We start from the raw sequence: 115,343 nt of genomic DNA, 5'->3' as shown, positions 1-115,343 counted from the left end.
ACTGCACCAGTTTGACGTTTCCGGCTGGGATGATCGTGCCGGGCGCCGACGCCACCACGTCCACGCGTCCGAAGACAGTCCAGGCAATCGCGATCGCGAGAAAGGCAAGTGCCGCCCAGGTCACCATGCGCGCCGTCGGGGACACCGGTTGCTCGATCACCTCCAGCGCTGCGGGAAGAAATTCGGTGTCAGCCGATGGAACGAAGCGCTTGCGGCGCTCGCGGTCGTCGCGCAACGCCTGCTTCAGCACCTCCCAGTGATGTCGCCAGCCGCTCATGCCTGCACCCCGCTCTGCCGCCGGTGGAGATCGGCATAACGGCCGTTGGCGGCGAGCAGCTCGGCATGACTGCCGCGCTCGACGATCCGGCCGGCCTCCAGCGTGATGAGCATGTCGCATTGCCGCACCGCCGACAGCCGGTGCGCAATGATGATGACGGTGCGCCCTGCGGCGATCGCCTTGAGGTTCTTCTGGACGATCTCCTCGCTCTCGGCATCGAGCGCGGAGGTCGCCTCGTCGAGGATGAGGATGCGCGGACTGGTGACGAGCGCGCGTGCGATGGCGAGCCGCTGGCGCTGGCCGCCTGACAGGTTGGTGCCGCGCTCCTCGACCGGCGTGTCGTAACCCTGCGGCAGCCGCACGATGAACTCGTGTGCGCCGGCAAGGTTCGCTGCCTCGATCACCCGTTCGAGCGGCATCGCCGGATTGGCCAGCGCAATATTCTCGCGGATCGAGCGGTTGAAGAGCAGATTCTCCTGAAGGACGACGCCGATCTGGCGGCGAAGCCAGGCAGGGTCGATCTGCGCGATATCGACGCCGTCGATCAGCACCCGGCCCGAAGCGGGTACGTAGAGGCGCTGGAGCAGCTTGGTCAGCGTCGACTTGCCCGATCCCGATGAGCCGACAATGCCCAGGGTCGCACCCGCGGGGATGTCGAGATCGACATCCTCGAGCGTCCAGGGGCCCTCGAGCCCGTAGCGGAACTTCACCCCCTCGAACGCGACATGCCCCTTGACCGCGGGAAGCGCGACGCGGCTGCCGGAGCCCGGCTCGACGGGCTGGTTGAGCACGTCGCCCAGCCGTTCGACCGCGATCCGCACCTGCTGAAAATCCTGCCAGAGCTGGGCGATGCGGATCACCGGGCCGGAAACGCGCTGCGCGAACATGTTGAACGCCACCAGGCCGCCGACCGTCAGATCCTTCTCGATCACCGCCTGGGCCCCGAAATAGAGGATCAGCACCATGTTGATCTTCGAGATCAGCTGGATGAGCTGCGAGCCCGTATTGCCGAGATCGATGACCTTCTGGTTCGCCTGGCTGTAGCCGGCGAGCTGACGATCCCAGCGCTCCTGCCATTGCGGCTCCACTGCGCCGGCCTTCACCGTCTGGATTCCGCCGATGCTCTCGACCAGCAGCGCATTGTTGGCTGCCGAGCGCTCGAACTTCTCCTCGATACGCGCGCGCAATGGCCCGGTCACGAAGAAGGCAACCGCCGCATAGCAGGGGATGGCAAGCACGGCGATCAGAAACAGGGTCGGCGAATAGACCCACATCACGATCAGGAAGATGATCGTGAAGAACGGATCGACGAGCACCGTCAAGGATGCATTGGTCAGGAACTCGCGGATCGTCTCGAGCTGGCGGACGCGCATCGCGACGTCGCCGACGCGCCGGGCCTCGAAATAGGAGAGGTTCAGGCCGAGCAGGTGCCGGAACAGCTTGGTACCGAGCTCCACATCGATCTTCTGGCTGGTCCGCGAATAGAGCCGCGTCCGCAACCATCCGAACAATGTCTCCCAGACCGAGACCACGCCGAACCCGATCACCAGGATCGTCAGCGTATCCAGCGTGTTGTGGACGAGGACCTTGTCGATCACATTCTGGAAGAACAGCGGCGAGGCGAGGCCAAGCAGGTTGATCGCCAGCGTGACCAGCAACACCTCGCCGATCAGCCGCCGGTACTTGACGATCTGCGGAATAAACCACGACACGTCGAACGCGCGGCTGACGCCCCCCACCCCTTCGCGCGTCGCCACCAGCACCAGCTCGCCGGACCACATCGCCTGCAACGCGTCACGCGTAACCTTGAGCACTTGCGGCTGCACGCCGTCGAGGCTCGGGCACGGCGGCTGGATAATCGCCTCCTCGTCGCTCACCTGTGCGATCACGAACCAGCCGGCCGGACCGTTGGCGAGCGCAGGCAGCGGCGTGCGCGCGAGCTTGTCGTAGTTCGTCCGGACGCTGCGCGCACGAACATCGGCCTGGCGCTTGGCAAGCCGCTTCAGGTCGTCCGCATCGATCGGCCGCTGATGGCCAAGCCCATGCCGCAGCTGGCCAACATCGACCGCGATCCGGTGTACCGCGAGCACGGTGGCGAACGCGACGAGCCCGCTGTCGTCGACTCCATGCTGCATGGCCGGAGCGTCCGGCATGTCAGCCTGGCTCATGGCAGACGCTCCCCGGCAGGCGATCCTGTTTCGCGCGGCAGCATCGCTTCGCCGCGCGCAGGTGCAATGGCGGGCGCAGCTCCCGGCGCCGAGGTCGCTACGCCGGGGGTAGCGGGCGCTGGACCGAGCCGTTCGGTCCGTTGCGGCCGATCGCGGGTATGGCTGACCTCGTCGAAGATGCGGAAAGCGGGATCCCAAGGCAGCGCACCGCGCGCCTCGACCTTCCGCGTATAGGCCGCGGGATCGTAGAGATTGGTGCCGGTCAGCAGCCGTGCTGCGTCGAGCTGCCCGATCCGGCGCAGAAGCGCGGCTTGCGCGACATAGGCGTCGCGGCGGCTCGAGATCAGCGCGATCTCGGTTTCGCGCAGCTGGTTCTGCGCGAACAGCACGTCAAAGGTCGATCGCAGGCCTTCCCGATATTCCTCGAACGTACCCTCGTAGTAGATGCGCGCCGCCTGCAACTGCCCCTCGTGCGCCCCGATATTGCGGCTGGCCGAGGCCCAGGCGTTCCACGCACCGAGCACGGCGTCGGTCACCTGCCGCCGTGTCGCTTCGATACGCAGGAAATCCGCGCTGTTCCGGTTCTTCGCCTGTGCGGTCAATGCCTGTACCCGTCCGCCATTTGCCAGTGGGAGCGTCAGGGTCACCCGCGCGCCGAGACTGAAATCCTGATCGCGGCCATCCAGCGGCGAGACCGGTCCGTTGGTGCCGGCGGTGCCGCGCAGGTTTATCATCGGACTGCCCTCGGCCCGCGCCCCGGCGATCCGGGCGCGCGATGCGCGCTCGGTCGCGATCGCCGCGGCAAGGTCCGGATTGGCCCGTGCCGCCACCGCATATGCCTCGTCGATCGAGGCTGGCAGCAGCGGCAGAGACGGTTCGGGGGCCAGACGCCCGGGGGGACGTCCAACAAGTGCAGCAAAGCTCGAACGGCTCGCCTCGAGTTGTGCCTCCGCGGCGGTCCGCTGCACCTCAGCGGACTTTAGTTGAGTCTCGGCCTGCGCGATGTCGGTACGCGTCAGCTCGCCCGCTTCGCGGCGCGCGACCACCTCGTCCAGCGTCGCCTTCAGCAACCGTACATTGCGCTCGCGGATTCGCAGTGCCTGACTGTCCCGGCGCACGTCCGCATAGGCTGCGATCAGGTTCATCAGCAGATCGCCTTCGATCCCACGCAGGGCCTCGCGTCCCGCAGCACTCTCGGCGCGGCTGGCAAGCACCTCGGCGCGCGCACGCCCCCCGGTCCACAGGGGCTGATCGACGGCAAGTTGCGTCGTCACGTCGTTACGCCGGATATCGGGGCTGTTGAGCCGGTCCACCAGCGGCCGCCCGGCCTGGGTGATCGCGCCGGGATCCGTATAGTCATATCCTGCAGCTGCCTGGAGCTGGACTGTCGCCCTGGTCCGCGACAATGCCACGCCCAGATTGTCGTCGGTCGCACGCAGATCGTACCGGCTGGCCGCAAGCGCAGGGTTGGACGCGTACGCCTCGGCAATCGCCGATGCCAGATCCTCGTTCGGCGGCAGCGTATCCGCCGTGTCGTCGTCTTCGATCCGGGGAGCGGGGTAGCGCGCATGGACCGGGTTGAGCGACTGGTCGCGCGATTGGGCAACCGCCGGGGCGCAGGCGATCAGACCGGGAAGCAGCGCGAACAGCGACGATATCCGCATCGAACCCGACATCAGCGAACAAATGCCGTATCGGACCGGCAGCCGAGTGCAACCGCCTGGTCCAACGCGGCATCAAGCCCCGCGATTCGGTAGCGCCGCGCGCGCTTGCCAAAGGCGGGCGATACCTCGATCAGCTGCGCGCCCTTCACCAGCGCGGCCGGGATCTGCAGCTTCTGCGGATCCCGATCGCTGGCGAATCCGGGATCGAGACGTGCCAGCTCAGGGATCAGCCCGCGCCAACGAACAGCCGCCCCTCCGTCTGCGCGAAGAACTGTTTCCGAGGGGTCGAATACCCGGGACAGGTGGATGGCGATGATACCGCGGCGGTAGCTGGCGTTTCCTTTTCGGGTGACGAGGCGGCAACGCCGCTCTCCTGAAAAGCGGTCGGTCCTGACCGTCAGCCGCCAGTCGCCAAGCGACGCCCGCTCGCGCAACGGCCCGTAGGCATATGCCTCCCCCCGGCTTGGTACGAACAATAGTACAAGCGCCAGCAAGACGGCCGGCACCGCTCCCCAACCACTACGCATCAACTCCCCCGTGGCGCCGCCCGGACGCGCGGCCCCGCCGCTGCCAAGACACGGCAAGCGGAGACATCAAATGCCTGATTCGACAGCGAATGGGAAGGCTTCCGCAGGCCCGGGAACTGAGTGCGCGTTCAGCGCTCCCTTGGCCGGCCCTGGACGGAAAATGAAAAATGGTAGCGGAGGAGGGACTTGAACCCCCGACCCCAGGATTATGATTCCCGTGCTCTAACCAACTGAGCTACTCCGCCCTACCAAGGCGGCCCTTCTGGGCGAGCGGCGCACATAAGAGGGGTTTTCCAACCGGTCAAGCGAACATGTGACGCGAAAGCGCTTCCCACGGCCCGCCGCGATAATACCAGGTGGCGAGACCCGCGATCTCCACCTCGCGCGCGCGAAACTCCTTGCCCAGCGCGCCCATCAGCAGCTTTGCCATCGACGGCGCGACCTTATTCTGGATCGTGACGTGCGACCGCCACCCGCCCGCATCCTGCGGCATCAGCAATCCGGAGAACGCATCCGCCAGATCATGACGGATCGCGGAGAGCCCCGGCGAATCGATCTTCACCGCCACCCCGCGCCCCAGCGACATCAGCCCGACCGCCTTCGCTACCGGCGCACGCACACCGCGCGTCGCTTCGGTCAGCCGGTGCTTGAGCTCGTTCTCCACCGACGGCGGCAGATGATGGAACAGCGTCAGATGCGCGGGCAACACATTGCGATCGGCCGGATAATGCTCGCGCCGCATCGCATCCAGCGCCGCCTGATCCGCTCGGTCGAGCAAGGCGGTGACGATGATCGGAGCAGTTGCCATCCCTATTCGTCACCCCGAACTGGTTCCGGGGTCAAATCTCGACCTGGCTGCCCAGCTCGACGACGCGGTTGGTGGGCAAGCGGAAGAACTCCATCGCGCTTTCCGCATTGCGCAGCATCCACGCGAACAGTTTCTCGCGCCAGATCCGCATCCCCGGCCGCTCCGACGGCAACAGCGTCTGCCGGGACAGGAAGAAGCTGGTGTCCATCATGTTGAACGCGCCGCCACACTTGCCCCCGCACGCCCCGATCGCCTTGAGCGCGCCGGGCACGTCGGCCTCTTGCATGAAGCCGTAATAGAGCAGCATCCGGTGGAAGCCCTGGCCCAGATCGTCGATCTTCACCCGCGTTTCCTCGGCGACATAGGGGACGTCGGCGATCTTCACGGTCAGCAGGATCACCCGCTCGTGCAGCACCTTGTTGTGCTTGAGGTTGTGGAGCAGCGCGTGCGGCACGCCTTCGGGGGTCGAGGTCATGAACACCGCAGTGCCGCCCACCCGCGTCGCGGAGCCCGCGGCGGACTGGATGAACACCTTGATCGGCATCGCGCCCTCGCGCATCCGCTCGACCATCAGGCGGCGGCCCTTGGCCCAGGTGGTCAGCAGCGTGAAGATGATCACGCCGGCGAACAGCGGGAACCAGCCGCCATCCGGGATCTTGGTCAGGTTCGCGCTGAAATAGGCGAGGTCGATCAGGAAGAAGACCGCGAGGAACGGGATCGCGTAGCGCTTCTTCCACTTCCACAGGCTGAACAGCACCACCGCCAGCAGGCAGTTGTCGATCAGCATCGCCCCGGTCACCGCGATGCCATAGGCCGCGGTCAGGTTGGACGAGGTCTTGAAGGTCAGCACGAGCAGGATGATCGCGACCATCAGCGCCCAGTTGATCAGCGGGATGTAGATCTGCCCTGCGGTCGACGCGCTGGTGTGCGAAATGCGCAGGCGCGGGATGAAGCCCAGTTGGATCCCCTGCTGCGTGACCGAGAAGGCGCCGGTGATCACCGCCTGCGAGGCGATGATCGCCGCCATCGTCGCGAGCCCCACCAGCGGCAGGCGCAGATATTCGGGGGCGAGCATGTAGAAGGGGCTCTGCAGCGCGGAGGCGTCGCGCATCAGCAGCGCACCCTGCCCCATATAGTTGCACATCAGCGCCGGCAGCACGAACCACAGCCATGAGATACGGATCGGCTTGCGCCCGAAATGGCCCATATCGGCATAGAGCGCCTCGGCGCCGGTCACCGCCAGCACCACCGCGCCCAGCGCCAGGAAGGCGGCGAGCCCGTCACTGAGGAAGAACTGCACCGCATAGTGCGGCGAGAAGGCCCAGAGGATCTCGGGCGTCTGGATCGCGCTCAGCACGCCCAGCGTCGCGATCGTCGCAAAATAGGTGAGCATGATCGGGCCGAACATGGCGCCGACGCGCGCGGTGCCGGTCCGCTGGATCGCGAACAGCCCGACCAGCAGGCCGACCGCGATCGGCAGGATCCAGTCCTTCGCGGCAGGCGCCGCAACCGCGATGCCCTCGACCGCCGACAGCACCGACACCGCCGGAGTGATCATCGAATCACCATAGAAGAGCGCGGTCGCGAACACGCCGAGCAGCACGATCCCGGCGGTCCAGCGTTTCTGTCCGCTGGCGGCGTTGATCAGCGCCAGCAGCGCCAGGCTGCCGCCCTCGCCCTTGTTGTCGGCGCGCATGATGACGGTGACGTATTTCAGCGTCACGATCAGCAGCATCGACCAGAACATCAGGCTGATCACGCCCATGATGTGCGCCTCGTCGAGCGTCAGCGGATGGTGACCCGCAAAGGCTTCGCGAAACGCATAAAGCGGGCTGGTGCCGATATCGCCGAACACGATCCCGATCGCACCGACGACAAGCTTCGCGATGGCCGCCGGGCGGCCATGCGTGTGATGCTGATCATGGGTGGAGTGGGAAGACGAGTCGTCGGCCGGCTCGGCGCTTCCGTTGGCCTCGCTCACGGGAGAAACTTGCGTACCGTGGCGAGCAATGCAGTGGTCATGTCAGACCGGCTACCTGTCCGTTGAAACGGCGGCGCAGTTAGCACGTGCAACATCGCGGCGCAATTGCAGCGAATTTCACCGTCCCGCGGCGGGAAACAGCGCGTTCGCTTCGCTGCGCGTCGGCACCGCTCGCAGTACGAAGCTGGAACTGATCTTCACCACCCCGGGCAACCGCCCCATTTCTTCGCGGTGAAGGCGCTCGTAATCGTCGAGGTCACGGCACAATATCTTGAGGCGGTAATCGTACCCGCCCGAAACCAGCGCGCATTCGACGATCCCGTCGATTTGCGCCACCGCCGCCTCGAACCGCGCCAGATCCTCGCCCACCTCGGTACCCAGCGTGATATCGACCATCGCGGTGACGCTGTAGCCCAGCCGTCGCAGCCCCAGCCGCGCGCTATAGCCCAGGATATGCCCCGACGCCTCCAGTGCCTGGATGCGGCGTGTGCAAGCCGATTGCGAAAGCCCGACCTGCCCCGCGATCTGGCTCACCGGCGCGCGGGCGTTGAGCGACAGCTGTTTCAGGATCGCTTCGTCAATCCGGTCCATTTTGCATAAATCTCACTTACATCAGCAGTAGTCAGCATATTCATGCATAACGCTAGCGCAAGGCACATAAGTTTGCAGAGATTCGCGGCGGCATCCTGCGTTACGTTCCTCCTCGAAACAAATCGAATCCGGAGAGTGAAGATGCGCGTCGGTGTTCCCAAGGAAATCAAGAATCACGAATATCGCGTCGGCCTGACGCCGTCGCTGGTCGCGGAGCTCACTGCGCACGGCCATGACGTGGTCGTGCAGACCAATGCGGGCAGCGGCATCGACATTCAGGACGCTGACTATGTTGCTGCCGGCGCACGCATCGTCGCCACTGCCGCCGACGTATTCGCGCAGTCCGACATGATCGTGAAGGTCAAGGAACCGCAAGCCCAGGAAGTGGCGATGCTCGAGCCGCGCCACACCCTGTTCACCTATCTCCACCTCGCGCCGGATCCCGAGCAGGCGGCGGGCCTGATCAAATCGGGCGCGACCTGCATCGCCTATGAGACGGTTACCGCCAGCGACCGCTCGCTCCCGCTGCTCAAGCCGATGAGCGAAGTCGCGGGCCGCATGTCGGTTCAGGTCGGCGCGCACTATCTTGAGAAGGAACAGGGCGGCCGCGGCGTGCTGCTCGGCGGCGTTCCGGGCGTCGCCCCGGCCAAGGTCGCGATCCTTGGCGGCGGCGTGTCGGGCATCAACGCCGCGCAGATGGCGACGGGCCTGCGCGCCGACGTCACCATCTACGACATCAGCAACGCCCGCCTCGCCGAACTCGACTTGCACTTCGGCAGCCAGATCAAGACCGCCTATGCCAGCAAGGCAGCGATCGCGGCGGCCGTGACACAGGCGGAACTGGTGATCGGCGCCGTGCTCGTGCCGGGCGCCGCCGCGCCCAAGCTCGTCACGCGCGACATGCTCAAGACGATGAAGCGCGGCTCGGTGCTGGTCGACATCGCGATCGACCAGGGCGGCTGCTTCGAGACCAGCCATGCCACCACGCATGAGGATCCGGTCTACGAGGTCGATGGCGTGATCCATTACTGCGTAGCCAACATGCCGGGCGCGGTCGCGCGCACCAGCACCTTCGCGCTCAACAACGCGACGCTGCCGTTCGTGATGAAGCTCGCCAATCTCGGCGCTGAGGCGGCGATGGCCGCCGATCCGCACCTCGCCGCGGGCCTCAACGTCTACAAGGGCGCGATCACCCATGAAGCGGTGGCCGAAGCGCTCAACCTGCCCTTCACGGCCTGGAGGCCGTAAGCAGCTCGCTCGCCGCCGCCTTTCCCTCTTCCCGGGCGGCGGCGGGCAACCCTCAATCGAGCGCCGTCAGCCACGTCTCCGCCGCGCTCGGCGACAGGAAGATGTTCTGATACTCCACCAGCGTGCGGCGCAGCTGCATCTTGAGCAGACTCGATTCCACGATCAGCGCGACCCGGTCCCCGTCGCGATAGAGCGCCAGATTACCCGTCCGCATCCGCTCGGCCGCCTCCTGGGTACGGATCGGTGAATTGCGCAGGTCGGCGAGGACGCGCACCTTGCCGAAACGAAGTCGCGCATCGCGCACGACGTCGCCCAGTATCGCCAGATAGCGATCGACATCGGCGAGCTGCTGCACGGCGACGCTGTTGATCCGCAAAATCCTGACCCGGTCGTCGCGGATGATCTCGTACAGGCCAGGCTCCGACGCCACGACCACGCACTCCGTATCCGCCGCCGATGGTGCCACCGGTGCCACAGCCCCTCCCCCACTATTCGCTGGGCGGGTGGTTTGCCGCGGCAAGGTAAATAATCGGTGTTGGCCCAAACCCCGCGCGCATAATTGGGGGATTTTCTTGCCTTTCGCACCCGCTGCGGCTAAGGCGCGCTCCGTCCGGCGGGCAAGTGCTCGCGGAGGGGGGCGCGGAGAGACGATCTCACGCGCCATTTTCGCTTTGAACAAAGCGCGATACCCCATTCCGCGGTGCGTGCCCATCGGATGCCGTGACCGGCATGCGGCCGCCACGGCATTTCGGCCAACAAGACCGCTGGATCCAACCAGCCGGCCGGAAAAACGATAGTTAGGACTGAACCCTTTATGGCCACTTCGGCAAACCCCACGCGCGACGATTTCGCCGCGCTGCTCGACCAGACCCTTGGCGGTGCGGAGAGCTTTGAAGGCCGTGTCGTCATCGGCACCGTCACCGGCATCGAAAACGATCTCGCCATCATCGACGTCGGCCTCAAGAGCGAAGGCCGCGTGCCGCTGCGCGAATTCGCAGCTCCCGGCCAGCCCGCCGATCTCAAGGTCGGTGACGAAGTCGAGGTCTATGTCGACCGCGTCGAGAATGCGAACGGCGAAGCGATGCTCAGCCGCGACCGCGCCCGCCGCGAAGCCGCATGGGACAAGCTCGAGCTCGAATTCTCGCAGGGCAACCGCGTCGAAGGCATCATCTTTGGCCGCGTCAAGGGCGGCTTCACCGTCGACCTGTCGGGCGCCGTGGCGTTCCTCCCGGGTTCGCAGGTCGATATCCGTCCGGTGCGCGACGTGCAGCCGCTGATGGACCTGCCGCAGCCCTTCCAGATCCTCAAGATGGACCGCAAGCGCGGCAACATCGTCGTGTCGCGCCGCGCCGTTCTCGAAGAGAACCGCGCCGAGCAGCGTTCGGGCCTGATCCAGTCGCTGGCCGAGGGCCAGGTGATCGACGGCGTCGTCAAGAACATCACCGATTACGGTGCGTTCGTTGACCTGGGCGGCATCGACGGCCTGCTGCACGTCACCGACCTCAGCTACAAGCGCGTCAACCACCCGTCCGAGATGCTGAACATCGGCGACACGGTGAAGGTGCAGATCATCCGCATCAACCGCGACACGCAGCGCATCTCGCTCGGCATGAAGCAGCTCGAGAGCGATCCGTGGGATGGCGCGGGTTCGAAGTACCCGGTCGGCGCCAAGCTGTCGGGCCGCGTGACCAACATCACCGAGTACGGCGCGTTCGTCGAGCTCGAGCCGGGCATCGAGGGCCTCGTCCACGTCTCGGAGATGAGCTGGACCAAGAAGAACGTCCATCCGGGCAAGATCGTCTCGACCTCGCAGGAAGTCGATGTCGTGGTGCTCGAGGTCGATCAGGACAAGCGCCGCATCTCGCTGGGCCTCAAGCAGGCTCACCAGAACCCGTGGGAGGCCTTCGCGGCTGCCCATCCGGTCGGCACCGAAGTCGAGGGCGAAGTCAAGAACGCCACCGAATTCGGCCTGTTCATTGGCCTGGACAACGACGTCGACGGCATGGTCCACATGTCGGACATCGCCTGGGGCATCTCGGGCGAGGACGCGCTGGCGCTTCACCGCAAGGGCGAGATGGTCAAGGCCGTCGTTCTGGCGGTCGAGCCGGACAAGGAGCGCATCTCGCTCGGCATGAAGCAGCTTGAGCGCGGTGGCGTCCCCACCGGTGCGGCTGCTGCCGGCGCCGGCGCACGCGTCAACAAGAACGAAGTCGTCACCGTCACCGTCCTGGAAGTGCGCGACGCGGGTCTCGAAGTGCAGGTTGGCGACGATGGCGCGACCGGCTTCATCAAGCGCACCGACCTCGGCCGCGACCGCGACGAGCAGCGTCCGGAGCGTTTCCAGGTCGGCCAGAAGTTCGACGCGATGGTCACCGGCCTCGATCGTTCGAAGAAGCCGACCTTCTCGGTCAAGGCGATGCAGATCGCCGAAGAGAAGCAGGCGGTTGCGCAGTATGGCTCGTCCGACTCGGGCGCGTCGCTGGGCGACATTCTCGGCGAAGCCCTCAAGGCACGCGAAGAGAAGAAGTGATTTGGTGCGGGACGGGCGGTTTTTGCCGCCCGTCCCGCCAATCTTTTCAACGGCTTCCCTGCCACCCCTCCAAAAACGGGATTCCCACCGCAAGATTCGATTGATGCAGGTGAGGAATCGAGCCTAAAATCATCCCCACGTTACGCCCTGGCCAAGGGCCGAGATGTGATTTCCCGGTATGATGACACCGCCGGGCATTTGGGGACACGGAATGATCCGTTCTGAACTCGTGCAGATGCTGGCGGCGGACAATCCCGGCCTGTCCGCGCGCGAGATCGAACGCATCGTCGATACCTTCTTCGAAGAAATCACGACGCGCCTGGTTTCCGACGGCCGCGTCGAATTGCGCGGTTTCGGTGCTTTCTCCACCCGCGCCCGCGATGCGCGCACCGGCCGCAACCCCCGCACCGGCGAAACCGTCGATGTCGATGCGAAGCGCGTGCCCTACTTCAAACCCGGCAAGGAAATGCGCAGCCGCCTCAACGTCTAGAGGTCGGACCGCCAACGCGCTTGGCACTCTTCCATTGACCCGATAGAGCCATCCGACACGCGCGGGCGTGGCGGAATGGTAGACGCACCGGACTTAAAATCCGTTGGGCCTTAGGCCCGTGGGGGTTCAAGTCCCCCCGCCCGTACCAGCAACCAAGACTAGCGACGCCGCGGCCCGGTCGATTGCCGCACCGTCAGCGTGGGGACCACGATGACTGGTCCATCGGGCACTTCCCGCCCGCTCCGCTCAGCGATGATCAACTCGACTGCGCGCGCGGTCACGTCGGCGATCGGCTGGGTGATCGCGGTCAACGACGGATGATTGAACCGTGCAATCGGTGTATCGTCGAAGCTGATCAGCGACAGATCGCCGGGAACGTCCAGCCCTCGCTCGCGCGCGATCTCCAGCGCACCCAGCGTCATCTGATCATTGCTAGCGATGATCGCAGTCGCGCCAGCCTCAAGCAGAAGCGGCGTCGCGGCACGGCCGGACTGGCGCAAAAAGTCTCCCTGCGCCAGCAGTCCGTCGGTCGAGAGGCCCGCCTCCGTCATCGCGGCATGCCAGCCGTCGATACGCCAGCCGCTCAGTTCATATTCGTCCGGCCCGGCGATCAGCCCGATCCGCTCATGCCCGAGTTCGATCAGATGCCGCGTCGCCAGCGCTGCGGCGATATCGTCCCCCATCGTAAGCCGGAACCCTGGTCCCTCGGCGAGCGAACCGATCCGTGCCAGCCCGATATGCGCGTCGTCGAGGAGCGCAAGAATGGCCGGGTTGGCCGAGTGGGGTGGCGTCAGGATCACGCCGTCGGGCTGCAACGCCGCCAGCGCAGCGCTCAACTCGCGCTCGATATGATCGCTATGCGTATCGACCAGCTCGACGATCAGCCGGTAGCCATGCTCGGCGCAGGTCAGCATCCCGCCGAGGAGCATCTGGTCGACCCAGTCGGTGCCGTCGCGCGCACGCCAGCCGTCTATCGTACGCTCGCGATCGTTGAGCGCCATGATGAGGTAGGACCGCGATCCGCTCATCCGTTGAGCCGCGATCGAAGGAACATAGCCCAGACGCGCGATCGAGGCGCGGACGCGCTCCGCCATTTCGGGCCGGACGTTCGGTTCCTTGTTGATGACGCGGCTCACCGTCTGGAGCGAAACCCCAGCGTCAGCGGCAACGTGCCGGATCGTGACGGCCTGTTTGCGGCGTGCCATGAGCTCGTTCGTTCCTCAGGCCGCCAGCGGGTCGGCCGCGCCGCAATACTGAGCGACATAGGCATGATGCTCGGGCAGCGTCGCGACGGTGCGGGTCACATCTTCGCGCAGCGTCGCCATCAGGCGCACCAGTTCCTCATCGGACAGCTTCTCCGCGATCGGATGCCAGGCCTGTGGATCGACCCCCTGCCCCATCATCACCTGCACCCAGCTATTCTCCGCAAACAGTTCCTCATTCTTGCGGAAGGTGCGGCCGGTCTCGCGGAACAGCTCGATTTTCTGCGCCAGCGAATCCGGCACGGGCATGTTCGCGACGTGCCGCCAGAAGGCGCTGTCGCGCCGGTCGGTCGCCTTGTAGTGCAGGATCACGAAGTCGCGAATCTGCTCGATATCCTGACGCTGCTGCTCATTGAACTCGGCAGCATCGCGTTCGCTCACCCGGCCATTGGGCATCAGTCGTACAAAGCGCAGCACCGCCCGCTGGATCAGATGCACCGTCGTCGCCTCCAATGGCTCGACGAAACCACCCGACAAACCGATGGCGACACAGTTGCGGTACCATTGCCTGCGCCGCACGCCGCCACGGAACTTGATGTCGAACGGCTCGATCAGCGGCTCACCCACGGTCGAGATCAGCCGATCATAGGCTTCGTCGCGAGACAGATAGCCGCTGGCATAGACGATCCCCGCACCCATGCGATGCTGCAACGGGATGCGCCACTGCCAGCCCGCATCATGCGCGATCGCCTGGGTATAAGGCTGCGGCGGCCCCAGATGCTTCGCCTGCACCGCAATCGCGCTGTCGTTCGGCAACCAATGCCCCCAATCCTCGAAGCCGGCGTGCAGCGCCCCCTCGATCAGCAGCCCGCGGAAACCGGTACAATCGACAAACATGTCACCTTCGATCCGCCGTTCACCGTCGAGGTGGAGGGCGGCGATGTCGCCGGTTTCCGCGTTGAGTTCGATGCGCTGGATCTTGCCTTCGACGCGCTTGGTTCCGGCTTCCTCGGCCAGCTTGCGCAGATAGCGGCCGTACAGCGTCGCATCGACATGATAGGCATAGTTCATGCGATCCTGCGGCAGATGCGCGAACTTGCCCTGCATCGCCGCGGCAAGTTCGAGGCAGTAGTCGTCATACGGCTCGGGGAAGCCGCGCGAGCGGGCATAGAGCCAGAAATGCTGGAACCCTGCCGACCAGTGATCCTTCCCCGACAGGCCGAAGCTGTGGAAATAGCTATGGCCGTCATGCTTCCAGTTGTCGAACAGGATGCCGAGCTTGAAGGTCGCCTGCGCCGCGCGCATGAACTCGGCCTCGCCGATGCGCAGGATGCGGTTGAAATTGACCAGCGGCGGGATCGTCGATTCCCCCACGCCGATCGTGCCGATCTGTTCGGACTCGACCAGGGTCAGGTCGACCGTATGCCCCATGGTGCGGCTGATCGCCGCAGCCGCCATCCAGCCCGCGGTGCCGCCGCCGGCGATGACAACGCGTGTCGCAGGACGCCCGCTCACCGGTTGAGCTGCCGCAGCAGATAGGCGCGGATGCGCGAAGCGGTCTCCGGCGTGAGCGGATCGAGGATGCCGCGCAGTCCTTCAGGCAGATGGTCGGTCACATCGTCTCCATTAGCAAAGACATAATGGTCGAACAGCGCGCGCCAATGCGCCTTCTGTTCGGCGGGCAGGTCGCGGATCGAAAGAATCGCGTGGTTGAGCGCGTCCTGCGGCTGGCCAAGCCAACGCGGAGTCTCGCGCCACCAGTAATTGACCAGCACGTTGAACGGCTCGAGCCCCTCGATATGGTGCCACCACAACCTCGGGATATGGATCGCGTCGCCGGGCCCAAGCTCCGCCACCATCGCGTGATCGAGTGCCTCACGGAAGCGCGGGTAGCGCTCGAAATCCGGATCGTGAAAATCGACCATGCTCACCGTACGGCCCGCGGGGGTATTGTCGATCGGCCCCAGATACAGGTTCCGGAACTGATCGGGCGGAAACAAAGTGAACCGCCGCCGGCCGGCCGCGACGCAGGCGAGATTGTCGGGAAAATCATTGTGCGCCGCGATCAGCGTCCGCGTGCCGATCCAGATGCTCTTGAGCGGGTCGCGCGCGCCGAGGTCGATCGGGTTCGCCTCGTCCAGACCATCGAAATGCGACGGAATGTCGATCGAGGCGAGATAGACGGTGCGGTCTTCGCCAAGCTCCTCGGCCTTGTCGATCCCAGCAAAGATGTCGGCCAGCTTCCCCGTCCCGGTGCGGAAGTTCATCTGCATGTCGGTGTCGTAGAACATCCGTCCGTCATGCCCCGGCGCGCCGATCGAGACGGTGAACGGCCGGTCGCGGGCATGGTCCAGCAGATAGTTCCGAACGGCCCGGGCACCCTGCTTCCCCGCGGCGACCAGCGGCCAGTCGGCAACCAGCCCGCGCACGACAAAGGGTTCGCGCGCATCTCTCAGCAACCTGTCGAGATCCACGCGCTCCTTCCACTCGCGCTCCGGCACCGCGTTCAGAGAGAGAAAAACAGACACGTCTTCCTCAGCCACCCGAACGCTTGCGGTTCTTGCGCGCGACGAGCGCAGAGATCTGCGACAGGGACGCGACCGCCATGAAGATCGGCACCAGATGGCCGTCGGCATGGAGGCGCCCCACCGCGTCCGCGTCGAGTGCGCGCAGTTTCGCCTCATCGATGATGTGATAGCCGACCAGCGAATGAACCGACATATCGTCGAGCGTCACTTCGAGGCTGAAAGGTTCGAGGAGTTCATAGGCGATCAGCGCGTCGAAGAACGCCTTGCTTCCACGATAGCCCTCGTCCAGCGCGCCGAGCCGTTCGGCGATTTCCTCAAGATAGGGAGTCGCCGCTCCGTCGGCATCGAACAACCGCACGCCGTCGCCGCCCGCAGCGATGCGCGGATGGCCAAGGTCGATATGGACCTGTCCTGGCCCCTCCCCGCTTTCCGGATGCCCGATCAGGAAGGGCTGGATCGAGAGCGACAGCGGGCGGTAGCGTGCATCCCAGCGGCTGCCGTCGAGGAAGAGATTCTCCCCGTTTTCGAAGCCGAACAGCGCGAGCGCGAAGAAATCGTCGCGCCCCGGCTCACGCCGGAACAGGATCGGAAAATTACCCTGCACGTTGCGGAATTCGTCGGGCACGACGAGCGTCCCCATCACGCCATCGCCCAGATCGGTTCCGACATCGGAGCGCACGCGGAGCGCCCGGTGAGTCTTGTTGTCGAGAATGGCGTGTTGAGTCATATCCTGCTTTCGTGGCGCACCGCGCCGGCTTCATTGTGCAGCATGTCGAAATAATCGCGGTTGCCGGGCAGCGCCGCGGCGAGCGCGCGCGCGCGCTGCCGGTTCTGCATCAGCATCGCGTCGGCCTTTTCGCTGGCCCGCACGCCCGACGGCACGGGATGTCCCATGCCATAGAGGATGAATTGATGGCTCTCGGCCGAGAAGATCTCGTCGATCTGAGGGAAATCCCAGGTCGATGGCGGCTGGTCGCGCCACAGCGTCAACATCCCCGCCAGCCGATCCGGCACATGCCCCGGATCGCGCTGTGCCAGCCAATAGGGCTCCTGGCGGCGGCTGAGGACATAATGGAGCTTCAGGAACTCGACGATCCGATCCCAGCGATAGCGGAACAGCGCGTTGAAACGTTCGGCATGGATCGGGATCGCCGAAGTATCGGCGGGGAAATTGTCGATCAGCGCATTCAACGACAGTTCGATCAACACGATCGCCGACGCTTCGAGCGGCTCGATAAAGCCCGCCGACAGGCCGATGGCGACGCAATTGCCCTGCCAGAAGCGTTCACGATGGCCGGTCGGGAAGGTCAGGCGGCGTACCGGCACTTCCGGCGCATCGGGCAGGACGCGGGCGATATAGGCGCGCAGGGTCGCCTCCGCGGCGGCATCGTCCATGAAGCGGCTCGAATAGACGCAACCGATGCCGCGCCGGCTGGGCAAGCCAATATCCCAGATCCAGCCCGCCGCATGCGCGGTCGACACGGTTTGCGATGCGATCGCGCTCCCCGGCGAAACGGGAACCTGCGCGGCGAGCGCGCGATCGTTGAACAAGGTGTCGCTGCGGTCGATCCATTCGACGCCCAGTTCGCCGCCGATCAGCACGCCGGCAAGACCGGTGCAGTCGATGAACAGGTCTCCGGCGACCTCACCCCGCTCGCGCGTGACGACGGCGGCGATGGTATCGCCTTCGCCGCGCCGGACGCCAGTGACGTGCGCGGCGACATGCTCGACACCGAGGCGCTGGGTCGCATGCGCCGTCAGCAGCGCGGCGAACTTTCCGGCGTCGAGATGATAGGCATAGTTTGCGGCGCCCTGATAATCGGGCATCGTCCGCTGGCGCGGGGCGAGGTTCTGGTCGCAGACATGCGCCTGGGGCGTCATCGCCGCGGCAAAGGACAGGTCGGGCACCGTCGCCTGCCATGCCGCGAGCAGATCCCCGGCCGCCGCTGCAGGCGGCGAGGTGAAGGGATGGTAATAGCTGTCCCCGGCCGAGCCATCGACCCAGCCGTCGAAGCGTGATCCCTGTTTGAACGAGCCGTCGCATGCGAGGAGGAAATCGGCCTCACCAAGACCGATCGCCGACAACGTCGCGCGCATCGTCGGCCAGGTCCCTTCGCCGACGCCGATGATCGGGATATCGGGCGCTTCGATCAGCGTGACATGGAGTGCGCCGGAGCGCCCTCGTGGCGAGTTGGCGAGACGCGACGCCGCGAGCCAGCCGGCAGTGCCGCCGCCCACGATGACCACCCTCTCAACCGCACTGTTCATTACGCCCAATCCTAGGCCAGCATCCGGCCCGCGTCACCCGAAAGCACGCGGGCCGGAGAGAAACGTACCTGCCCTAGAAGTTGAACCGGACACCTGCCGAGTAACGCGCAAATCCGGGTTGCACGAAGGTCACGTTGTTCTCGTGCCGCAGATGCCCGCGCCTGCCTTCTCCGGTCAGGTTGATCCCTTCGACGAACGCCGTGAGTCCAGGCATGAACTCGTAACTCGCGCTCGCATCGATCTGCCAGTACGCCTCGGTATAGGAGGGGTTCGGCCCCGCCCCGGACAGGAACTTGTCGCGCCAGTTCCATGCGACACGCGCCTGGAGCCCGTTCTTGTCATAATAGGCGACGGCATTGGCACTGTCGCTGAGACCGACGAGCGCGAACTGCGTGACCGAGGACGGCTTCGTATTGTCGTAGGTCGCGTCGCCGTTGACGATCGTGTAGTTCAGGATCACGCCGAAGCCGGTATCCCAGAGGGCGTGCTGGAGCGCGAACTCCCACCCGTTGAGCGCAGCGGTCTGATCGCTGTTGATCGGTGTGGTGATCTCGAAATTCACCAGCGGATCGCCCGGCGCCGCATTGATGATGTTGCCGGTGACCGTGTTGGGGAAGTTCGTGATGATGTACTGCCGGATCTGGCCGACGGTCGCATTCGCTCCGAGCGCCGCCACCGCGGCGTTCCAGCGCGGCCCGTTGACCGGCGTGGTCAGCCCGAATGCGCTGGAGTTGATCCGCGTCGTGGATATGAAATTGCTCACATCCTTGTGGAAGTAGCCGACCGAAATGTAGCTGCTGGGCGCATAATACCATTCCGCCGACAGATCGATATTCTTCGACTTGAACGGGATGAGGCCCGGGTTGCCCTGCGCGCCGAAACCGCCGCCGACACGGAACAGCGTGTCGATCGTTCGCCCGCCCTGCATGTTGGCGTAACCGGAGCGCGTGATCGTATGACTGTACGACGCGCGCAGCTTGACGTTCCGCATCAGCGAGATGTCGAAGTCGAATGCGGGCAGCCAGTTGTCGTACGAACCCTTGAACTGCGTGAAGTCGCTCTGGCCCGAGAATACGACGTTGAGCTCGTTGTCGCCCACCCACCGTGTCGTCGTCGGCACCGGCACCAGCGCCGACGAAGCGATGTCAGTCGATTCGTAGCGGATACCCGCAACGAAACGCGCCGGACTGTCGAACAGGTCGAACTTGGTCGCCACCTGCAGATAGGGCGCCAGCGTCTTCTCGTTGATACGCCGGTCGGTATTGAAATTGGCGAGGCACGTGCCCGGCTGGGCCGAGCCCGTCGCGGGGTTGCTGCAGGTCTGATATTTTTGCTGGATCAGATCGGCCATGCGCTCGAAATTGAAGGTGTAGAAGCTCTGGATCATGCCCGACTGCGCCAGTCCCGGGAACTTGTCCGGCAGCGACACGAGCTTGAAGATGTCGTCGGGAATGTCCGACGCCGGTCCGGCGCCGCCCCAGGTATCGTCGTTCTGGATCGTGCCGAAGGCCGAGCGCACCTTGCTGTCGATATAGGACACGCCGAAATCGATGCTGTCGAGGAAGCCCCCGTCGTGATCGTAATGGCCGCGCAGTTGGACCTGATTGATCCGGTTCCGGAAATAGGCATTCCGGAAAGCGTTGCCGGTTGACGTGATCATCGCCGGATTCAGCGCATCGATCCCCGGAAACATCTCGTAGGAGATGACAGGCAGGTCATGCTCGAAATTCACCGACTGGCTGCGGACGCCGAACACCGCGGTGCCCAGCGACATGCTCGAGCCCCAGTTGTTGACCGGCTTCACCTCCGCCGTCGAATGGTGGAAGTCGAGTTCCACCGTCACGCCGCCGGGCGCCTTCCACTCCAGATTGCCGCCGAAGGACTTGTTCTCGGCGCGGTTCTCGGTCAGCCCGCCGCCGTACGAGAGATCCTTGCCGCCATAGAGGGCATTCGGGCTGGGAACGCCGGTGGGCGGCGCGAAGCGCTCGGTATAGAAGATCGGGCCGGCAATCGGGCCGTCGGTCCATGCGCTCGACGTGTCTTCATGGTTGAACCACACGCCAACGTCGGTGCTCCGCGTTTCGACTGTGTTGCGCGAGTAGATGAAGTCGAATGTCGCGGTGAAATTGTCCATCGGACGGAATTGCAGCACCGCCTGCCCGTTGATGCGCTCGCGATTGATGTCCTGCAGGTTGTAGTTCGCATTCTGCGGCACCTGATAGACATCCGTCGGGTCAGGCCGGTTGGTGATGTTCGCAGCGCGCGGCGTACCCGGCTGCGCCAGCGACCCCCAGTTGTTCTCGCTGCCCAGATAGCCGTCGCGCCAGCCGGCGCCCGCGGTGTTCGTGCTCGACTTGCGCTTCTGATAGGAGCCGGCGAGCATGATGCCGATGGTGTCGTCGGCAAAGGTGGTGCTGACGATGCCCGAGATTTCGGGGGTGATCGGATCGCCTTCGTTGCGCGACGTGTCGTACACGCCCTTCACCGACAGGCTTCCGCGCAGGCCCGGCTTGTCGAGCGGGCGTGCGGTACGGATGTTGATGGTCGAGCCGATGCCGCCCGACTCCATCGTAACACGGCCACTCTTGTAGACTTCGACCGCCGAGATGCCTTCCGAGGCGAGGTTCGCGAAGTCGAACGAGCGCGAGGACGGCGGACCGCCGCCGTCGCCGATCAGCGCGGTCGGCATCTGCCGGCCATTGACCGTGACCAGGTTGAATTCGGGACCGAAGCCGCGGACCGTGACCAGCGAGCCTTCGCCGTTCTGGCGGTCGATCGACACGCCGGTAATGCGCTGAAGCGATTCGGCGAGGTTGGTATCGGGGAACTTGCCCATGTCTTCGGCGGAAATCGCATCGACGACGCCCTGCGCCTCGCGCTTGATAGTAGCCGACTGTTCAAGGCTGGCGCGGATACCGGTGACGACGACGTCTTCCGACCCTTCGGCCGGCGGCGGCGCGTCCTGTGCCAGTGCCGGAGTCGCAGCCATTGCCAGCGTCGATACGCCGATCGCCAGTCGAATCGACAGACGTGCATTTGAGCGAGTCGTGCCCCGCATCCTCATCCTCCCCTTCAGCGGCGCGGTGAATCCGCACTCGTTGAGAACGTTCACTTGAACCCATTGTACAACGTTGTCAAGCACGGCAATGATATGACGAATGGCGGAAAACTAATGTTGTGAACGTTCTCAAACTATGCTGTCTGTGCGCCGACAGAACACGCGGCCGCGCCGCGACCAGGAGAGTGAAAAGGATGAGCCGGACCATTGCCGTGCTGCTTGCAGCGACTGCGATCGCTACCATTGGCGCAAATGCGGGGTTCGCACAGCAAGCGCCGGCTGCCGAGCGGTCCGGCGCCCGTGTCCGCGCCGAGTCGATCGTCGCCCGGATGACGCTCGACGAGAAGATCGCGCTGGTCCACGGCTTGTTCCCGCCGCTGACCAAGGTCACGCCACCCAATGAGCTGGTGCCGTCGGCGGGCCATATCGAGGGCAATCCGCGTCTCGGCGTGCCGCTGGTGCGCGAGAGCGACGCGTCGCTCGGCGTCGCCAACCAGGTCGAGCAACGCAAGGGCGATGTCGCCACCGCCCTCCCCTCCAGCCTCGCCACCGCTGCGACCTTCGATCCGGAGATTGCGCGGGCGGGCGGCGCGATGATCGGTGCCGAGGCACGCGCCAAGCGGTTCAACGTGCTGCTCGCGGGCGGGGTCAACCTCAACCGCGATCCGTGGGGCGGCCGCAACTTCGAATATCTGGGCGAGGACCCGCTGCTCGCGGGCGAGCTGGCCGGCGCACACATCGCCGGCGTCCAGTCGAACAAGATCGTCTCGACGATCAAGCATTTCGCGCTCAATGCGCAGGAGACCGGCCGCATGGTGCTCGACGCGCGGATCAGCGAGGCAGCGCTGCGCGAGAGCGACCTGCTCGCCTTCCAGATCGCGATCGAGAAGGGCAAGCCGGCCTCGGTCATGTGCGCCTACAACAAGGTCAATGGCGACTGGGCGTGCGAGAACGACTTCCTGCTCAATCAGGTACTCAAGCGCGACTGGGGCTATCGCGGCTGGGTGATGAGCGACTGGGGCGGCGTCCATTCGACCGAGAAGGCGGCGAAGGCGGGGCTCGACCAGCAATCGGGGCAGGAACTCGACCGCGCGATGTATTTCGACGCGCCGCTCAAGGAGGCGGTCGAGCAGGGCCGCGTGCCGGTGGCGCGGCTCGACGACATGGTCGTGCGCTACCTGACCGGCCTGATCGAGACCGGCGCCTATGACACGCCGATGCCAGCAACGGCACAGACCCCCGACTATGCCGCCAACGCGCTGGTCGCGCAGCACGCGGCGGAGGCGGGAATCGTGCTACTCAAGAATCAGGACGGCATCCTGCCCCTCGCCGCCACCGCGAAGAAGATCGTCGTGATCGGCGGCGGCGCGGATCTGGGCGTACTTTCGGGTGGCGGGTCGAGCCAGGTGCGATCAGTCGGCGGCGCGCCGATCGAGATCCCTCTGGCGTACGGCCCGGCCGCGTCGTTCGTGCGCGTGACTTATCACGCCTCATCCCCGCTCGATGCACTGCGCAGGGCGCTGCCGGGTGCCGAGGTGAGCTTCATCGACGGACGCAACCTCAACGCCACCGTCGATGCGGCGAAGGCCGCCGATCTCGCCATCGTCTTCGCCACGCAATGGACGACCGAGGCGGAGGACGTGCCCGACCTCAGGCTGCAGAACCATCAGGACGCGCTGATCGCGGCCGTCGCGACCGCTCAGCCGAAGATGGTTGCCGTCCTCACCACCGGCGGTCCGGTGACGATGCCCTGGCTCGATCGCGTGCCGGGGGTGGTCCAGGCCTGGTATCCCGGCCAGCGCGGCGGTGAAGCGATCGCCAACATCCTGACCGGCAAGGTCAATCCGTCGGGGCGCCTGCCGATCACCTTCCCGGCGAATGAGGGTCAGGCGCCGCGCCCGCATCCGGTGGGGCTCGATACCTTCACCTCGCTTCAGGCGGCCGCAGCGGCAAACCCCGCCAATCCTGGCGGCTATGAGCTCAAGAGCTATCCGGTCGACTATATCGAGGGCAGCGATGTCGGCTATCGCTGGTACGAGAAGAAGGGGCAGAAGCCGCTCTTCGCCTTTGGCCATGGCCTCAGCTACACCAGCTTCACCTATGGCAAGGCCACCGCCACCGGCGGCAAGCGCCTCACCGTCTCGTTCGACGTTACCAATACCGGCAAGCGCGCAGGCGCCGACGTGCCGCAACTCTATGTGACTCGCGAGGGATCGAACATCCCGATGCGCCTTGCAGCCTTCAAGCGCGTCGAGCTCAACCCTGGCGAGACCCGCCGCGTCACGCTCACCGCGGAACCGCGCATCCTAGCCGACTATGACACCAGCCTGCCCGGCTGGCGCATCCGCGGCGGCGCCTATCGCATCGCCGTCGCACGCGATGCGACCGACCGTTCGATGCTGCTCACGACGAGCCTCGACCCCGTGACGATGAAGCCCTAGCTTTACAGTCGCTTCGGCGGCGCCTGCGACCAATGCAGGCGTGGCGACCGGGGTGTGGGGGTGCGCGTTGGCGAGCGAGTTTCAGTCCGGGCGACGTTCGCTGCGGTTCATCCTGCTCGTCGCGCTCGCCAATGCCGGCGGGGTGATCGGCTTTCTGCCGCTGCTCACCCTGCTGCTGCCGGTCAAGGTGGCCGAGGTTGCGGGCGACGATCGCATCACCGTCTTCACCGCCACCGTCATCGCGGGCTCGATCGCGGCAAGCGCATCGAACATCCTGTTCGGCTGGCTCAGCGACCGTTCGGTGGCGCGCGGCGGCGGGCGGCGCCGGTGGATCGCGATGGGTCTCGCAGGTCTCGCTATATCCTTTGCCGCAGTCGCGGCCGCAGCCACGCCGGTACAGATCGTCCTCGCGGTCGCGCTGTTCCAGACCGCGGTCAATGCGCTGCTCGCGCCAATGTTTGCCGTGATGGCGGATGAGGTACCCGATACGCAGAAGGGCGTATCAGGCGGGCTGATCGCGCTCGGCGCGCCGCTTGCCTCGGCGGTCGCGGCGCTGATGGTCGCGATCGGAGTCAGCGGTGAACCAGCGCGCCTGGCCTTCGTCTTCGCCGCAGTGCTGCTCTGCGTCCTTCCGCTGGTCCTGACCCCGGCCCGGATCGCGCCTGCCGCGATCGCGCCGGAAGAAACGCCGCTACTAGGCCGTGATCTTGCGGTCGCCTGGACCTCCAGGCTGCTGGTGCAGGTCGCAGGCAACGTCCTGTGGCTCTATCTGGTCTATTATTTCGCGAGCATCGATCCGCACACCCCCACGTCCAAGAGCGTCGGCCCGCTCGGCCAGCTGATGACGATCGCCTATCTCATCCCCGTCCCGGTCGCCGTGCTTGCAGGTCGCTGGTCCGACCGCGTCGCGCGGCGAAAACCCTTCCTCATTGCCTTCGCCCTGCTGGCAGCGCTTGGCCTCACCGGCCTCGCCTTCGCGCGCGACTGGAACATGGCCGCCGTGGCATTCGCGCTCTACGCGCTTGGCTCGGCCGCATTCCTGTCGCTCCATTCGGGCTTTGCGATGCAATTGCTGCCCGATCCGCGGCATCGCGGGCGCGACTTGGGACTCATCAATCTGACGAACACGCTGCCGGCTTTGATCGGGCCCCTGCTGACCTGGGCGCTCGCTACGCCGCACGATTTCCGCGCGGTGATGCTGACCCTGGCGGGACTTACTTTGCTGGGCGGGCTGCTGGTGCCGGCGATCCGGCATCGGCGCTAGCCCAGTAGCGGACATAATCGACCTGCAGGCGCTGGGGCAGCACCGCATCGTCCACGCCCTTCTGCCCGCCCCAGTCACCGCCAACCGCCAGGTTGAGGATCAGTTCATAGGGTTTGGTGAACGGCCAGGCAGCGGTTCCGCCCGGCTGATCGTCCTTCACCCGCATATGCCCACGCCCGTCGATCCCGATCGTGATCGAGTCCGGCCGCCAGTCGAGCTGGTAGTTGTGGAACTGTGTGCAGGCGGTCGGCAGCTTCACCTGCGCGCCCCGCTGCGTGCCCTTGGCGTGATTGAACGCGGCGGTGTGAAGTGTGGCGTGGATCACGTTCGCGTCCCAGCCGACCATTTCCATGATATCGATCTCGCCGCCATCGGGCCATTTCTCGCCGGTCGGCAGCATCCAGATTGCCGGCCACATCCCGCGCCCGCACGGCAGTTTCGCGCGGATCTCGTAAAAGCCGTAGCCATAGGGTTTGCGGGTCACGAGCTTGGCTGAGGTATAAGCCTGTTTCCCCCAGTCGCTCACCTTGCCTTCGAGTGACTCGCGCCGCGCCTCGATCGTCAGCACGCCCTTCTCGATCCGGGCATTTTCAGGCCGGCCGTCGGCATAATATTGAAGCTCGTTATTGTACCAGCCGGTCTTGTTGCGGTGCGTGTCGAACAGCCATTTGGCGGTATCGATCCGTGCGCCGTCAAACTCGTCGGCGAAGCTCGGCCTGGTCGTCGGCGCGGCCATCGGCACGTCGGCGGAGACGTTGGTCGCGCTCAGGGTCGACTGCATCGCAAGCGCAAGGATCGCGAACATCGCCTACTCTCCCATCGGCAAATGTAAACGTTAACATCATGCCAGATCGGTTGCGCCTTGCAAGCGCCGGAGAGCGACGGTCAGACCTGTGCCGCGACCAGCCGGTAGCCGACGCCAGGCTCGTTGCGGATCAGCGCGGGGCGGCTGGCGTCGGCCTCGAGCTTCTGGCGGAGGTTGCGGACGACGATCCTGAGATAGTCGACGCGGCCCTCATGCGCCGGGCCCCAGACGGTGCGCAGCAATTGTGCGTGGCTGATCACCCGGTCGGGGCGCTTCGCCAACTCGGCGAGGACGTCATATTCCTTGGGCGAGAGATGGACTTCCTCCCCCGCCCGCTTCACGCGGCGATGGGTGAGATCGATTTCGACCTCACCCAGTTGGATCAACGCCTGCTCGGCTTCTCCCGACAGCCGGTGGCGGAGCGCGGTGCGGATACGCGCAAGCAGTTCGTCGGTATCGAATGGCTTGGTGAGGTAATCGTCGGCGCCGAGGTCGAGCGCGGCAACCTTCTCCGCCACATCCTCGCGCGCCGAAACCACCAGCAGCGTCGCCGTAGAGCGCGCCTTGATCGGCTGGATCAACTCGAGCCCATCACGGTCGGGCAGGCCAAGGTCGAGCAGCACTGCGTCGGGCTTGTCGATGTCGAGCAGCGACAGCCCTTCGCGGGCGGTCGCCGCCTCGACCACCGCATGCCCCGCGCGCTGGAGGGCGGCGCGGAGCAGACGGCGGATATGGACATCGTCCTCGACGATCAGAACCTTGGTGGGCAACGCCATGCCTCCGGGCTTAGCGCCCGGCCGTCATCTGGTCGAGCGCGCGGTTGAGCGCGAGGACGTTCACCCGCGGCTCGCCGAGGAAGCCGAGCAGCGTGCCTTCGCTGTGTTGCTCAACCAATGCCCGCAGCTTCTCCGGGGCGATCCCGCGCGCCTTGGCGACGCGGTCGACCTGGAAAAGAGCCGCCTCGGGGCTCACATGGGGGTCAAGCCCCGAGGCGGAGGTTGTCACCAGATCGGTTGGGACCGAAGTAGCTGGTGCATTGCGGAGGGCATCGGCATCGGTCTTCACGCGGTCGATCAGCGCTTGCGATGTCGGGCCAAGGTTGGAGCCCGCGGAGGCGGCAGCGTCATAGCCGTCGCTGCCCGCCGCGGAGGGGCGGCCGTGGAAATAGCCCGCGCCCGTGAACTTCTGTCCGATCAGCTCGGAGCCGATCACGCGATCCCCCTCGCGGATCAGGCTGCCATTGGCCTGATGCGGAAAGATCGCCTGACCGATGCCGGTGAGCAGCGCCGGATAGGCTAGCCCGAGCAGCGCGGCGAACAGCAGCGTCAGCACGATCGCGGGACGCAGGGCGGATTTGAGGTCGGTCAACATTGGTTTCTTCCTTCTTCAGCCCCTCCCCTTCAGTGGAGGGGCTTGATCATCTCAGGCCAGTCCCATCCCGGTGACGGCGAGGTCGATCAGCTTGATGCCGATGAACGGCGCGATCAGGCCGCCAAGGCCGTAGATGGAGAGGTTGCGCGCCAGCAGCGGCCCCGCCCCCATCGGCGTGTAGGTCACGCCCCTGAGCGCGAGCGGCACCAGGCACGGGATGATCAGCGCGTTGAAGATGATCGCCGACAGGATCGCGCTTTCGGGCGAGCTGAGCCCCATCACGTTGAGCACGCCCAGCCCCGGATAGAGGGTGACGAACATTGCCGGGATGATCGCGAAATACTTGGCGACATCGTTGGCGACCGAGAAGGTCGTCAGCGCACCGCGCGTCATCAGCAACTGCTTACCCAGCCCAACGATCTCGATGAGCTTGGTCGGATCGCTGTCGAGATCGACCATGTTGCCCGCCTCGCGCGCGGCCTGTGTGCCGGTGTTCATCGCCACGCCGACATCGCTCTGGGCGAGTGCGGGCGCGTCGTTGGTGCCGTCGCCACACATCGCGACGAGCTTGCCGCCCGCCTGTTCCTTGCGGATCAGCGCCAGCTTGTCCTCAGGCGTCGCCTCGGCAAGGAAGTCGTCGACCCCCGCCTCGGCCGCGATCGCAGCGGCGGTGAGCGGGTTGTCTCCGGTGATCATGACGGTGCGGATGCCCATCCGACGCAGCTCGGCGAAGCGCTCGCGCACACCCGCCTTGACCACATCCTTGAGCGCGACCGCGCCAAGCAGCCGTCCGTCCTTGGCCACTGCGAGCGGGGTCATGCCGGCCCGCGCGATCTCGTCGGTCAGCTTGCGCAGTTCGGCGGCTGTAGGCGAATCACCCAAGCCCGGATTGGCGCGCAGCACCGAATCCACCGCGCCCTTCTGGATCAGCGTCCCTTCGACCTTCACGCCCGAGATGCGGGTCTGCGCGGTGAAGGGGATGACTTCGGCGCCGGCGGGCAGGCTCGGCACCGAGATGCCGAACTTCTCACGCGCCAGAGTCACGATCGAGCGCCCCTCAGGCGTCTCGTCGGCAAGGCTGGCGAGCAAGGCCGCGCGTGCGAGGTCGTCAACCTGAACGCTGGCGAGGTGGCGGAACTCGCTCGCCTGACGGTCACCGATGGTGATCGTGCCGGTCTTGTCGAGCAGCAGCACATCGACATCGCCCGCCGCCTCGACCGCACGGCCCGACTTGGCGAGCACGTTGAAGCGCACGAGCCGGTCCATACCCGCGATGCCGATCGCCGAGAGCAGCGCGGCAATGGTGGTCGGGATCAGCGTGATCAGCAGCGCCGCGAGGATCGCGACCGGAATGCTGCCGCCCGCATAGCTGGCGAAGCCGGGAATGGTGGCGACCGCGATGAGGAAGATGATCGTGAGGCCGACGAGCAGGATCGTCAGCGCGATCTCGTTCGGGGTCTTCTGGCGCTCGGCGCCTTCGACCAGCGCGATCATGCGGTCGAGAAAGCCCTGCCCCGGTTCCTGCGTCACGCGCACCTTGATCCGGTCGGAGATGACGCGCGTGCCCGCAGTGACGGCCGAGCGATCACCGCCCGCCTCGCGGATCACCGGCGCGCTTTCGCCGGTGATCGCGGCTTCGTTCACCGAAGCCACACCCTCGATCACCTCGCCATCGGCGGGGATCAGGTCGCCGGTCTCGACCAGCACCACTTCGCCCCGCTCGAGCCGCGCCGCGCCGACCAGTTCCCACACCTCGCCCGTGCCGATCAGGCGCTTGGCCTGAAGCTCGGACTTGGTGGCGCGGAGCGAAGCGGCCTGTGCGCGGCCCCGCCCTTCGGCCAGTGCCTCCGCAAAGGTGCCGAACAGCACGGTCAGCCACAGCCACACGATCAGCTGGGCCTGGAACGGGATCGAGAGGCTCTCTCCGCCCAGCGCCAGCAGCCCGGTGAGCAGCAGCGCCACCACTGCGGTGGTGAACAGCACCGGGTTCTTGATCAGATCCCGCGGGTTCAGTTTCTTGAAGGCGTCGCCGATCGCCGGAAGGATCAGCTCGCCCGAGAACATGGTCTTGGTGGTCATGGAATGCGTCCTCAGAAGAGCTGGCCGTTGATCATCGCGAGATGATCCGCGATCGGGCCGAGCGCGAGGCTGGGAAGGAAGGTCAGGCCGCCGACGATCAGTATGATCCCGACGAGCAGGCCTACCCACAGCGGCCCGGTGGTCGGGAACGAGCCCGCGGTCGCCGGGGTGTATTTCTTGGCGGCAAGGCTGCCCGCGATGGCCAGCACCGGCACGATCATGAAGAAGCGGCCGAGCCACATCGCGACGCCGAGCAGGCCGTTGTAGAAGGGCGTGCCTGCGGTGAGACCCGCAAAGGCCGAACCGTTGTTCCCCGTCGCCGAGCTATAGGCATAGAGGATCTCGCTGAAGCCGTGCGGCCCCTTGTTGAGCGGTCCTGCCAGGCCCGTCGGGAGCACCGCCGAGAGCGCGGTGAAGCCGAGCACACAGAGCGGCACGATCGCGATCGCCAGCACCGCGAGCTTCACCTCGCGGCTTTCGATCTTCTTGCCGACATATTCAGGGGTGCGGCCGACCATCAGGCCCGCAACGAACACCGCGAGGATGGCGAACAGCAGGAAGCCGTAGATGCCCGCGCCGACGCCGCCGATCACGATCTCGCCCAGCTGCATGTTGAACAGCGGGATCATGCCGCCGAGCGCGGTGAAGCTGTCGTGCATCGCGTTGACCGCGCCGCATGAAGCCGCCGTGGTGACGACCGAGAAGAGCGCGCTGGCGGCGATGCCGAAGCGGACTTCCTTGCCCTCCATATTGCCGCCCATGGCGCCCAGCGCATGCAGGTTCGGGTTGCCCGCGGCCTCGGCCCAATAGGTGACGCCGACGCCGACGAGGAACAGCACCAGCATCGCCGACAGGATCGCCCAGCCCTGACGCGGATTGCCAACCGCCTTGCCGAAGGTCCAGGTGAGGCCCGCGCCGATCACGAAGATCGACAGCATCTGGACGAGGTTGGTCAGTGCGGTCGGGTTTTCGAACGGGTGCGCGGAGTTGGCATTGAAGAAGCCACCGCCATTGGTGCCGAGCATCTTGATCGCCTCCTGCGAGGCAACCGGGCCGAGCGCGATCGACTGTTTCGCGCCCTCAAGCGTGGTCGCGTCGATCATGGCGGCGAAGGTCTGTGGCACGCCGCTGGCGATCAGGAAGGTCGCGTAGACGATGCAGATCGGGAGCAGCAGATAGAGGGTGACCCGGGTGAGATCGGCCCAGAAATTGCCGACCGTGCCCGTCTCGCGCCGGGCGAAACCGCGGAAGATCGCGAAGGCGATGGCGATGCCCGTGGCGGCCGACAGGAAATTGTGGATCGCGAGGCCGAGCATCTGGCTGAGATTGCTCAGCGCGACCTCACCCGAATACCATTGCCAGTTGGTGTTCGCGACGAAGCTGATCGTGGTGTTGAACGCTCCGTCCGCGCCGATCGGCGCCAGATCGCGCGGGTTCATCGGCAGCACATGCTGAAGCCGCAGGATCGCGTAGGTGAACAGTGCGGTCGCGATCTGGAACATCAGCATATGGACGGCGTAGCGGCGCCAGCCCTGCTCGGCCGCGGGATCGATCCCGCCGAGCTTGTAGAAGCCGCGCTCGACCGGCCCCAGAACCGTATGGAGCGGCGTGCGGCGGCCTTCATAGAGTGCGAGCAGCCACATCCCCACCGGCTTGGTCAGCGCGACGAGGATGGCGGTAAAGACGAGGATCAGCCCCCAACCCTGAATGGTCATGGCGGTTCTTTCAGAACTTCTCGGGCCGCACGAGCACGGCCAGGAGGTAGAGGAGGAGGCCGAGCGCGGTGAGCCCGGCGAGCGTCAGGTGAATGCTCATCTCAGGCCTCGTCGCAGAGGCGGAGATAGGCGAGCGTCACGAGGAAAAGCCCGCCGAGCGCGGCGAGCCAGATCACGTCCTGCATGGTGCGAGACTCCGAATGGTTTCGGAGGTTCAATTAGGCGTGCACGCCATTAAGGTGCGACGGCGAAAGCCGCGGCGGGGCATTAAGAAAGCATATGGATCGGCCGCCGCCGGTAGCGTTCACCGATGCGGGCGCGTAATTATCCCATGATGGAATCGCGCCCTTCGCCCGAAGCCCTGCTCCGCGCCGCCAAGCGCGAGGAACGCGGCAAGCTCAAGATCTTCCTCGGTGCCGCGCCTGGCGTCGGCAAGACGTTCGAGATGCTGCGCGAGGGCGCCGAGCGGCTGAAGGCCGGCACCGATGTCGTGGTTGCGGTGGTCGAGACACATGGCCGCGCCGAGACCGCCGCGCTGGTCGAGCCGTTCGAGGTGATCGCGCGCCGAACGATCGACTATCAGGGTCACGCCCTGCCCGAGATGGATCTCGACGCGGTGATTGCCCGGCACCCCGCGCTCGCGCTGGTCGATGAATTCGCCCACACCAATGTCGAGGGCAGCCGCCATCCCAAGCGCTGGCAGGACGTGCAAGAGCTGCTCGACGCCGGGATCGACGTCTACACCACGCTCAACGTCCAGCATGTCGAGAGCCTCAACGACGTCGTTGCGAGCTTCACCCGCGTGCGCGTGCGCGAAACGGTACCCGACAGTGTGTTCGAAGGCGCCGAGATCGAGGTGGTCGACCTGCCCCCCGACGAGCTGATCGAGCGGCTGAGGGACGGCAAGGTCTATATCCCGGACGAGGCATCGCGCGCGCTCGGCCATTTCTTCTCGAAGCCGAACCTCTCGGCATTGCGCGAGATGGCGCTGCGCCGTGCCGCGCTCAGCGTCGACCGGGCGCTGCTCGACGAACTCGATGCCGGCGCAGTGCCCGGCACCTTTGCTGGCGGCGAACGCGTTCTGGTCGCGGTCAGTGAGCTGGCTGGCTCTGACACGCTGGTGCGCGCCGCCAAGCGGCTCGCCGATGCACTGCGCGCGCCGTGGCAGGCGGTCTATATCCGCACGCCGCGCGCGGAAGGGTTCGACGAGGCGCAGAAGCGCCGGATCGCGGACACGCTGAGACTCGCCGCCAGCCTCGGCGCCACGATCGCCACGGTCCCCGCCGAAAAGGTGATCGAAGGGCTTGCCGAGCATATCCGCATGACCCGAACGACCCAGCTGGTCATCGGCAAATCGGTGCGCAGCTGGTGGTTCGAGCTGCGCCATGGCTCAGTGGTCAACACAATGCTCCGCGTCGGCGACGGGGTCGCGGTGCACGTGATCCCGGCGGTCGTCTCCGGAGAAAGCTCGTCGCACGCACCGCGCCTGCCGGGCCGCTGGGGTAGCCCCGCCATCTATGCCGCGGTCGCCGGGCTCGTTGCCGGCGCTACCCTGCTCGGCAAGCTTGTCGAGCCGCTGATCGGCCGCGGCGGGGTCGACCTCATCTACCTGCTGCCGGTGATCCTCGCATCCGGCCGCTATGGTCTGCGCCCGGGCCTTTTCACCGGCGTCGCCTCAGCGCTGGCCTATAATTTCTTTTTCCTGCCGCCGGTCCACAGCTTCACGATCACCGATCCGCAGAGCTTGCTGACGATGTTCGTGCTGATCGGCATCGCCGCTTTCACCGCGAACCTCGCCGGGCGGTTGAAGGCCCGCGCCACGCTGGGCGCCCGCAGCGCGCAGGAGAATGCCGCCGTCGCCGCCTTCGGCCAGACGCTCGCGCGCGTCTCGGACTGGCAGACGACCAGCCAGCTGGTCTGCGAGGAGATGGCGCGGCTGCTCGAGGTCAACGTCATCCTGCTGCGCGAGCGCGGGAGCGAGCTGGTTCGCGCCGGCGCTTCCCCCGATACCAGCCCGCTCGGCCCGGTCGAGCAGGCCGCAGCGGAGTGGACGATGAAGCGCGGCGAGCCGGCCGGATCGGGCACCGCTACGCTCAATGCCGCCGACTGGCAGTTCCACCCGCTGCGGACGGCGCTGGGTGTGCTCGCGGTGGTTGGCCTGTCGCGCGACGATGGGCGCGAGCCGGTGACCGCAGACCGCGCCGTATTGCTCTCGACGCTGCTCGGCCAGGCCGCACTCGCGCACGAACGGCTGAAGCTCGAAAGCGAGGTGCGCGAGGTTTCGGTGCTCAAGGAACGTGACCGGCTGCGCGCCGCCCTGCTCTCCTCGATTGGCCACGATCTGCGCACGCCGCTCACCTCGGTCGCCACCGCGATCGAGGGGCTGGGCGTCGAGCAGCCCGATTCCCCGGCACTGCCGGTCGCGCGGATGGAAGTCGCGCGGCTGCGACGCTTCCTCGACAATCTGCTCGACATGGTTCGCATCGATTCCGGCGCGCTCAAGCTCGCCCCCGAACCGATCGACCTCACCGATGCTGTCGGCAGTGCTGTCCACGATCTCAAGGACTTGTTCCGCGGTCGTCATATCGACTTGAAGGTTCCCGCGAACCTGCCCTTCGTCACCGCTGACCCCACGCTGCTCCACCATATCCTGATCAACCTGCTCGCCAATGCCGCGCAGCATGGCGGCGAGACCGGGCGGATCACGATCGAAGGGCGCCGGACGCCCGATGCGGTGCTGCTGGCGATCCGCGATGAGGGGCCGGGACTGGAGCCCGGAATGGAAGAGCGTATCTTCGAGACTTTCGCGCAGGGCCGCGGCAGCGATCGCCAGGGGGGCAGCGGCCTCGGCCTTGCGATCGTCAAGGGGTTCGCCGATGCGATGGAGATCGGCGTGCGCGCGAACAACGGGTCGGAGAGCGGTGCGGTCTTCACCCTCAGTTTCCCGAACCAGCTCGTGCATTCCGGCGGACAGGCAAGCGAGATATAGCGCGCGCAGCTTTGCCTACCGCTCGCCCTTGGCCTGGTTGAATTCGCGACCCTGACACGCGACCTTGCGGTTTGCAGGCGGTGCCTGCGCGGATCCCTTCTGTCCTTGGAGAAGCCGTCATGCAGCGATTTGCCCGCCCCGCCTATATCGCCACCGGCCTGCGCACCCCGTTCGGGCGTGGCGGCGGCGCGCTTGCCGATCATGACGCGATCAGCCTGTCGGTCCCGCTAGCCCAAGCGATGGCGGCGCGCGCACGGCCCGACCTGTTCATCTGGGGCACGGTGATCCCGAGCCTTGGCTGGAGCAATATCGGCCGCGAAATCTGGCTCGACGCCGGGCTCGATCCGAGCGTCCCGGCCTTCTCCACCGTGCTTGCCTGCTCGACCAGCATGGTCGCGGCACTCACCGCGGCGGGGCTGCTGGGCGGCGACACCGATCTTGTGCTGGTCGGCGGCGCAGAGGTGATGAGCAATCCGCCGATCGGCCTCAAGCTCGAAGCGTCGAAGCGGATCGTGAAGCTGTTTCGCACCAATCCGGCCGAAGCGCTCGCCGCGCTGCAGGCACTGACGCCCAACGACCTGGTCCTCCCGGTCAAGGGCTGGGCGAACCGGATCACCGGCCGGACGATGGGCGATCATATGGAGGAGACCGCGCAGATCTGGGGCATCAGCCGCGCGGCGCAGGACGACTGGTCGCTCAAGAGCCACCAGCGTGCGGTCGCCGGGTGGGAATCGGGTTTCTTCGACGATCTGGTGATCCCGCTTCCCGAACTGGCGCGCGACGCCAATCCGCGCGCGGACACGTCGATCGAGAAGCTCGCCGCACTCGCGCCGGCCTTCGACAAATCCGGCAAGGGCTCGCTCACCGCCGGTAACAGCTCGCCGATCACCGACGGCGCCGCGGCGTGCTGGGTCGCCACCGATGCGGGGCTGGCACGCCTGCCCGCCGGTACGCGCCACGCCGAGCTGGTCGATCACGAGATCGCCGCGGTCGATCATAGCGTCGACGGCCTGCTGATGGCGCCGAGCTTCGCGATCCCGCGCCTGCTCGCCCGCCATGGCCTGCGCTACGGGGACATCGCGCTGTGGGAGATCCACGAGGCCTTTTCGGCGCAGGTGCTGGCGAATGTCGCTGCGCTCGAAAGGCCGGGCTGGACCCGCGACCGCGCCGGCGTGGACTTCGATTTCGGCCCCTTCCCCTGGGACCGGGTCAATCCGAACGGCGGATCGGTTGCGATCGGCCATCCCTTCGCCGCAACCGGCGCACGCGACCTCAGCCAGGCGGTCAAGGAGTTGTGGGAAATGCCGTCGGGATCGCTGGCGATCGTCAGCGTCTGCGCCGATGGCGGGCATGGCACGGTAGCATTGCTGCGGCGGCCTTGATCGCGGCGGCGGAGTTTCAGGGCGCTTCGAGACCGGCCGTCAGGGGCTAACATGCCCCATCAGGATCGCGCCGATCGCTCCGCCCGAGATTGCGATGCCGTAGGGGATCGGCCCTTGGCGCTTGAGCGAAACCATGCCTGATCGCAGCAGGATCGGCTCGGGAACGAGGCGACGGAAGAAGATGAAGAGAAGTGCGATCACGGCCCCGAGAATCGCAATCGCGCCGATCAGCCACGCGGCGCCGGTGATGTCGAACCACAAGGCGGTCGCCGCCAGCAGCTTGACGTCCCCGCCGCCCAGCCAGTGCGCGCCGAAGGCAAGGACGCCGAGCGCCAGCACCGCGAGGAACACTGCACCATTCTGCCAGATCGAGGCGTCCAGCCCCTTCGCCATGGCATAAGCCGGGAAGAGCAGGACGATCGCGACGGGAAAGAGGTTGGAGATCCGGAGACGGTACATGTCCTGAAGGGCCGCCGCCGCCAGCAGCAGCACCAGCACGCCCAGCAGTCCTGCGGGTATCATGGCGAACCTCCTGCCGCGGCAGTCATTCCGTCGAGCAGTGCGGTCGCCTCATGTGCGTAATAAGGGTTCATCTCGACCGCCTGCGCCAGCATCGCGCGTGCCAGGTCCGTCCGCCCGGCGCGCAACGCCCCCTTGGCAGCAAGGGTGAGGCGCGACGCCCAGGCCAGATCGTCCTCCCCCTTCCGCCGCTGCGGCGCGTTGCCGCGCGCGCCTTCGACCAGGTCGATATTGTTCGCGATGCGGCGATCCTCCGGCGCCGCCCGCGATGCCGCACGCAGATCGCTGAGCGCCTCGTCGTACCGGGCCTGCTCGATCCGCGCGAACGCGCGGTTGTTGAGTGTAACCGCATTGTCCGGCGACAACCGCAGCGACAGCGCAAAGGCCTGCTCGCTTTCATCCCAACGTTGCATCTGCGCCAGCGTGACGCCCAGCATCTGCCCGCTTTGCACGCTGGCGCAGCGGGGCAGCGTCTCGCTCAGCGCCGCAAAGGCGCGTGAATCTCCCGAACGTGCGGCCGCGACGCCGAAATCGCGTACATATTCGCAGCGCTCCGGCCGTGCCGCCCGAAGCGCCTCGAAGATGCGCAGCGCCTGCTCTGGCGCTCCGGTGGCGAGCGCGAACTGTCCCCGCACATCGTCGAGCGCCTCCACCTCCCCGGCGCCGGACGGAGCGGGCAGCCGCGCCAGCATCACCTCAGCCTGGATCAATCGCCCGGCGTGGATCGCGGCAGCGACGAGCGGCAGATCCGCTGCCAGCGATGCCTGTGCCGGGGCGCATGGGGCGAGGATCGCCGCGAGCGCGAGAACCAGCCTCACGCCCGGCGTCCCCGGGCAAGCGCAGGCAGCGCATCCATGCCGATCAGGATCTGGACCCTGTCGACGCGTGCGCTTTCCTCTATCCGCGCGGCGAAGGGCAGGTTTCGCGACAGCCGCTCCCCCAGCGCGCGCTGACTTACGGGGACGAGGATGCGGCTGCGCTTCAGCTGAAACACGGCATCCCCGGCCTCGATTCCGCCAAATCCGCGCTTCGCCAGCAGTGCCGCCGTCTGCCGCGCGACACCGTGCCGTCCGGCCGCGTTGACGGCGCGCGTCGCGCGAATGCTGCCCGATGCCGCAGGCATGACCGCGGGAGACTGTGCCGGCGGGGCCGCTACGCGCGGCATCGTCACGACAAGCGTTGCGCGTTCGGACTGCCTGATCAATCGGACATCGGGTTCGGCGGCGGGCGCAGCTGCCGTTGCCGCGGGCGACGCATCGGCCGGCTTCGGCGGTACCGGCTCAATCGCGGTGACGACCGCATCCGGCAATGCGATCCGCATATCGGCCATCAGCTGCGCAGCGTCGGCATCGCGCTGCTGCGCTCGGAGAAACGCCGCGAAATTCTGGTAGATGCGCGGATTGCGCGGCGCGAGCGCCAATGCCTCCTGATAGTAGCGATCGGCAAGATCGGCGCGGCCCAGCAGCTCATACGCAATCGCCAGCCCCTCCAGCGCCGGACTGTTCGCGGGATCGAGACGCAGCACACGTCGATAGGCAGCGATCGCCAACCCATATTGACCGCGCGAGACCAGCGCATTGCCCGCGGCGACGCTCGTCTGCCCCACGGCTACGTCTCCCACGGGCCGGATGCCCGACAGGCCGGGCGAGGTCGCGCAGCCGTTGAGCAATCCGAACATCGCGACGGTGGCAATCAACGGACGGACGCGCGGCATGGTCACCCTCCCATCACAGGCATCAGGTCGCGCACGATCCGGATCGCGGCGGGCAGCATCAGCACACCGATCATCACCGGCAACATGCAGGTCACCAGCGGGATCGAAAGCAGCACCGGCAGCCGGTGCGCCTTCTCCTCGGCCGCCAGCCGCCGGCGCTCGCGCATCTCAGCGGCATAGACGCGCAACGTCTTGCCGATGCTCGCCCCCAACTTGTCGGACTGGATCACCAGTGTCGCAAAAGCGCGGATCTGGTCGACGCCTGCGCGATCGCCCATCCGGCGCAGCGCGTCTTCGCGACTGCGCCCGGCACGCAGTTCCAGCACCACCCCCGCAAGCAGCTTCGCGACCAGCGGATGCGAATGCATCATTTCCCGCCCGACACGATCGAACGCCGCTTCCAGCCCCAGGCCAGCCTCGACGCAGACCAGCATCAGGTCGAGCGTGTCGGGAAAGTCCCGGGTCAGCCGCTCCCGCCGCCGGTCCGCCCGTGCACGCACGAACAATGTCGGAATGTAGAGCCCCCCCAGCGCGAGCGCGGCGCCGATCACATAGAGCTGAAGAAGCGATCCCGTACGTCCCGTGAGCGTCGCGGCCATCACGAACAATGCGGGCAGGCCGAGCGTCATCGTCAGCCGCACCAATGTGTAGATGCGCGGTGCGAGCGGCGAGGAGAACCCCGCCTCGGCCAGCCGCTCGGCCAGCGCGGCGCTGTTGGTGTCGGCGAGCGAAAGTCCGCTGCGCTCGATCGTGCTCACCAACCGGTGCCATGCCGAAGACTGCTGCTCGCCGCGCAGCGACCCGCCAGCCACCACGGCGGTTTCACGCGACATGGCCTGCAACCGCGCGCGCACGCGCGACCGGTTGCGCACCAGCGTCGCGACGGCGAACGACAGGCCGGCCGCAAGTACGAACACCAGCGCCAGGACGAAGGTGCGGGAGAGCTGCGGGGCGAAACCGGCGATCATACCTTCAGGTCCACCATGCGCCGGATCGTGAAGAAACCGACGAAGTAGAGCAGGACCAGCCCCGCAAAGCCGGGCAGGAAGGCCGGATCGCCCGCCACGTCGAGGTAGAAGGCGGGGTTGAGCAGGAACAGCGCCGTGAACGCCAGCAGCGGCAGCGCAGTCAGGATCGTCCCCGTCATCCGCCCCTCCGAGCTGAGCGCGCGGACCATCATCGCCATGCTCGCGCGTTCGCGGATCACCTTCGAAAGATTCTCGAGAATTTCGGCAAGATTGCCGCCGGTTTCGTGCTGGATCGCAAGCGAGACGACGAACATCCGCATATCGTCCAGGTCGCAGCGCTCGGCCATGTTCTGCAGCGCGTCGCGCAGATCGGCGCCATAGGTCACCTCATCCACCGCCAGCCCGAACTCGCTGCCGATCGGATCGGCCATTTCGCGTGTCAGCAGATCAAGCGCGGACGCCACCGGATGCCCGGCGCGCAAGCCGCGCACGAAGATGTCGAGCGCGACCGGGAACTGCTCCGTCAGCTTCTTGTGCCGCCGGTCGGCCTTGCGGGCGAAGACCAGCAGCGGCAGCGCGATCCCGACCACCGCGGCAAAGGTCGCGACCATCACCACCACGCCGAGCGTGAGCGCGACACCGGCCAGGACCACGGCGGCCAGAGCGACCAGCAGGATGCTGCCCGCCGCCATTGCCATCCATGCCGCGATCTGCACCGGCGAGTAGGGCAGTCCGCTGGTGCGCAGCATCTTCTCCAGCCGCTTGCCCGGTCCGCTCAGCGCGCCGGGCAGGTCGATCCCGCCGGCCAGCGAATCCCGGCGCAGCTTGGCCGCGATCGCCGCCTGGTCGGCGCCATGCGCGATCATTTCCAGCCGTTTGTTGACCGCGCGCTGCTTGTTGCGCGTGCTGCGCATCCATTGCAGCACCACATCGACCGCGAACAGGGTTGCGCCAAAGACCAGCAACAGGATCAGGACGCGAAGGGTCGTGTCGCTCATCTAGCGCAGCTCCAGTTCGGGCCGGAACAGGCTGGCGGGAAGGCGGATACCGCGATCGGCCAACTCCTGCATGAATTTGGGGCGGATGCCGCTCGCCTCGAATCGCCCCTGAACGGTGCCGTCGTCGGCACGGCCGGTCATGCGGAAGCGGAAGATCTCCTGCATCGTGATGACGTCGCTCTCCATGCCGGTCAGCTCCGACACGCTGAGCAGCCGCCGGCCGCCATCGCCGAGCCGCCCGACCTGGATGACCACGTTGATCGCCGACGCGATCTGCGCGCGCGAGGAGCTGACGGGAATGTCGATCCCGCTCATCCCGATCATCTGTTCGATACGCGACAGGGCGTCGCGCGGGGTGTTGGCGTGGACGGTGGTCATCGACCCGTCATGGCCGGTGTTCATCGCCTGAAGCATGTCGAACGCCTCACCGGCGCGCACCTCGCCGACGATGATACGGTCGGGGCGCATGCGCAGCGCGTTCTTGACCAAATCGCGCTGGGTGACCTCCCCTGCCCCCTCGATATTCGCTGGACGCGTCTCCAGCCGCACGACATGGCGCTGCTGGAGCTGGAGTTCGGCCGAATCCTCGATCGTGACGATCCGTTCGGCGCCGTCGATAAAGGCGGACATCGCGTTGAGCAGCGTCGTCTTGCCCGAGCCTGTCCCGCCCGAGATCAGCACGTTGCGGCGCGCCTCGACGATCGCGGCGAGCACCTGCGCGACATCTTCGGGGATGCTGCCCAGCTCGATCAGCCGCTCCATCGTGATCGGGGTCTTGGCGAATTTGCGGATCGACAGCAGCGGGCCATCCACAGCGAGCGGCGGCACCACTGCATTGACGCGCGACCCGTCGGCCAGCCGCGCATCGACATAGGGCGCTGATTCGTCGATCCGCCGCCCCACCGCAGAGACGATCTTCTGGATGATCCGCAGCAGATGCCGGTCGTCCTTGAACCGGACCGGCGTCTCCTCCAGCTTGCCGCCGCGCTCGACGAACACGATCTGCGGGCCGTTGATCAGGATGTCGGTGATCGTCGGGTCCTTGAGCAGCGGCTCGATCGGCCCGAGGCCCAGCAGTTCGTCGAGCACGTCGCTGACCAGCTGGCGGCGTTCGTTGAGGTTGAGGGCGTGCTTCTGCAGCGCCAGCTGATCCTGCACGATGTCGCCGATCTCGGACCGGATCTGCTCGGGCGTCATCGTCTCGAGCGCGGAGAGGTTGATCAGATCGAGAAGGCGCTGGTGCAGTTCGACCTTCAGCTCGGTCCAGCGCGCAAGATCGACGGTCTTGTTCTCGGTCTCGACCGCCGGGGCGGCGGAGCGGTCGGCGATACGCGCGTTGCTCTTGATCTGCCACATCGCCTCAACTCCGGTCGAGCAGTTCGTCCAGGCCGTCCATCATCGCCTCCACATCACGGCCGATCCGGCTCTTGCCCTTGATGTCGCTGACCAGGATGCCTTCGTTCAGTGCGGCCATCATCAGCGGGAAATCATTGGTCACGGTGAATGCGACCGGCCGCCGCAGCACGCGCTCGGCGTCGCCCAGGTCGATCGGACGGAACAGCTTCTTCTCGATCCGGTTGACGACGATGCGCACAGCCTCCGGCGGGATACCCAGCCGCTCGAGCAGTGCGAGCTGGCGTTGCGCCTTGGACAGGCTCGCGATCGTCAGATCGACCACAAACAGGATAGTGCTCGCCCCCGCCAGCAGTGACAGCGACCAGTTGGTCCAATCGCTCGGGAGGTCGAGGAAGACAGTGTCGTAGCTCGTCCGGGCCAGCTCCACGAGCCCACAGATCTGGTCGATATCGATCGACTCCAGCGGCATGATATCGACCGGGGCAGAGAAGACCGCGAGGCCCGTATTGTGCTTCGCAGGGACCGAGCGCAACACCGCAAGGTCGAGCCGCGATCCGGCGTCGAGCAGATCTCCCACGGTCAGGCTGGTTTCCAGCCCCAGATAGGTTGCGACGTTGCCATTCTGCAGATCGAGGTCGAACAGCGCGGTCTCGCGACCCGCCTTTCCCCCGCGCGCCGCATATTGCGCCGCGAGTTGGGTCACCAGTGCCGTCGCGCCGACCCCGCCGACGCTCTTGATCACCGCAACGAGCTTGCCTGGCGCCGCTTCGGCCTGCCCCATCTGCTCGCCCAGCCGGTCGATCACCGCCTCCAGCTCGCTGCGCACCAGCGGCAGCGAGACGACGTCGCTCGCGCCGATGCGAAGCAGGGCACGTACCGTGGCAAGCGAGGTATCGCGCGCCGCCGCAACTACGGTCAGCCGCGGATGCCGCTCGCGCAGGCGCTCCAGCCGCCGGATCGACCCGGGATCCTTCGCGCAGACTTCGACCACGATGGTCTGCGCGCGCGCCGCAATGTCCGCGGGGATTTCCGCGCTCGGCTCCAGCGCAGTGAGATCGATCACGAAATCGTTGCGGCGGCTCGGCCCCAGCTCGCTCGCGCCAATCTCGGCCTGGGACAGGACCAGCTCCACCGCAACCGCGCTGCTGCGCACCCGCCAGCCGCCCGGTCCCCATTCACTCAAGCTACGTACTTCCACATCGTCACTCCTAGTTCGCCACGTTCCCGTTCCCATCCTCGAGCGTGAGAGAGGCGCCGAAGGCAGGCAGGCTGATGCTGTTGGTCCGGAAGAAGCTGATCAGGACCGGCCGGAAGCTGAGGTTGCGCAGGCGAACCACCACCAGCGGCGCGACATCGGCACCGTTGGGATCGCCGGCAAAGCCCAGCCCGGAATATTCGTAGCGGACCTCGACATTCGCCGCGGTCAGGCGGGGGTAGATCAGCCGCATCCGCGTGGCGATCCTGTTGAATGCCGCGACATTCGCCGTCCCCAGCCACGGACAGGAGCCGCCGATGCAGCTGCAGCTGATCGCGGTCGCGTCGGTTCCGGTCACCGCGGTCGACACGCAGCTCGCGCCCGCGAAATTGGCCTGCGGCACTGCGGCGCCCTGCGACAGTCCGTCGCTGACGGTGAAGCTGTAGGCCGCAAGACCCGCCGGAACGATGTCGGTGACGATCGCATAGCGCGCGCCGGCCTGCGTCGCCTTCTCGGCGCGATTGCACTCCCACAGGAAGCGCGCGACATCGACTGTACCGAGCAGGAAGACGATCAGCAGCGGCAGGACCAGCGCGAACTCCGCCGCGCCCGATCCGCCCCGATCGGCCAGGAGGCGCCGCGCCATCATACGCCCATCACCGGGACTTCGGACGCCGCACTCAGGTTGATCGTCACCGTCGTGATGCCGAAATGGTGGAACAGCGAATTGTACGGCACGACCGCCGAAACCTTGACCACCGGCACGCCGCTGGCCTGCCCCTTGTAGATCCCCGAATAGGTGCCGGAAGTGTCGCAGCGGACCGTCAGCGTGATGCTGGCCGGATCGGTCCAGCTCACCAGCCGCGCCGTGCCGCCGCTGATCGTGCCCGTCCGTGTGATTTCCCGCGTCTTGGTCACGACATCGCTGGAGGCCGACGCGCAGCTATAGTCGCCGAAGCCGCGGCGCGAGGCATAGCGCGCGCCGTCGCGCACCGCCTTCACCACGACATGCTGCGACATGAAGAAGTTGCCGAGATCGACCAGGCCGAACATCAGGATCAGCATGATCGGCATCACCAGCACCAGCTCGATGCCGGCGGCACCCGACCGGCATCGCCAAAGCAAAGGTACAAGCCGCTTCATTGGATCAGGTACGGCACGTCGCGCCGCACCACCTGCGCCAGATTGGCGCCGTTCGCGCCCGAGGTCGTCTCGCCGATCACCTCGACATAGACCTCCTTGGAATCGGTATAGGCGGTGTTGCCGCTCTTGCGGGTGAAGGCCGGCTCGACCAGGAAGACGTCGAGCCATTTGGCGACCGGAACATTGGTCGATTTTCCGTGGATCGACAGCGCGCGGCAGTTGAGCACCGCGACCGAGATGCGCCGCCGGTCGCCTTCGGTGCCTGGAGTCAGGCCGGCACGGCCGGTGGCCGGATAGCCGAAGCCGGTAGGCTGGGCTCCGTTCCCATTTCCGTTGCCATTTCCATTTCCGTTGCCGTTCCCATTTCCGTTACCGCCTCCGCCGCCAAGCTGCTGCGGTACGGAGATGCCGTAGGACTGGCCGCCGACCGTGATCGCGGTGTGCGCCATCTCCCATTTGTACACGTCGTACCGCGTCGCGCTTGCCGACAGCCCAGTGGCGCCCGTCCAGGCGCTCGATCCGCTGAGCTTGTAGTTGACCCGGAAATAGGCGTCGCGGTCCCAGCTGCCGGTGCCCATCGTGCCGCACTGGGCCGACGACGCGACCGCGTGGCACAGATCGCGCGGATAGCCCATGATGTCGGGATCCGCGCTGCCGTCCGCGGGCAGCGCCGCTGCGCTGGTGGGGCGATAGGGCCGGCTGGACTCGCCCCATGTGTCGTTCGAACAGCTCGCCGTGTTGTTCGAGGTGCAGACCAGATCCTTGCGGCTGTTGCTCGACGGCGAGCAGGTACCGCCGCCCTGCGACGGGCAGGTCTGGTTGCCGTTGGCGAACACGTCGAACCGCGTGTTGAGCGCCGAGAGCACCGACGCGCTCATTCCCGTCTTGGTCGTCACGCCGGTCAGCGGCGAGCAATTGCCGGGCGGCTTGTTGTACCCCAGCGCCGCGGCAAGATCGCTCGCACCGTTGCCGCTCTGGGATTCGAGCCAGCCGAAATTGCCGGGCGTGTCGGCGTTGCCCGTGATCAGCTTCATCCCGACCCCGACCGCGGGGCTGAAGCCGAGCAGCTCATCGACGTTGTTGAGCGGCTCGGACGGGTTGCACACCATCACCGGCGGCACGTTGCAGATCGCCGTCCCCACGCCCGCCGCCGCCGCCGCGCTGATCGCGCCCGAACTGAACGCGCCCACGATCGGCGTCAGCGCGTAACGCGCGGTGCGTGCGCCGACCGTGACCTGCACGAAATACGAGTCCGCATCGCCCGTCGCCGCGGTCCGTGCGCTGTCGCTGAGCGCCGAGTAAAAGGCGATCGTCGGCACCGTCACCGTACGATCGACCCCGTCATTCGCGAACAGGGCGCGATTGGCGATGAGGCTCTGCGCGGCGGATGTCGCGCGGGTCTGCGCGCCGCTCCGGCCATCGAGCTGCGACGCGGCGGCAAGCGCGGCCTGATCCGCGGCGCTCTGGAGTTCGGTATCAAGGCCTGCAAGACGCGCATAGTCGAACGCCAGCCCCGCGGCGCCCACCAGCCCGAACAGCGCGATCGCCACGATCGGGGCAACCGCGCCGCCCTCGTTCCGCAGAAGATCGCGCGGGCTGCGCATCGCCGGTTCCTCCTATTTCGGCGTTCCGCCCGCGCCGGTCGCGGTGCCGGTGGTGGCAACCGCCGGCGGTTTCTTCACCTCACCCTTGCGGTAGCGCTCGGCGGCCGCGGCGGCGCGCGCGCCCGATGTCATGATCGGCGCGTCGTCATCCGGAACCGGACCGGGGTCGATGACGTGCAGCGCCTGGTTGGTGCGGACCGAGTCGCCGAACCCCGTGTCGATCGGGGTACAGGCAGCAACTGCGATCAGCGGCAGCAGCGCCAGGCGGCGGATCGATTGCGCGGCCATCGTCACCTCCTCATCTCATAGCCGGAGGGCGGCTCGTCCGGCAGCGCGCGCGCGGGCGGCTTCGCCTTCTTCGCCTCCGGCGGCGGCGCATGCGGATCGAGCGGATTGATCCCGACTGCACGGTCGGTTCTTCCGAAACCGAACAGATCGCCCTCGCTCGGCGGCAGCACGCGATCGGTCGGCATTGCAAGCTTCTCGGCGCTCACCGGCTTCACCAGCCGTGGCGTCACGATAATGACCAGCTCGGTCTCCTGCTTCTGAAAGCCGGTCGAGCGGAACAGCGCGCCGAGGATCGGGATCGATCCCAGCACCGGGAACTGCCGCACCGTGTCCTGGAAATCGTTGCGCAGCAGGCCGGCGATCGCGAAGGACTGGCCGTCGCGCAGCTCCAGCGTGGTCTTGGCGCGGCGGGTCTGGAGGCCCGGCACGGTCAGCCCGTTGATCGTCACCGATGCCGACGGATCGATCGAGCTGACTTCGGGTGCGACCTCCAGGTTGATGACACCATCGTCCAGCACGGTCGGGGTGAAGGCGAGGCTTACGCCGAACGGCTTGAATTCGACGGTGATCGTCGATGCGCCGTTGCCATTGCCTCCCACGCCGCTCTGCGCGACCGGCACCGGGAACTCCCCGCCTGCCAGGAACGAGGCGGATTCGCCCGACAGCGCGATCAGCGTCGGCTCTGCCAGCGTCGTGACGACGCCCTTGCGCTCGAGCGCGTCGAGCGCGGTGACGATGTTGAGCGAACCGATGCTGTAGCGCGCCGCGCCGACGCCGAACGCCTCGAGAATGCCGGGCAGGTTGACGATCGGCCGCCCCGCCTGATCGGTCAGGATCGCGGTCTGGGGCGCAGTGCTGCCAGTGCCGCCGCGAAATCCGTTCGAGAAGAAGGCGTTGTTGAAACCGAATTGCTTCGCCGCGGTGCGGTTCATCTCCGAGAAGCGCACTTCCAGCATCACCTGCTGCGCCGCGCCGACGCTGAGCAGATTGACCACCTTGTCGGCGGCAAAGGTGGCCGCGATCTGCTTGGCGCGGTCGGCGGCGGGACCGGACGACACCGTCCCCGACAGCACGACCGAATCCCCCGACGCGCGCACCGCGATCTTCTCGTCCGGCAGCAGTTCGGACAACTGACGCCGCAGCGACACCACATCCGCACCGACTGAGATGTCGATCACGCTGATCAGTGTGTTGTTGCGATCATAGATGGTGAGGCTCGTCGTCCCCTGCTTCTTGCCCAGCACATAGACCGAGCGATTGGTCAGCGGGACGATATCGGCGATTTCGGGATTGCCGATCAGCACCTTGGTAAAGGGCCGGTCGGCCACCACCACCTGGCTCTTGTTGACCGGCACGACGACCTCGCCCGCCGACATTCCCGGCGCAGCAGCGACGCCCTGCGCCGCCGCGGGCAGCGCAACCATCGTCAGCGGCGCGGCGCCCAGGGCCGCGGCCATCTGCCACACCATTCGGGCTTTGCGATCAGAACCCAGCATAGCGCCCCACCTCATAGCTCTTGTCCTGCGTACCCCGGATCACCTCGACGCGATTGCCTGCCGGCGGGGCGGCGCGCGGTGCACGCGGTTCGCGCGCACGCACGGGAGCCGGGCCGGCCGGCCGGAAGGCGGCGGGCTGAGGACGGTTGTATCCGCCGACGAATGCGCCATCGCGCAGATCCTCGACGCTCACGGTCTCGACGACCGGATTGGGCTCGCCCGCGACGGTGCGCAGCACCAGGCTCAGCGTCCCCACCTGCTGGGCCAGCGCAAGCTTCTGCGAGTCGAGTTGCGACACTTCGAGCGTCGCTGTCTTGCCGATCACCGGCTTGTCGCCATTGGCGTTGGCATCCTGGTCGATCGCGATGACGCGCACCTTCTGCAGCAGCACATCCGTGATCTGCCCGGTATTGCCGGTCAGGTCAGTGGGCGTGCGCGTCACCAGTACGTCAACGACATCGCCGGGCAGAACGAATCCAGCCACCCCCGCCACCTCGTTCACGCGAACCGCCGCGGCGCGCATGTCCGGTTTCAGCACCGCGGAAATGGTCGCGCGGCCGCCCTCGCCCGCCAGCTTGGGGCGCAGGATCGGCTCATCGGTAAGAATGGGGCGCAGCGCCACGCGGGCCTTGCCCATCGGCAGCAACTGCTCGATCGAATGGAAGGCGCCTGCCGGAACCGAGTCCATGGGCCAGTCGATCAGGCGGACCTTGTCCGCGGTGATCTGGGTGCCGAAATCGATGGGCACGCGTGCCACAGCGACTTTGCGGGTTCCCTGAATGCTCTGCGTCTGTGCCTGCTCGACCCGGCCTAGATAAGTATTCGCAAGAAATACTGCGGCCAGCCCGACGACGATCGCGATCGCCAGCATGATGATCGACTGATTGCGCATATGCCCCCACCGCCTCCTTTATAGGAGGGGCCGTCCGGGATGGACGGCCCCCAGGGCGCTCAGGTGCAGGCAGCGTTGGTCGTGGTCGTGATGCAGTTCTTCGCTTTTTCCATCGAGTTGGAAATCGCGCCCCCCAGGGCAAGAGCGGCAAGTGCGATACCAGTACCGACAACGGCAAGAATCAGCGCATATTCAGCCGCCGAAGCGCCGCTTTCGTCGTTCCAAAGAGCCTTTATCATGGTCATCTCACGTCTCCTCAGCGGACCCGTGTCTCAGCGGATCAGGGCCGCTCCCTCATCAATCCGGATTGCGACGACCTCCCCCACATTCCCGAAGCGTCGCCACTCCCCGCACCATCGATTAGGAGCCGCGACGGTAAGCAAGTCAATAACTATTAATTCACCTTATATTTCAATATCTTACATCAATATTTCGTTAACCATTTCCAGTAATTTACTTGTTTTTCAATGACTTAGTTTCAAGTCAATTTCAAGGTCAACGCTGTCGCCCATCTGTCTTCCACGGCAAAAAGCTGTACCTAATCAACACAGGGCGGCCCAGTCTGTAACTAAGGATATACATCTTTACTCACCGTATAAGTAATTTTACTATCTAAAACTGGAGATGCATTTCTTCGCTACACGTTTCGAATACGTTTCAAAGCGACTCGGCCGAGGAGCGACAGGTTTGATCGTTAATAATAAGACCGAGTTGCAAGTAGCACCCGGCGACCTGTTCCTGCTGATCGTGGCATCCTTCTCCGCCTTTGCTTTTGCGCTCGTCATGCCTTCCGCGCTGAGTGACGGCGATACCGGCTGGCACATTGGCGCGGGCAAGTGGATCCTCGAGCATGGACAGGTGCCGCGCACCGACCCCTTCTCGTTCAGCGCAACCGGCCACGCCTGGATGGCGCACGAATGGCTGAGCGAGATCGTGATGGCCGGGGCATGGTATCTGGCAGGATGGCGCGGCATCATGCTGCTGTTCGGCATGGCGGCGGCGGCACTATGCGCGATGCTGGCATTGCACCTGCGCAAGTGGATGTCACCCGGTGCCGCGGCACTCACCCTCGTCTACGTCGCCGTCGCGCTGCTGCCCATCTATCTCGCCCGGCCGCACATGCTCGCACTACCGCTTCTTGCCGGGTGGATGCTGCTGATGATCCGCGCCCGCGAGCAGGATCGTGCGCCGTCGCCATGGCTCGGCCTGCTGATGCTGGTCTGGGTCAACGCGCACGCCAGCTTCATCATCGGCATCGCCATCGCTGGCGCCTTCGGGCTGGAAGCACTGATCGAAGCGGAGCGCGAGCGGCGCTGGCGCGTGATCCGCGACTGGGGCCTGTTCGGCGCCATCCTGCTCGTCGCCGGGCTGTGCAACCCGGCCGGATTCCACGCCTATGAATACCCTCTCTATGTCAGCCGGCTCGAGCTGCTGAGCTATATCAGCGAGTGGAGACCCGCCTCGTTCGGCGAGATTTCGGCCTTCGAGATCGTCCTGCTTTCGGCGCTCTTCTTCCTGCTCGCCCGGCCCGCGCGCGTGCCGGTGATCCGGCTGTTGATGCTGCTCGGCTTTCTCCATCTCGCGCTCGAGCATATCCGCCAGCTCGCCGTGCTGGCGGTGGTCGCGCCGATCCTCCTCGCCGAGCCCCTGGGCCGCGCATGGAGCGACGGGGCGCAGCGCCCGCGCCCGCCGCTGTTGAGCGCGGTTCGTGCCGAGCATGTCGCGTGGCGGCCGCTGCTCGCGACCGCATTGCTGTTGTTCGCGGGAATGATCGCGGCGCGGCTTGCGATCCCCTTCGATCGCCCGGACAGCCGTGGCGTGCCGCAAACCGCGCTGAGTGCGCTGCCGCCGGATCTGCGTTCCCGTCCGGTATTCAACGAATACAGCTTCGGCGGGCTGTTGGTGCTCGAGGGGATCCGTCCCTTTATCGACGGCCGGTCGGACATGTATGGCGACGCCTTCACCACCGACTATTTCGAGATGGCGCGCGGCGATATCACACGCTGGCGCAAGGCCGACGCCCGCTGGCAATTCGCCTGGACGATCCTGCCTCCGGACAATGCGCTTGCCGCGAAACTGGACAGCGAACCTGGTTGGCGCCGGATTCACGCCGATAAATGGGCGGTGATCCATGTCGCGGACGCGCGGCGCGCCGGCGCGTTCAGGCAGGCACCCGGCAGCGATAGGTCAGGTTCACCCGCTTCGACAGGATCAGATAGGGGAGCCAGATCGCCACGCTGATCAGCACCTTCTTGAGGTTGCCCTCCAGCAGGCCGCCCAGCGGTGCTGCGACTGCCGGGGGCAGGTCGGTCAGCGCACCCATGATCCGTGCGATGCCGATCTGCATCAGGATATCGACAATCCATGCCGCGACCAGGAAACGGGGAAAGCTCGGCACATGGCGAAGCGCCAGCGCGGCGGCGAACGCATACATGCTGGTCATCACGACGACGTCGAGCAGCATCAGTTGGCGCAGCAGAAGGAACCATCCCGGCGCATCTGCCGGCAGAGCCGGGATCGCAGTCAGGAACTCGAAGGCGCGCAGCGGAATATTCAGCAGGATGCCGAGGATCAGCGAGGCCATGAACCCCGTCGCTCCGAACAGCGGCAGCGACCGCGCCGCAACCGGATCGACGCTGCGCCACCGCCCGATCCGGCTGAACCGGAACCGTGGCTGGGGCTGCAGCATATCCTTGCGGAACCAGCGCAGACCGAGGAACATCATCACCATCGGCGCCGCGACGAGCAACGAGTAGGAGAGCAGGTTGGGAGCAAACACCCCCGCCATATCCCCGCCCAGCGACATGCGCAGGCCGGAGGCAAAAGCCGCCGCCGCAGCCCACAGCAGCGCCAGTGCCGGCAGATCCACCTCAAGCCGGCAGATCAACGCTGCACTTCGCGCGGTCAGGCGGTGGCGCAACTCCTGTGTCATGCCCGGTACCTCGTCATCTTCATCTCCAACCTAGACGAATGATCTTCCGGGATGGTTAACTCCCCGAGCGGGGAACATATTGGGGGCCGAATTCATGAGCGCTGATCTAGTTCCCGGCGGATCGAAAACAACCGGCGCAGCGGCGGCAAGCCGCGCGCCCGGGCTTCGGGGCATTGCGAGCCGCATCCGGCAGGTGTTCGACCGCGCGTTCGACGGCGCGGATGGCGGACGCGCGCTGGTCGTCGTCACCCGGTTGCTGCTGGTGCTGATCGCGGTCCCGCTGGTGTGGCGCTTGCCGATCGACGCGCAGTTCTGGGCACAAATGCTGGTGCTTGGCTATGGCATCGCCGCCCTCGCCTTCCTGATCGCGCACCTGTTCCTGTGGCTGATCGATCCGTGGTTACGCAGGCTGGCCGCGCCGGTCGATCTGGCGGTCTGTTGCGCGATGCTGGCGCTCGGCGCATCCAGCCCCGGGCTTTACCTCCCCTTCGTCTGGTTCACGCTTGCCGCGGCACCGTCGCGCAAGTCCCTACTGATCCGGTTGTTCCTGCTCGATCTGGCGATCCTGATCACTGGACCGGGTGCGGACCTGGCTGGCTGGTGGCCGGAGGTCGCGGGCGAGGTCTGGCTTCAGTTCGGGCTGGTCAATCTCGCTGCGCTCATGCTGCTCGGGTGGCGTAGCGGGGCGGTGCGCAACGATAGTAATGTGGCGGAGGAAGAAATCTGGTCCGAAGCCGGCGACGATCCGCGCCTCCTCTCGCTCGACCTGCTTGCGGCCGAGCTCACCCGCCATGTCCGCGCGCCGCACGTGCTGTTCGTCTGGCGGACCGAGGACGGCGGGCGCCACCACGCGGTTCTCGCGGAAAGCGACCGCCTGATCCGGATCGAGACCGACAGCGCCGCGTTCGTGCCGGTGGCGTGGGACGAGCAGGCCTTCCTCTTTGATCCCGGACGCGGTGCGGCCCTGCTGCGCGACTGGCGCGGTACGGTCCGGCGCTCGGCCAAGGAGGCGCCCGCCCTTCCCTCAACCCTCGCGCTCGCCGGAGAGCCGATGTGCGGCGTGCCGATCCAGGCCGGGGAGATGCAGGGGCATGCGATCCTGCTCGGTGTCGGCCGCCCCTCGGGCACCTTGCTCGAAACCGCCGCACGCGCGGGGGAGGCGATGAACGCCGCGCTCGCCCGGCAGCAGGTGCTGGGGCGCTGGTTCGAGCACGCCCAAACCTCTGCGCGGATCGCGATGAGCCGCGATCTGCACGACGGCGTTACCCAGACGCTCGCAGGCCTCCGGCTCAACATCGCGGCACTGCGCAACCGTCTGGACGGCGATCGCGCCGCGCTGGACTCCGATCTCGCGGAGATCGTCTCGGTGATTGCCGCCGAACAGGCCAATCTGCGCGCCCTGATGGTCGATCGCCCGCACGTGAAGAACGACCGCGTCGATCTCATCGCGCTGATCGCCAGGCGGCTCGAGCTCCTCGGGCGGCATTGGCAGATCGAATGCCGGCTCGATTCCAAGGGCGAGGCCGCCATTCCCGTGTCGGCAAGCCTGTCGATGGAAATCGAGCTGCTGATCCGCGAGGCGATCTCCAACGCCGTGCGCTACGCTGGCGCCGGCCAGTTCACGGTCAGGCTCGCGATGCGCGAGGACCAGCTCTTCCTCAGCATCAAGTCCGACGGGCGGCCGCCAGATCCCGCGCAGCAGGTCGACGATGACGGTGCGGAACGCATCGCGTCGCGCTCGCTCGAACGGCGGATCGTGATGCTCGGCGGCACCGCCTATGAGGAGGCGATCAGCGCCGGCACGCTGCTCGCCATCCGCCTTCCGGTCGAGGAGCAGGAGGTCCCTCCGAATCCCGTTCGCGAATGACCCGGACCTTGCGCCGGGCTGGAGGATCCTTGAATATCATCGCCAAAGTTTTTTCGGCCGGCGCGAACCCCGCTACCTGAACTACGCCCGTTAAGCCGTTGGGCGATCAGGACGGATGCTCGCATTGCCGTTGCACGCCGATCCCAAGGGTAAACTCCGCCTTTACCAGCCGGGGAAACCAATCCGGAAAGCCATGTCCGCTACTGTCGGCCCGCAATCAATTCGGAGTCCAACATGGTTCGGGCAATCAAATCGGGCGCGCTCGTCGCAGCGGCTCTTAGCAGCTTGGTGGCGGTCAACGCCTCGGCGGGCGACACCGCGCTCGACGTCGGTTCGAGCCGCTACGTTCTGGGCATCACCGGCTTCGTCCCGGTCATCTGCCGCGCCACCGTCGATGCAACCTCGGTTCCGGCGACCGCCGGCGAAGTCTCGCTCGGCACGCTCAGCGAGTTCTGCAACAGCCCCAATGGCTATGCGATCTACGCCGATCATTCCGCGGCCCTTGCCGGTGGAAGCATCGTCGTCGGCGGGCAGAAGGTCCAGCTTTCGGAAACCGGCTCGACCCGCATCCGCATGTCGGACCGCGCCGCGATCCAGAGCAACGGCGTTTCGCTCGAAGTTCCGCAAGGCGTGACCTCGGCGCAGATCGCGTTCCGGATCGTCCCGCTCTAATCGGCCACGCTAAACTGGTTGCCCTGCCCTCCGGGAGAGAGTCAGAGGACAGGGCAATTCTGTTGCGTCCCGGCCGGCGTGCTCGCCACCAGCGGCGTCACGGTCACCACCAGCACTTCGCCATATTGCGATGACACGGCCTTGCCCTGTCCGCCTTCGAGCAAGGTCGCGGTGATCGGCAGGATGCCGGTCGCCGCGTCGGTACCGGCGCGCTGACAGGTCACGGTGGCAAAGCTCGGGCTGCTGTTGTTCTTCGTCTGGCCCAGGAAGCGGACGCTGTAGCGCAGCGTCTGGTTCGGGTCGGACAGGGTTCCGCCCGGATAGGTCAGCCGATAGGCATTGGGCGAGCTAAGCCCGACCGAGAACGGGCCGGAACTCGCCACCCGCACATAGTTGGTCGAGGGCGTGGTGAAGGTGGCCGGAGCCGCCAGCACCTGCGCCGTCGTCTTGTCGCCGACCTCGCCGAAGTCGAGCGCGGTGCCGACATAGCTCGCCTGCAACCCGCTCAGCACCGTCACCGACACGACGATCGCGTTGGGATGCGTGCCGGTATCGGTGATCGGCCCGCCATTGCCCGTCGCCCTGCAGCTATAGACGATGTCGAAGGACAGCGTGCCGCCCGCGATCAGGTTAAGATTGGCCGGCAGCGTCAGCCCGAAGTTGAGCGTGAACGTGTCCGATGCCTGGTTGTTGCCCGAAAAGGCCCAGCGGAACACGCCGGGCGCCGGGGTCTGGGCATTGATGTTCAGGATCGGCGGCGACTGGTTGGTGCCGAAGAAGATGTTCTGGTTGTAGCCGGTGCCACCGCTGCCCGTGCTCGGCGCGATCATCGGCGTCAGCGTCGCGCCATTCTGCGCCGAGGTCGCGCCCCTGGCATAGAATTCGATGTTCGATGTCTTCTCGCCGCCCGTACCGTTGACGCGCGACAGCGTCACGCCGGTGATGGTGACGCCGAAGGCGGTCGGGCTGAACGGATCATATTGCAGGTTGGCGACGCCACCCGACACCGTGGTCAGGCCGCAAGCGCCCCCCGCCATCGCCTCGCTTCCGGTGAACAGACCGGCCAGCGCGCAGAGAATGAGCCCCAGTTTGCCAAATCGCATGGTTACTTATCCTTCCCCGACTGGATTTCCGGCAGGCGCACAAGGCCTTTGGTGTCGGCCGGGATGGTGATGATGAACGTTGATTTCTTCGCATCGAGCATCTCGATCCGCCAGCGCCCGGGCGCGAGACCCGCCGCGGCGAAGCGGCCGTCGCGCGTGGTGAACACCGTGACCGGCGGCCGGTCGGGATGCGCCAGCTCGGTCGCATTGCCGGTCACCAGGCTCACCGGCTCGCCGTCGCTGTCGAGCAGCCGACCGATCGCGGTGACGAAATAGTCGGATCCGACGACCAGCTTGTAGCCGCTGCGATAGGGCGGCAGCAGGCGGAACGAACCCTGGCCCAGATCGGCTCCCGGCGGCGCGTTCGGCGCGTCGACGGTCAGCGTGCGCTCGGCATAGGAGCTGATGCTCGGCTGCGTGCCCGCCTTCAGCGCCCCGCTGTTCGCGGTGAAGCCGAACGGGGTCGGCTCCACCACGACATTGGCCCCCGCCAGCGTGCGATGCGGCGTGACGATCGCGAAGCTGTCATAGATCGGCCGCCCGACCGAGAAGGCCCCGTCCGCGATCGCGAGCGAGGTGCCGAGCCGCATCGATGTGCGCTGGCTGGTCCGGGCGCCGAACGTCCCCTCGAACGTGCCGAAATGGCTGAGGCCAAGCTCGGCACGGTTCGAATAATAATTGCCGTTGAAGTTGAAGCCCGACCCGCGGTCGCTGCGTTCGACATCGGCGGTGATGTTGTACGATCCGACCCCCTGCCCGTGCAGCGTCTGGAACGATGCGCGCACGCGGTTGTCGCGCGTGTCATAGTCGCCGCGCATGCTCGAATAGCGGCCAAGCCGGACCACCAGCGATGCGAGCGCGCCGACGCGTGACCCTGCCCCATCGCGCTCCCAGCGGCCATCCACAGTCAGGCTCGCGGTGTCGGAGATGCGATAGCCGGTCGTGATCCGGTAGCTGTGCACGTCGCGCTGCGCGCCCCGCCCGATCGAATAGCGCCCGTCGAACCCTGCATAGAGGCGGTCGTTGAACGCGTGCGAATAACCACCGCCGAATTCGGCGCTGAACTGGTTGTCGGGCGCGAAGACGCCCATCGGCCCGAACCGGCGGCTGCGCGTCTCGGCGAACAGGGTCAGCGAATCCGCCTGGCCATCGCGGCGCTGGATCAGCCGCTGGAAGGTCAGCGTCGCGGCGTATCCCGTGCCGAAATTGCGGATGTCGGAGACCGAGAAATTGCCCGCGAACGAGCCCAGCGTGGTCGCCGCGACGAACTCCAGGCCGCCCATCCGCGACCTTTTGTCGGCCTGGACGTTCGCGCCCAGCGTCAGCTGGTCGGTGATGCCGCGGCGGTAGAAACCGGTCACGGCCCAGTCGTCGCTGTAGCGCGGCCCGCGCGGCCCCAGCGGGTTGAGCACGCCCGCATACAGCCCGAACTCGCTCAACCCCTTCGCAAGTTGCGACTGGTCGAGGAACAGGTTGAAGCGAAGCAATTCGGTGCGCCCGGCGTCATCAAGCACAGACAACCGGATATCATTCGCGCCTTGGGTGAAGGGGAAGTCGCGAAGGTCATAGTTACCCGGTGCAAGCTGAAGACGCCGGACGATCTGGCCGTTGACCTCAACCTCTACGGTCGAAGGACGGTCCAGCCGGAAGCTCCGGTCGCCACGCGGCCGGATAATCTGCTGCGGTTGCAACACACTGTACGAACGGAAGATCGAAACGCCGGCGATGTCGGGCGCCGACTGGAACCCGCGGCTGATCGTGCGCAGGTCGCCCACGGTCCAGCGCATCAGGTTCTGCTCGTCGTCATAGACGAAGCGCGAGCCGAGCCGCTGGAAATCCACCCCCGCCGCGCCCGGCTGCCAGATCGCTTCGCCCTCGGCCACCACCGGGCCGATGCGCGTGGCACCATCGAGCGAGAAGATCGGCGAGGTAAAGCCGACATCGCCACCCGCGTGCAGATAATCGAGTGCACCGCGGATATTCAGATAGGCGCTGAAATCGGCCGGCGGCGCAAAGCTGCCGATCCGCTCGCGGTCGAGCGGGCTGACCTGCACCGTCCGGGTGCCGCGCCGCTCTGCCGCGATGATCAGATTGAGCTCGAGCGTCTGCGGATTGTAGCGGATTTGCACACCCGACGCTTCGAAATCGGCGGGCGCCAGCGATGCCTTGGCTGCGGATGCGCCCTGCAGCGCCTTGATCGTGTCGGGATTGAGCACGTTGACGAGCAGGTCGATCAGCCGCTGCGCGGGCAGCTCGATCCGGTCGTCGGGCAGGATCGTGATCTGGATGTCGCCCAGATAGATGGCGCCATCCTTGAGCGGGACGGTCAGCGCGATCGGCTTGCCGGTCGGGTTGAGCCGCATCTGCGGCCCGGCCGCCATCGCCGGGGGCGCCTGGATCGTCACGCGCCGTTCCTGCACCTGCAGTGTCGTTCCTGCCTGATCGGATGCTGCGGCGGGCAGTGCCGCCAGCAGCGGGATCAGGGCGAACGCGCAACCGCTCAGCAGACGCACGCGGTCACGTTTCGGGCGTGAAGCTGACATCGAGCTTTCCCCCCTCGGTTGGCAGCACGATCGGCAGCGTCATGCGGCGCACCTGATTGGCCCCCACCAGGCCAAAGCCGATCGTCTGCTGGATTTCAGGGCCGGAAAGGGTCTTGCGGAAGACCTCCTTGCCCGACGCGTCCCTCTGGACAATCCGCAGCCGGCCGCTCGACAGATACGCATGCGCCGACGAGGGATTGGAAAGGATGAGTACCGGGGCCGGCTTGCCGTCCCCATTCTTGCCGACCTCGGCCGACTGGATGGCGAGCGCGGGCTTCGCACCGGCGGGCGACACGCTGACCAGCACCTGGAAATTGTAGAGGATCTGGATCGCCGACTGCCCCTCGGGGAGCTTGACCGGCAGCTGCGCCACCGTGACGTAATAATGCTTGCTCGCCTTGAGGTCGGGATCACCGACATACTGGATGCGGAAGGTCTGGGTCTGCCCCGGCTGGATCAGCGCCTGGGGCGGAAAGATCAGCAGATCCTCGCTCGGCTTGCCGGTGCTCTTCACGCCAGTGTCGTCGAACGCCAGTTCCTCGACGCGCAGCTCGACGGGCAGCGGGGTCGCAAAGGTGTTCTCCACCGTGATGACCTGGCTCATCCCGCGGCCCGAGACCGTCAGGTCGATCACCACCGGCTGTACGGTCATGCTCCAGGCGGGCGACGCGAAGACCGCCGCTACCGCCGCGAGTACCGTAACGAGACCTCGAAGAAGTTTCATACGTCAGTCTCCCCGCTCTGATCCCCCGATCAGCTCGAAACGTGCAATTCGATCACAACCGTGTCTGAATATCGCCCGGCGACGAGCGGCCCGCCGCCGGCCGGGATCGAAAGGCGCAGCGACAGGTCGCCCGCCATCCCGTCCGGAACGTCGAGCATTGCCAGCGGCGATGCCGCGGCGTTGAGGGTCAGCACACGGCTGTTCCAGTTCGCATCGAGCTGATAGCCGAGCACATCGGCAAAGCCGGTCGCCGTCTGGCGATTGCCCGGATTGCCGCCTTCACGCAGCAGCCCGCCATTCGCGCTGGTCAGCGTCAGCCGGTGCGCGGCATTGCACACCACCGGCAGCTCGATCACCATCTCCGCTGCGCGGGGCTGCGCGGTCTGCGGATCGACCAGCTCGGCGATCCGGATCTCGCCGCTCGACGGGCCGGAACCCACGAAGCTGGCGTTGTTAGCGTTGCCGGCGCGCGCGGTGCGGATGACGCAGGCGGGGGGTGTCCGCCCGGCAAGTTCAATCCGTCCGCGGGCAATGTCGCCCGTTTGCGCCGCTGCCGGGAGTGCAGCGGACAGTGCAAGCGCGCCGGCCAGGGGAATTGCGTACCTCATCATTGCGGCTCCAGGACAATGCGGAGCGTGTCGCCGTAATAGCCGGCGATCACCGGGGCATTGGCGCGCACGTTCGACGCGCCCTGCTGGATCTCGATCCGCAGCTCGAGCGTGCCCGCGCCGGGCCGGTCGATCGTAACCCCGCGCTCGGCGACACGACGCGACAGCGCGTCGGCGTCGAGCGCGGTGTTGACCCCCGCCCAGGAGACCTCCGCCCGGTACGGCACCGCATAGGTGAAGCCGCCGGACGGGATCGCGGCCAGCTCGCTGGTCCGCCACAATCCGTTGTTCTGCGATTCGATGTGCAGGCGATGCGGGAAGCTGCACACGGCCTCGAACTGGATCGCCGCGCGTGCCGCATTCGCCGCCAGCGTCGTCGAATCCACCATCTGGTCGATCTGCAGCGTCTCGCCGCTCAGCCCGCGGAAATTGACCTGCGCGCCCGGCGCCAGCCGCGGCGGCTGAAGCGCGCAGATCTGCGGCGCCGATCCGACCACCGGCATGTTGGTGGTCGCGCTGCGGGTCTGCGCAGCGGCGGGCAGAGCCGCCGCTACCGCAACCAGAGCTAGGAGGGGCGCGACCCGTGACATCTCAGTTCGCCACCGCCAGCGTGACGGTCACCACGCCGAGATAACTGGTATCGGACACCAGCCGCAGCCCGCTGCCGCCATTGGTGCCGAAGGTGCCGATCGAAACGGTGATGTCGCCTGAAAAGGCGGTCGGCCGCGTCTGTATCGCACCGGGATTGCTGCCGGAACCGGTGGCAAAGGTCGCCGCCGTGGTCGTCCAGCCGCTCGCGGTCGCCGTATAGTCGACCGTGCGTGAGAAGCCCGCCGGCGGTGCCGCCGTGAAGTTCTGCGCGGTCATCGGCGTCGCGGCGACGGTGATCGTGCTCCGCGAGCTGCAGAAGGATCCGCTCAGGACCTTGGGCGGCGCGGCCAGATCGGTCCGCAGCAGGCCGGTCGTGGTGTCGATCAGCACGCCGAGGTCGAAGGTCGATCCCCCGCCCACGACCGTCCCGCCCGAACAGAGTGCCGGGACGTTGCCGGTCACTGCGAAGGATTTGGTGTCGGTCGCGCTTTGCGCTGCGGCCGAGCCTGCCGAGAGGGCAACGATCGCGCCCGCGGCCAGGATCAGGGATTTTGCCATCTCAAAGTCCTCCACCCACGGCCGGGCCAAGCGTCACGACGACCAGCCCGTTGTAGATTCCCGCGGTCAGCAGCGCGTCCGAAGGCGCGGTGAATCCCGACAGTGTCACGTTGACGTCGGCGATCTTGGGCGCCGGCTGGGTCGCGCCGGTGCTGGTCGCCGTCGGCGTCGCGCCCGATGCGCTGGCCGCCGAGCTTGCCGCAGTCGGCGACAGCGCCCAGTTGGATGCCGTCGCGGTATAGTTCACCGCCTTGGCGAACCCCGGCTGCACCGGCGACGCATCGGTCGAAACCAACGCAGTCACCTGCACCGTGAGCGCCGACCCGGCGAAGTTGCAGAACGAGTTGGGCAGCGTGACGCTCTGGTCGCCCAGCACCGCGATCCGCCCGACCCGCGTCCCCGAGGTCGCTGCCATCTGGCCGAGATCCACCGTGGAACGCGACGGGGCTCCAAGGATGCACAGCCGCGCCACATTGCCGTTGACGACGACCTGACCGGTCGAGGTATCGCTCGCCGCCTGCGCCATCGCGCTTCCGGGGATCATGGCTGCCGCCGCAGCGGCGATTGTGATCATCAGAGCCTTCATCGTCATGCTCCTTGGTTCCGCCGGGTCAGTTCGCCGCCGCCAGGGTGACGCGCGTCTCGCCCTGATAGGCACCGGCGACGAGCAAGCCCGCGCCGGGTGTGGACGAACCCGAAAGCGTCACGGTGACGTTGCCGGTGAACAGCCCCACGGTGCTGGGGCTGCCCGCCCCGGCGACGATCGAACTGTCGGCGGCATTGACCGAATTGGCGGTCGCCGTGGCGGTATAGTTGACCACACGGTCGAACCCCGCCGGCGGCGCGCTGGTCACCGTGGTGTTGACCACCGGCAATGCCTCGACACTCATCGAAGAGGCGGTGCCGTTGCACCAGCCGACCAGCGTGCGGGACTGGCCGTCGAGCTTGCTCGCATCCAGCTTGCCCGCGCTCGCTCCGGTACCGGACAGCGCCAGCTCACCCGCATTGATCACCGCGTTCGACGTGGTGAACAGGCAGCGTGGCGCCACCGAACCGTCGATCGTCACCGTTCCCGTTGTGGTCTGTGCCAGTGCCGGGGTGGCGGTCGCGGCGGCCAGAACCGCCGAAGCCAGGATCAACTTGCGCATCGTCTCGTCCTCTTCCGCTTCGGGTCAGATGCCGGGCTTGATCACGACGGTGATCTTGCCGGTGTAGACCGGGTCTGCGGCCAGCAGATCGTCGACCGTATTGGTGCGGAATGTGCTCGCGGTGATCGCGATATTGTCCGAACCGTTGTTGGCGACGCGCCCGCCGATCGGGGTGTCGACACCGGCCGCGGCCGCGCTGTCGTTCGAGAAGGGACCCGCAGGGCCACCGGTCGTCGTCACGGCAACATTTGCGGTGAAGTCGATGCTGTTGTCATAGCCGGCGACAGCGGTCGCAGTCGCCGCAGTGATCGGATCGGCATCGACGCTGATCGTCGGCGCTGCGGTGGTGCAGACGACGCGCGCGGTCACGGCGGCGGCGTTGAAGCTCGCGGCCAGGTCGGTGCGCATCTTGCCGTCGGTGCCGGCGAGTTCGCCGAGCGCGACGGTCCGGGTGAAGGTGCTGCCGCCACCGGGCACCACGATGCACTTGGGCGCCACCGAACCGGTGATGTTCACGGTGCCGGTGGTGTTCTGGGCCATCGCCGGAGAGGCGACGGCGAGCGCGGTGCCAGCCGCAAGAAGGGCAAGAACGGTCTTCATCACTTGGTCTCCTGATCTGGCCGGCGTCCGGCCGGGCAAGATTTGGTTTCGCGGCGACATGCCGCACGCATCACGGGCGAGTGGCTGCGCAACGCGGAGGGATGGTTCCCGCCCGCTCATGGCGCGACACTCACGGTCACGGTCAGGGTGTCCGCATAATTTCCCGAAACCAGCATGTTGGCGCCGGAGTAGACGGGCGCGCTGACGCGCACGAACGACCCTGTTTGCAGAATGGAATTGGAATTGAGCCGCAGCCCGTCGGTGGTCGTCGCCGGGCCGCGGAAGCTGCACGGCGTCGCGCTCGTCGCAGTCAGGCCCGCAACCGCGCAGGTCGCCGATGCCGTCGCGCTCGATCCCACCAGGTTGAGCATCACGTCATAGGGCGCGAGCGTCGAATAGCCTGCGGGTGCAGTGCCCCCTGCCTTCAGCCCGCCATTGCTCGACACCACCGCCACCCGCGACGGTCCCGTGCATTCGAGCTGGAACACGAAGTCGTGGCTGAAGCCGGTCTCGTCGAAATTGGGCTGGTCGAAGCTGCCGTTCGGCGCATTCCCCGTGGAGAAGCCGCAGCGGCCGCCGACCGTGGCCCGCACCTGAATCGGAAGCGTGGCGAAACCGCCGGCATTGGGGCCATCGGCATAGTAGGTTTGGGCTGATGCCGGCGCGCTGCAGAGCATCAGCCCCGCTGCCGCCACGCCCCCCAATGTCCAGACCGAAATCCGCAACGCCGCCTCCTAAGAAAAGGCTTCACGAGTCGAAGTTTCGGTTCAGCTTTCGCCTTGCCTTCACCCTGAGGTGCGACATTGCACCCCGACTCGACGTTTACGGATTGTTAAGCAGAACGTCTCAGCTGATCCATTCAACCTTATGGAAAAACTGAAGATATATTAAGCATTATATGGATGAAACTTTAGTTATATATTTGCCTGTCTTGCGATGACAGGCGCGCAGAAGGAAGTCATCAACCGGGTTAGGACTAGAGTTCAGTGCCTGTCCTGGGCAGCCGCTCATTTTCCTTCTGCATCAGCATCGCCAGTTCGACCCGATTCGCGACGTCCAGCTTCGCGAATATCCGGTGCAGCGTCAGCTTGACCGTCCCCTCGGTCACCCCGAGTTCGACTCCGATATCGCGGTTGCGCAGCCCGCGGGTGATGAGCTGGGCGATCGAGCGTTCGCGCAGCGTCAACGCGCTCAGCCGCGTCTCGGACTTGCTGCCCTGCATCGCCAGCGACAACGCCCGCTGCATGATCGAGCGTTCGATCCATTGCCCGCCCGAAGAGATTTCGCGCAGGCACGCCACCAACAGCGTCTCCGCCCCCTCCTTGGGGAGGATACCCTGAACCTTGAGGTCGAGCGCCTCGATCAGATCCGCGTCGGAGATGTGCGCGGTCAGCAGGACGATCGCCCGCTTGTCGTGCCGCGCCCGCAACGTGCGCAGCACGTCCATGCCGCCGCGGTTCGGCATCGCGATGTCGAGGATCAGCACATCGGGTCGAACGGACGGGATCATGTCCAGCGTCTGCGCGCCGTCGCGTGCGGTGCCCACAACCTCGAATTCCGAGTCGCGCAGCACTGCTTCGATGCCTGAGAGCATCAGGGGATGGTCGTCCGCGACAAGGATCCTGGGCTTGGTCATTCCGCCCTCGATTGGACACCGATATGCATTCGAGTCCTGCTGAACGGCCCTAAAGTCAAGATCATAGATGCACCGCCGCCGGGCAATGGCGATCCGCCGGCGTCGGTTCAGGCCCCCGCCGCCGCGTCATCTTCACCCTCGCGAGCCCCTCGGCGACCGAGGCGCAGGAGCGCGATCGTCCCATAGAGAAGGATCAGCGCGAGAAGGTTGATCAGCTCCGGCCATTGTTCGGCGAGCGACGCTCCCATCTGGTTGACTCCGACCATCAGATGAATTCCCGGCGTCGTGGGGAGCAGCCGCCCGAACAAGGCAAGCCAGTCCGGCGTCGCCTCCACTGGCCAGGACAGGCCGGACAGGAAGAAGATCGGGACGGAAGTGACGATCCACAGCTGGATCGGCCGCTCGCGGGTGCGGACGAAGCTGGCCAGCGCCAGCGCACCCGCCACGGTCGCGGCGATGAAAACCGTGGCCGACACCAGCAAGGCGCCAATGTTGCCCTGCGCCCGGGGATAGTCCTGAAACCAGAAGACGAAGCCGGTGAAATAGGCGACGTCGGCGCAGCCGATCGCAAAGAAGGCAAGCGCCACGCCCAGCAGCGCGGAGGGAGCCATCCGCCGCATGCCATGCCGCTCGCGGACGGTGCCCGCCAGCAACGCGAGCCCCATCAACAGCGTCTGGTGGATGATCAGGAACGCGACGCCCGGGAAAATCGTGCTGCCATAGCCTTCCCGCGTGTTGAACAGCGGCCGCTGGATCAGCGCGAGCGGCGGCGGCGCGGGGGCACCCAGCGCCATCGCCTGATCCGTGGCCGCCTCCACCCCGAAGGCGCCGATCGCGCTGCCTACCCCGGCCAGGGCGGTGCTGCTGCGCAGCAGATAGGCACCGTTGCCGTACAGCGCCACCGTGCCCTGCTCGCCGCGCAGGATGCGTTGCTCGAACCCCGCCGGGATGATCACCGCGGCGCTGGCGCGACGGTCCGCGATCCACTTCGCGGCTTCGTCGGGCGAAGCGAGCCGCGCCACAAGCCGCGCGGACTGCACCGCCGCCAGCCTGGTGGTGAGCGACCGGCTCGACCCGCTATGGTCCAGGTCAACCGCGACCACCGGCATCCGCTCCGGCACCTCACCCGAATAGGCGGTAGGGTAGAAGAAGGAGTAGAGGATCGCCGATCCGATCAGCAGGAGCAGCGCGCTGCGATCGGTCAGGATCGCGCGGAACGTGCTGGCGAAGCCGCGCCACATCACCGGCGCCCCCAGGTTTCGGGCTGCGCCGCGGCGGCGATGTAGCGCGGCAGACCGATGGCGAGGCCGACCGGAAGGAAGATCAGCATGACCAGCAGGTGGCGCAGCGAGACCGTTGCGGGCGATCCCATCATCCATTGTTCCGCCAGCAGCTGGGCGAAGGCGGTGTAGGGAAGCAGCGCGCTCCACAGCCGTGCAAAGGCCGACGCAGCCTCGATCGGAAAGATCGCTCCCGCAAAGGCGAAGGAGGCGCCGGCATAGAGGCCGGTCAGCGAAAGCGCAGATCCCATCGACAATGTCAGCCCGGCGAACAGCAGCGCGACTCCGACATAGGCGAGGTACATCGCCGCATACCCCGCCAGCAGCAGCGCGACGCTTCCCGTCACCGGCCAGCCCCGCCCCATTGCGAGCCAGGCGGTCGCCAGCACCCCCCAGCCCATGAAGACGAGGAAATAGGGCGCGATCTTGCCCGCGATCCGCATCGCGGCCTCTCCCCTCCCCGTCTCCCCGATCCACTCGCCGATGGTACCGTCGCGCAGCTCCCGGCCCAGCGCGCCGGCCACCGCGACCATGAAGATCAGGTGGAGCAACGCGGGGTGAATGAGCGCCACCAGCTGAAGTTCGTAGCTTCCCTGCGGATTGAACAGAATGCGCGACTGAACCGCGATCGGCGGCCGGCGGACCTTACCGGGTCCGGCGACGATCGCGGACTGCTCCGCCGCCAGCTTCGCGGCATAGGCCTGAACGACGCCCGAAATCTCGCGCAGCGCTGCACCCGAGGCGGTCGAGTAGCTGGCGTTGTAGAAGGCAAGTACGCGCGCGGTTCCGCCGCGCATCACGGTGCGCGCGGTTCCGGTCGGGATCAGCACCACCGCATAGGCATGCCGCGCACGCACCAGATGCTCGGCCTCCTTCATGTCGCCTGCGACCGCGGCCACCCGCAGCCCGGGCGCCGCGTCCAGGCGCCGCGCGGTTTCGCGCGCGATGCCGCTGCCGTCCTGATCGACGACGACGATGGGCAGGTCGCGCATGACACCGGCCGAAAGCTGGATCGCCACCGTGGCAAGCAACAGCAGCGGCACCCAGGTCAGCAGCGCCAGGTCCCAGAAACTGTGCCGCAGGAACCGCGCTTCCCGCCGGAAACCAGCGGCGAAGGCGACGCCTGCCTTCATTGCGGCCAATCGAACAGCACGGTCATCCCGGGCCTGAGGTTGCGGATCGGCGTCACCGGCACGGCGCGAATCTCGAAGCTTTTCACGTCGAACCCGCTCGACTGCCGGGTCGCGCGCCAGGTCGCGAAATCGCCCGCCGGCGCCAGATAGGTAACCCGGAAACGCGTGCGCTGCATGCCGAGCGCCGGGATCGTGCCGCTGATCTCGGCACCGCGGGCAAGGCCGCGAAGCTGATCCTCGCGCAGGTTGAGCGTGACCCAGGGCCGCGCCACATCGGTCAGCAGGAAGACGGGGAAGCCCTGCGGCACCAGCTCGCCCGGCTGGGCAAGGCGCTTGCCGACCTCGCCGTCGGACGGCGCGAGGATGCGGGTCTCAGCGGCCGCCGCCGCGACCTCCGCCGCCGCCCCGCGCGCCTGCTGAACCTGCCCGGCCGCAGCCGCCTTGTCCTGCCGCCGCGCACCCGCGCGTGCGAGGTCATATTGCGCGCGCGCAGCCTTTGCGGCCTCGGCGGATGCGATCGCATTGGTACGCGCCTCGTCCGCCTTCTGCCCGGCGATCACGCCCTCCCGGTACAGTCTTTGCGTCCGCGCCGCCGTCGTCCCGGCAAGGTCGGCCGCGGCCTGTGCGCGGCGCCATTGGGCTTCGGCAGCGCGAATATCCTCGGTCCGCGCCCCTTCCTCGGCCTTGCTCTCCACAGCCTGCGCCGCCGCCAGCGCGCCGCCGGCCTGCTGCTCCTTCGCGGCGACTTCGGGGCTGGCGAGCGTGTAGAGCAATTGCCCCGCGCGCACCGCCTGGCCTTCCTCGACATGGAAGGCGGCGATCCGCCCGGTCACCTTGCTGGTGACGCGCAGCTCGCGCGCATCGACCATGCCCTGGATCTGGTCGGGCACGGGGCGATAGCTCAGCCACAGGCCGGTGCCGAGCGCGGCGACGATCGCGACGACGATGACCGGAACCAGCCACCGGGGCCGCTCTCGCCGTACGGGTTCGGGGTCAGGTTCGGGATCGGGTTCCGTCACCGCCGGGGCGGCTTCCGGCTTTTCGGGCGCGGGAGCCTTCTCGGGGACCGGCTCGGGCTTGACCGCTTCTGCGGGGGGCTCTTCGCTCATGGGATCACCTTGTCGGCCTGGGCGACATAGTCCGGCATCTTCGCCATCTGCCCACTGACGTTCAGCAGCTGCGCGAGCGCCTGCACATATTCGTTCGCCGCCTGCGCGCGCTGAACGCGGACCCGGCCCAGCCCGAGCTCGGCATCGATCACGTCGAGCGAGGTTGCCTGCTGCTCCCGGAAGGACAGCGTCTGCAGGCGCAGATTCTCCTGCGACGAAGCGAGCGCCCCGTCGAGAAGCAGGAAGCGTTTCCGCGCGGCCTCGACCGCGTTCCATGCCTGGGTCACGCCGATCTCAAGCTGGACCCGTGCCTCCCGGACGCCCGCCCGCGCCTGCTCCGCCACGTGCCGGGCGGCTTCCACCGACTGACGGCGGCCGAGGCCCGACGCGAGCTTGTATTTGACCCCGATCCCGACCGACCAATCCGGATCGGTGAGCAGTGAATCGCGGCGGTCGAAATTATACTGCCCGAATGCATAGACGGTCGGCCGCAGCTTGCTCTGCTGCAATGTGACCCCCGCCGCCGCCTGATCCTCCAGCGCTTCCAGACGGGCCAGCTGCGGATGATTGTCCAGCGCCGCCGTCTTGAACACCGCAAGCGGCGGCAGGCTGTGCGAGATGACGAAGAGCGGACTGACCGGCCGCACCCCGTTGGGCGCGCGGAGCAGGCCGGCAAGCGCCGCGTTCGCGGTGGCGAGGTCCGCGATCGCCTTCTCATACTCCCGCGCCGCATCGTCGCGCGCGACCTCGGCCTGCAGCCGCTGCGCCCGGCTGATGAAGCGCTCACGCTCCAGCTTGGCCGCGTCGGACACGTGGTGCTCCAGGCCGGCCAGGACATCGCGGCGCACCCCCAGTGCGCGCTCCGCCAGCTGCTGCCCGTAATAGGCTGTCACGAGCTGGACGAGCGCATTGTCGACCGCAAGGGCATGGTCCGCCTTGGCCTGCGCGACCTGCGCTTTCGCACCGGCCTGCGTGCCGGAAATCTGTCCGCCGGTGTAGATCGGGAGCGTCGCGGTGACGATCGGCCGGGCACTGTCGCGCCGCTGCTGGAAGCGCAGCGGGTCACGGATCCCATAGGCCTGCGCCACGGGCGCCAGCGAGCCGAGCGGCAGGTACAATGTCTTCTGATATTCGAGCAGTTGCGCCTCGAAATCCACGTCCGGGCGGCTCAGCGTGCGCGTCGCGCCCTCCTGCGCCTCCTTGCTGCGGAGATTGGCGTCGGACGCGGCAAGGGCATCCGATCGCTGCAGCAGGCGCTCCTGCGCGGCAGGATAATCGAGCGCTGCGGGGTCGGCATCCTGAGCCAATACCGGCGGCGCGACAGCGGCCGCACACATCCAGAGCCACCGGTGAATACTCATCGCCCCTCCCGAGCCTGAAAACGGGATGTGGCCAGTCTAAGCCGAACCGCGCTTGATCTGCCACGGGATTTTCACGCGCACACCGTTTCGCGACCGGAAATCGGGTCTAGCGGCTTCGGCTATCGATCGACGCAAGATAGGCCTTTGCCTCCTCGAGGAACGCGCTGGTCAGCCGCCCCATCTGCCCCTGTCGCGGTGTGACGAAGGCATATTCGTGCATGATCGTCGGTACCAGCGGCCGCGCCACCAGCGGCACGCGCAGATAGCTGCGGGCGAGCAGCTCGTTGACGATCGCGATCCCGACGCCGCGCGCCGCCAGCGCGCAGGCCGAGCCATGGGTATGCGTCTCGATCGCCACGCTCGGGCGCAACCGGTGAGTCGCGAACACCTGGTCGATCTGCACCCGCCAGTGTCGTCCCGACCCGAGCAGAATCAGCGGCTGCCCCTTCAGCAGGGTCGGTGTCAGCTCGGCATGGACTGCCAGCGGATGATCGGCGGCCAGTACGCACACCGATCCATTCGCGATCAAAGGCTCATAGTCGAGCTCGTCATCCTCGACCGGCATCTTCATGAATGCGCAATCGGCGATGCGCGTCGCGATCATCGTCTTCGCCGTCTCGATGCTGCGTGAATCGAGGTTGAAGCGGACGCCGGGGTAGCGTTTCAGGAAGCTGGCGACGATTTCGGGCAACACGCCCTCGGCAAAGCTGGGCGGCGCCACGACACGCAGTTCGCCGGTGGCCGAATTGGCGATATCCGTCGCCAGACTGTTGACCCGTTGCAGCCCGGCGAGCGCGAATTCCACCTCGCGCGCCAGCATCAGCCCATCCTGGGTCGGTACGAGCTTGCCCCGGTCGCGATAGAAGAGCTCGAACCCCACCGCCCGCTCCAGCTGGGTCAGCATCCGGCTGACCCCCGGCTGCGTGCTGCCAAGGTTGCGCGCCGCGGCCGTCGCCGACCCGGTCCGCATCACTTCGGCAAAGGCGGTGAGCGTGCGCACGCCCAGCGCCGAGACCGGCCGGGGCGGGCTCACTGCCATCGGTCAGCCGATCGGGACGACCGGCAGCACGATGTACGACGCGGCATCGCGCGCGACATGCACGGTGTTGCGCGCGACCCGCGGCGGCGCGCCGGGCACGCGCCAGTCGCTGTTGGGATTGACGTCGAAATGCGGGAAGTTGCTGCTCGACACCTCGATCCGGATACGGTGCCCGGCGACGAAGCGGTTGCTGGTCGGGAAGCCCGGGATGACGAGTTCATGGATCTTGCCTGGCTCCAGCGGTTCGGGGCGCTCGAACGAATTGCGGAAGCGCGCCCGCAGGATGCCATGCGCCAGGTTCATCGCATAGCCCTGCGGATAGTCGGCGCTCGGTGGATACACATCCACCAGCTTGATCGTGAAGTCGGTATCGATTGCGGAGGATTCGATCATCAGGTGCGCGACGATGCTGCCGGTCACCTCGACGTCCTGCGCCAGCACCTCGGTCTCGAACACGAGTACATCGTCGCGCTCCGCTGTGGCGCGGCCGGGTACGATCCCGCCCAGCATCCCGGCCGCCTCGCGCTGGTCGAACGCGCCCGCGTGCATCAGGGGCGCTCCAGACGCCAGCGCGCCGCCGATCGTCGGCGCCGGGCGGGCGGGGTCGAAATCATAGCGGCGCGGCGGTGCGTCCGCGTCCGGCAGCTCCGCTGCCAGCCGCCCGTCGCCGTGCAGGTAGAACTTGGTTTCCACCGTCCGTGCCAGCGGCCATTCCTGCTCGTCGCGCCATACGCCGCCATGATCCAACCGCCCGTCGGCGGTCCGCCGCCCGCTGCCGCCGCCCATCACGAAGATGCGCACCGGCGCGGGCAGATGCTCCGGCACCTCGCGGCCCAGCATGTGCCGGTCGAACCAGTCGCGGCGCAGCGCGAAATAGTCGCCGCCGACATGGCCGTCGAGCGGCGCCTCCGGCCCGAAATCGACGTCGCCGGCGTGGCGGACCGACCGCTGCCCGTGCGTCCACGGCCCCAGCACCAGCTTCACCGGTCCGCGCTTGATCGGCGCCAGGCCGGTGAAATTCTCGATCGCGGTCTGCGAATAGGGGTCGTACCAGCTCGACATGTGCACCATCGGCACATCGGCATAGCGGTCGAAATAGCCGCGCGCGTAGAGGCCGAGCCGGGTCCAGAAGCCGTCCAGCCGGTCATGGTCCCATTGTTCGAGCACATAGGATTCATATTCGGGCGCTGCGGCGAGCGGAGAGTTGCCTCGCGTCCAGCGCCGCCCGATCCATTCGCGCATGTCCTGCCCCTCCAGCGCCGCGCGCCGCGCCGGATCGGCGGCGGTCTCGGGCGCGAGCAGCGCGTGCTTATGCGCCCAGGTCAGTTGCTTGAGCTCGAACGCACCGCCCTGGCGGATGCCGCCATGATAGGCGCTTGAGAAGCCGCCTGAGTCGAGGAACATCGCCTTGAGGCCCGGTGGATCGAGACAGGCGAGCGCGCTCTGCACGTGCGCGCCATAGGACAGGCCGAGCGTGCCGATCCGCCCGTCGCACCAGGGCTGTTCGAGCAGCCAGGCGAGCGTGTCGGCGCCGTCCTCCGCCTCGTTCAGATATTTGGTGAACTCGCCCTCCGACGCATAGCGGCCGCGGCAATCCTGCAGGACGAAGGCATAGCCTGCCTGCGCGAACCAACGCGCGATCTCCGGCTTGGTGCGCGGCTCGGGATCCTGCTCGGTACGGTCGCCATGATTAGCCTCGCGCTTGCCATAGGGGGTGCGCTCCAGCAGCACCGGGAACGGTCCCGGACCCTCCGGCAGGTAGATATCGGTCGCCAGATGCACGCCATCGCGCATCGGCACCATCGTGTCGGAGATCATGGTCGGATCAGCAATCATTTGAAGGCGAGGACGATATGGGCCGCCGGCGCGCCGGGGCCGACGGGCAGCTGAAGCGAGACCCAGCTGCCGACGAGCAGCATCCCGGTCAGGCCGATCGCGATGGAAAAGGGCAGCATCATCGCGATCAGCGATCCGACGCCGAATCCTTTCACCCAGCGCTGGCACATGATCAGCACGAGCATGAAGTTCGACGCCACCGGCGTGACGATGTTGAAGATCGAATCGCCCATGCGATAGGCGGCAGTGGTCATCTCCGGCGATACACCGAGCAGCATCAGCAGCGGCACTGCGATCGGCGCCATCACGCTCCATTTGGCGCTCGCCGATCCGATCAGCAGGTCGAAGATCGACGACATCAGCAGCAGCATGATCAGCATCAGCGGGAGCGGCAGCGCCAGTTCGCGCAAAGTCTCGGCGCCTTCGATCGCCATCACCGGCCCGAGCTTCGACCAGCCGAACATCGCTACGAAATGCGCCGCGAAGAACACGATCACCAGATAGGGAGCCAGGTCGCGCATCCCTCCGGCCATCATCGCCACCACATCGCGATGCGATTTGATGGTGCCGGCGGCCGCGCCATAGGCCCAGCCCGCGGACAGGAAGAGCAGGAAGAACGCCGCGATCAACGCCGCGTAGAAGGGCGCGAGCCGCGCCCCGCCCGTTGCACCGTCGTCGAGGAGCGGATGGAAGCCCGGCAGCAAGGTCAGTGCAGCGAACAGCGCGACCACCGCCAGCGCGGCGATCCCGGCATATCGCAGCCCGCGCCGCTGGGCATCGTTCAAGGTGCCGGCATTCGGCTCGAGCCCGTCGGGCGGACTCGCCTGCCACCGCGCCAGCCGCGGCTCGACGATGCGATCGCCGACGAACCAGACGACGGGCAGCAATATGAGGCCCAGCGCGGCGGTGAACCACCAGTTGCCGAGGGGATTGAGCGGATAGCCCGGCTCCAGCAGCTGTGCCGCCGCCTGGGTGATGCCCAGCATCAGCACGTCGAACTGGCCCGGGAGCAGATTGCCTGCGAAGGCGCCCGAAATCCCGGCATAGGCAGCCGCGATTCCCATCAGCGGATGCCGCCCGACCTCGGCATAGACGATCGCCGCCAGCGGAATCAGCACCACATAGGGCGCATCGCCGGCATGATGCGACATCAGCCCGATGAAATAGGTGGCAGGCGTGAGGTAACGCACCGGCAGGTTGCGCGCGGCGCGCCCGATCAGCGCGGCGAAGAGACCGGCGCGCTCCGCCACCGCCGCGCCCAGCATCACCACCAGCAGGAAACCGAGCGGGGGGAAGCTCGCAAAGGTCTGCGGCATCTCGACCAGCAGCTTGCGCAGGTTCGCGGCCGAGAACAGGCTCTCCACCACCACCGGCGCGCCGCTCGACGGGTTGACCGCGCGCCACCCGGCCTGTGCGCCGATCAGCGAGACCAGCATCACCGCTGCGATCAGCGCGAGGAAGATGAAGGCCGGGTCCGGCAGGGCATTGCCCAGCCGTTCGACCCGGTCGAGCCAGCCGCGCCGCCCGGCAATCTTCCCGCTCTCCATCGCCCTGCCCCTGTTCGTGCGCCGGGCTTACATCTTCACCGAGAAGCGGGCGTAGAGGAAGCGTCCGCGCGCGTCATAGGTGTAGATGTCATAGTTGATCGGCGCGTTGGCGTAGGACGCCGGCGGCATCTTGTCGAAGAGGTTGTTGACGCCGACACCGAAGCGCGCCGCACCGTCCTGCACGTCGAAATTCACCTCGGCGTCGAAATAGGTGATCGCCTTGGTCCAGTTGTCCTTGACCGCATTCACGACATCGGTCGTCTTGCCGATATAGCGGGCGCGTACCACCGCGTCGGCGCTGTCGCCGGTCCAGCTGAGCGAGGCCTGCCCCTTCCAGCGCGGATAGGTGGAGCGCGGCTGATCGCCCTTGCCCGCACGGTTGTCGATGATCACGCCGCCCGTCGCCGGGTCGGGTGACTCGGTGCGGAAGCGGCTGAGATAGGAGACATCGACCATCGCGCCGATCCGGCCGATGCCGCTGTTGAAGTCGTAGCGCACCGTCGCGTCGACGCCGTCGGTCAGGATCGAGGCGAGGTTCTGCGAGCCCTGCAACAGGCTGAGCACCGCGCCGGTCCCGGCGTCACGCCGCACCAGATCGCAGAACACGCCTGCGCGCTGCGCACAGAGCTGCAGGATCTGGGTCGCCGATTGCGCGGCGATCGCGTCCTTGATCTTGATGTTGTAGTAATCGACGGTCAGCGAAAGCCCGCGCATCGGCGTGATCGCCACACCCGCGCTGATGCTGTCCGACGTCTCCGGCTTGAGCGCGCGATTGCCGCTGATGACGCCCGGGATCAGGCCGTTGAGATTGTAGTTCGCCTGATTGTAGCCGGCCGGCACACCCGCACAGCCGGGCCGTGCCGGGTTCGCCGCCGAACCGCCATTACAGGGATCGGTGCCCTGGAAGGTCGTCTCGCGCGCGCCCTGATAGAGTTCGAGGATCGACGGAGCGCGGAAGCCCTGGGCATAGGTGCCGCGGAGCAGGATCGGCTCGACCGGACGATAGCCAACCCCGGCCTTGAACGTCGCCTTGCCGCCGACGGTCGAGTAGTCGGAATAGCGCGCGGCGAGGCTCAGATCGAGCGCCTCGCCGAACGCCGAATCCTTGAGCAGCGGGATCGAAAGCTCGCCATAGACTTCGTGCAGGTCGTAGCTGCCGCTGGTCGGCGTGCGCGTCTGCGCGGTCGTCTTCGCGTAGAGCGCCGGATTGAGATAGGTCGGCGCGGCGTTCGCGATCGGATCGGGATTATCGACGCCCTTGTTGCGGCGATATTCGTATCCGACCGCCAGCGCGACATTGCCTGCGGGAAGTGCGAACAGGTCGCCGGTCGCGTTCACCCCTGCGTTCCACAGCTCGGTGTGGTTGGATTCACGCGTGGTGAAGCGGATATAGTCCGCCTGCGCCGCCGTCATCTGGCCGAACAAATTGACCGGCACGCACCCGGCACTCGCCGCGCAGGTCGCCGGATTGCCGAGCGCCAGGAACAGATTGTCGTAGTTGATGCCGTTGAGTGCGGTCGACTGGATCGAGTTGCGGGCATAGCTGCCGAAAACATCCCAGCGCCAGACATTGCCGAGCAGGCCGAATTCGCCGTCCAGCCCCGCAGCGACGCGATAGGTCTCGACATCCTGGCGGTTGTCGCGGTTGCCGACGTCGCTCATCACCTTGCGGATGCGGAAGGCCGAGTTGGCGGCAAAGCCCAGCGCGTTCGCGGCGGGCACGCCATTGGCGGTACCGAAGGGATTGAAGGCATGGTTGTTGGGGATCGCGAAGCCGCGCACCGTGCCTGCCGTGCCACCAATGTCGAGCAGGACCGGCGAGAAGAGCTGGTTCGACGTGCGGCGGTTGTACAGCCCGTCGATATGGAATTCGATCCCGTCGGACACTTCATAGGCGAAGCGGCCGTAGAAGCCGTAGCGCTCGGACGGGCCGGTCGAATAGATGCCCTGCGCCTGTGTGTTGTACGCGTCGCCCGGCAGCGACGCGACATGGAAGGCGTTGTCGGCAAGGTTCCCGGTGCCATAGCGCGCATCGGCGCCGTTGAGCGCGATCGGCGCCGCACTTCCGCCAAAGCCCGCGGCCGTACCGAAATAGCCGTTCCCCGCCAGGCCCGGCAGGATGTAGAGGCCCGCGGGGCTGGTGCCCGGCGCGGTCACCGGCACTAAAGTCTGGGTGGTCAGCGCGCGCGCGTCGGTACGGATCGGCTGCGACTTGAAGTAGCTGGCCGACAGGATCACCGATCCGCGCTCGAACTTGTGGCCAAGATTCAGGATCGCGGAATATTCGGCGCCGTCGCCCTTGTCGGTGGTCGCCGCGCGCGCATTGGCGCGGATGCCACTGAACGGCTGGATCGTCTTGATGTTGACGACGCCGGCGATCGCGTCGGCGCCATAGATGGCCGAGGCGCCGTCCTTCAGCACCTCGATCCCCTCGATCATCCCCATCGGCATGGTGTTGAGGTCGACAAAGTCACGAAAGCCGCGCTGGCCGACCGCATCGACCCAGCGATGCCCATCGACCAGCACCAGCACGCGATTGCCGCTCCCCTCGCCGCCGCCCAAATAACGCAGATTGATGGACGAAGCGCCGTAGGAGGTACCCTGCGTGCCGTTGGAGTTGAGGCTGACGCCTGCCGAGGGCAGCTTCTGCAGCAATTCGCCCGGCGAGGCGGTGCCGGACTTGGCGATATCCTCGGCGGTCAGGGTCAGCACAGGCCCAACGCTGGCGGCATCGGTGCGCTGGATGCGCGATCCGGTGACGACGATCGCCGGCTCCTCTGCCTCTTCAGCCTCGGTGGCTTGCTGCGCGAAGGCGGGGGCCGCCATCGCGATAAGGCTGACGCCGATAAGGGCGGCACGGGTGCGGCGCACCTGCGAAATCCGGTTGATCATGATTCTCCCCGCATCTTTTTCTTTCGATTCGCCGGCAAGCCTATCAATCCGCCCGGACCGCGAAACGTGATGGCGCACTTTCATCGATGCATATCATCGATGGTATGACATTGCCGGTGTCCGTGCAGCATTCGATATTGCCATGACAGCAACGGGCAGGAGACCAGGATGCACACGCCGCTGACGGATCGTCGCAGCCTCCTGTTCGGCCTCGCCGCCTGCGCCGCGCTTCCCGCGGCCGCGAGACCGCAATCGATGCGTGTCGCGCTGCTCGGCCAGTCCCTCATCCAGCAGGACCTCTGCACGCCCGGCTGGGAGGGGATGGCAGACGTCAAGGCGCGGCTGCGCCAGGCCGATATCGTCTTCACCGATCTGGAAACCGCGATCGACGCGCCCGGCGCCGGGCCGCCGACCCGCACCGGCGAAGTGTTTCACGCCGCCAAGCCGGCCGTCATCGATTGTCTGAAATCGCTCGGCGTCTCGCTGGTGACCACCGCGAACAACCATGCCTGGGACATGGGACCCGGCGGTATCCTTGCTGCGATCGAGCAGCTCGGCCGGCGCGGTATCGCCCATGCCGGTACCGGACGAGATCTTGCGACCGCTGCCGCACCCGCCTTCCGCGAGACGCCGTCAGGAACGTTCGCGCTGGTTGCGGCAGCGGCGGGCGCGATCCGCGAGGGGGCTGCCGCGACCCCGGTCCGTCCGGGCGTTCACGAACTGCGCCGCGCCGCATCCGGCGCGCTGGAGCGTGAGGATGTCGAACGCGTTCTCGCCGCGATCCGCACCGCGCATGCGGCCGGCGCCACGGTGCTGATGTGCCTGCACAATCACTATTGGGAGCCGGTGCAGGCCGATACCTCCGCCTGGCAGAAGGCGTTCGCGCGCGAATGTGTCGATGCCGGTGCCGCAGCCTTTGTCGCGCATGGCACGCCGCTGATGCAGAGATGGGAGATGTATCGCGGCGCACCCCTGTTCCACGGCCTCGGCAACTTCATCTTCCAGACCCGCAAGGCGGACGACTTTTACGGTCCCGCTACCTGGCGATCGATGATCGTCGATGCCCGTTTCGCGCGCGGACGCTTCGTCGGCGCGCAGCTCATCCCGATCGAACTGGAGGCACGCAAGTTCGCCGGCGAGTACAGTGCAGGCTGGCCGCGCCTCGTACCCGGCGCGAGACCGCAGTCGCTGTGATCCGCTGAACTGCGGACGTCGCTGTGATCCGCTGAACCGCGGACGGTGCCGGAACCTGCGAGCCCCGCAAAGCCCCTGCGAATTTCGAAGAGCCACATAGACCGTGGTTATAGCGCGCAGACGAAAACAATATTTTCCGGTCTACCCTCGTACGATAATTTCCCCAGCAGTTCGGGGGCAACCGGGCCGGGGAATCATCGACCGCACAGCGTATCATTCCACCTCCGCATCACCGCTGTGGAGGCAATGGTCACGCTCAATCAGCCGATGCGTCATGGCCTGCCTAGTGCCCCCACTGCTTTGAGGGGACCGCCTGACGGCGCGAAGACGCCGCTGGCAAGGAAAAATCAGGGAAGGAAGAAATCATGAAGACTGCAATCCGAATTGCCGGCCTGATGGGCGGCATTTCGCTGCTCGCCACCGCCAGCGCTGCACTCGCGCAGGACGTGCCCGAGAGTCCTCAGGCCGAGCCGGAGCCGCAGGAAGTCGTCGTCATCGGATCGCAGATCAAGGGCGCGGACGTCGCCGGCGCGCTGCCCGTCACCGTGCTCAACGAGGACGATATCGCCGCCGTCGCCGCCACCAGCGGTGACGATCTGTTCCGCTCGATCCCGCAGGCGGGCGACGTTGCCTTCAACGAGAGCCGCGACGCGGGCGGTATCAACGACGCGCGCGGCGACACCGCCTCGATCAACCTGCGCGCGCTCGGCACCGGCAACACGCTGGTCCTGCTCAACGGCCGCCGCATGGTCCTCCATCCCGGCACGCAGAGCGAGAATCTCGTGCCGGTGCAGAGCGTCAACACCAACACGATTCCGGTGATGGGCGTCCGCCGGGTCGAAGTGCTGCTCGACGGCGCCGCCGCCATCTATGGCTCGGATGCGGTCGCAGGCGTGATCAACACCGTGCTCAAGGACAATTTCAAGGGCCTGCGCCTCACCAGCGAGATCGGCTTCACCGAGAATTCGGGTCAGGTCGAAGCGGAGTTCGCGTTCGAGGCGGGCCACAGCTTCAACGGCGGCAAGTCCAACATCTCGCTGTTCGGATCGTACAACCATCGCGACCCGCTCTATGCCCGTGAGCGCCGCAATTCGCGCTCGGCCGATCTGCGGCCGCTGGTCGCGGGCACGCCGTTCGCGGGTGACACCGATTTCGACAACACCTCGACCGACAGCATCTGGGGCGAGTTCCAGCGGCTGACCAACAGCTACGTGGCATCGACCACCAGCGCGTCGGTCAACGGGACGACGCTCACCACCAACGGCATCTTCCATATCCAGCCGACCGGCAATGGCAGTTGCGTCGCACCGAGCCCCTACGCCGGAACCTGCTGGGACAACAGCTCGCTCTCGACCGCCTCGACCGACAACAACCTGAAATACGACATCAACGATGTCCGCACGCTGATCGGCCGCAACGACCGCATCAACCTGTTCGGCTTCTTCAATCACGAATTCGACAGCGGGCTCGAATTCTTCGCCGAGGCCGCCTGGTATCGCGCCGACTATGAATCGCAGCGCGAGCAGGACACCTCGCTGGCGAGCCAGCGGCTGATCATCCCTGCCAATGGCTATTACAATCCGCTCGGGCCCGTCGGCAGCCCCAACCGCATCCCCGGTCTCACCGGCGTTGCCACCACCGGCGTGCCGATCGAGCTGATCGACTATCGCCCGGTCGATGCCGGGCCGCTGGTGGTCAAGGTCCGCAACGATACGATGCGCTTCCTCGGCGGCTTCCGCGGCGAGGTGTTCGGCTTCGATTTCGACAGCGCCCTGCTCTACTCGCGCGCCCGCACCCGCGATTCGATGCACACGGTCAGCCTGACCAAGTTCCAGGAAGCATTGAGCCGCACCGACGCCACCGCCTACAACCCGTTCAACGGCGGCGATCCGCTCAATCCCGGCCGCTACGACAGCACGCCCAATCCGCGCAGCGTGATCGATCCCTTCATGGTCGACATCTATCGCATCAGCACGACCGAGCTGATGATGGCCGACCTGAAGCTCAGCAAGAACGATCTGTTCACCCTGCCCGCGGGCCGCGTCGGCATAGCCGCAGGCGTCGAGTTCCGGCGGGAGACCTTCGCCGACGATCGCGATCCGCGGCTCGACGGCACGATCCGCTTCACCGCGCTCGACGGATCGTCGAACGGCAGCGACACGATCGGTGCCAGCCCGACGCCCGACAGCGGCGGTTCGCGCAACACCATCTCGGGTTTCCTCGAATTCGCCGTGCCGGTGGTCGGCCCGGACATGAACGTGCCGCTGATCCGGTCGCTCGACCTTCAGCTCGCCGGGCGCGTCGAATCCTATCAGGGCTTCAACACCGTCGCGAAGCCCAAGGTCGCGCTCTCCTGGTATCCGTTCGCGAACCTCCAGCTCCGCGGTTCCTGGTCGCAGGGCTTCCGCGCGCCCAACCTCCCGCAGCTGTTCGAGAACGGCATTCAGCGGTCGAACACCCGCACCGACTGGATCCGCTGCGAAGCCGATTTCCGCACCGGGGCGATCACCAATTTCGACGCCTGCACGCGCAGCCAGGGCGTGGTCAGCAACCGCTCGGGCAGCCAGGATCTGAAGCCTGAGGAATCGGATAGCCTCTCGCTCGGCGGTACCTTCCAGCTCAACATGGGCCGCGCCGGGCGCCTCACCTTCACCGCCGATTATTGGGAAATCCGGCAGAAGAACGTGATTGGCCTGTTCGGAGATACGAACGCGCTGATCCTCGATTATCTGCTGCGCCTGTCGGGCTCGTCCAACCCGAACGTCCAGCGCGCCGCGCCGACCCAGGCGGATATCGACGCGGTCGCGGGCACCGGCATCGCGCCGATGGGCCGGATCATCCAGGTGATCGACAATTACACCAATCTCACCCCGCGCACGGTCCGCGGCTATGATCTCGGCGTCTATTATCAGGTCAAGGACACCGGCATCGGCGACTTCAACGTCCGCGTGAACGCCGCGCGCCTGCTCGAATTCTATCAGGTACCGAACGAGACCGTTCAATCGCTGATCGACGCGCAGGCATCCGGCAAGATCAACGGGTTCATCAACGTCGTCGGCGCGGAAAGCCTGATCGAGCAGAATGGCCGTCCCAAATGGCGCGGCTCGGCCAGCGTCACCTGGCGCTACAAGGGCTTCGGCCTTGGCTATTACGCCAATTATGTCGGCGCGGTCACCGACACCTCGGCGGCACTGGCAGACGGCACCCGCTGGCGGGTGAAGGACTATCTCACCCACAGCCTCTACGCGCAGTACAGCGTCGACGGCGGCCCGATGGACGACCTTCGTCTGCGCGTCGGCGTGCGCAACCTGCTCAACGAGCTCGCACCGCTCGCCGATCAGCCGACCGGCTATATCGGCGACCTCTACGGCAACCGCGGCCGCCAGGTCTATTTCTCGGTGAGCAAGCGTTTCTGATCCACTCCCCTGCCCCGCGCCATTTCTGTGGCGCGGGGCACCCAGTTCAAGCCGGAGCCTTCCCATGACCCAGTCGACAGCCACCGAGCAGGCCAGGCCCTTCACCCGTGCGCTCGGCTGGTGGTTCGGCGTGCTGCTCTCGGCTCTCGCTCTGCCTGTCCCGGCGACGGCGCAGAGCCGCCACCTCCTCGAATACCCCTCGATCCATTCGCCCGTGGTCGGCACGCGCGGGATGATCGTCAGCCAGAACGCCGTCGCGAGCGAGGTCGGCGCCCAGATCCTGCGCGACGGCGGCAACGCGATCGACGCGGCCGTCGCGATCGGCTTCGCGCTCGCCGTCACCTTGCCGCGCGCGGGCAATATCGGCGGCGACGGCTTCATGACCGTCTATGACGCGAAGTCGCGTCAGGTCCGCGTCCTCGACTTCCGCGGCGTCGCCCCGCGCGCCGCTACCCCGGCGATGTTCGTCGATAACCAGGGCAAGGAGCGCAGCATCGCCTCCTATGGCTATATGGCGCCCTCGGTCCCCGGCACCGTCGCCGGGCTTGAGCATGCCCACAGGAAATGGGGCAAGCTCCCCTGGGCCAAGGTGGTCGAGCCCGCCATCCGCCTCGCCCGCGACGGCGTCAAGCTGACCGCGGACGAAGCCTTCGTATTCGGCTGGGGCCGCCAGCGCCTGTCGAACAGTGCCTCGGGCAAGTCGACCTTCTACAAACCCGACGGAAGCCTTTACGCCAAGGACGAGGTGCTGAAGCAGCCCGACCTCGCCTGGACCTTGGGCGAGATCGCCAAGGGCGGCGCCAGGGCCTTCTACACCGGTGAGATCGCCCGCCGGATCGAGGCGGACATGAAGGCCAATGGCGGCATCATCACCCGCGCGGACCTCGCCGCCTACAAGCCGGTCGAGCGCGATCCGCTGGTCGGCACCTATCGCGGCTATCAGGTCTATACCCCGCCGCCGGCCAGCGCGGGCGGCGCGACCCTGCTCAACATGCTCAACATCCTCGAGCATTTCGATCTCAAGACCATGGGCGCCGGCTCCGCTGCATCGCTGCACGTGATGGCCGAAACGATGAAGCTCGCCTATCTCGACCGGTACGAGGCCCTCGGCGATCCCGCTTTCGTCACGGCCCCGGTCAAGGGCTTCATCTCGAAGGAATATGCCGCTGAGCGCGCCAAGTTGGTCGACCTCACCAAGGCGACCCCGGTCCGCTCGCTCGCGCCGGGCGACCCGCTCAAGTTCGAAAGCCCCTCGACCACCCATTTCTCGGTCGCGGATGCCGAGGGCAACGCCGTCTCCACCACCTACACGCTCGGCTCCGACTTCGGATCGGGCGTGATGATCGCGGGCACCGGCATCCTGCTCAACAACCAGATGAACAATTTCAGCCATGAGCAGGCATGGGAAGCCCAGCGCAAGGGCACGAAGCCGCCGCTCAACGGACTCGCGCCCGGCAAGCGCATGCTCTCGACGATGATGCCGACCCTGGTGTTCAAGGATGGCAAGCCCTGGCTGATCGTCGGCACGCCCGGCGGCAGCACGATCATCACGACGATGCTCCAGCTCGTTGTCAACACCGTCGACTATGGCCTCAATGTCGAGGAAGCGACGCACCAGCCGCGCATCTATCAGGGCACGACCGCCAGCCTGCGCGTGGAGCCCAACTTCAACCCGGACACGGTTGCCGCGCTCAAAGCCAGGGGTCATCGTATCGAGATGGACGAAACCATGGGCAGCGCCCAGTCGATCATGATCACCAGCGATCTGTTTCTCGGTGCCGCCGATCCGCGCCGCCCGGGGGCAAAGGCGATCGAACCCTGATTTGCCCGCGGAATCCGTCCTCACGGCCTAAACGCGCGCAGCGCCTCCGAGGCTAGCCGCCCCGGAGGCGCTGCGTCCCTGACCGAGATGGGCGTACCTTCGCAGAGGCCGCGGTTATCGTGTCGCTGGAGGAGAGGAAGACACGATAGCCCCCGGATCGGGGAACTACATGTCCTTGTCCGGCACCGGCGCGATCACCAGCGACAGCCGTTCGCCATCGGTCATCATCCCTGACTGAAGCAGGATGCGCGTCCCATCCGGGCTGAAGCTGGGATGGGCGTGATCCGGCCGCATGCGATGACCAGCGGTCAGCAGGGTTCGCTTCGACGACTTGCGGTCGATCAGATGGACATTGCCGTCGAAATCGTCGCCCGCTGCCCAGCGCCCGTCATAGGTAACGGCATTGTGCCAGTAGCCACCGGTGTTCGATTCATCCTGCGGTATGTTGACGCTGTTGAAGTATTTGAGCTCGCTGCGGATGACCGTGTAGCTGTCGGTCTGCCCCAGATTCTCGACACGCCCGTCGCGCAGCGAGACCACCATCAAGCCCGACGGCTTCTGGCGCAGCTTCATCGTATGGCCCATCAGGTTGAAGATGACATGGTCGCCGTCGGCGAACTGCTCGTGCGTCACCCAGTCGTCCGGCCCCTCGACATAGATCGGGCGGTTGCCCGTACCGTCGCCATTGACCAGCCACATGCGTTGCGGCGCGTCGCCGCCGGTCTCGTGGCAATACATGATCTCGCCCGGCTTGATCGGGTTGGCCTGGATATGGCCCATCAGCCAGGGCGTCTTGAGGATCACCTTGGTCGCGCCGCTGGCGATGTTCACCGCGCGGATGCCGCTCGGCACCTGCGGCGCGAGCGCACCGGGCGCGCGCGGCGGCGGCTTGCGCTGGTTGAAGCTGATGTACGCGGTCTTCTCATCAGCATCGAGCGCAAAGCCGGTCGTGATCGTGCCGTCCTTCGGCATCGCCGCGACAACGCGCTCATAACCCTGCGCGCGCGGCGTGCCCTTATATGCGTCGGCGAGCAGCGCGCCGAGGTCGATCTCGACCAGTTCCGCGCCGTCATCCGCCCCGCCCGGCTGGCGGGTGTAATAGACCTTGTTCGACAGGCGCGCGACGTTGAGGCCGCTGGTGTTCACGCCTGCGCTGTCGGTGATCTGGATGATGTCGCCGGTGATCTCGTTGACCACGAACGCCTGCGGGCCTGAGGCGGCACGGTTGGACGAGCGGAAGACGATGTGGTTGCCGTCCTTCGTCCATTGCCGGTGCGTCGGATAGATCTTGGAATCGCTCGACCTGCCCGCGGTCAGAACCTTGAGCGGAATGCCCGTCGCCCGGTCGACCACCGTCTGCATTTCGGGCGCGTAGCGCTTGCCGACATCGCTGGCGCTCGCGGGCGCGACCCAGACAAGGGCGGCGAACATCGCGCCGCCCAGAAGCTGCTTCTTCATGCTGTGCTCCCTGTTCGGGCGCTGGCCGACGGCGCAGCGCCCGTTTCCCGATCAGAACTTGAACCGCGCGCCGACGAAGAACTGGCGGCCGGTCTTCGAATAGACCTGCTGGTCGCGGATATTCTTGCCGTCCCAGAAGTCGGTCGCCTGGTCGGTCAGGTTCAGCATGTCGATGCTGATCCCGATGTTCGGCGTGACGTCGTAGGAGATCGATGCGTCGAGGTTGAAGGTCGAGTAGCTGCCCGTCGCGTCGGCAAGGCCCGCACGCAGCGGCACCGTGCGGAGATACTCGCTGCGATAGGCACCCGACAGGCGCACCGACAGCCCGCCCGCTTCGTAATAAAGCGTCGCGTTGAACGAGTTGGGCGAGACGTTGACGAGCTGATCGGTCAGCGTCGGACCTGCCGAGTTGGCGGTCAGGAAGTAGGTGATCTTCGAATTGATGTGCGTGTAGTTGAACAGCGCACCGAAGTTCTTGAGGAAGCCGGGCAGGAAGGTGAAGGGCTGCTGGTAGTTGATCTCCAGCCCCTTGATCGTGCCGCCCTGCGTGGTCTGGAAGTTGGTGATGTTGATCGGCGCGTTGGGGTCGGTGCCCGCCGGGAAGGCCGAGATCGGGATGCCGCTGTTGGCGATCGTCGTCTGGGTCAGCAGCTGCTGCGCAAAGGTCTCGAGCTTCTTCTGGAACACCGCGACCGAGATCACGCCGCCGCGCTGGAAATACCACTCGACGCTGGCGTCGAGGTTGGTCGAGCGGAACGGTTCGAGGTCGGGATTACCGACGCTCGAGGAATAGTTGGTGCCGGTGACCGTCACCGCGCCGCCCGGGCTGAGATTGCCGAGCGCCGGGCGCGAGATCGCCTTGGCCGCGGCGAAGCGGATGATCAGGTCGCGATCGACCTCCAGGCCCAGATTCACCGCGGGCAGGAAGTCGCTATATTTGCGCCGCGCCTCGACTGCCGGCAGCGCCGCCGAGATGAAGCCGCGCGAATATTGGCTGGTAAAGGCATAGCGCGCGCCGACATTGCCGCGCAGGCGCAGCGTGTCGTTGAGGGGCAGGTTGAAGTCGAGCTGGACGTACGGGCTGTTGTCGGTCTCGCTGACATAGCGATTATTGCCCAGCGCGGCGCTGGTCGCGATGCGGAAGTCGCCGAGCGCATTCACACAGTTGCAGTTGAAGTCATAGACCTTCTCGAACGCGTCGATGTTCGGCACGATGAAGTTGACCGTCGAACCACTGGGCAGATTGAGACCGCGGCCAAAGCCGTTGATCGGCGTGCTCAGGCTGGCGAGCGAGGTGCCTGCGGGAATGTTGCCGTTGACGATGGTCGAGGCGGTACGCGACAGGCTCTGCGTCTCGAAGGTGAACTTCTTGTAGGCGTATCCGATCTTGCCGGTGATCGCGTCGCTGAACTCCCAGCTGAGGTCCGCCTTGGCGTTGCGGAACTTGTTGTCGACGCGCTGGCGCTGGACGCGGATGTCCGAATAGCCGTTGATGAAGCCCCAATTGGCGGGATCGGCGGCATCGAAGCCGAAGTTGAGCAGACCACGACGCTTGTCGTCGCGCGTATCGTAGACAAAGCCGTCGCTATCGAGTCGGTCGAACGAGATCAGCGTGAACTCGGGGATCTCGAACAGCGAGCGCGACTGGCCGTAGAGGAGGTTGAGCTTGCCGCGCTCACCGATCTTCTGGTCGAGATTGGCAGAGACCTGCCAGAAATTGGTGCGTGACCGTTCGTACGCGTTGGTCATCCGGAAATCGACATCGTCGAACACGCCGTAGCGCAGCAGGCCGCTGGCATCGACCTCCGCCTCGCGCACCTTCATGTTCGGGCGGCCGGTGGCTTGCGCCGCGGTCAGGCTGCCCGCTGCGGTGCCATTGCCGCGGTTGAAGCTGATCGGGTTGGTCGCGAGGTCGTTCTTCTCCTGATCGTAGCGCGAATAGGCGGCATCGACCGTGAACAGGGTCGCCTCGCTGGGCTGCCACTGGAACGATCCGGTGAGGCCCAGGCGCTTCTGGCGGTTGATGAAGCGGCCATAGCCGGGAAGGCGCGGGACGAAGACGTCCTTGCGCGCGATCTCGTTATAGGCGGCGGGGGTAGAGCCCGGCACCGCGCCCGGCGCCGCGGTGCAATTCGGCGTGAACGGGGCGGTCGTGACGAGCGTGTTGATCGGCGTCACCGAGCTGCCCGGCACCACCGGACAGAAGCCGTTGAGCTGCTCCCAGTAATCCGACAGCGAGGTGTTGGAATATGCCTCTTCCTCGACCGTGCGCTGGGAATAGGCGGCGGAGAACAGCACGCCGATCGTGTCGCCGGCAAAGGTATCGCTGACGAGGGCGGCGACGCGCGGCTGCACATGCTTGCCCATCTCGTAATAGGCACCCTGCACCGATACCGCGCCGCGGAAGCCCTTGCGGTCGAACGGGCGCGCGGTGGTGAGATCGACGGTCGCGCCGAGCGAGCCTTCATCGACTTCGGCCGATTGCGACTTGCGCACCGTGATCGAGTTGAACAGCTCCGAAGCGAACAGGCTGAAGTCGAAGCCGCGGCCGCGGTTGATGGTCGAGCCCAGCGTCGAGCCGGTGGTCGCCGAGATCGCCTCGATCCCGTTCAGGCGGACGCGCGAGAAATCGCCGCCCAGGCCGCGCACGGTGATGTTGCGCCCCTCGCCCGCGTCGCGCTCGATCGAGATGCCGGGCACGCGCTGCAGCGATTCGGCGACATTGGCGTCCGGGAAGTCGGCCATGTCCTGCGCGTTGATAACGTCGACGATGTCGTTCGATTCACGCTTCGCGTTGAGCGCGCTTTCGAGCGAGCCGCGCAGGCCCGTGACAACGACTTCCTGCTCCTGCTCGGCCTGACCGGCGGCGTTCGCATCCTGGGCAAAGGCCGCACCGGACCAGCAAATGGCGGTTGCCAGCGCGGCGGCCGAAACGGCGCGCGTGATCCCGGTACGATGATCTGAAGTCTTCATCTGTCTCCTCTCCCTGCCCGTCGGGTGCGTCTGTCGCGCACATTGCCGCGATCCCGCCCCAGCTTCCGCCGAGTCATGCCGTCAAAAGTATGATAAGTCAAATAGTGGTGGAATGTTCCAGATTATGGGATTACGATATCGACAAATACCAATATGTCGGGAGGGGACAGGTGAGCGATCTCAGCCGCCGTGATTTCATTCGCAGCGCCGCGCTGGCGGGTACCGCCGCATCGGCGGTACCGAGCGTTGCGGAAGCCGCAATTCCCCCTGCCCCCGACGCCGACATCGTCTGGCTCGACGGCGCGCCGCCACCCGCACATGAAGGGCAGAGTTGGGGAGTGCCATGGCCGCGCGGCACGGCCCCCGCGCGCGCGACCTTCCGGGCACTTGCCCCCGGCGGCACCTCCGTTGCACTGCAGAGCTGGGTCACCGCATGGTGGCCCGACGGATCGATCAAATGGACCGGACATTCCACGCCCGCGGACACCCTTCCCGCACGGAGCCTGAGGATCGAACCCGGCAGGCCCGTCGCTCCTGCCCAGCCAATACGCGTCACCGAGACAGCCGATGCGGTCGAGGTCGGCACCGGCGACACCGTCTGGCGTATCGGCAGACGCGGCGCAGCGATCGTGCAGCACGCCTCCGTCGGCGGTCGCGAGGCGCTGCGCGATGTGAGGCTGCTCGCCACATCACAGGACGGCCCGGATACCGATGACGGTGGCGCGGGCGTACTCGGCCGCTATGCGAGCGAGATCACCCGCACCACCGTCGAGCAGAAGGGGCCGGTGCGGGCAGTGGTGCGTGTCGAAGGCGTGCATCGCGGGGGTGGCCGCGACTGGCTGCCCTTCAGCCTGCGGCTCTACATCCATGCCGGGTCGCGCGCCGCGCGGATCGTCCACAGCTTCATCTTCGACGGAGACCCGGCAAAGGACTTCATCCGCGGCCTGGGTCTCTCCGGCGCAGTGCCGATGCAGGACCGCCCGCACGACCGCCATGTCCGCTTTGCGGGCGAGGATGGCGGGCTGTGGGGCGAGGCGGTGCGCCCGCTCACCGGGCTCAGCCGCGATGCGAGCAAACCCTATCGCGACGCACAGGTTGCGGGACGCGCCACTCCACCCTTCCCCGACATGCCCGAGGTCGTCCGCAATTTGATCGAGCGCATCCCGACCTGGGGCGACTTCACCCTCTCCCAGCCCAATGCCGATGGCTTTGCGATCAGCAAGCGCACCAAGCCCGGCCATGGCTGGATCGAGGTCGACAGCGCGCGCCGCGCGCCGGGCCTGGGCTATGTCGGCAGCGCTTCGGGCGGCGTGGCGTTCGGGATGAAGGATTTCTGGCAGCGTTGCCCGGTGCGCCTCGACATCCGCAACGCTGCCACCGACACCGCCGCTTTCACCCTCTGGTACCATTCGCCCGAGGCGCCGGCGATGGACCTGCGCTTCTATCACGACGGCCTCGGCATGGAGGATTATGTCGCCGAGAATGAAGGCCTCGACATCACCTATGAGGATTATGAGCAAGGCTGGGGCACCGCGCACGGCGTCGCGCGCACGACCGAGTTCATGCTGTGGGCGCTGCCCGCGACGCCCGAGCGCGGCCGGCTGGTCGAGATGGCCAATGAGGTCTCGCGCCAGCCGCGGTTGACCTGCACCCCGCGCCGGCTCCATGCCGCCGGCGTGTTCGGGCCATGGAGCCCGGTCGACCGGTCGACCCCCGCGCGCGCGAAGATCGAGGAACAGGGCGATGCGCTGCTCGACTTCTATCTCGGCCAGATCGAGCAGCGCCGCTGGTACGGCTTCTGGCACTATGGCGATGTCCGCCACGCCTATGACTTCGACCGCCATGTCTGGCGCTACGACATTGGCGGCTATGCCTGGGACAATAGCGAACTCTCGACGGATCTATGGTTGTGGTACGCCTATCTGCGCAGCGGCCGCGCCGACCTGTTCCGCATGGCCGAGGCGATGACCCGCCACACCGGCGAGGTCGACGTCTATCACACCGGCCCCTATCGCGGTTTCGGCACGCGCCACGGGGTGCAGCATTGGAGCGACAGCTCGAAACAGCCGCGCGTGTCCAACGCCGCCTATCGCCGCATCTATTACTACCTTACCGCCGACGAGCGTTGCGGCGACCTGATGCGCGCATTGGTCGACAGCGAGTACACGCTTCAGCGCGTCGAGATCGGCCGCAAGGTCGACAAGCGCAACTCGCGCACCGCCCCGCCCGGCGGCAACAGCGCGGTGCGCGCCGACAAGCCGCTGGCCGAGGGCGTGGTGTTCGCACAGTTCGGCACCACCTGGGGATCGCTGATCGCGGCCTGGTACACCGAATGGGAGCGCACGCGCGAGGCGAAGTGGCGCGACCGCATCGTCGCGGGCATGCGATCGATCGCGGCGATGAAGCACCAATGGTTCACTGGCGGCGCGCCGTTCAATCTCGCCACCGGGCGCTTCGTCGATGCCAGCGACAACCTCAGCATCAGCCATTTGAACGGCGTGTTCGGGGTGTTCGAGATGCATGCCGAACTGCTCGAACTGATCGACGAGCCGGCCTATCGCGCATGCTGGCTGGACTATTGCGCGCTCTACAACGCGCCCGATGCAGAGTTCGAGGCGCGGACCGGGCAGAAGGGACGCGGGCGCGGTCTGCGATCGGCACATTCGCGCTTCACCGCCTATGCCGCGGTCCAGCGCAAGGATCCGGCGCTGGCAAAGCGCGCCTGGGCCGAGTTCTTCGGCACAACCGACGGCCACGACACGGTTGCGCGCGGCACGGTGCGGCGGATCGCAGGATCGGATGTGCTGAAGCCGATCGACGAGATGACCGGCGTCTCGACCAACGGCTCCGCGCAATGGAGCCTTGCCGCGGTCCATAATCTGGCGCTGATCGGCGATGCGCTCGACTAGGGCTTGCCTATCCTCCCGGCATGATCCGGAAGTTGCGCACTCGCAGATGCGAGCGCGTGGTGCGCAGCCCGAAATGGCCGCGCACGTACGGTGCCGGATCGTCGAGTGTGAACAGGCGCTGCCCGTCACGCTCGACCGCCGCGCCGCGTGTGGTGGCGATCAAACGCAGGCGAATCCAGCGATTGGGCTCAAGCCGTGCAGCAGGGTCGCTGCGATCATGCTCGGGCAGGATCGGGCGATTGCCAGCGGCGCCGATGTAACGGCGCATGCGCGTGGTGGTGTTCCGGTTGCCGCCGATTCCCACATAGTAGGTGCGGATCAGGTCGTAATCGGCAAAGGCGCCGCTGCGTCTGGCCGCCAGCACCGATCCGCCGGCCGCCGCCGGATCGCTCGCCATCCAGAAGGCGTTGACGTCGCTGACGTGATCGAGCGCGCCGCCCTCGGCCACCGCCATCACCTCATATTCGATCGCCACCGGCGCGGCGATCGGGGTTCGGAACCAGAGGGTTATCCCCTCACGGCTCTCGATATCGAGCACGCCATGCTCGGCACGGACGCTCGCATTCGCTTCCGCCTCGACCTGCCACTGGCCGAGGCCATGACGGAAATCGTCGGCGAAGAAGGTGTCCGCACCGCCGCGTTCGCGCGTGCAGGCTGCCAGCGGCAGCGCACAGGCGAGCGCCAGCAGATCGCGCCGCCGGGCGCCTTCCGGGGTCATAAGCGTTTGACGCATCGCGCGGCCTCATCTATCCACATTATGAACATTCGTGCCACATTATAGAAAGGAGAGCGATGCTGTGACAACACACGCGTTTCGCATGCAGCTCAAGCCCGGCGCGGTCGAGGAATATCGCCGCCGTCATGACGCGATCTGGCCCGAGCTGGCCGAACTGCTGAGCGCGAGCGGCATCCACGACTATTCGATCTTCCTCGACGAGGAGACGCTGGCGCTGTTCGCGGTGCTCAAGCTGCGCGACGACAACAGCCGCGACGCGCTCCCCGCGCACCCCGTCATGCAGCGCTGGTGGGACCATATGGCGCCGCTCATGGACGTCGAGCCGGGTAACCGGCCGCGCGAATGGCCGCTGGTCCCTCTCTTCCATCTCGATTGATTTCCAGGAGACCTTGATTGGCCGCCCTTCCCCACGCCATCCCGCGCGACGAAGTTCGCCAGACGATCGACCGACTGATCGACAACCTCGTCAACATCCAGGACGAGACCGGCGAGTTCCTGTTGCGGCTCGACGACGGCCGCGTGATCGACACTAAGGGTTGGGCCGGTTGGGAGTGGACGCACGGCATCGGCCTGTTCGGCATGTGGCGCTATGTCGAGCAGACCGGCGACGAAAAGGCGCTGGGGATCATCCGGCAATGGTTCGCCGACCGCTTCGCCGAAGGACAGACGACCAAGAACATCAACACCGTCGCGCCCTTCCTGACGCTCGCCTATCTCCACGAGCGCGAGCCCGATCCCTCCAACCTCGCCTATTTCGACGAATGGGCGGAATGGCTGATGGCGGACGACGGTCTGCCCAAGACCGAGGACGGCGGGTTCCAGCACATCGTCTATAATGACGAGAACCCCGGCGAGTTGTGGGACGACACGCTGATGATGAGCGTGCTGCCGCTGGCCAAGATCGGGCTGCTGCTCGGCCGGCCGCATTATGTCGAGGAGGCGAAGCGCCAGTTCCTCGTCCACATCAAATATCTCTACGACAAGAAGACCGGGCTGTGGTTCCACGGCTGGGATTTTGGCGGGCGGCACAATTTCGCCGAGGCGCTGTGGGCGCGCGGCAATTGCTGGGTGACGATCGCGATCCCCGAGATCATCGAGATGCTCGACCTGCCCGAGGGCGACGCGCTGCGCGCCTTCCTGATCGACACGCTGACCGCGCAGGTGAAGACGCTGGCAGAGACGCAGGACGCACAGACGGGCCTGTGGCACACGCTGATCGTCGATCCGACCAGTTATCTCGAGGCATCCGCCACGGCGGGCTTCGCCTATGGCATCCTCAAGGGCGTGCGGAAGGGTTATCTGCCTGAGGAATACAAGGCGGTGGGCCTCAAGGCGATCGCAGGCGTGCTCACCAATATCGACGAGCATGGCGAGCTGCAGCAGGTAAGCTTCGGCACGGCGATGGGCGACACATTGCAATTCTACAAGGACATCGCCCTCACCTCGATGCCCTATGGCCAGAGCCTCGCGATCTGCGCGCTGGCGGAGTATCTGCGGACGTAATCCATCCTCGTCGCCCCGGGCTTGATCCGGGGCCTGGCTGCCTTCTCCGACGTCGCGGCAGAAGCTGGGCCCCGGATCAAGTCCGGGGCGACGGTCTTGCCACTAGTCGATTCGCGCCGCCTCCATGCCCGGGTGTGCAGCCTCCCCGGTGAAGCGTTCACGGACCAGTCCGGGCGAATCCTCGGCATGGATGGCATGGCTGAAATAGGCGGGTCGTTCCTTGCCCCAGCGCACTGTGCAGTCGCGCAGCACGACACGCTCGGCGCGGCGGATGCTGATGCCGGGGGTGGGGTGCGGTTCGATCTCGGTTGCGACTTTCGTGGGGCGATTGTCGAACACGCCGCCGTCGTAGTTGGTCCAGCGTTCGAAGGTGACGTCCACTTTCTCGAGCAGAATGTCGCTAACGTGACCGCGGGTGTGGCCGTCGATGCGGATGCTGTTCTCCGCCCGGCCGCGGACATTCTCGACCTTCACATTGTAGATGCGGCCAAGCTTCGTCTCCGCAGTGCGCGGGATCGCGGTGAAGGAGATCGCCTCCCCCCGCCCCCACCAGGGCGCCGAGAAATAGCGCGCGGTGAAACGGATATCGCGGAACACGATGTTGAAGACATTGCCCTGATCGCGCAGCTGGATGGTGAGGCCGCGGCAGCCCTGCTTGATCTCGCAGCGCTCGAACAGGATGTCGTGGATGTCCTGGATCGTCTCGGTGCCGATCTTGAGCCCCGAATCCTGCGTCTCGAGCACGCAGTCATGCACCCAGATGTTCCGCGACGGGCCATATTGCGGATAGCGCTCGGTCGCCTTGATCACGATCGCGTCGTCGCCGCATACGATGTGGCAGTCGCGGATCTCGACATCCTGGCAATGGTCGGGATCGATGCCGTCGCAATTGGGCACGTCCATCTGGTTGAAGATCTTTACATGATCGACCAGCACCTTGCGGCAGCCGACGAGATGGACGGTCCAGCTCGGCGCCTGGCGCAGCGTGATGTCGCGGATGCGCAGCTTCGCGCAATTCTCCAGCACGACGAGGCGCGGGCGGAAGCTTTTGGGCACCCACCATTCGCCGACCGCGTCATAGCTTTCCATGAACTCGGGGCTGCGGCCATCGATCGTACCGGTGCCGCTGATCGTGAGATCGTCGGCGCCGTTGGCGTGCAGCACCCCGGCGAGCGGATCGGGATAATCCTCGGGGCGGACGCTCACCAGCAGCACCGCGTCACCCTGAAGGTGGAAGTCGATCCCGCCCTTCAGCGTGAGCGGCCCGGTGAGGTATTTCTTCCCGGCACGCAACAGCACGCGCGCGCCCTTCCCCACCGCCGCAGCCGCGTCGATCGCCCGCTGGATCGCGGCGGTGTCGGGCGTGGCGCCGTCACCCTTGGCGCCGTGATCGTGAACGTCGAACATGACCGGCTCCGCAGCGCGTGAAGGGACGGCCAGCAACGGGCCGGCGGTGGCTGCCGCGATCAGCGCGCGGCGGGTAAGCGTATTCGTCATTTCGGCGGATCCCCCGTGAACGAGACGTCCCAGACCTTCTGCAATCTGGCAGTACCTTTCAGCCCGGTGGCTTCGAGCGTGACGACGAACTTGCCAGGCGTGGCATAGCGATGGATCGGGTGCTGCTCGGCCGAGGTCGCGCCATCGCCGAAGTCCCATTTCCAGCCGGTCGCGCCCGCGCTTTCGTCGTGGAAGGCGACAATGCGGCGCTCGCGGTCGAGGATACGGAACGACCAGCTGGCGGCGAACGACGGCTCCTCCAGCGGCATCAGCCGGAACGGGCACAGCTCCCCTGCCTTGCCGTACATGGTGTGGTGTGGCGAGAGGTTCCAGAAGCCGCGCTTGCCGCCCGGCCCATCATCGTCGATCACCGCCCAGGCCATGGCGATCAGCCTGTCTTCGGTCAGCTGCGTTTCGACCGACTTCGCCGGATCGTCGGGATCGGCATAGTCGAACGGCGTGATCCAGAATTCCATGACCAGCTTGCCGCCCTCGCCATGCTTGAAGTCGTGGCGATAAGCGATGTTCGACCAGGGCAGCCGCTTGATCCACTGCGCCTGCGGACCCCAGGCCATCGCCCAGTCCTTGTCCCCGGCGGGCGTGAAGATGTGGTAGTTCTGGGCGTGGATGTTCTGGAAGCCGAACCAGGCATCCTGCGCCGACAGCGTCTTGCCCAGATCAGGATGGAAGCGCGCGATCAGCGGCCCGCCCGAACGATCGCCATCGACCACCAGCTCGAAGATGTCGTTGGTGAGGCCAGGGTTGGCGAAGGTCCAGTAATCGTCCTGCGCCTCGTACAGGAAATAGAGCCGGTTGAGTCCCTTCACCCAGCCGACGCGCACCTTGACCTCAAGGCTTTTCGGATCCGGCTTGCGTCCGGACCCGTCGTCGGCGGCGATCGCATCGGTGCCGATCGCATAGCCCGGGCCGACCATTGCCCAATCGGACGCATCGCCGTCGATCCGCGGGATCGCGTCGGCGGGGAACTGGAAAACGCGGAAGGCCGGCACGTCCCCGCCCGGCGCGGGCGGCGGGGCGGCGGCGCAGGATGCGAGTGCGGCGAGGGCGGCGAGCGCGGACATCAGGCGCGGCTCCCCTGCCCCATGTAATGCTCGTCACCCCGGCCAATGTGCCAGGGTCCACTTCGCCCCGCCCACTGCGGCCAACCCGACGCGGTAGCGTTTTCGAGCCTTGGCGACGCTAGCGGTTGCGGCACGGTGGGCCCCGGCGCGGGGGCCGGGGTGACGGGTATCGGAGTCGTCATCCCTAACCCGCCTTCGCCACCTCGACGGCGTAGACATGGTTCGCGCCCTCCATGTTCGAGCGGAACACGATCCACTTGCCGTCGGGCGTGAAGGTCATGTTGGGTTCGAGCCGGTAGTCGTGCTTGCGCATGTCGACCAGCTTCTCCGCGGTGAAAAAGCCCGGCGAGATCAAGCTCTCGCTGTCTGGCGCGTGCAGCCCCGCGACATCGGGAATATCATTGGGGGTGAAGAGGTAGAGATATTTTCCATCCGGCGCGCGCGCGACCATCTCGCTGTCGCCGCCGTCGCCCGAGAACCGCTTGAGGTTGGGCGACAGGTTGAAATGCACCGACCATTCGTTGCGCTCAAGGTGGAACCATTTGCGCTTGCCGGTCGCCAGCTCATAGCCCGCGACCCAGAAATCCTGCCCGCGCGGTAGCTGAAGATCGTACCAGATCCATTTGCCGTCGGGGGAGAAGAACTCATGCCCGGCGATCTCCATGTTCATGATGCGCTTGTGAACCAGCTTCTTGCCGGTGCCGTCGGTGCGCACGATCCAGATGCGGTCGATCTTGTGCCACGGCCCTTCATGGCAATACATGATCTGATCGGGGTCGGTGGGCGAGAACTGGACATGGTTGAGCCAATCCTTATCCGACGCGACGACCACATTGCGCGCGCCCGTCTTCACGTCGACCGTGAAGATCTCCATCGGGATGCCGGCTTCCAGCCGCTCGTTCATCCGGACTTCTTTGGCGTCGGCGAAGGTCAGCGGCTTTCCGTCGGGGCCGAGCGCTTGATAATCGGCCTGGCCGAAGCGCTGACGGTCCTGCGGCTTGCGTTCCATGCCCGGCTGGAGCGGTTTGTCGCTCGCCGCCCATTGACCGAGCAGCAGCGTCTCGTCGGCGTTGATCGAGCCGACCGAACCGCGCGCGACATCGGCGATCTTGCGCACCTTGCCGCTGTCGATATCGGCGGCGAAGATCGTCACCCCGGTGCCGGTGCGCTTCTGGAAATAGACCGAGCGTGTCTTGCGGCCGGTGAACAACAATTGCGCATCGGGGTCGCGGACCAGGGTGCTGACCTTCCAGTCCTTGAGGTCGACCGCGGCGATCCCCTCGGGCACCGACATCACCATCTTGTCGCCCTGCGGCGTGTAACCGTTCTGGTGGAAATAGAGGCTGGCGCTGCCCGGCACCTCGCTGATGCGGACGACACGATGCCTTGTCAGCGGATCGACCCAACTCTTCGGCCCGGGCTGAGCCGCGGGGACCGCACCGTTTTGCGCCACCGCAAGACCGGGCGACACGACCACAAGGCACACGGACGCCAGCACCGCCTTCAGCTTCATGACCCGCTCCTTCGGCGCTTGCCGCCGTTCCACATATTGCTATAGTCACCCATCATATGAACTAATCAAAGGCTGGCAAGCGATTCCGCGTTCGCGGCGCAAACCGCTGCGACAGAGAGGGAGAGAGGATGGCAACCGCACGGCGCGTCCGGCTGATCAACTACATCGCCTATGGTTCGAACGACGTGCTCGGCGCGGGATCGATGGCCGTCATCTCCGGCTGGGTGTTGATCTTCTACACCCAATTCTGCGGGCTTTCGGCGAGCCAGGCGGCACTGATCTTCGCGGTGGCGCGCATCCTCGACGCGGTCGCGTCGCCGCTGATCGGCTATATCTCCGACAATTTCGGCGGCACCGCGCTGGGCAAAAGGTTCGGGCGGCGGCGCTTCTTCATCCTCGCCGCGATCCCGCTGCTGCCGAGCTTTGCCCTCATGTGGCTGCCGGGGCAGCAATTCTGGTATTATCTGGTCAGCTACGTGCTGTTCGAGCTGGTCTACGCCACCGTCATCATCCCGTACGAGACGCTCGCCGCGGAGATGTCGACCGACTACAAGACCAAGGCCAAGTTCGCGGGCGCGCGCATCCTGTGCGGGCAGATGTCGGCAATCCTGGCGGGGTTCCTCCCGCTCTGGCTGATCACCTGGCTCGGCCGCGACAGTGCCGACACCTTCCTCTATATGGGCATGTTCTTCGCGGCGCTGTTCATGCTCACCGCGGGCTTCCTCTATCTGTTCAGCTGGGAGCGCGAGCGGCCCGAGGAAGCGGTGCGCGAGCCGAGCGCCGGCGGCGCGGGCGATGCGCTCAAGGCGCTCTACCGCAATCTCTTCTCGACGATGAAGATCCGCGCCTTCCGCCTGCATCTCGGCATGTATCTGGGCGGCTATATCAGCCAGGACATCTTCAACGCCGCCTTCACCTTCTTCGTGATCTTCGCGCTGGCGGGGACCACTGCGATCGCCTCCGGCCTGCTCGGCACGATGTATATCGTCCAGCTGATCGCGGTGGCGCTGGCAATCAACCTGGCGCTGAGGGCGTCCCCCGCCCTCGCCTATCGCCTCGCGGCGGTGAGCTTCGCGCTCGGTGTCGCAGCATTGCTGCTGCTGTGGAGCAACGGGACAGGCGCCGCGCACTGGCTGATCTGGGTGCCGATCGTCCTCGCCGGGCTCGGCCGCGGCGCGCTCAACTACATCCCCTGGGCGACCTATAATTACATGGCCGATGTCGACGAGATCGTCACCGGCCAGCGGCGCGAGGGCAGCTTCGCGGGCGTGATGACCTTCATCCGCAAGGCGACGCAGGCGCTCGCGGTCGCGGGCGTCGGCGTGGTGATGGAATGGGGCGGCTTCGTCTCGGGCGCCAAGACCCAGTCGGCCGAAGCGATCCACACCATCGCACTGCTGCTCGGCATCGGCACAATCGGGGTGCTCATATTCGGCGTGCTGGTCTCGCTGCGCTTCCGGCTCGATCCGCGCACGCATGGCGTGCTGATGCACGAGATCGAGCGGCTGCGCAGCGGCGCGACCGACGCGCCGGACCCGGCGGCGAAGGCGGTGGTCGAGGACCTGTCCGGCTGGCGCTACGACCAGCTGTGGGGCAACAACGATGTGGCGGCGAAGCGTGATTAGGCCGCTCCGGATTCTCGCGGCATTGGCGGCGATGCTCGCCGCCACCAGTGCCACGGCCGGCCCGCAGCGCACGATCTTCATCGCCGGGGATTCGACCGCCGCGGACTATAGCCCGGAGCGCTATCCGCAGATGGGCTGGGGCATGATGCTGAAATGCGCCCTGAAGCCCGGTGTCACCGTGCGCAATCACGCGATGGGCGGGCGCAGCACGCGCACCTTCATGTCCGAAGGGCGGCTCGACGCGATCCTGGCGGCAATCAAGCCCGGCGACACGGTGCTGATCCAGTTCGGCCATAACGACGCGAACCGCGCCAGACCCGAGCGCTTCGTCGAGGCCGGAACGGGCTATCGCGACAATCTGCTGCACTTCGTCGCCTCGATCCGGGCGAAGCGCGGACAACCGGTGCTGTTGACCCCCGTAGCCCAGCGCATCTTCAAGGACGGTCAGGTGATTGCGGGGTTCGCGGACTATTCCGCGGTGGTCCGTGCGGTCGCCAGGGAGACGAAGACGCCGCTGATCGACCTTGAGACGCTGTCGCGTGCCTGGGTGGCGCGGGCGGGCGAGGACGGCGCAAAACTATATTATCTCCACTATGCGCCCGCCGCCCAGCCAGCCTTTCCCGACGGAATCGCCGACAACACCCATTTCAGCGAGCTGGGCGCGCGCGGCGCCGCCGATCTGGTCGCGGGCGGGCTGAGGCGGCTGCGCCTGCCCATCTCGCGCGAGGTTCGCGCCGACCGGCCGGACCTGCGCCGGACCACGCCGCTCGGCCGGGCAGACTGCCGGTGAGCGGAGTCGACCGCCGCACCGTTCTGGCCGGGGCGGCGGCGCTGCTCGTTCCGGCCCGTGCCAGCGCACAGGACTATGGCCGCGCACGGCTGACCGGCGATGTGCTCGACCCCAAGGGCGACGACAGCGGGCGGATCGTGCCCGCGCCGCCCAAGGGCTATTGGCCCTATGCCGGGATCAGCGGCCCCGGCCGTCCGGCAAGTGCGGCGAGCCTGGGCCAGGGCTGGATCTCGGGCATGCCCAATGTCGCCTATACGGGGCCGGACAAGCCACGCTATCCGTTCCAGCCTTTGGGCAAGCGCGCGGACGGCGCCGTGGTGCGCAACGGGCTGCTGCCGCCGGTGCTGCCGGCTTGGCATGTCCACAACCGCGATCCGGTGGTGCAGCTCGGCCCCGACGGCTGGTATTATATGACCGGCTCGACCGGCGACAACATCTGGGCGGTCAATGACGGGATCGAGCTGTGGCGCAGCCGCGACCTGCGCCACTGGGAGTATCGCGGCCTGGTCTGGTCGATCGAGCGCGACGGCGGCTGGGAGAAGCAGTGGCGGATGCGCAAGGGCGTCCCCTACCGCGCGATCTGGGCGCCCGAGATCCATTGTGTCCGCGGCAACTGGGTTCTGTGCCATTGCCTGAGCCGCGCGGGGATCGGCGTGCTCAAGTCCGTCAGCGGCAAGCCGGAGGGACCCTATGTCCATGCCTTCTCGCCCGACAAGCCGATCCGCAGCGGGATCGACGCGAGCCTGTTCGAGGATGACGACGGGTCGGTGTGGCTGACCTATGGCTCGGGCAGCGAGATCGTCCGGCTGAAGGACGATCTGTCGGGGCTGGCCGGGGACTGGCAGGAGATCGCGGTGGCCGATCCGGCGGTTGCGGCGAAGGGCAAGAACCGCTTCGGATTCGAGGGCGCAGCGCTGTTCAAGCGCGCGGGACGCTATCACCTCGCCGTGTGCCAGTTCGTCGAGGGGCGCTACTCGTTCCAGCTGTGGACGGCGGACCGCATCACCGGGCCCTATGCCGGCGGGCGCGAGGTGCCGAGCTGCGGCGGCGGCAATTTCTTCCGCGACAAGGCGGGCGACTGGTGGGTCACCTGTTTCGGCAATGACGACCAGTCGCCGTTCCGCGAGATGCCGGCGCTGCTGCGGGTCGATTTCGATGCGGCGGGGAATGCGGTCTTCGCGAAGGATCAGCCGTTCGGCGACGCGGCGGCCTATCAGGCGGCAGCCCGCTCCTGATAGCCAAGCTCGCTGCTGATCGCCGCCGCGGTCGAGCGCACCGGTTCGATCAGCGCGTCGAGTACCTCGTCGGTCAGATAATGCGCAGCGCCGGCGATGCTCAGCGCGATCACGATCCGCCCCTTGGCGTCGCGCACCGGCGCCGCCACCGATCGCACGCCGTCGCCCGCCTCGCTGTCGTGGAGCACCACGCCGCGCTCGATCTGCGCCGCCATTGCCGATAGCCACGCCGCCTGTTCGCGCGCGCCGAAGTTCGGGCGGGATTTGGTGAGCATGCGCGACAGCGATTCCATGCCCTCGTCGAGCAGCAGCGCCTTGCCCAGGCCAGTCTCGACGATGAAGCGCGTATCGCCCGGCGCCGTGGCGACGCGCAGCCGCTGACGGCCGGTGACGCGTTCCAGATGGCGCGACCAGTCACCCTCGCGCTTGCCGATGAACACGCAATAGCCGGTCCGGGCGGACAGCTCCTCCATGAACGGGCGCGCGATCCTGACATAGTCGGTCTGCTCATGCGCCATCGTGCCGAGCTGCAACAGCTTGGGTCCGAGCGTGTAGCCATCGGCTGTGCTCGACAGATAGTCGCGCGCGCGAAGCGCCTGGGCGAGGCGGTGCGCAGTCGATTTGGTCAAACCGAGCGCGCTCGCCAGTTCGGCAAGCTTGACCGGTCCGTCGATGACCTGGTCGAGGATATCCAGCCCGCGCATCAACGTCTGCACGCCGCGCAGGCCCGCCGGCAGCTCCTTCTCGAGCGTCTCGTTCTTCATGGCGTAATCCTAGCCCTTTCGCAGCCCGCTGCGAAGCCCTCTTGATCAGCGAGCCCCGAGCTGATCGGCTGGTATATTCGCTATTTTTCAATCGATTAGGCCATGGCATCCGGACTGCAGTCCAGGCCGCCAATATGGCGACGGTATTTCCGGCACTTACTGCCGTCAGGCACGTTCGCAGAGCGTGACGCCGCAATGGACGATCACATCGGCCGGGACCTGGCTGGGCGACGCCCATGACGGTCTCGACTTCGAGGCTGAGCCATTTGAACCACGCAATGCCGAGCCGGAGCAAGGCACGGCACAATCTTCCAGCCGGTGACACAAGAACGACACCTTCCATCGGCCGGTTTTCGCATGCTTCAGCGGCATCACGATGCCGGCGCCCCGGATGCCGGCACGCCGTTCGGGAGATATGACCCATGGTTGCGCAGGCCGACATCCGCACCGCTCATCGTATCGAAAGCGATCCGCTGGGCCCCGTGCCGGTGCCGCGCGACGGCCTGTTCGGGCCGCAGACCGAACGGGCCCGGCATAATTTCGCGCTGACCGGCCTGCCTATCTCGACGATGCCCGAGCTGCTCGTCGCATTGGCGCAGGTCAAGATGGCGGCGGCACAGGTCAATGGCGTCATCGGTGAGCTGGAAGACGATCACGCCATCGCCATCGTTCAGGCGTGCAGCGAGATCATCGGCGGTGCGCATCACGCGCATTTCCCGATCGACCTGTGCCAGGGCGGCGCGGGCACCTCCACCAACATGAATGCCAATGAGGTGATCGCCAACCGCGCGCTGCAGATCCTGGGGCAGGCGCCGGGGCGCTACGACATCATCAGCCCCAACGATCACGTCAACCGCAACCAATCGACCAACGACGCCTATGCCACGGCGGTGCGGCTCGCAGTATATGCACTCAACGAACCGCTCGCCGCCGCGCTGGAGCGCCTCGCGGATAGTTTCGCGGACAAGGCGGACCAGTTCCGCGCGATCCGCAAGCTCGGGCGAACCCAGCTGCAGGATGCCGTGCCGATGACGCTGGGCGACGAGTTCGGCGCCTTTGCCGCCACGCTGCGCGAAGATGCGGCGCGTGCCCGCGAAATCGCGCCGCTGTTCCTCGAGGTGAATCTGGGCGGCACCGCGATCGGCACCGGCGTCGCCGCCAATCCCGATTATCGCGCACGCATCTGCGAGGCGCTTGCCCGGGTGACCGGACTGGAGGTCGTCCCGGCGGCGAACCTGGTCGAGGCCACCTGGGACATGGGCGCCTTCGTCCTCTACAGCGGCATGCTCAAGCGCATCGCGTCGAAGCTCTCCAAGATCGCAAACGATCTGCGGCTGCTGTCGAGCGGCCCCAGCGGCGGGCTGGGCGAGATCACGCTGCCCAAGCGCCAGCCCGGATCGTCGCTGATGCCGGGCAAGGTCAATCCGGTCATTCCCGAAGCGATGAACGCGATCGCGTTCCGCGTCTTCGGCCTCGACCTGACCGTGACCTTCGCGGCAGAGGGCGGGCAGCTCCAGCTCAACGCGTTCGAGCCGGTCATCTGCTGGTCGATCCATGAAGCCGCGACGCTGCTCACGCGCGGCATCCATATGCTCACCGACCATTGCGTGGCGGGAATCGAGCCGATGGAAGCCCATTGCCGCGCCAATCTGATGCGCAGCACCGCCTATGCGACCGAGCTGGTGCCGCACATCGGCTATGCCCGCGCCGCCGCGCTTGCCGCCCATGCGCAACAGCATGGTGATCTCGCCGCATCGGTACGGCTGCTTGAGCCCGCGATGGCGGACCTTCTTCAACAACGCATGACGGAATAACCGATGTCGAACCTTGAAACCCGCTATCCCAGTTTCGCCGATCTGCGCGCCTTTGCCGACAATGGCTGGCGCGATGCCGTCCCCCTGCCCTGCGCATTCGGGGGCGAGCGGCATGCACTCGACCTGCCCGATGGGCCGGTATCGGTCGGGCGGCTGGCGCTCGCCGCCGGCGCGGGTTCGGTAACGGAGCTCGACGCCGACGAATATCTGATCGCTGTCAGCGGCACGCTGAGCTTCACGCAGGGCGATACGGCCTTCACGCTCGAGGAAAGCGCAAGCATCGTGCTGCCGCGCGGCGCATCCTTCGACTGGCAAGCCGACGCCCCGGTGGTGCTGATCTATATGCGCTACGCCAATCCGAACGCGGAGGATGGCGTGCTGGTGCCGATCGACGAGGCAGCGCCACTCGAACCTTCGGGCGCCCCGCTCGCCGAGCTGCTGATCGGCCCGGCGCCGCAATGCCGCAACCATGGCGATTACCGTTCGAGCGACGGCGAGTTCATGTGCGGCACCTGGGATTCGACCCCCTATCACCGCCGCGCCATGACCTATCGGCACCATGAGCTGATGCATCTGCTCAAGGGCAGCGTCACCTTTGTCGATGAAGCCGGGCGCAGCGGCACCTTTTCCCAGGGCGACATCTTCCTCGTCGAACAGAAGGCCCAGTGCAGCTGGGAAAGCAGCGTCGATGTGGCGAAGGTCTACGCCATCTATCGCCCCGCCGTCTGACGGCACGAATATGTCGTTCGGGTTACAGCTTCGGCAATTCCTGTTCTCCGCCCGGCCAAGATTGGCACGTTACTTCGAAGGACAAGCATAAGCTCGACCGTGCAGACAGAGCCGATCGCCGGCCCTTCAGGAGCTCAGGAACCATGAAGATTGCGTCTCGAATCCTAGTGACATGCTGTATCACCGCATCGCTCGCGGCGGCCAGCGCCGCGCAGGCGCACGGCATCTGGTTCGCCCAGCGCGCTAAGCAGCTCGCGCTGATCTATGGCGTCGGCGCCGACGATCTCGACATCGTCAAGCGCCTGCCGCTGGTGCAGGGCGTCGCCGGCTATGACGCCGACTACAAGCCCGTGCCGACCGCGCTGCGCGCCACCGGCCCGGTCGTAGTGGTCGATAGCGACTCGCCCGCCGCCGTCGTCACCGCCTTCATGGACTATGGCGTCTGGAGCAAGACGCCCGATGGCGAGTGGCACAAGAAGGGCCGCGACGAGGTGCCCACCGCGCTGACATCCGAAAGGACGATGAAGTACGCCGTCCATATCGCGAGCGCGCTCACCTCCCCCCTGCCCGTGCTCGCGGGACAGAAGATCCAGATCGTGCCCGTCGAAGCGGCGATCCCGCAGCAGATGGGCCAGCCGATCAAGCTGCGCATCCTGTTCGACGGCAAGCCGATGGCGGGCGTGAGCGTGATCAACGACTATGTGAACGACCCCGATCAGGTTCCGGTGAAGAGCGCTGCCGACGGCACGGTAACGGTCCCGGTCCGCAACCAGGGGCTGAACGTCATCGCCGCCACCTACATGGGCCCGTCGGACCAGCCCGCGAAATACGATCGCGTCGAGTATCGCGGCACGCTTTCGTTCGTACTGCCGCACGCACCGGAATGAGCCTCATCGTGGAAGGAAGACGAACATGATCGCAACATCGCATATCAAGCTCGCGCTCGCCGCATTTGCGCTCGCAGCAGCGCCCGTCGCCTTTGCGCATGGCAGCATGAAGCCGAAACATGGCGGCATCGTCACCATGTCGGGCGAGACCGTCGTCGAACTCGTCCGTAACGCCCAGGGCGTCTCGGTCTATGTCACCGAGGAAGACGAACCGCTGCCCTCCGCAAGCATGACGGCCAAGCTCGTCGTTACCGCGGGTGCCGCCAAGTCGGAAAAGCCGCTGACGGCCGGCCCCGACAACCGCTTCGACGCCCGCGGCCTGAAGATCCCGGCCGGCGCCAAGGTGGCGGTGATGCTGGTCAACAAGGCGACGCAAGCCCGCACCGTCGCCAACTTCTCGATCAAATAGGAGGGCGGTGATGCAGGCTGTCTCGTTCTTCCAACCGGCAGCCCGCATCCGGCAGCTTGCCGCGCGCTGCCTCTTCCCGGCGCTAGCGCTGGCGCTGCTCGTCCTTGGCGACGGCGCGGCCCATGCGCACGGCGTTTCCGAAGACGACAAGTCGTTCATCGAAGGAAACGGCGGGATCAACATCATCCCCTATATCTACCTCGGCGCCAAACACATGGTGACGGGCTACGACCATCTGCTGTTCCTGTTCGGCGTCATCTTCTTCCTCTACCGGCTGAAGGACGTCGGCGCCTATGTGACGCTGTTCGCGATCGGGCACAGCACCACGCTGCTGCTCGGCGTCCTCACCGACACGCGCGCCAATCCCTACATCATCGACGCGATCATCGGGCTTTCGGTGGTCTACAAGGCGCTCGACAATCTGGGCGGATTCAAGACGCTGATCGGCTTCACGCCCAACCAGAAGGCGGCGGTCCTGATCTTCGGTTTCTTCCACGGCTTCGGGCTTGCGACCAAGCTGCAGGAGCTGACCCTGTCGAAAGAAGGGATGATCCCCAACCTGATCAGCTTCAACATCGGCGTCGAGATCGGCCAGTTCATGGCGCTGGGCATCATCCTGATCCTGATGAATTTCTGGCGCATGACCGACAATTTCCGCCGCAGCGCGGTGGTTGCCAACGCCGCGCTGATGGCCGCGGGCTTCGTGCTCATCGGCTACCAGCTCACCGGCTATTTCCAGCAAGGGGCCTGACATGACGACGCATCAGACTTCTCCCCAGACGCTTGCCAAGGCCAGCGCCGGTGCGGCGGTCGCCGCCGGGCTTGTCCTCACGCTGTTCGTGCTCCCGGCCGAGGCGGGGATCGACCCCACTGGTTTCGGCTCGGTGATCGGGCTCACCAGGATGAGCGCAGCCGCAGCCCCGCCCGAGGCAATTGCAGCGCCAACACAGCCTGCAGCCGCGCCCGGTGCTCCCGACAAGGCTTCGATCGAAAAGACGGCGGCGCTGCGCAACGACGAGATGACGATCACCCTGCCCCCGCACAGCGGCGCCGAGGTGAAGACGCATATGCAGAAGGGCGATCACCTCGTCTTCCGCTGGGAGGCGAAGGGCGGTCCGGTCAAGCTGGACATGCACGGAGAACCACCCAATGCGGGCGACGGCGATTTCACCAGCTATTGGAAGGAAAAGGAGCTGACTCAGGCGCAGGGCAGCTTCACCGCGCCCTTTGAAGGCACGCATGGCTGGTATTGGCGCAACAAGGGCGACGCGCCCGTGACGATCACGGTGCGCACCACCGGCTTCTACAAGGATCTGTTCCAGCCGGCCGACAAGGGCTGAGCGGAACCGCAGGAGACGAACGATGACGAGCGTGGCAACCAATCCGGCACAGATGGGCGGCATCGCCGTCGCCGTGCCGCCCGCCGACAAGGCAAAGGCCCAGGCGCGATTGGGCAATATCGATGCGCTGCGCGGGCTGGTGATGATCTTCATGCTGCTCGACCATGTCCGCGAGACCTGGTTCCTGCACCTGCAGGTCGGCGATCCGGTGGATGCCAACACCGTCGATCCCGCGCTGTTCTTCACGCGGCTGCTCTCGATCTTCTGCGCGCCGGTGTTCGTCGCGCTGACCGGCCTGTCGGCCTGGCTCTATGGCCAGTCGCACAGCAAGTACGAAACCTCGATCTTTCTGATCAAGCGCGGCCTGTTCCTGATGTTCCTCGAGGTCACGTTCGTGGGCTTTGCCTGGTCGGCGCAATTCCCGCCCCAGACCTTCTGGCTTCAGGTGATCTGGGTGATCGGCCTCAGCATGATCGCGCTGGCCGGGCTCATCCATTTGCCGCGGCTCTGGCAGTTCGCGATCGGCGTAGCGATCGTGTGCGGGCACAATCTGCTCGACGGCATCGTGCTGACGCCGGAATCCCCCTTCTACGTTCCCTGGGCGATGATCCATCAGCGTGCGGTGATCGATCTGGGCGGCGGGCTGGTAGCCAAGACCACCTATCCCCTGCTCGCCTGGATCGGCGTGATCGTGCTCGGCTATGCGATGGGGCCGTGGTTCGCGCGCGGCAGCGATCCGGCGGTGCGCTTCCGGCGGCTGATGACGCTGGGCATTGGGTTGATCCTCGGCTTCGTGCTGATCCGCTACGCCAATGTCTATGGCGACAAGCCCTGGTTCCACGCCGAGACCGAGCTGCGCACGGTGATGAGCTTCCTCGCGCTCACCAAATATCCGCCGTCGCTGCTGTTCCTGATGCCGACCTTGGGCTTCGGTGCGATCATGCTGGCGCTGTTCGAGCGGATCCAGAGCAGCGGCTTCAGCAAGTGGCTGGCGCTGTTCGGCGGCGCGCCGATGTTCTTCTATTTGCTGCACCTTTATGTGCTCAAGGCGCTATACTTGATCGCGCTCGCCATCTGGGGCCCGACCAAGGGCCAGTTCTTCGGCGTCGATCATGTTTCGACCGTATGGTTCTGGTTCTTCGGCCTGATCCTGCCGCTCTACTATCCGACGCGCTGGTTCGCGCAGCTGAAGCAGCGCCGCAAGGATATCTGGTGGTTGAAATATCTCTAATCAACGATACAATGTATCATCGTTCGGGCCCGCTTTCCTCCCCGGAATGCGGGTCCGATTTTTTGGGCGATGGCGCATGATGGAACAACAGAGAATCCTGGATTCCGTAACGTCATTGCGCTACCGCGCCGGCTGTGAGACGCGCGTTCGCGGATGGCGGCCGGGCGCCCGGTCCGGGACATCAGCCGGAGCCGCCAGCTGGCCTTGCGACCTCCGGATTTCGCGGTCAGCACATTCTGCGCAATTTTTCCGTAACACAACAGATCGCGCTGAGCGGCACCCCCAGTTTGACCTAATATTCCAGCCGTACAGACTTAGCGTAGATCCTAGACCAGAGGCAGGTAGCAGACAGTCAGATTTGCCCCCTCTGATCTGCGTATAAACTATAAAACATAAGTAGCAGCAGGACGAACCTTCTTCGCAGTTAGTTGCGGGGATGGATTGTTATCTATTGCCCCGAGGGAGCCGAAATGCATAACAGGTTTATCTTCCGCAGTGCCGTCCTTGCCAGCACGGCGTGCATCCTGACCGCATCCGCCGCATTTGCGCAGGAGGCGCCCGCTCAGGAGGCCCCGGCCGAGACGGCGGCACAGACCGGCGGTGAGATCGTCGTCACCGGGCAGCGTCAGCAATATCGCGGAAACCTGGCCCTCAAGGAAATTCCCCAGAACATCCAGGTCATGTCGAGCGAGCTGCTCGAGGATGCGGGCATCACCCGGCTCGACACCGCGCTCGATCTGGCCAGCGGCGTTGCCCGCCAGAACAATTTCGGCGGCCTGTGGGATGCGTTCGCGATCCGCGGCTTTGCCGGCGACGAGAATTTTCCGAGCGGTTTCCTGGTCAACGGCTTCAACGGCGGCCGCGGCTATGGCGGCCCGCGCGACGCATCGAACGTCGAGCGGATCGAGGTCCTGAAAGGCCCGAACGGCGCGCTGTTCGGCCGCGGCGAGCCGGGCGGCACCGTCAACATCGTCACCAAGAAACCCCAGTTCGACGCCGAGGGCAGCTTCGCCATCTCCGGCGGCAGCTTCGAAACCTTCCGCGTCGAGGCAGACGTGACCGCCCCGATCACCAGCTGGCTCGCCTTCCGCGTCAACGGCGCGAGCGAGCATGCCGGCAGCTTTCGCGACACGATCGAGTCGCGCAAATATGTCGCCTCGCCTTCACTGCTCGCGAAATTCTCCGAGAGCACCTCGCTTTCCTACGAGATGGAATATGTGAACCAGGAAGTGCCCTTCGATCGCGGCGTGGTCGCGGTCAACGGCGTGCTGGGCGCCATTCCGCGCTCGCGCTTCCTGGGCGAGCCGGGCGACGGCCCGCTGAAGGTCGAGGTGCTGGGGCATCAGGTGCAGTTCCAGCATGATTTCTCGAAGAACTGGAGCCTGTTGCTGGGCTTTGGCTACAAGGACACGACGTTCACGGGATATTCGACCGAGGCGGAGCTCGCCCTCGGGCGGCAGATCATCGACAATGACGGCACGAATCTCGCCCGCCAGCGCCGCTTCCGCGACTATTCGACCCAGCATATGGTGTTCCGCGGCGAGCTGAGCGGCGAGTTCGACACGTTCGGCCTCACTCACAATTTGATCGTCGGCGCCGATTGGGACAAGTTCGATATCGATCTGTTCCAGCGGCGTTACCGCCCGCCCGCTTATGTGCCGGGCAGCCCGATCACCCCGGCGAACAACGCAATCAACGTCTTCAACCCGGTCTATGGAAATATGCCAGCGCCCAACTCGACGATCACCAACTCGCTGGAAGTGCAGAAGGCGTGGGGCATCTATCTCCAGGATCAGATCGAGCTGACCGACAATCTCAAGCTGCGCCTCGGCGGCCGCTATGACGATTTCCGTCAGAACATCACGACCCGGATCGCCGGTGTCGCGTCACCGAATCCGGCGAAGTACACCAAGTTCAGCCCGACGGTCGGCCTGGTGTTCGAGCCGACGAGCACGCTTTCGCTGTACGCGAGCTACGGCAAGGGCTTCCGTCCCAACAGCGGCGTCAATTTCCAGAACAACCCGTTCACGCCCGAGACGAGCCTGTCCTATGAGGTCGGCGCGAAATACACCTCGCGCGACGGCCGCATCACCAGCACCATCTCGCTCTTCAAGACAAAGAAGGACAACGTCCTTACCGCCGATCTGGTCAACCAGGGCTTTTCGGCCGCAGTCGGCAAGGCACGCAGCAAAGGCGTGGAATTCGATTTCACGGGCAAGCTGCCGGGCGGGTTCCAGGTCTATCTGACCTATGCCTATACCGATGCCGAGTGGGCTCAGGACGCGCTGGACCCCAATTTCGGGCTGGCGATCCGCGAGGGCGATCCGCTGATCAACATCCCCAAGCACAGCGCCAATTTGCTGTTCTTCAAGGACTTCGAGCTCGGCGAGGGCAAGATCACGCTGGGCGGCGGCGTCAACTATGTGAGCAAGCGGCTGGGCGAGACGGGCACCCAGTTCTTCCTGCCCGGCTATACCCTGGCCAAGGCCTTCATCGCCTGGGAACCCAGCGACAATATCCGCCTCTCGGCCGAGGTCAGCAACATCTTCGACGAGGAATATTACGTCAGTTCCTATGCGCAATATTGGATCGCCCCCGGCACTCCGCGCGCATTCACTGTCCGGGCCGGATTCCGCTTTTAGCCCGGACTGACAGCCGCCCCTTCCCTGTTCGGGCGTGCTGAACCTGGCCGCTGGCGGCTTCCCCCGCCGGCGGCCAGCCCTTCACGGTTGGCCTTGCAGAACCGAAAGGATGCCGATGACCGGCACCGCAACCACCACCCGGCACGCGTCCGAGGGCCTGACATGACCTTGCTCTACAAGGCCGATCCTGCGCGCGGCCAGGCATGGCAGGCCCTGTTCGCCGAAGCCGCGCCCGACCTTCCCTTCCGCCTCTGGCCCGACGCCGGCGACCTTGCCGACATCCGCTACCTTGCCGCCTGGCAGCCGTCCGCCGAACTGATCGCCAGCCTCCCCAATCTCGAAGTGATCTTCTCGATCGGCGCCGGGGTCGATCAGTTCGACATGGATGCGATTCCGCCATCGGTCCCGGTCGTCCGCATGGTCGAGCCGGGCATCGTCCAGGGCATGGTGGAATATGCCGTGTTCGCGACGCTGGCGCTCCATCGCCACATGCTCACCTATGTCGAGGCGCAGCGGCGGGCGCAGTGGAATCCGATCCGTCTCGTCCCCGCGGCCGATCGGCCCGTCGGCGTGCTCGGGCTCGGCAATCTGGGCCGCGCGGTGATCGAGCGGCTCAAGGCGTTCGGCTTCCCGCTCGCCGCGTGGAGCCGATCGGCGCACGTGATCGAGGGGATCGACGCTTACGCTGGCGCCGAGCAATTGCCCGCTTTTCTGGCGCGCACCGATATCCTGATCTGTCTGTTGCCGCTGACGCCTGAGACCCGCGGCATCTTGTGCCGCGAAAGTTTCGCGATGCTGCCGCGCGGCGCGGGAATCATCAATGCCGGGCGCGGCGGGCATCTGCGGGAGCAGGATCTGCTGGAAGCGCTCGACAACGGACATCTGTCGGGCGCAGTGCTCGATGTGATGGCCGATGAGCCCCCCGCGGCGGATCATCCCTTCTGGCATCACCCGCGCGTCCTGATGACCCCGCATATCGCCGCCATGACTCAGGCGGACAGCGCCGGACGCGCGCTGATCGACAACATAAGGCGGCATCGGAACGCTATGCCGATGCATGGGCTGGTTCGCCGCGACCTGGGCTATTGAAATGAACGCGCAGCCGCAGAAATCCGGGCCGTTGCGCCCCCTCGCGCGCCGCGGCAAACTATGCCGATCGCTGCCGCAAAAAGGCGCGTTTGTGCGTCCGCCTTACTGCCAATCGGGGACATGTACCGGTCCGCACATGTCGTAATGATCGCATCGAGAGAGATTGCAGGGGGCCATTCCGCCGCCCGGTACCAAGCGCCAACCGCAGCCATTGGAAAGACGACGCCATGACCATCTTCCGGCCCAAATATATCAGCTTCGACTGCTATGGCACGCTCACCCGCTTCCGCATGACGGAGATGGCGACCGAATTCATGGCCGACCGCATCGCCGCCGATCAGCTGCCCGCCTTTTGCAAGGACTGGTCGGCCTATCGCTTCGACGAGGTGATGGGCGACTGGAAACCCTATCAGGAAGTCATCCGCAACTCGGTGCGCCGCACCTGCAAGAAATGGGGCGTCGAATATCGCGAGGCGGATGCCGACGCCGTCTACGCGGCCGTCCCGACCTGGGGACCGCATGACGATGTACCCGGCGGGCTTTCCAGGATCGGCGACAAGATCCCGCTCGTGATCCTGTCGAACGCGATGAACGACCAGATCCACCATAATGTCGGGATGCTGGGCGCGCCCTTCCACGCGGTTTATACTGCGCAGATGGCGCAGGCCTACAAGCCGCGGATGCAGGCGTTCGAATATATGTTCGACCAGCTCGGCGCGAAGCCGGAAGAGATGATGCACGTCTCGTCCAGTTTCCGCTACGACCAGAACACCGCGACCGATCTGCATTTCGGTTGCCGCGTGTTCGTCGGGCGCGGGCATGAGCCGTCCAACCCCTTCTACCGCGACGTCGAGATCCCGCACATCGGCTGCCTCCCCGCCGTCGTCGGTCTCTGAGGCGACATGTCCGCCCCTTCCTCCGCATCCTATTGGCTGGACACCGCCCCGCATTTTGCGGGCGGCGCGGCGGGCGCGGTCGAAGGGCGCGCGGATGTCGCGATCGTCGGCGGCGGCTTCACCGGCCTGTCGGCGGCGCTGGCATTGGCTAGGCGCGGCGCCTCGGTCGTGGTGCTGGAAGCGGGGCGGATCGCCGGGGAGGCGTCGGGCCGCAACGGCGGCCAGTGCAACAACGGGCTGGCGCATGATTATGGCGCGCTCTCCGCCTCCATCGGCAAGGCGCGCGCGCAGGCCTATTACCGTGCCTATTGCGCCGCGGTGGATACGGTCGAGCGGCTGGTAGCCGAAGAGGCGATCGACTGCGCCTTCAACCGCTGCGGCCGCATCAAGCTCGCCGCCAAGCCCAAACATTATGACAAGCTTGCCGCAGCCTATGAGCTGCTCGCCGCCGAAGTCGATCGCGACGTCGTGCTGGTGCCGCCCCAGCGCATCCGCGACGAAGTGGGATCGGACGCCTTTCACGGCGGGCTGATCCAGACGACGAGCGCACAGATGCATGTCGGCAAGTTCGGCGTCGGCCTTGCCGAAGCGGCGGCGCGGGCGGGCGCACACATCCACGAGCGCGCGGCGGTGATGGGGCTGGACCGGCTCCCCGGCGGCGGCTGGCGCGTCTCGACGCCGAAAGGTCAGCTGCACGCCACGCAGGTGCTGGTCGCGACCGGCGGGGCCAGTCCGGAAGCGCCGTTCGGCTGGTTCCGCCGCCGCATCGTTTCGGTCGGCAGCTTCATCATCGCGACCGAGCCGCTCGACGACACGCTGCTCGACCGGCTGGTCCCCGCACGCCGCAACTATGTGACCAGCCGGAATATCGGCAACTATTTCCGCATTTCGCCCGACAACCGCCTGATCTTCGGCGGCCGCGCGCGCTTTGCGCTCAGCGATCCGCAGTCGGACCTGAAGAGCGGCCGCATTCTTGAGGCGACGATGCGCCAGATGTTCCCCGAGCTGCGCGACGCGCGCGTCGACTATTGCTGGGGCGGCACCGTCGATCTCACCGCCGATCGCCTGCCCCGCGCGGGCGAGCATGACGGGTTGTTCTACGCGATGGGCTATAGCGGGCACGGCGTACAGATGTCGGTGCATATGGGCCTGGCGATGGCGGACGTGCTCGACGGAAAGACGGGCGCGAACCCGTGGGGCGATCTGGATTGGCCCAGCGTGCCGGGCCATTTCGGCAAGCCGTGGTTCCTGCCCTTTGTCGGTGCCTATTATCGCATCCAGGACATGATCCACTGATGGCCGGCGACCTCCCCTTCACGCGGCGCGAGTTGCTGGGCGGCGCGATCGGCGCGGGGTTCGCGGCGACCGCCAGCGGGCTGCTGGTGCCCGAAGCGGCGCTCGGCCAGCAGCGCCCGAAACGCGGCGGGAGCATCCGCGTCGCGACCATGTCCAGCTCGACCGCCGACACGCTCGATCCCGCCAAGGGCGCGCTCTCGACCGACTATGTGCGCCACTACATGTTCTACAGCGCGCTCACCCAATATGACCGTCAGGCCATCCCCCGGCCGGCGCTCGCCGAAAGCATCGAGAGCCGCGACCAGACCCTGTGGCGCGTCAAGCTGCGCAAGGGCGTCGTCTTTCACGATGGCGGGCCGCTGACCTCGGCCGATGTCGTCTGGTCGCTGCTGCGCCACAAATTGCCCGGCGCCGCGTCCAAGGTGAAGACCGTCGCCGAGCAGATCGCCGAGGTGAAGGCAGTCGGCCCGAACGAGCTACTGATCCGCCTGACCGGCCCCAATGCCGATCTGCCCGCGATGCTCGCGCAATCACACTTCCTGATCCTGCGCAGGGGCACGAAAGACTTCCGCACCGCCAACGGCACCGGCCCCTATAGATGTGCGCAGTTCAAGCCGGGCGTCCGGACAGTCGCGGTCCGCAACGAGAATTACTGGAAGCCCGGCCGCCCCTGGCTCGACCGGATCGAGCTGATCGGCATCCCCGACGAGGTGAGCCGGGTCAACGCGCTGCTTTCCGGTGATGTGCAGCTGATCAACGCGGTCAACCCGCGCTCCTCCAGGCGCATATTGGTCTCGAGCAGCCACAATCTGCTCGAGACCAAGTCCGGCCTCTACACTGATCTGATCATGCGGCAGGACGCGCTGCCCACCGGCAATCCGCATTTCGTGCTGGCGATGAAATATCTGCTGGACCGCGAGCTCATCAAACGCGCGCTGTTCCGCAACTATGCGACGATCGCCAACGATCAGCCGATCCCGCCGGGTCATCGCTATTACCGTGCCGATCTGCCCCAGCGCCCGCACGACCTGGACCGCGCCAGATACCATCTCCAGAAGGCGGGGCTGACCGGCGTGCGCCTGCCCGTCTTCGCCTCGCCCGCCGCCGAAGGTTCGGTCGATATGGCGTCGGTGCTGCAGGAATATGGATCGCGCATCGGACTCAAGCTCGCGGTCAACCGGGTGCCCGCCGACGGATACTGGTCCACCCACTGGATGAAGCACCCGCTGGGCTTCGGCAACACCAACCCGCGGCCGACCGCCGATTTGATCTTCAGCCTGTTCTACAAGTCCGATGCAGCATGGAATGAATCAGGGTGGAAGAACCCGCGGTTCGACCGCCTGCTGCTTGAGGCGCGCGGCGAACCCGACGAGGCGCGGCGCAAGCAGCTTTACGGCGAGATGCAGGGGCTGGTGCATCAGCATTGCGGGGTCGGCATTCCCGTCTTCATCAGCTCGCTCGACGGGTTCGACCGGCGGCTGAAGGGGCTCTCGCCGATCCCGATCGGCGGTTTCATGGGCTACGCCTTTGCCGAACATGTCTGGTGGGACGGCTGAACATGGCGAGCACTGCAATGACTTCGAATGGAACGCGAAGCGGCATGCGGACCGCATTGGTCCTGATCGCCAAGAGGCTCGGGTCGGCGCTGCTGACGCTGCTGCTCGTGTCGATGGTGGTGTTCACGATCAGCTCGCTCCTGCCTGGCGACGCCGCGCAGGAGACGCTGGGCCAGAGCGCCACGCCCGAACAGGTCGCGGCGCTGCGCCACCAGCTCGGCCTCGATCAGCCTGCGCACCTGCGCTACCTCAACTGGCTGGGCGGCATGCTCGGCGGCAACCCCGGCCAGTCGATGGTCGCGAACATGCCGGTGAGCGAGGTGATCGCCGACCGGCTGCCCAATTCGCTGGTGCTCGCCGGGCTGACGGCGCTGGTGGCGGTACCGCTGGCGCTGTTCATCGGCATCTTCTCGGCCATGCACCGCGGCACCAAGGTCGATCGCGGGCTCAACATCGCGACGCTGTCGATGGTCGCGGTCCCCGAATTCCTCGTCGCGACGATCGCCGTGCTGATCTTCGCGGTGAAGCTGCGGCTGCTCCCCTCGATCACCCTGGTGTCCGAGGAAGCGAGCTGGGGCGAATTCCTGCGCTCCTATGCCATGCCGGTGATGACATTGGCCTTCGTCGTCGTGGCGCAGATGGCGCGGATGACGCGCGCCGCGGTAATCGCCCAGCTCAACCAACCCTATGTCGAAATGGCGATGCTCAAGGGCGTGCGGCCCGGCCGGATCGTGCTGACCCATGTGCTGCCCAATGCGATTGGCCCGATCGTCAACGCGATGGCGCTCAGCCTGTCCTACCTGCTCGGCGGCGCAATCATCGTCGAGACGATCTTCAACTATCCCGGGCTCGCCAGCCTGATGGTCAACGCCGTCACCAGCCGCGACATGCCGCTGCTTCAAGCCTGCGCGATGATCTTCTGCGCCGCCTATCTGCTGCTCGTGCTGATCGCCGACGTCGTCGCGATCCTCGCCAATCCGAGGCTGCGTAACCAATGAGCGACACCGCCGCCGCAACCCGCGCCACACGCGCAAGCCGATGGGCAGGCAGCCTGCCGCTCTCGGGCAAGATCGGGCTTGGCCTCGTCATCTTCTGGCTGCTGGCCGCCATCGTCGGCCCGATGCTGGCGCCCTACCCCGTCGGTGCCTTCGTCGCCTATGACGTGTTCGACGGCTTCAGCGCGGCGCACTGGCTGGGCAGCGACTATCTGGGCCGTGACGTGCTGAGCCGTCTGCTTTCGGGCGCACGCTATACCGTCGGCCTCGCGCTCGCCGCCGCGGTGCTCGCCAGCGTGACCGGCACCGGCCTTGCGCTGTTCGCGGCGGTCAGCGGACGCTGGGTGGACGAGGGGCTGTCGCGGTTGATGGACACGCTGATCTCGATCCCATCGAAGATCTTCGCGCTGGTGCTGGTCGCCGCCTTCGGCTCGTCGCTCGCGCTGCTGCTGCTCATCGCCGCGATCACCTATGTGCCCGGCAACTACCGCATCGCCCGCGCGCTCGCGGTCAACCTCAACGAGATGGACTATGTCCAGGTCGCGCGCACCCGTGGCGAGGGGCGCGCCTATATCGCGCGGACCGAAATCCTGCCCAACATGATCCACCCGATGCTCGCCGATTTCGGGCTCCGCTTCGTCTTCATCGTGCTGCTGCTGTCGGGGCTCAGCTTCCTCGGCCTGGGCGTCCAGCCGCCTGACGCCGATCTCGGCTCGCTGGTGCGTGAGAATATCTCGGGGCTGGGCGAAGGCGCGCCCGCGATCCTGATGCCCGCGCTCGCGATCGCGACGCTGACCGTCGGTGTGAACCTTTTGATCGACGCGCTGCCCGGCCGCAGCCGCCGCATCGCCGGGGAGGGCTGAGATGGCGGATCATGTCGAGGTCTCGGGACTCAAGGTCACGGCGCGCGACGCGGCGGGCGAGGAGTTCACCATCGTCAGCGATGTCGGCTTCTCGATCCCGCAGGGCGAGGTGCTGGCGCTGATCGGTGAGTCCGGGTCGGGCAAAACGACGATCGCGCTGACGCTGATGGGCTATGCGCGGATGGGCTGCCGGATCGCCGAAGGCAGCATCCGCGTCGGCGACACCGATATCCGCGCGCTCGACGAGCCGGGACTGGCAAAGCTGCGCGGCAACCGCATCGCCTATATCGCGCAGAGCGCGGCTGCGGCGTTCAACCCCTCGCGCACGATCATGGATCAGG

The 115,343-nt window shown here is 66.2% G+C and carries 95 protein-coding genes and 2 tRNA genes (2 of these 97 only partly in view); 35 read left to right on the top strand and 62 right to left on the bottom strand.

What is annotated here, in order from left to right:
* The 8 genes from AC07TU_RS09200 to AC07TU_RS09165 form a co-directional block, all read right to left on the bottom strand.
* Positions 1-277 carry the beginning of an HlyD family type I secretion periplasmic adaptor subunit gene (locus tag AC07TU_RS09200; RefSeq protein WP_495187600.1) on the bottom strand. 1,118 nt of this gene lie to the left of the window's left edge, so 277 of the gene's 1,395 nt are visible here — the first part of the coding sequence; the start codon lies at positions 275-277; its stop codon lies beyond the left edge, outside the window.
* Entirely contained in the window at positions 274-2,445 is a 2,172-nt protein-coding gene (locus AC07TU_RS09195) for a type I secretion system permease/ATPase (protein WP_495187599.1), read from the bottom strand. The genes AC07TU_RS09200 and AC07TU_RS09195 overlap by 4 nt, the downstream gene beginning before the upstream one ends.
* Positions 2,442-4,121: a TolC family outer membrane protein gene (locus tag AC07TU_RS09190; RefSeq protein WP_495187598.1), complete on the bottom strand. Its 1,680-nt coding sequence runs from the start codon at positions 4,119-4,121 to the stop codon at positions 2,442-2,444. The genes AC07TU_RS09195 and AC07TU_RS09190 overlap by 4 nt, the downstream gene beginning before the upstream one ends.
* Positions 4,121-4,636: a hypothetical protein gene (locus AC07TU_RS09185; RefSeq protein WP_495187597.1), complete on the bottom strand. Its 516-nt coding sequence runs from the start codon at positions 4,634-4,636 to the stop codon at positions 4,121-4,123. The genes AC07TU_RS09190 and AC07TU_RS09185 overlap by 1 nt, the downstream gene beginning before the upstream one ends.
* A 168-nt stretch (positions 4,637-4,804) precedes the next feature.
* Positions 4,805-4,881, bottom strand: a tRNA-Met gene (locus tag AC07TU_RS09180).
* A 56-nt stretch (positions 4,882-4,937) separates the two neighbouring features.
* Complete coding sequence (locus tag AC07TU_RS09175) at positions 4,938-5,444, bottom strand: 2'-5' RNA ligase family protein (protein ID WP_495187596.1); 507 nt, start codon at positions 5,442-5,444, stop codon at positions 4,938-4,940.
* 31 nt (positions 5,445-5,475) lie between these two features.
* Positions 5,476-7,425, bottom strand: coding sequence for a potassium transporter Kup (locus AC07TU_RS09170; protein ID WP_495187595.1), 1,950 nt, complete (start codon positions 7,423-7,425; stop codon positions 5,476-5,478).
* Between the two features lie 117 nt (positions 7,426-7,542).
* A complete protein-coding gene (locus AC07TU_RS09165) occupies positions 7,543-8,016 on the bottom strand; it encodes an Lrp/AsnC family transcriptional regulator (RefSeq protein ID WP_075152418.1) in 474 nt (157 codons plus the stop codon).
* Between the two features lie 141 nt (positions 8,017-8,157).
* On the opposite strand from AC07TU_RS09165, the gene ald reads away from it, so the two are divergent.
* A complete protein-coding gene (ald, locus tag AC07TU_RS09160; RefSeq protein ID WP_495187594.1) occupies positions 8,158-9,264 on the top strand; it encodes an alanine dehydrogenase in 1,107 nt (368 codons plus the stop codon).
* Between the two features lie 52 nt (positions 9,265-9,316).
* Here the strand turns inward: ald and AC07TU_RS09155 are convergent, their stop codons facing one another.
* A complete protein-coding gene (locus AC07TU_RS09155) occupies positions 9,317-9,694 on the bottom strand; it encodes a SpoIIAA family protein (protein WP_495187593.1) in 378 nt (125 codons plus the stop codon).
* A gap of 384 nt (positions 9,695-10,078) precedes the next feature.
* Between AC07TU_RS09155 and rpsA the strand changes: the two genes are divergently transcribed.
* The 3 genes from rpsA to AC07TU_RS09140 all read left to right on the top strand — a co-directional run bounded on the left by rpsA (position 10,079) and on the right by AC07TU_RS09140 (position 12,432).
* On the top strand, positions 10,079-11,794 hold the full coding sequence (rpsA, locus tag AC07TU_RS09150; protein ID WP_495187592.1) for a 30S ribosomal protein S1: 1,716 nt from the start codon (positions 10,079-10,081) through the stop codon (positions 11,792-11,794).
* Positions 11,795-12,005: 211 nt separating this feature from the next.
* Positions 12,006-12,284, top strand: coding sequence for an integration host factor subunit beta (locus AC07TU_RS09145; RefSeq protein WP_495187591.1), 279 nt, complete (start codon positions 12,006-12,008; stop codon positions 12,282-12,284).
* Between the two features lie 61 nt (positions 12,285-12,345).
* Positions 12,346-12,432 (top strand) — tRNA-Leu (locus AC07TU_RS09140).
* Between the two features lie 10 nt (positions 12,433-12,442).
* Here AC07TU_RS09140 and AC07TU_RS09135 read toward each other — a convergent pair.
* From AC07TU_RS09135 to AC07TU_RS09110, 6 genes are all read right to left on the bottom strand, one after another.
* Positions 12,443-13,489: a LacI family DNA-binding transcriptional regulator gene (locus AC07TU_RS09135; protein WP_495187590.1), complete on the bottom strand. Its 1,047-nt coding sequence runs from the start codon at positions 13,487-13,489 to the stop codon at positions 12,443-12,445.
* 15 nt (positions 13,490-13,504) lie between these two features.
* Complete coding sequence (locus AC07TU_RS09130; protein ID WP_495187589.1) at positions 13,505-15,001, bottom strand: tryptophan halogenase family protein; 1,497 nt, start codon at positions 14,999-15,001, stop codon at positions 13,505-13,507.
* Positions 14,998-16,029 carry a cupin-like domain-containing protein gene (locus tag AC07TU_RS09125; protein ID WP_495187588.1) on the bottom strand — a complete coding sequence of 344 codons (1,032 nt, stop codon included), beginning with the start codon at positions 16,027-16,029 and terminating at the stop codon, positions 14,998-15,000. The genes AC07TU_RS09130 and AC07TU_RS09125 overlap by 4 nt, the downstream gene beginning before the upstream one ends.
* Positions 16,022-16,741, bottom strand: a complete 720-nt coding sequence (locus AC07TU_RS09120; RefSeq protein WP_495187587.1) for a SapC family protein — start codon at positions 16,739-16,741, stop codon at positions 16,022-16,024. The genes AC07TU_RS09125 and AC07TU_RS09120 overlap by 8 nt, the downstream gene beginning before the upstream one ends.
* The gene (locus tag AC07TU_RS09115; RefSeq protein WP_495187586.1) at positions 16,738-18,282 is read right to left on the bottom strand and encodes a tryptophan halogenase family protein; all 1,545 of its coding nucleotides are present in this window, start codon (positions 18,280-18,282) and stop codon (positions 16,738-16,740) included. Before AC07TU_RS09115 ends, AC07TU_RS09120 begins: the two co-directional genes overlap by 4 nt.
* Positions 18,283-18,355: 73 nt before the next feature.
* Positions 18,356-21,346: a TonB-dependent receptor gene (locus tag AC07TU_RS09110; RefSeq protein WP_495187585.1), complete on the bottom strand. Its 2,991-nt coding sequence runs from the start codon at positions 21,344-21,346 to the stop codon at positions 18,356-18,358.
* A gap of 188 nt (positions 21,347-21,534) precedes the next feature.
* Here AC07TU_RS09110 and AC07TU_RS09105 point away from each other — a divergent pair, with 188 nt between their 5' ends.
* Both AC07TU_RS09105 and AC07TU_RS09100 read left to right on the top strand, forming a co-directional pair.
* Positions 21,535-23,781 carry a beta-glucosidase gene (locus AC07TU_RS09105; RefSeq protein ID WP_495187584.1) on the top strand — a complete coding sequence of 749 codons (2,247 nt, stop codon included), beginning with the start codon at positions 21,535-21,537 and terminating at the stop codon, positions 23,779-23,781.
* 67 nt (positions 23,782-23,848) lie between these two features.
* Positions 23,849-25,045 carry an MFS transporter gene (locus AC07TU_RS09100; protein WP_495187583.1) on the top strand — a complete coding sequence of 399 codons (1,197 nt, stop codon included), beginning with the start codon at positions 23,849-23,851 and terminating at the stop codon, positions 25,043-25,045.
* Here AC07TU_RS09100 and AC07TU_RS09095 read toward each other — a convergent pair.
* The 6 genes from AC07TU_RS09095 to AC07TU_RS09070 all read right to left on the bottom strand — a co-directional run bounded on the left by AC07TU_RS09095 (position 24,996) and on the right by AC07TU_RS09070 (position 31,115).
* Complete coding sequence (locus tag AC07TU_RS09095) at positions 24,996-25,850, bottom strand: glycoside hydrolase family 16 protein (RefSeq protein ID WP_495187582.1); 855 nt, start codon at positions 25,848-25,850, stop codon at positions 24,996-24,998. The two genes, AC07TU_RS09100 and AC07TU_RS09095, sit on opposite strands and share 50 nt — an antisense overlap.
* Before the next feature lie 80 nt (positions 25,851-25,930).
* Positions 25,931-26,626, bottom strand: coding sequence for a response regulator (locus AC07TU_RS09090; RefSeq protein ID WP_495187581.1), 696 nt, complete (start codon positions 26,624-26,626; stop codon positions 25,931-25,933).
* A 10-nt stretch (positions 26,627-26,636) separates the two neighbouring features.
* Positions 26,637-27,221: a potassium-transporting ATPase subunit KdpC gene (gene kdpC / locus AC07TU_RS09085; RefSeq protein ID WP_495187580.1), complete on the bottom strand. Its 585-nt coding sequence runs from the start codon at positions 27,219-27,221 to the stop codon at positions 26,637-26,639.
* 51 nt (positions 27,222-27,272) lie between these two features.
* Positions 27,273-29,300, bottom strand: coding sequence for a potassium-transporting ATPase subunit KdpB (gene kdpB, locus AC07TU_RS09080; RefSeq protein WP_495187579.1), 2,028 nt, complete (start codon positions 29,298-29,300; stop codon positions 27,273-27,275).
* A gap of 11 nt (positions 29,301-29,311) precedes the next feature.
* Positions 29,312-31,015 (bottom strand): potassium-transporting ATPase subunit KdpA, encoded by a 1,704-nt coding sequence (gene kdpA / locus AC07TU_RS09075; protein ID WP_495187578.1) that lies wholly within the window; start codon positions 31,013-31,015, stop codon positions 29,312-29,314.
* A gap of 10 nt (positions 31,016-31,025) precedes the next feature.
* Entirely contained in the window at positions 31,026-31,115 is a 90-nt protein-coding gene (locus AC07TU_RS09070) for a potassium-transporting ATPase subunit F (protein WP_331028018.1), read from the bottom strand.
* A 234-nt stretch (positions 31,116-31,349) separates the two neighbouring features.
* On the opposite strand from AC07TU_RS09070, the gene AC07TU_RS09065 reads away from it, so the two are divergent.
* Together AC07TU_RS09065 and AC07TU_RS09060 are read left to right on the top strand one after the other, a co-directional pair.
* Positions 31,350-34,004, top strand: a complete 2,655-nt coding sequence (locus AC07TU_RS09065; protein ID WP_495187577.1) for a DUF4118 domain-containing protein — start codon at positions 31,350-31,352, stop codon at positions 34,002-34,004.
* A gap of 119 nt (positions 34,005-34,123) precedes the next feature.
* A complete protein-coding gene (locus tag AC07TU_RS09060; RefSeq protein WP_495187576.1) occupies positions 34,124-35,386 on the top strand; it encodes a thiolase family protein in 1,263 nt (420 codons plus the stop codon).
* Positions 35,387-35,425: 39 nt separating this feature from the next.
* Here the strand turns inward: AC07TU_RS09060 and AC07TU_RS09055 are convergent, their stop codons facing one another.
* Genes AC07TU_RS09055 through AC07TU_RS08990 form a run of 14 tightly spaced genes read right to left on the bottom strand, consistent with a single transcriptional unit; the run spans position 35,426 to position 47,804 of the window.
* The gene (locus AC07TU_RS09055; protein ID WP_495187575.1) at positions 35,426-35,908 is read right to left on the bottom strand and encodes an A24 family peptidase; all 483 of its coding nucleotides are present in this window, start codon (positions 35,906-35,908) and stop codon (positions 35,426-35,428) included.
* A complete protein-coding gene (locus AC07TU_RS09050) occupies positions 35,905-36,723 on the bottom strand; it encodes a hypothetical protein (RefSeq protein WP_495187574.1) in 819 nt (272 codons plus the stop codon). Before AC07TU_RS09050 ends, AC07TU_RS09055 begins: the two co-directional genes overlap by 4 nt.
* Positions 36,720-37,619, bottom strand: coding sequence for a LytR C-terminal domain-containing protein (locus AC07TU_RS09045; protein ID WP_495187573.1), 900 nt, complete (start codon positions 37,617-37,619; stop codon positions 36,720-36,722). Before AC07TU_RS09045 ends, AC07TU_RS09050 begins: the two co-directional genes overlap by 4 nt.
* 2 nt (positions 37,620-37,621) lie before the next feature.
* On the bottom strand, positions 37,622-38,587 hold the full coding sequence (locus tag AC07TU_RS09040) for a type II secretion system F family protein (protein ID WP_495187572.1): 966 nt from the start codon (positions 38,585-38,587) through the stop codon (positions 37,622-37,624).
* Entirely contained in the window at positions 38,584-39,585 is a 1,002-nt protein-coding gene (locus AC07TU_RS09035) for a type II secretion system F family protein (RefSeq protein ID WP_495187571.1), read from the bottom strand. Before AC07TU_RS09035 ends, AC07TU_RS09040 begins: the two co-directional genes overlap by 4 nt.
* Positions 39,586-40,941 (bottom strand): TadA family conjugal transfer-associated ATPase, encoded by a 1,356-nt coding sequence (locus tag AC07TU_RS09030; RefSeq protein ID WP_495187570.1) that lies wholly within the window; start codon positions 40,939-40,941, stop codon positions 39,586-39,588.
* Positions 40,942-40,945: 4 nt separating this feature from the next.
* Positions 40,946-42,139 (bottom strand): CpaE/TadZ family protein, encoded by a 1,194-nt coding sequence (locus tag AC07TU_RS09025; protein ID WP_495187569.1) that lies wholly within the window; start codon positions 42,137-42,139, stop codon positions 40,946-40,948.
* 10 nt (positions 42,140-42,149) lie between these two features.
* On the bottom strand, positions 42,150-42,782 hold the full coding sequence (locus AC07TU_RS09020; RefSeq protein WP_495187568.1) for a TadE/TadG family type IV pilus assembly protein: 633 nt from the start codon (positions 42,780-42,782) through the stop codon (positions 42,150-42,152).
* Positions 42,782-43,279, bottom strand: coding sequence for a TadE/TadG family type IV pilus assembly protein (locus tag AC07TU_RS09015; RefSeq protein ID WP_495187567.1), 498 nt, complete (start codon positions 43,277-43,279; stop codon positions 42,782-42,784). The genes AC07TU_RS09020 and AC07TU_RS09015 overlap by 1 nt, the downstream gene beginning before the upstream one ends.
* Positions 43,276-44,883, bottom strand: a complete 1,608-nt coding sequence (locus AC07TU_RS09010; RefSeq protein ID WP_495187566.1) for a pilus assembly protein TadG-related protein — start codon at positions 44,881-44,883, stop codon at positions 43,276-43,278. The genes AC07TU_RS09015 and AC07TU_RS09010 overlap by 4 nt, the downstream gene beginning before the upstream one ends.
* A 12-nt stretch (positions 44,884-44,895) precedes the next feature.
* Positions 44,896-45,171: a hypothetical protein gene (locus AC07TU_RS09005; RefSeq protein ID WP_495187565.1), complete on the bottom strand. Its 276-nt coding sequence runs from the start codon at positions 45,169-45,171 to the stop codon at positions 44,896-44,898.
* A gap of 2 nt (positions 45,172-45,173) precedes the next feature.
* On the bottom strand, positions 45,174-46,628 hold the full coding sequence (locus AC07TU_RS09000) for a type II and III secretion system protein family protein (RefSeq protein WP_495187564.1): 1,455 nt from the start codon (positions 46,626-46,628) through the stop codon (positions 45,174-45,176).
* A gap of 25 nt (positions 46,629-46,653) precedes the next feature.
* Positions 46,654-47,559: a Flp pilus assembly protein CpaB gene (gene cpaB, locus AC07TU_RS08995; protein WP_495187563.1), complete on the bottom strand. Its 906-nt coding sequence runs from the start codon at positions 47,557-47,559 to the stop codon at positions 46,654-46,656.
* Positions 47,560-47,618: 59 nt separating this feature from the next.
* On the bottom strand, positions 47,619-47,804 hold the full coding sequence (locus AC07TU_RS08990) for a Flp family type IVb pilin (RefSeq protein WP_495187562.1): 186 nt from the start codon (positions 47,802-47,804) through the stop codon (positions 47,619-47,621).
* 466 nt (positions 47,805-48,270) lie between these two features.
* Between AC07TU_RS08990 and AC07TU_RS08985 the strand changes: the two genes are divergently transcribed.
* Positions 48,271-49,800: a hypothetical protein gene (locus AC07TU_RS08985; RefSeq protein WP_495187561.1), complete on the top strand. Its 1,530-nt coding sequence runs from the start codon at positions 48,271-48,273 to the stop codon at positions 49,798-49,800.
* On the opposite strand, the gene AC07TU_RS08980 is transcribed toward AC07TU_RS08985, so the two are convergent.
* The gene (locus tag AC07TU_RS08980; RefSeq protein WP_495187560.1) at positions 49,721-50,491 is read right to left on the bottom strand and encodes a DUF2569 domain-containing protein; all 771 of its coding nucleotides are present in this window, start codon (positions 50,489-50,491) and stop codon (positions 49,721-49,723) included. The two genes, AC07TU_RS08985 and AC07TU_RS08980, sit on opposite strands and share 80 nt — an antisense overlap.
* A 94-nt stretch (positions 50,492-50,585) precedes the next feature.
* On the opposite strand from AC07TU_RS08980, the gene AC07TU_RS08975 reads away from it, so the two are divergent.
* Complete coding sequence (locus AC07TU_RS08975; protein ID WP_495187559.1) at positions 50,586-52,358, top strand: sensor histidine kinase; 1,773 nt, start codon at positions 50,586-50,588, stop codon at positions 52,356-52,358.
* Positions 52,359-52,592: 234 nt separating this feature from the next.
* Positions 52,593-53,030 carry a hypothetical protein gene (locus tag AC07TU_RS08970; protein ID WP_495187558.1) on the top strand — a complete coding sequence of 146 codons (438 nt, stop codon included), beginning with the start codon at positions 52,593-52,595 and terminating at the stop codon, positions 53,028-53,030.
* Positions 53,031-53,071: 41 nt separating this feature from the next.
* Here the strand turns inward: AC07TU_RS08970 and AC07TU_RS08965 are convergent, their stop codons facing one another.
* The 19 genes from AC07TU_RS08965 to AC07TU_RS08875 all read right to left on the bottom strand — a co-directional run bounded on the left by AC07TU_RS08965 (position 53,072) and on the right by AC07TU_RS08875 (position 74,738).
* Positions 53,072-54,133, bottom strand: coding sequence for a hypothetical protein (locus AC07TU_RS08965; protein ID WP_495187557.1), 1,062 nt, complete (start codon positions 54,131-54,133; stop codon positions 53,072-53,074).
* A 2-nt stretch (positions 54,134-54,135) separates the two neighbouring features.
* Positions 54,136-56,646: a fimbria/pilus outer membrane usher protein gene (locus AC07TU_RS08960; RefSeq protein ID WP_495187556.1), complete on the bottom strand. Its 2,511-nt coding sequence runs from the start codon at positions 56,644-56,646 to the stop codon at positions 54,136-54,138.
* Between the two features lie 4 nt (positions 56,647-56,650).
* Positions 56,651-57,400, bottom strand: a complete 750-nt coding sequence (locus AC07TU_RS08955; RefSeq protein ID WP_495187555.1) for a fimbrial biogenesis chaperone — start codon at positions 57,398-57,400, stop codon at positions 56,651-56,653.
* A gap of 29 nt (positions 57,401-57,429) precedes the next feature.
* Entirely contained in the window at positions 57,430-58,008 is a 579-nt protein-coding gene (locus tag AC07TU_RS08950; protein WP_495187554.1) for a hypothetical protein, read from the bottom strand.
* Complete coding sequence (locus AC07TU_RS08945; protein ID WP_495187553.1) at positions 58,008-58,598, bottom strand: hypothetical protein; 591 nt, start codon at positions 58,596-58,598, stop codon at positions 58,008-58,010. Before AC07TU_RS08945 ends, AC07TU_RS08950 begins: the two co-directional genes overlap by 1 nt.
* Position 58,599: 1 nt before the next feature.
* Positions 58,600-59,157 (bottom strand): hypothetical protein, encoded by a 558-nt coding sequence (locus tag AC07TU_RS08940; protein WP_495187552.1) that lies wholly within the window; start codon positions 59,155-59,157, stop codon positions 58,600-58,602.
* 1 nt (position 59,158) lies between these two features.
* Positions 59,159-59,743: a hypothetical protein gene (locus tag AC07TU_RS08935; RefSeq protein ID WP_495187551.1), complete on the bottom strand. Its 585-nt coding sequence runs from the start codon at positions 59,741-59,743 to the stop codon at positions 59,159-59,161.
* 25 nt (positions 59,744-59,768) lie between these two features.
* Positions 59,769-60,305 carry a hypothetical protein gene (locus AC07TU_RS08930; protein WP_495187550.1) on the bottom strand — a complete coding sequence of 179 codons (537 nt, stop codon included), beginning with the start codon at positions 60,303-60,305 and terminating at the stop codon, positions 59,769-59,771.
* A 24-nt stretch (positions 60,306-60,329) separates the two neighbouring features.
* Positions 60,330-60,905 carry a hypothetical protein gene (locus AC07TU_RS08925; protein WP_495187549.1) on the bottom strand — a complete coding sequence of 192 codons (576 nt, stop codon included), beginning with the start codon at positions 60,903-60,905 and terminating at the stop codon, positions 60,330-60,332.
* A 116-nt stretch (positions 60,906-61,021) separates the two neighbouring features.
* Entirely contained in the window at positions 61,022-61,630 is a 609-nt protein-coding gene (locus AC07TU_RS08920) for a hypothetical protein (protein ID WP_495187548.1), read from the bottom strand.
* 251 nt (positions 61,631-61,881) lie between these two features.
* Positions 61,882-62,541, bottom strand: coding sequence for a response regulator (locus AC07TU_RS08915; RefSeq protein ID WP_495187547.1), 660 nt, complete (start codon positions 62,539-62,541; stop codon positions 61,882-61,884).
* A 107-nt stretch (positions 62,542-62,648) separates the two neighbouring features.
* The gene (locus AC07TU_RS08910; RefSeq protein WP_495187546.1) at positions 62,649-63,782 is read right to left on the bottom strand and encodes an ABC transporter permease; all 1,134 of its coding nucleotides are present in this window, start codon (positions 63,780-63,782) and stop codon (positions 62,649-62,651) included.
* Positions 63,782-64,954 carry an ABC transporter permease gene (locus AC07TU_RS08905; RefSeq protein ID WP_495187545.1) on the bottom strand — a complete coding sequence of 391 codons (1,173 nt, stop codon included), beginning with the start codon at positions 64,952-64,954 and terminating at the stop codon, positions 63,782-63,784. Before AC07TU_RS08905 ends, AC07TU_RS08910 begins: the two co-directional genes overlap by 1 nt.
* Positions 64,951-66,063, bottom strand: a complete 1,113-nt coding sequence (locus AC07TU_RS08900) for an HlyD family secretion protein (RefSeq protein ID WP_495187544.1) — start codon at positions 66,061-66,063, stop codon at positions 64,951-64,953. The genes AC07TU_RS08905 and AC07TU_RS08900 overlap by 4 nt, the downstream gene beginning before the upstream one ends.
* The gene (locus AC07TU_RS08895) at positions 66,060-67,424 is read right to left on the bottom strand and encodes a TolC family protein (RefSeq protein ID WP_495187543.1); all 1,365 of its coding nucleotides are present in this window, start codon (positions 67,422-67,424) and stop codon (positions 66,060-66,062) included. Before AC07TU_RS08895 ends, AC07TU_RS08900 begins: the two co-directional genes overlap by 4 nt.
* Before the next feature lie 106 nt (positions 67,425-67,530).
* Positions 67,531-68,463, bottom strand: coding sequence for a LysR family transcriptional regulator (locus AC07TU_RS08890; protein WP_495187542.1), 933 nt, complete (start codon positions 68,461-68,463; stop codon positions 67,531-67,533).
* A 3-nt stretch (positions 68,464-68,466) separates the two neighbouring features.
* Positions 68,467-70,299 (bottom strand): CocE/NonD family hydrolase, encoded by a 1,833-nt coding sequence (locus AC07TU_RS08885; protein WP_495187541.1) that lies wholly within the window; start codon positions 70,297-70,299, stop codon positions 68,467-68,469.
* On the bottom strand, positions 70,296-71,846 hold the full coding sequence (locus AC07TU_RS08880) for an AbgT family transporter (RefSeq protein ID WP_495187540.1): 1,551 nt from the start codon (positions 71,844-71,846) through the stop codon (positions 70,296-70,298). The genes AC07TU_RS08885 and AC07TU_RS08880 overlap by 4 nt, the downstream gene beginning before the upstream one ends.
* Before the next feature lie 27 nt (positions 71,847-71,873).
* Positions 71,874-74,738, bottom strand: a complete 2,865-nt coding sequence (locus AC07TU_RS08875) for a TonB-dependent receptor (protein WP_495187539.1) — start codon at positions 74,736-74,738, stop codon at positions 71,874-71,876.
* Between the two features lie 168 nt (positions 74,739-74,906).
* Here AC07TU_RS08875 and AC07TU_RS08870 point away from each other — a divergent pair, with 168 nt between their 5' ends.
* The 3 genes from AC07TU_RS08870 to ggt all read left to right on the top strand — a co-directional run bounded on the left by AC07TU_RS08870 (position 74,907) and on the right by ggt (position 81,170).
* Positions 74,907-75,932: a CapA family protein gene (locus AC07TU_RS08870; RefSeq protein WP_495187538.1), complete on the top strand. Its 1,026-nt coding sequence runs from the start codon at positions 74,907-74,909 to the stop codon at positions 75,930-75,932.
* A 365-nt stretch (positions 75,933-76,297) separates the two neighbouring features.
* Entirely contained in the window at positions 76,298-79,348 is a 3,051-nt protein-coding gene (locus tag AC07TU_RS08865; RefSeq protein ID WP_495187537.1) for a TonB-dependent receptor domain-containing protein, read from the top strand.
* Between the two features lie 64 nt (positions 79,349-79,412).
* Positions 79,413-81,170, top strand: coding sequence for a gamma-glutamyltransferase (gene ggt / locus AC07TU_RS08860; protein WP_495187536.1), 1,758 nt, complete (start codon positions 79,413-79,415; stop codon positions 81,168-81,170).
* 165 nt (positions 81,171-81,335) lie between these two features.
* Here the strand turns inward: ggt and AC07TU_RS08855 are convergent, their stop codons facing one another.
* Entirely contained in the window at positions 81,336-82,628 is a 1,293-nt protein-coding gene (locus AC07TU_RS08855) for an oligogalacturonate lyase family protein (RefSeq protein WP_495187535.1), read from the bottom strand.
* Between the two features lie 51 nt (positions 82,629-82,679).
* Complete coding sequence (locus tag AC07TU_RS08850; protein ID WP_495187534.1) at positions 82,680-85,601, bottom strand: TonB-dependent receptor; 2,922 nt, start codon at positions 85,599-85,601, stop codon at positions 82,680-82,682.
* A 170-nt stretch (positions 85,602-85,771) separates the two neighbouring features.
* On the opposite strand from AC07TU_RS08850, the gene AC07TU_RS08845 reads away from it, so the two are divergent.
* Entirely contained in the window at positions 85,772-88,510 is a 2,739-nt protein-coding gene (locus AC07TU_RS08845; protein ID WP_495187533.1) for an exo-rhamnogalacturonan lyase family protein, read from the top strand.
* Between the two features lie 7 nt (positions 88,511-88,517).
* Here AC07TU_RS08845 and AC07TU_RS08840 read toward each other — a convergent pair whose 3' ends face one another.
* Positions 88,518-89,243 carry a DUF6250 domain-containing protein gene (locus tag AC07TU_RS08840; RefSeq protein ID WP_495187532.1) on the bottom strand — a complete coding sequence of 242 codons (726 nt, stop codon included), beginning with the start codon at positions 89,241-89,243 and terminating at the stop codon, positions 88,518-88,520.
* A gap of 64 nt (positions 89,244-89,307) precedes the next feature.
* On the opposite strand from AC07TU_RS08840, the gene AC07TU_RS08835 reads away from it, so the two are divergent.
* Complete coding sequence (locus AC07TU_RS08835; RefSeq protein WP_495187531.1) at positions 89,308-89,622, top strand: L-rhamnose mutarotase; 315 nt, start codon at positions 89,308-89,310, stop codon at positions 89,620-89,622.
* 17 nt (positions 89,623-89,639) lie between these two features.
* Positions 89,640-90,749: a beta-galactosidase BglB gene (gene bglB / locus AC07TU_RS08830; RefSeq protein ID WP_495187530.1), complete on the top strand. Its 1,110-nt coding sequence runs from the start codon at positions 89,640-89,642 to the stop codon at positions 90,747-90,749.
* A 102-nt stretch (positions 90,750-90,851) separates the two neighbouring features.
* On the opposite strand, the gene AC07TU_RS08825 is transcribed toward bglB, so the two are convergent.
* From AC07TU_RS08825 to AC07TU_RS08815, 3 genes are all read right to left on the bottom strand, one after another.
* Entirely contained in the window at positions 90,852-92,246 is a 1,395-nt protein-coding gene (locus AC07TU_RS08825) for a glycoside hydrolase family 28 protein (RefSeq protein WP_495187529.1), read from the bottom strand.
* Positions 92,243-93,328, bottom strand: coding sequence for a PKD domain-containing protein (locus AC07TU_RS08820; RefSeq protein WP_495187528.1), 1,086 nt, complete (start codon positions 93,326-93,328; stop codon positions 92,243-92,245). The genes AC07TU_RS08825 and AC07TU_RS08820 overlap by 4 nt, the downstream gene beginning before the upstream one ends.
* Positions 93,329-93,512: 184 nt before the next feature.
* Positions 93,513-94,841: an oligogalacturonate lyase family protein gene (locus tag AC07TU_RS08815; RefSeq protein ID WP_495187527.1), complete on the bottom strand. Its 1,329-nt coding sequence runs from the start codon at positions 94,839-94,841 to the stop codon at positions 93,513-93,515.
* Positions 94,842-94,969: 128 nt separating this feature from the next.
* On the opposite strand from AC07TU_RS08815, the gene AC07TU_RS08810 reads away from it, so the two are divergent.
* The 3 genes from AC07TU_RS08810 to AC07TU_RS08800 are packed head-to-tail and all read left to right on the top strand — an operon-like array spanning position 94,970 to position 98,491.
* Positions 94,970-96,466 (top strand): MFS transporter, encoded by a 1,497-nt coding sequence (locus AC07TU_RS08810; RefSeq protein WP_495187526.1) that lies wholly within the window; start codon positions 94,970-94,972, stop codon positions 96,464-96,466.
* On the top strand, positions 96,444-97,256 hold the full coding sequence (locus AC07TU_RS08805) for a rhamnogalacturonan acetylesterase (protein WP_495187525.1): 813 nt from the start codon (positions 96,444-96,446) through the stop codon (positions 97,254-97,256). Before AC07TU_RS08810 ends, AC07TU_RS08805 begins: the two co-directional genes overlap by 23 nt.
* Positions 97,253-98,491, top strand: coding sequence for a family 43 glycosylhydrolase (locus AC07TU_RS08800; RefSeq protein ID WP_495187524.1), 1,239 nt, complete (start codon positions 97,253-97,255; stop codon positions 98,489-98,491). Before AC07TU_RS08805 ends, AC07TU_RS08800 begins: the two co-directional genes overlap by 4 nt.
* Here the strand turns inward: AC07TU_RS08800 and AC07TU_RS08795 are convergent.
* A complete protein-coding gene (locus tag AC07TU_RS08795; RefSeq protein WP_495187523.1) occupies positions 98,470-99,255 on the bottom strand; it encodes an IclR family transcriptional regulator in 786 nt (261 codons plus the stop codon). The genes AC07TU_RS08800 and AC07TU_RS08795 overlap by 22 nt on opposite strands.
* Before the next feature lie 422 nt (positions 99,256-99,677).
* On the opposite strand from AC07TU_RS08795, the gene AC07TU_RS08790 reads away from it, so the two are divergent.
* The 15 genes from AC07TU_RS08790 to AC07TU_RS08720 form a co-directional block, all read left to right on the top strand.
* Entirely contained in the window at positions 99,678-101,069 is a 1,392-nt protein-coding gene (locus AC07TU_RS08790; RefSeq protein ID WP_495187522.1) for an aspartate ammonia-lyase, read from the top strand.
* 3 nt (positions 101,070-101,072) lie between these two features.
* Positions 101,073-101,798 carry a cupin domain-containing protein gene (locus tag AC07TU_RS08785; protein ID WP_495187521.1) on the top strand — a complete coding sequence of 242 codons (726 nt, stop codon included), beginning with the start codon at positions 101,073-101,075 and terminating at the stop codon, positions 101,796-101,798.
* Positions 101,799-101,941: 143 nt separating this feature from the next.
* A complete protein-coding gene (locus AC07TU_RS08780; protein ID WP_495187520.1) occupies positions 101,942-102,685 on the top strand; it encodes a DUF4198 domain-containing protein in 744 nt (247 codons plus the stop codon).
* Between the two features lie 25 nt (positions 102,686-102,710).
* Entirely contained in the window at positions 102,711-103,094 is a 384-nt protein-coding gene (locus AC07TU_RS08775; RefSeq protein ID WP_495187519.1) for a hypothetical protein, read from the top strand.
* Between the two features lie 10 nt (positions 103,095-103,104).
* A complete protein-coding gene (locus AC07TU_RS08770) occupies positions 103,105-103,845 on the top strand; it encodes a HupE/UreJ family protein (protein WP_495187518.1) in 741 nt (246 codons plus the stop codon).
* A 1-nt stretch (position 103,846) separates the two neighbouring features.
* Positions 103,847-104,434: a hypothetical protein gene (locus AC07TU_RS08765; RefSeq protein WP_495187517.1), complete on the top strand. Its 588-nt coding sequence runs from the start codon at positions 103,847-103,849 to the stop codon at positions 104,432-104,434.
* A 22-nt stretch (positions 104,435-104,456) separates the two neighbouring features.
* On the top strand, positions 104,457-105,665 hold the full coding sequence (locus AC07TU_RS08760; RefSeq protein ID WP_495187516.1) for an acetyltransferase domain-containing protein: 1,209 nt from the start codon (positions 104,457-104,459) through the stop codon (positions 105,663-105,665).
* A 470-nt stretch (positions 105,666-106,135) separates the two neighbouring features.
* Positions 106,136-108,307, top strand: coding sequence for a TonB-dependent siderophore receptor (locus tag AC07TU_RS08755; protein ID WP_495187515.1), 2,172 nt, complete (start codon positions 106,136-106,138; stop codon positions 108,305-108,307).
* Positions 108,308-108,469: 162 nt separating this feature from the next.
* The gene (locus AC07TU_RS08750; RefSeq protein ID WP_495187514.1) at positions 108,470-109,396 is read left to right on the top strand and encodes a 2-hydroxyacid dehydrogenase; all 927 of its coding nucleotides are present in this window, start codon (positions 108,470-108,472) and stop codon (positions 109,394-109,396) included.
* Positions 109,397-109,623: 227 nt separating this feature from the next.
* A complete protein-coding gene (locus AC07TU_RS08745; RefSeq protein WP_495187513.1) occupies positions 109,624-110,292 on the top strand; it encodes a haloacid dehalogenase type II in 669 nt (222 codons plus the stop codon).
* Positions 110,293-110,298: 6 nt separating this feature from the next.
* A complete protein-coding gene (locus AC07TU_RS08740) occupies positions 110,299-111,588 on the top strand; it encodes an NAD(P)/FAD-dependent oxidoreductase (RefSeq protein WP_495187512.1) in 1,290 nt (429 codons plus the stop codon).
* Positions 111,588-113,144, top strand: coding sequence for an ABC transporter substrate-binding protein (locus tag AC07TU_RS08735; RefSeq protein WP_495187511.1), 1,557 nt, complete (start codon positions 111,588-111,590; stop codon positions 113,142-113,144). Before AC07TU_RS08740 ends, AC07TU_RS08735 begins: the two co-directional genes overlap by 1 nt.
* A gap of 44 nt (positions 113,145-113,188) precedes the next feature.
* Positions 113,189-114,142: an ABC transporter permease gene (locus tag AC07TU_RS08730; RefSeq protein ID WP_495187510.1), complete on the top strand. Its 954-nt coding sequence runs from the start codon at positions 113,189-113,191 to the stop codon at positions 114,140-114,142.
* The gene (locus AC07TU_RS08725) at positions 114,139-115,002 is read left to right on the top strand and encodes an ABC transporter permease (RefSeq protein WP_495187509.1); all 864 of its coding nucleotides are present in this window, start codon (positions 114,139-114,141) and stop codon (positions 115,000-115,002) included. Before AC07TU_RS08730 ends, AC07TU_RS08725 begins: the two co-directional genes overlap by 4 nt.
* 1 nt (position 115,003) lies before the next feature.
* On the top strand, positions 115,004-115,343 hold the beginning of the coding sequence (locus AC07TU_RS08720; protein WP_495187508.1) for an ABC transporter ATP-binding protein. Its footprint extends 1,490 nt past the window's final position; 340 of the gene's 1,830 nt are visible here — the first part of the coding sequence; it begins with the start codon at positions 115,004-115,006; the stop codon falls past the right edge of the window.

The organism is Sphingomonas sp. GW821-FHT03E12, assembly GCF_059420685.1.
The sequence above is the reverse complement of the archived record's forward strand: the minus strand, read 5'-3'. Positions and strand labels throughout refer to the sequence as shown.

Bases quoted from the DNA above. Each gene is read 5' to 3' on its own strand.
- AC07TU_RS09195 (WP_495187599.1), bottom strand. From the start codon at position 2,445: ATGAGCCAGGCTGACATGCCGGACGCTCCGGCCATGCAGCATGGAGTC.
- AC07TU_RS09190 (WP_495187598.1), bottom strand. From the start codon at position 4,121: ATGTCGGGTTCGATGCGGATATCGTCGCTGTTCGCGCTGCTTCCCGGT.
- AC07TU_RS09185 (WP_495187597.1), bottom strand. From the start codon at position 4,636: ATGCGTAGTGGTTGGGGAGCGGTGCCGGCCGTCTTGCTGGCGCTTGTA.
- AC07TU_RS09175 (WP_495187596.1), bottom strand. From the start codon at position 5,444: ATGGCAACTGCTCCGATCATCGTCACCGCCTTGCTCGACCGAGCGGAT.
- AC07TU_RS09165 (WP_075152418.1), bottom strand. From the start codon at position 8,016: ATGGACCGGATTGACGAAGCGATCCTGAAACAGCTGTCGCTCAACGCC.
- ald (WP_495187594.1), top strand. From the start codon at position 8,158: ATGCGCGTCGGTGTTCCCAAGGAAATCAAGAATCACGAATATCGCGTC.
- rpsA (WP_495187592.1), top strand. From the start codon at position 10,079: ATGGCCACTTCGGCAAACCCCACGCGCGACGATTTCGCCGCGCTGCTC.
- AC07TU_RS09145 (WP_495187591.1), top strand. From the start codon at position 12,006: ATGATCCGTTCTGAACTCGTGCAGATGCTGGCGGCGGACAATCCCGGC.
- AC07TU_RS09135 (WP_495187590.1), bottom strand. From the start codon at position 13,489: ATGGCACGCCGCAAACAGGCCGTCACGATCCGGCACGTTGCCGCTGAC.
- AC07TU_RS09120 (WP_495187587.1), bottom strand. From the start codon at position 16,741: ATGACTCAACACGCCATTCTCGACAACAAGACTCACCGGGCGCTCCGC.
- AC07TU_RS09115 (WP_495187586.1), bottom strand. From the start codon at position 18,282: ATGAACAGTGCGGTTGAGAGGGTGGTCATCGTGGGCGGCGGCACTGCC.
- AC07TU_RS09110 (WP_495187585.1), bottom strand. From the start codon at position 21,346: ATGAGGATGCGGGGCACGACTCGCTCAAATGCACGTCTGTCGATTCGA.
- AC07TU_RS09105 (WP_495187584.1), top strand. From the start codon at position 21,535: ATGAGCCGGACCATTGCCGTGCTGCTTGCAGCGACTGCGATCGCTACC.
- AC07TU_RS09095 (WP_495187582.1), bottom strand. From the start codon at position 25,850: ATGTTCGCGATCCTTGCGCTTGCGATGCAGTCGACCCTGAGCGCGACC.
- AC07TU_RS09090 (WP_495187581.1), bottom strand. From the start codon at position 26,626: ATGGCGTTGCCCACCAAGGTTCTGATCGTCGAGGACGATGTCCATATC.
- kdpC (WP_495187580.1), bottom strand. From the start codon at position 27,221: ATGTTGACCGACCTCAAATCCGCCCTGCGTCCCGCGATCGTGCTGACG.
- kdpB (WP_495187579.1), bottom strand. From the start codon at position 29,300: ATGACCACCAAGACCATGTTCTCGGGCGAGCTGATCCTTCCGGCGATC.
- kdpA (WP_495187578.1), bottom strand. From the start codon at position 31,015: ATGACCATTCAGGGTTGGGGGCTGATCCTCGTCTTTACCGCCATCCTC.
- AC07TU_RS09070 (WP_331028018.1), bottom strand. From the start codon at position 31,115: ATGAGCATTCACCTGACGCTCGCCGGGCTCACCGCGCTCGGCCTCCTC.
- AC07TU_RS09065 (WP_495187577.1), top strand. From the start codon at position 31,350: ATGGAATCGCGCCCTTCGCCCGAAGCCCTGCTCCGCGCCGCCAAGCGC.
- AC07TU_RS09060 (WP_495187576.1), top strand. From the start codon at position 34,124: ATGCAGCGATTTGCCCGCCCCGCCTATATCGCCACCGGCCTGCGCACC.
- AC07TU_RS09055 (WP_495187575.1), bottom strand. From the start codon at position 35,908: ATGATACCCGCAGGACTGCTGGGCGTGCTGGTGCTGCTGCTGGCGGCG.
- AC07TU_RS09045 (WP_495187573.1), bottom strand. From the start codon at position 37,619: ATGCCGCGCGTCCGTCCGTTGATTGCCACCGTCGCGATGTTCGGATTG.
- AC07TU_RS09040 (WP_495187572.1), bottom strand. From the start codon at position 38,587: ATGATCGCCGGTTTCGCCCCGCAGCTCTCCCGCACCTTCGTCCTGGCG.
- AC07TU_RS09035 (WP_495187571.1), bottom strand. From the start codon at position 39,585: ATGAGCGACACGACCCTTCGCGTCCTGATCCTGTTGCTGGTCTTTGGC.
- AC07TU_RS09030 (WP_495187570.1), bottom strand. From the start codon at position 40,941: ATGTGGCAGATCAAGAGCAACGCGCGTATCGCCGACCGCTCCGCCGCC.
- AC07TU_RS09020 (WP_495187568.1), bottom strand. From the start codon at position 42,782: ATGGCGCGGCGCCTCCTGGCCGATCGGGGCGGATCGGGCGCGGCGGAG.
- AC07TU_RS09015 (WP_495187567.1), bottom strand. From the start codon at position 43,279: ATGAAGCGGCTTGTACCTTTGCTTTGGCGATGCCGGTCGGGTGCCGCC.
- AC07TU_RS09010 (WP_495187566.1), bottom strand. From the start codon at position 44,883: ATGCGCAGCCCGCGCGATCTTCTGCGGAACGAGGGCGGCGCGGTTGCC.
- AC07TU_RS09005 (WP_495187565.1), bottom strand. From the start codon at position 45,171: ATGGCCGCGCAATCGATCCGCCGCCTGGCGCTGCTGCCGCTGATCGCA.
- AC07TU_RS09000 (WP_495187564.1), bottom strand. From the start codon at position 46,628: ATGGCCGCGGCCCTGGGCGCCGCGCCGCTGACGATGGTTGCGCTGCCC.
- cpaB (WP_495187563.1), bottom strand. From the start codon at position 47,559: ATGCGCAATCAGTCGATCATCATGCTGGCGATCGCGATCGTCGTCGGG.
- AC07TU_RS08990 (WP_495187562.1), bottom strand. From the start codon at position 47,804: ATGACCATGATAAAGGCTCTTTGGAACGACGAAAGCGGCGCTTCGGCG.
- AC07TU_RS08980 (WP_495187560.1), bottom strand. From the start codon at position 50,491: ATGACACAGGAGTTGCGCCACCGCCTGACCGCGCGAAGTGCAGCGTTG.
- AC07TU_RS08975 (WP_495187559.1), top strand. From the start codon at position 50,586: ATGAGCGCTGATCTAGTTCCCGGCGGATCGAAAACAACCGGCGCAGCG.
- AC07TU_RS08970 (WP_495187558.1), top strand. From the start codon at position 52,593: ATGGTTCGGGCAATCAAATCGGGCGCGCTCGTCGCAGCGGCTCTTAGC.
- AC07TU_RS08965 (WP_495187557.1), bottom strand. From the start codon at position 54,133: ATGCGATTTGGCAAACTGGGGCTCATTCTCTGCGCGCTGGCCGGTCTG.
- AC07TU_RS08955 (WP_495187555.1), bottom strand. From the start codon at position 57,400: ATGAAACTTCTTCGAGGTCTCGTTACGGTACTCGCGGCGGTAGCGGCG.
- AC07TU_RS08950 (WP_495187554.1), bottom strand. From the start codon at position 58,008: ATGAGGTACGCAATTCCCCTGGCCGGCGCGCTTGCACTGTCCGCTGCA.
- AC07TU_RS08945 (WP_495187553.1), bottom strand. From the start codon at position 58,598: ATGTCACGGGTCGCGCCCCTCCTAGCTCTGGTTGCGGTAGCGGCGGCT.
- AC07TU_RS08940 (WP_495187552.1), bottom strand. From the start codon at position 59,157: ATGGCAAAATCCCTGATCCTGGCCGCGGGCGCGATCGTTGCCCTCTCG.
- AC07TU_RS08935 (WP_495187551.1), bottom strand. From the start codon at position 59,743: ATGAAGGCTCTGATGATCACAATCGCCGCTGCGGCGGCAGCCATGATC.
- AC07TU_RS08930 (WP_495187550.1), bottom strand. From the start codon at position 60,305: ATGCGCAAGTTGATCCTGGCTTCGGCGGTTCTGGCCGCCGCGACCGCC.
- AC07TU_RS08925 (WP_495187549.1), bottom strand. From the start codon at position 60,905: ATGAAGACCGTTCTTGCCCTTCTTGCGGCTGGCACCGCGCTCGCCGTC.
- AC07TU_RS08915 (WP_495187547.1), bottom strand. From the start codon at position 62,541: ATGACCAAGCCCAGGATCCTTGTCGCGGACGACCATCCCCTGATGCTC.
- AC07TU_RS08910 (WP_495187546.1), bottom strand. From the start codon at position 63,782: ATGTGGCGCGGCTTCGCCAGCACGTTCCGCGCGATCCTGACCGATCGC.
- AC07TU_RS08905 (WP_495187545.1), bottom strand. From the start codon at position 64,954: ATGAAGGCAGGCGTCGCCTTCGCCGCTGGTTTCCGGCGGGAAGCGCGG.
- AC07TU_RS08900 (WP_495187544.1), bottom strand. From the start codon at position 66,063: ATGAGCGAAGAGCCCCCCGCAGAAGCGGTCAAGCCCGAGCCGGTCCCC.
- AC07TU_RS08895 (WP_495187543.1), bottom strand. From the start codon at position 67,424: ATGAGTATTCACCGGTGGCTCTGGATGTGTGCGGCCGCTGTCGCGCCG.
- AC07TU_RS08890 (WP_495187542.1), bottom strand. From the start codon at position 68,463: ATGGCAGTGAGCCCGCCCCGGCCGGTCTCGGCGCTGGGCGTGCGCACG.
- AC07TU_RS08885 (WP_495187541.1), bottom strand. From the start codon at position 70,299: ATGATTGCTGATCCGACCATGATCTCCGACACGATGGTGCCGATGCGC.
- AC07TU_RS08880 (WP_495187540.1), bottom strand. From the start codon at position 71,846: ATGGAGAGCGGGAAGATTGCCGGGCGGCGCGGCTGGCTCGACCGGGTC.
- AC07TU_RS08875 (WP_495187539.1), bottom strand. From the start codon at position 74,738: ATGATCAACCGGATTTCGCAGGTGCGCCGCACCCGTGCCGCCCTTATC.
- AC07TU_RS08870 (WP_495187538.1), top strand. From the start codon at position 74,907: ATGCACACGCCGCTGACGGATCGTCGCAGCCTCCTGTTCGGCCTCGCC.
- AC07TU_RS08865 (WP_495187537.1), top strand. From the start codon at position 76,298: ATGAAGACTGCAATCCGAATTGCCGGCCTGATGGGCGGCATTTCGCTG.
- ggt (WP_495187536.1), top strand. From the start codon at position 79,413: ATGACCCAGTCGACAGCCACCGAGCAGGCCAGGCCCTTCACCCGTGCG.
- AC07TU_RS08855 (WP_495187535.1), bottom strand. From the start codon at position 82,628: ATGAAGAAGCAGCTTCTGGGCGGCGCGATGTTCGCCGCCCTTGTCTGG.
- AC07TU_RS08850 (WP_495187534.1), bottom strand. From the start codon at position 85,601: ATGAAGACTTCAGATCATCGTACCGGGATCACGCGCGCCGTTTCGGCC.
- AC07TU_RS08840 (WP_495187532.1), bottom strand. From the start codon at position 89,243: ATGCGTCAAACGCTTATGACCCCGGAAGGCGCCCGGCGGCGCGATCTG.
- AC07TU_RS08825 (WP_495187529.1), bottom strand. From the start codon at position 92,246: ATGACGAATACGCTTACCCGCCGCGCGCTGATCGCGGCAGCCACCGCC.
- AC07TU_RS08820 (WP_495187528.1), bottom strand. From the start codon at position 93,328: ATGTCCGCGCTCGCCGCCCTCGCCGCACTCGCATCCTGCGCCGCCGCC.
- AC07TU_RS08815 (WP_495187527.1), bottom strand. From the start codon at position 94,841: ATGAAGCTGAAGGCGGTGCTGGCGTCCGTGTGCCTTGTGGTCGTGTCG.
- AC07TU_RS08810 (WP_495187526.1), top strand. From the start codon at position 94,970: ATGGCAACCGCACGGCGCGTCCGGCTGATCAACTACATCGCCTATGGT.
- AC07TU_RS08805 (WP_495187525.1), top strand. From the start codon at position 96,444: ATGTGGCGGCGAAGCGTGATTAGGCCGCTCCGGATTCTCGCGGCATTG.
- AC07TU_RS08795 (WP_495187523.1), bottom strand. From the start codon at position 99,255: ATGAAGAACGAGACGCTCGAGAAGGAGCTGCCGGCGGGCCTGCGCGGC.
- AC07TU_RS08790 (WP_495187522.1), top strand. From the start codon at position 99,678: ATGGTTGCGCAGGCCGACATCCGCACCGCTCATCGTATCGAAAGCGAT.
- AC07TU_RS08785 (WP_495187521.1), top strand. From the start codon at position 101,073: ATGTCGAACCTTGAAACCCGCTATCCCAGTTTCGCCGATCTGCGCGCC.
- AC07TU_RS08780 (WP_495187520.1), top strand. From the start codon at position 101,942: ATGAAGATTGCGTCTCGAATCCTAGTGACATGCTGTATCACCGCATCG.
- AC07TU_RS08775 (WP_495187519.1), top strand. From the start codon at position 102,711: ATGATCGCAACATCGCATATCAAGCTCGCGCTCGCCGCATTTGCGCTC.
- AC07TU_RS08770 (WP_495187518.1), top strand. From the start codon at position 103,105: ATGCAGGCTGTCTCGTTCTTCCAACCGGCAGCCCGCATCCGGCAGCTT.
- AC07TU_RS08765 (WP_495187517.1), top strand. From the start codon at position 103,847: ATGACGACGCATCAGACTTCTCCCCAGACGCTTGCCAAGGCCAGCGCC.
- AC07TU_RS08760 (WP_495187516.1), top strand. From the start codon at position 104,457: ATGACGAGCGTGGCAACCAATCCGGCACAGATGGGCGGCATCGCCGTC.
- AC07TU_RS08755 (WP_495187515.1), top strand. From the start codon at position 106,136: ATGCATAACAGGTTTATCTTCCGCAGTGCCGTCCTTGCCAGCACGGCG.
- AC07TU_RS08750 (WP_495187514.1), top strand. From the start codon at position 108,470: ATGACCTTGCTCTACAAGGCCGATCCTGCGCGCGGCCAGGCATGGCAG.
- AC07TU_RS08745 (WP_495187513.1), top strand. From the start codon at position 109,624: ATGACCATCTTCCGGCCCAAATATATCAGCTTCGACTGCTATGGCACG.
- AC07TU_RS08740 (WP_495187512.1), top strand. From the start codon at position 110,299: ATGTCCGCCCCTTCCTCCGCATCCTATTGGCTGGACACCGCCCCGCAT.
- AC07TU_RS08735 (WP_495187511.1), top strand. From the start codon at position 111,588: ATGGCCGGCGACCTCCCCTTCACGCGGCGCGAGTTGCTGGGCGGCGCG.
- AC07TU_RS08730 (WP_495187510.1), top strand. From the start codon at position 113,189: ATGCGGACCGCATTGGTCCTGATCGCCAAGAGGCTCGGGTCGGCGCTG.
- AC07TU_RS08725 (WP_495187509.1), top strand. From the start codon at position 114,139: ATGAGCGACACCGCCGCCGCAACCCGCGCCACACGCGCAAGCCGATGG.